The sequence below is a fragment of the Mesorhizobium sp. ES1-4 genome (assembly GCF_020164745.1).
In the GTDB taxonomy this organism is placed as follows: Bacteria; Pseudomonadota; Alphaproteobacteria; order Rhizobiales; family Rhizobiaceae; genus Mesorhizobium.
This window is the reverse complement of the sequence record NZ_JAIUGV010000003.1, coordinates 114,055-227,015: the sequence shown is the minus strand read 5'-3', so window position 1 is coordinate 227,015 and position 112,961 is coordinate 114,055. Positions and strand designations below refer to the sequence as shown.

Sequence of the window (112,961 nt, the reverse complement as noted above, 5' to 3'; positions counted from 1 at the left end):
TGCTCCTGTCCTTCATCGTCATCATCATCGGTGGCCTCGGCTCGCTGCGCGGCACGGTCGTCGCCGCCGTGCTGATCGGCCTGTCCGACGGCATCGTCTCGATGTTCTTCTCGCCGACGCTGGCCAAGATCATCGCCACGCTGCTGGTCGCCATGGTGCTGGTGTTCCGCCCGCAAGGCCTGTTCGGGACGGCATCGCGGTGAGCGAAGCTTCACCGGCAAAGGCCTATGGCCTGCATCTCGGCGTCATCGCCCTGCTCTTCGTCCTGAGCTTCCTGCTGCCGGAGTATTATCACGGCCTGCTCGCCCGCATCATGGTGCTGGCGGTGTTCGCCATGGGCTACAACATGCTGTTCGGCTATGTCGGCCTGCTCAGCCTCGGCCATGCCATGTTCTTTGGCGCCGGGCTCTATGGGGCCGGCCTTGCCATCATCCAGCTCGGCTGGAGCGTGCCGGCGGCATTCGCCGCGGGCCTCTGCTGTGGCGCCGTTCTCTCGCTCGTCATTGGTCTCTTGGCGTTGCGCACCACCGGTGTCGCCTTCATGATCGTCACCATGATGTTCGCCCAGGTGTTCTATCTTGCCATCCTCTATTTCGCGGCCTGGACCGGGGGCGATCAGGGCATGGTGGTGCCGCAGCCGGCGCGTGTCCTTGCTTTCGGCGCGACCTCGCTCGACCTTACCGACCCGACCGTGCGTTACATGGCGGCCCTCGGATTGTTCTCGCTCGTGCTGCTGATGACGCTGGCCATCGTCCGCTCCCGCTATGGCCGTGTGCTGGTCGCGGTCCGCGAGAATGAAGAGCGCACGAAGATGCTGGGCTACGACACCTTCTCCAACAAGCTCGCCGCCGTCGTCGTCTCCGGCACGATCTGCGCGGCTTCAGGCGCCGCCTACGCGCTGCTGTTCGGCTATGTCGGGTCGAGCTTCGCCTCGGTGCAGTATTCGATCCTGCCGCTGCTGTGGGTGCTGCTCGGTGGTGCGGCCACAACGCTCGGGCCGCTCATCGGCACGCTGTTCATGTACTACGTCATCGACGTCACCAGCGGCTACACATCGGCCTATCTGCTGATCGTCGGCATCGCGCTCATCCTTTTGGTGCTGTTCTTCCCGAAGGGCATTCTCGGCACCATTCGCCAGCGCTGGCTCGGGTGGCTGCCATGATGCCGCTGCTGACGACGAAAGGCCTGTCACGCAGCTTCGGCGGCCTGCGCGCGGTCGACAATGTCGATTTTGCCCTGATGCGGGGCGAGATCCGCGCCGTCATCGGCCCGAACGGTGCCGGCAAGACAACCTTCGTCAGCCTGATCAGCGGCCGCATCCAGCCGACGTCGGGAGCGATCGTCTTCGACGGCGCCGACATCACGGGCCTGCCCACCTATGCCAGGGTCCGCCTGGGCATCGCCTACACGTTCCAGATCACCAGCGTCTTCGCCAATCTCAGCGCCTACGACAATGTCGCGCTGCCGGTGCAACTCACGCTGAGCGATCGCCGCTCAAAGGGTGCGTTGCGTGCCGGTGTCATGTCGGCGCTCGAACGCACCGGCCTGGCCGACCGCGCCCATATACCGGCCGGGCAATTGTCCTACGGCCATCAACGATTGCTCGAAGTGGCGATGGGGCTGGCGTTGGAGCCGCGCCTGCTGATCCTCGACGAACCGACGCAAGGCCTGGCCGACAGCGAAATCGACAATTTCGTCGAACTTGTGCGCGATATCGCTAGGAACGCCACCGTGCTCCTGATCGAGCACAACATGCCGGTCGTCATGCAGCTTGCCGACCGCATCACCGTCTTCAACGCCGGCAGGATCCTGGCCGAAGGCACGCCCGAGGCGATCCGCGACAACGCGGCGGTGCAGGACGCCTATCTGGGGACGGCGCCGTGACCGAAGCACTGGTGATCTCGGGACTGGACTGCTCCTATGGCGAGGTCCAGGTGCTCTACGGGCTCGACCTCGCGCTGAACAAGGGCGAGGTGCTGTGCCTGTTCGGACGCAATGGCGCCGGCAAGACGACGACGCTGAAAGCCATCATGGGTCTGGTTCAGGTGCGTGCCGGCTCGATCAGGCTCGCCGGGCAGGAATTGACCGGCCTGCCGCCGCATGAGGTGCCGAAGGCCGGCGTCGCCTATGTGCCGCAGGGAAGGCGGTTGTTCGCGGAGATGACGGTGGCCGAAAATATCGAGATCGGCCTGATGGCGCGCGGCAAGGGCAAGGCGACGCGCGAGACCGTGCTCGACCTCTTCCCGCTGCTGCGCCAGCGGCTGAGGCAGCGCTCGGGCACCTTGTCCGGCGGCGAGCAGCAGATGCTGGCCATGGCGCGGGCGCTCTGCCTGGAACCGCATGTGCTCTTGCTCGACGAGCCGACAGAAGGATTGATGCCGTCGATGATCGCCAAGATCCGCGAGACTGTGTCGACGCTGCGCGAGATGGGTGTCTCCACCATCCTGGTCGAGCAGCGCGTCGATGCAGTGCTGTCGGTGGCCGATCGTGTTTGTTTCATTGAGAACGGCCGCAACCGCGAAACGGTGGATGTCGAACAGTTGCGCGCCGATCCATCGGCGGTCAGGCGCTATGTCGGCGTCGGCTGAGGGCAGCAATTCCACGAAAAGTGTGGAGCGGTTTTCCGTCGAATGAATCTAGCCGAAGAACAGAAAACCCGCGATCAAGAAGGTCGGGACCAGCACCAGCCCGGACCACAGCATATAGCCGAAGAAGCCCGGCATCTTGACGCCGCGATGCCTGGCAATCGCGTAGACCATGAAGTTGGGGGCATTGCCGATATAGGTGTTGGCGCCCATGAACACGGCACCCGCCGAGATCGCGGCGAGCGTCGAGGCCAGATCCGTCATCAGGTGCTGAGGGTCGCCGCCGGCCAACTCGAAAAACACCAGATAGGTCGGCGCATTGTCGAGGAAGGACGACAGCGCTCCGGTCAGCCAGAAATAGGCGAGGTCGTTGGATGTGCCCTGGGCCGAGGTGACGAGCGCGACCAGCGGCGCCAGCGCACCGTCATGGCCGGCTCTCAAAATGGCGACGACGGGAACGATGCAGATGAAGATGCCGGCGAACAATTTGGCCACTTCCGCGATCGGACCCCAATTGAAGCCGTTCGCTTGGCGGCAGCTCTTGTGAGATAGGGGAAGCGATAGCAGGGCCAGTGCGAGAATGACCGCGTCGCGCACCAGGTTCTGCAGTTCGAGACCGACGCCGAATACGGAAAAACTAACGCCCGGTTTCCAGGCCGCCGACACCAGGATGGCGCCGATTACACCGGCGAGCAGCGGAAGGTTGGCCAGGCCGCGCAGACGCACTTTCGTATCCGGTGTTGGATCCTTGATCTTCGGGGCGCCGGCCTCGCGCCGGTGTATGATGAGGTCGATCGCCAGGAAGGCCGCCAGCACGACAACGCCAACGAACAGCGTCTCCCGGTAGAGGTTGGTGGTCGTCCAGAAGAAATCGACGCCGCGCAGGAAGCCGACGAACAGCGGCGGGTCGCCGAGCGGCGTCAGCGAGCCGCCAATGTTGGACACCAGGAAAATGAAGAATATGACGACATGGGCGTTGAAAGGCCTGTTGTCGTTGGCGCGCAGGACCGGGCGGATCAGGATCATCGAGGCGCCCGTCGTGCCGATCACCGAGGCCAGCAGCGCCCCGATGATCAGCAGTCCGGCATTGACCAACGGTGTGCCGTGGATGTTCCCTGCAAGCAGGATACCGCCTGAAATCGTGTAGAGCGCAAACAGCAGGACAATGAACGACATGTATTCGGTGAGCAGCGCGTGCAGCACCGCCTCGGTCGCAGCAGGGGCACCGAAGGCAGCCGCGAGCGGCACGATCACCAGCGCCGCCCACAAGGCCGCGATCTTGCCATGGTGGTGTTCCCAGACATGGTGGAACAGCAGCGGACCAGTGGCGATCGACAAGAGCAGGCCGGCAAAAGGCAGCGCCCACCAGAGCGACATGGCGGCGCCCGGCAGGCCGTGTTCTTCGGCCGCGAAGGCCGGCGCCGGACACAGCACGACAAGGATCGCGCCGATCGCCCCGATCGCTATCGGCAAGTGTCCCCTTCGGTTCCCCATGGTGCGGTCAGCCCGCCGTGTGGTCTTCGAGCGTCACGCCGGCATCGCGCATCGTCGCCAGCGCTGTCTCGAGCGAGCCGTTGAGATCGATGCCACGGCAGGCATCGAGCCTGACCGTGGTTCTAAAACCCTGTTTGACCGCATCCAGCGCCGAGAAGGCGACACAGAAATCGGTCGCCAGGCCGACCAGGGTCAGCGTATCGATACCGCGCTCCCGGAGATATCCGGCGAGGCCCGTGGGCGTGGCGTGATCGTTTTCGAAAAAGGCGGAGTAGCTGTCGATGGCGGGCCGAAAGCCCTTGCGGATGACGAGTTCGGCCTTTGTCCAGGCAAGGCCGGAATGGAAATCCGACCCCAGGCTGCCCTGAATGCAATGGTCCGGCCACAAAGTCTGCGGACCATAAGGCATTTCAATCATCGAATAGAGCTGCGAACCCGGATGGCTGGAGGCAAAGCTGGAATGGCCGGCGGGGTGCCAGTCCTGCGTCAGCACGACATGATCGGTTCGCCGGATCATGTCGTTGACCAGCGGCACAATCTCGTCGCCGCCGGCCACGGCCAGCGCGCCGCCTGGGCAGAAATCGTTCTGCAGGTCGATGACAACGAGCGCTTCGTCGGCCATAGGCTTACTTCCTGTCATGCTGCGGTCGGGCTCCGAATGAGGGACCCGGCGAAAGAAAAAGCCGCTGGCGCGACCGGAGGGAGAAACTTGACCAGATGGCGGGCTGCGTCAACCTCCGGCGGCATAACAAATGTGTGGCGATGCCCGCGCAATAAGTGCCGGCGTAAACTCTGGCTTTGACAATTTCCACCGTCTTGATATCATTTGCATACGAATGAATTTCCGGGCGAAGCCGGTAAAGACTGTCATTGGGCAAGCGCTTTGGGAGGGCCGATTTCGGGGAGGCCCACCTCTCTGGAAATGCCCATTTTGTCGGGAAGGCAGGCGTGATCCGTTACGCGAAACCCACCACGGTCGACGAAGCGCTCGTGCTGCTTGGCGGGGGCGCCTGGCGTATCCTTGCGGGCGGCACGGATTTCTATCCGGCGCAGGGCAGCAAGCCGTTTCGCGACGATGTCCTCGATATCAACGGCCTGACAATGTTGCGCGGTATCGCCGAGACCGGCAGCCACTGGATCATCGGCGCGCGCACGACATGGACCGATGTCATCCGCCACCCCCTGCCGCCAGCCTTCGACGCCCTGAAGCAGGCGGCGCGCGAGGTCGGCTCGGCGCAGATCCAGAACGTCGCTTCCGTCGCCGGCAATCTCTGCAACGCCTCGCCGGCCGCCGACGGCGTGCCTGCGCTGCTCGTGCTCGACGCCGAGGTCGAGCTATGCTCGGCGGCGGCGACACGCTATCTGCCCTTGCAAGGCTTCATTCTCGGCAACCGCCGCACCGCCTTGCAGCCTGGCGAAATGGTGACGGCCATCCGTGTGCCGAAACCCACCGGCACGTCGGCCTTCGTCAAGCTCGGCGCGCGGCGCTATCTCGTCATCTCCATCGCCATGGTAGCGGCGCGGCTGGTTGTCGAAAATGGCACTGTCGCGGACGCGGCCGTCGCCGTCGGCTCGTGTTCCGCCGTTGCCAGCCGGCTTGCCGGCGTCGAGGCGGCGCTGCGCGGGCTTGCCCTGGACGCCGGGCTTGCTGCCGCGGTCCGGTCGGCGCCGATGGCCGAGCTGTCGCCCATCGCCGACGTGCGCGGCAGCGCCGAATACAGGCTGGATGCGGTGCGCGAGATCGTCGCCCGCGCCGTGCTTGAGGCCATGGGAAAGCCGACAGGCGACAAGGTGGCCGCATGAGTATGGATCGCGCCGATATCGCCTTCGCTGTCAATGGCGCCGCCGTCTCGGTCAACGTGCCGCCGCTGCGTCGGCTGTCCTCGGTGCTGCGCGACGAGTTGCGGCTCACCGGCACCAAAGTCGGCTGCGACGCCGGCGACTGCGGCGCCTGCACGGTGCTGGTCGACGGCGACCCTGTCTGCGCCTGCCTGATGCCGGCGGCCTCCGCCGCCGGCACTGCCGTGACGACGGTCGAGGGCCTCGCCAATGGCCGGCTGTCGGCGTTGCAAGCCTCGTTCCTCGCGCATGGTGCCGCGCAATGCGGCATCTGCACGCCGGCGCTGCTGGTCGCGGCAACCGCATTGCTGGAAACGAAACCTAGGCCGACCGAGACCGAGGTGCAGGATGCGCTGGGCGGCATCCTCTGCCGCTGCACCGGCTACCGGAAGATCATCACGGCGGTGATGGATGCCGGACAATTTGCCGGTGAGGGGCAGCACCAGCATCAATCGTTGCATCGCGACCTCGATCGCAGAATGCCCGTCTCGGGCCATGCCGTCGGCTCCTCCCCGGTCAGGCTCGATGGCGTGCCGAAAGTGACCGGGGCCGAGAAATTCGGCGGCGATTCTTTCCCTGCCGACGCGCTTGCCGTTCTGGTGATCCGCTCGCCGCACTATCATGCAAAGTTCGATTTCGGCGACATCGATGGCTGGGCAAGAAGTCATCCCGGCATATCAGGCGTCTTCACGGCCGCCGATGTCCCGGGAAAAAATTGTTTCGGCGTTATCGGCCCGTTCGCCGACCAGCCGGCGCTGGCCGTGGGCTATGCGCGGCTTCGCGGCGAGGCTGTCGCGCTGGTCGCCGGCGAACGCGAGGCGATGCTCGATCTGGATCTGTCGGATTTCCCTGTCCGCTGGACCGAACTGCCGCACGTTCTCCAGCCCCGCGATGCGCAGGCCGAAGGTGTCGCGCTGATCCATGAAAACCGTCCGGCCAATTTGTTGACCAAGGGCTTCGTCGAGCGCGGCGATCCCGAGTCGGCACTTGCCGGTGCGGCCGCCACCGCGAGCGGTGCGATCGACACCTCTTATGTCGAGCACGCCTATATCGAACCGGAAGCCGGCTATGCATATTTCGACGGCGATACGCTTGTTGTCGTCGCCTGCACCCAGGCGCCCTACATGGACCGCGACGATACGGCGAAAGTGCTCGGCCTCGCCGTCGACAAGGTGCGCATCGTGCCGACCGCGACCGGCGGTGGCTTTGGGTCCAAGCTCGACGTTTCCCTGCAGCCTCTCATCGGCCTTGTGGCCATGAAGACGGGGCGGCCCGCGGCCCTTGCCTACACCCGCAACGAATCCATGATCTCGACCACCAAGCGCCATCCGGCGCAAATGAGGGCGACCATCGGCGCCGACGCCGGCGGACGCGTTACCGGCATGGTCTTCGAGGGCGATTTCAACACCGGCGCCTATGCGAGTTGGGGCCCGACGGTGGCCAACCGCGTGCCCGTGCATGCCTCCGGCCCCTATGTCACGCCGAACTACCGCGCCGAGGGTCGCGCCATCCATACGCATGGTCCGATTGCCGGCGCCTTCCGTGGTTTCGGCGTGCCGCAGGCGACGATCATGCAAGAGACGCTCTATGACGAGCTCGCCGGCAAGCTCGGCATGGACAGGCTCGATTTTCGCCTGAAGAATTGCCTTCGGAACGGCTCCGAAACGGTTACCGGACAGCGTCTGGACTCCGGCGTCGGCATCGCCGAGTGCCTCGAAGCCTTGCGGCCGCATTGGGCGCGAGCGACGGCCGATGCGGATGCTTTCAACGATGCCAGCATCGATAGAAAACGCGGCGTCGGCGTCGCTTCGTGCTGGTACGGCTGCGGCAACACATCGCTGCCCAATCCGTCGACAATCCGGGTCGGCATCGTGGCCGAGGGTGCGGTTGTCCTGCACCAGGGCGCCGTCGATATCGGCCAGGGCTCCAACACCGTTATCCCGCAGATCTGCGCCGACGCGCTGGGCCTGCCGCTGGAAAAATTCCAGCTGAAGGGCGCCGATACGGCGATCAGTCCCGACGCCGGCAAGACGTCGGCCTCTCGGCAGACTTTCGTGACCGGCAAGGCGGCCGAGAAGGCGGGCCGCGCCCTGCGCGAAAAAATCCTGCGCTTTGCCAATGTCTCGGACAGGGCTTCCCTTCGACTGGACGGCTCGGCGATCGTCATTCGCGAAGGCGAGGCGACACGCCGTATCGATCTTGCCTCGCTCGATGGCGATGCCGACGGCTTCGTCTTCCGCGCCGAGGAGACCTATGACCCGCCAACGCTGCCGCTCGATGCCAAGGGCCAGGGCAAGCCCTACGCCGTCTACGGCTTTGGCGCGCAGATCGCCGAACTCGAGGTCGACCTCAAGCTTGGCACGGTCAGGCTGATCAAGATCACCGCCGCGCATGATGTCGGCAAGGCGATCAATCCACTGCTGGTCGAGGGCCAGATCGAAGGCGGCATCGCGCAAGGCATCGGCATGGCGCTGATGGAAGAATACATCCCCGGCCGCACCGAGAACCTGCACGACTATCTCATCCCGACCATTGGCGACGTGCCGCCGATCGAGACCATCCTTATCGAGGTGCCCGATCCCGAGGGGCCGTTCGGCGCCAAGGGCTTGGGGGAGCACGTGATGATCCCGACGGCGCCGGCGATCCTCAACGCCATCCGTCACGCCACCGGCGTGCTGGTCGACAAGGTGCCGGCAACGCCAAGCCGCATCCTGGCGGCCATCCGCGAAAAGGAGGCACGCACGTGAGCGAGCTTGCCGAGCGCTTCGAAACCCACGATCCCGGCGAGAAACTGGTGGCGGAGAAGATCCGCTGCGATGCCTGTCCCGTCATGTGCTACATCGCCGACGGCCGCACCGGCGCCTGCGACCGCTACGGCAATGTCGCGGGCCGGATCGTGCGCATGGACCCGCTGACCATCCTCGACCATGCGACGGAGACCGGCGCCGCCATGGTGCCCTTTGTCGCCGAGGGCGAGCAGTGGGACGGCGAATTCATCAACACCGGGCGCCGCTTCGTTACCGCAATCGGCGCCGGCACGACGTATCCCGACTACAAACCCGCTCCGTTCATCGTCAGCCAGGAAGTCGAAGGCGTCGATCTCGTCACGGTGGTGACCGAGGGCATCTTCTCCTACTGCGGCGTCAAGGTGAAGATCGACACCGACCGTCATATCGGTCCCGAAACGGCTATTGTGCGGGCAGAGGGCGAGGCTATCGGCCATGTCACGACGGGAGAATATGGCTCGCAGATGCTGTCGCTCGGCGGCGTGCATCATCTGACGGGCGGTTCGAAGGCGGAGGGCCGCGCCACTTGCGATGCGCTGCTCAACCTGTGCAACCGCAAGCCGGTGGAACTCACCATCGACGGTGGCGCCACAATAACGGTCGAAGCCGGCAAAGCCCCTGTCATCGACGGCAAGCAGGAACATCGCATGCGCGTCGGCTGCGGTTCGGCCACCATCGGCATGTTCGCCACGCAATGGCGCGGGCTGGTCGACGAGGTGGTGGTGGTCGACGACCACATCACCGGCGTCGTTTCCGAGCATCAGGCAGGCAAGGTACTGGGCTGGCAGGATACGGGCATAAAGATCAGCGGCCGCCGCTCGACCCCGGGCCGCTATTTCAAGGTGTCCGAGCCGGGCCTCGGCTGGGGCGGCACCAGAATTTCCGATCCGCTGTCGATCCTCGGCGAGTGGAACGCCAAGAAAGGCGCGCGACCGGGTCTGTCGCTGCTGATGGTTTCGACCACTGGCGAGCAGTTCGCCTATTACGAACTCGACAGCGACCTGAAGCCGGTCGAGAAGCCGTTTCCGGACCGGCTGCGGAAATCCGTCAATCTGATCGAGGACAATTGCGAGCCGGCTTTGTGCACGGTGCTGTTCATCGGCGGCGCCGGCGGCTCGCTGCGCGCCGGCGTCACCGAAAACCCGGTCAATCTCACCCGCTCCGTGCAACGCCTCACCACCTATGTCACCGTGGGCGGCGCGCCGGTCTATGTCTGGCCGGGCGGCGGCATCACGCTGATGGTCGACGTCACCAGGGTTCCGGAAGGCGCCTTCGGATATGTGCCGACACCGGCACTGGTGGCGCCGATCGAGTTCACGCTGCGCCGCGACGATTACATCAGGCTCGGTGGTTATGAGGCCGAAATCCGCAGCGTCGCTGATATCGTCGCCAAGGGCGGCGAGTACCTCAACCCGCGTCGCGGCAGCGGTGCGCCCGCCGGCAATCCGTGGCCGCCGCTGGCGCAGTTGCGCCGCGCAGGCTCGGACGGGGCCGGATGATGGACGGCCCGCAAGCGCACTGGCTGCAGGACGGCAAGCGACTGCATCTCAACCATGGGCCGATCGACCTGATCGTCGAGGCGTTCGGCGAGGTTGATGAATGTCGCGCCGCCTACGCCCAGGCCGTCGCGCGCTTCCAGACGATCCTGATCGAGTTGGTCGAGGAGCTTCCAGAATTGCGCCTGCCGGCGTTTTTCCTGGCGCCGCGCGCCTTTGCCAGCCCGACGGCGCGCCGAATGGAAGCAGCCGTCATGCCCCTGGCCGAATGCTTCATTACGCCGATGGCCGCCGTCGCCGGATCGGTAGCCGACGAAATGATCGCCGCGCTGCTTGCCGGCCGCAAGCTTGATCGCGCCTATGTCAACAATGGCGGCGACAGCGCCATCCATATCGGCAAGGGCGGGTCGATGGGGTTGGCGGTCGCCGGCACCGGCAACGGCATGGCCGATCGGATAACGATCCGCGCGCGGGATGGCGTGGGCGGCGTCGCGACCAGCGGCTGGCGTGGCCGCTCCTTCTCGCTTGGCATCGCCGACGCCGTCACCGTGCTCGCGCGGACCGGCGCTGAGGCCGATGCGGCAGCGACGCTCATCGCCAACGCGGTGGACCTGCCGGGCAATCCCGCCATCAGGCGTATCCCCGCGCGCGACCTGTCACCCGACAGCGATCTCGGCGCGCGGCCGGTGACACAAGGCGTCGGCACGCTTGCGCCTGATGAAGTGGCGCGGGCGCTGGACAATGGCCTTGCGGTCGCCGAAGATTTTCGCCGGCGCGGCCTGATTGCCGCATCGGCGCTGTTTCTTGGCGGGGAGGCCCGCATCAGTGGCTCCGTCGCGCTCGGCGCGCCCAACAAGCATGAACCGGAGGAAGTTGCCCATGCCTGAGTTTCCGATCCGCAAGATAGCGGTGCTGAGCGAAGAGATTTTTCACGACGGCGGGCCGGTCGCGGGCGTGCCGCGTCGGCGTGCCGCCGCCATGGCCGTGGTCAGGAACGCTTTCGCCGGGCGCTATGTCGAGGAGTTGCAGAGCGCCATGGATGACCTGAAGCCGCTCGGCCTGCTGCTCGCCGACCGGCTGATCGCAGCCCTCGGCGGCGACGTCAAACAGATCGACGGCTATGGCAAGGGCGCCATCGTCGGCACCGCGGGCGAACTGGAACATGGTGCGCTGTGGCATGTGCCGGGCGGCTATGCGATGCGCGAGCGGCTGGGCGATGCGAAGGCGATCGTGCCCTCGGCCAAGAAGGTCGGCGCCTTCGGTTCAAGGCTCGATGTGCCGCTCGGCCATATCAACGCCGCCTATGTGCGCAGTCATTTCGACGCCATGGAAGTCGGCATCAGCGACGGCCCACGCCCGGACGAGATCCTGTTTTGCCTCGCCATGACCTGCGGTCCGCGCATCCATGACCGCATGGGTGGCCTCGCGGCGGACGAGATAAAAGCCTGGGACGGGCTGCGGTGAGCGGCGAGGACAATCTGCTCAAGCTGGTCGAGGCCGAAGAGGCCGACGACCACGACTACCTCCTGCAGGAGCAGGTCGGCTTCATCCTGCGCAAGGCGCACCAGCGCCATGTGTCGATCTTCGCCGCCCGTATCGGCGACCTGACGCCGCCGCAATTCGCCGCACTCGCCAAGCTGCGCGACGTCGGCGAAACCTCGCAAAACCAGCTCGGCACATTGATCGCCATGGATGCCGCGACCGTGAAAGGCGTCATCGATCGGCTGAAGGCGCGTGGCCTGGTCGAGCTCTCCAGGCATGAGGTCGACAAAAGGCGGCTGCTGGTCAGTTTGACCGCGGAGGGTCGGGAAGCGATCGAGCGCCTGATCCCACTTGCAAGGGAGATCACGCAGGAAACGCTGGCGCCGCTCACGAACAAGGAAATCGCCACGTTCATGAAGCTGCTGGCCAAGCTGGCCTAGGCCCCGCACCGCCAACTGGAGCGCCGCCCCCGAGAAGAGGGGCAATCGTGGCCCAATCCAAAACGCAAATGTGAAGCATCTCCAAGTCTTGACTTGGGCCCCTGCCGATCCAGATGGCTCAGGGCGGGCTTTGAGTTCATGCATTCACGCACCACTCCTCATCGTTGACTCCGCTCGAAGCTGACGAATGCCCGCCGAAAGGAGACATCTGTGAAAAACAAGTCACTCATCGTGCTGGTCACGTCACTGGTTTCGGGCCTCGTGCTTGCATACGGTGCTACCTCGGCGGCGCTCGCGCAAAACGCGACCAACATCGTCGTCGGCGCGGATACCACCTTCCCGCCGTTCGAGACCGAGACGAACGGCGAGGTTACCGGCTTCGACATCGACATGATCAAGGCAATCGCCAAGGCGGAAGGCATGACGGTCAGCCTGAAGACGCTGCCGTTCAACGGGATTATCCCGAGCCTGCAGGCCGGATCGATCGATGCTGCGGTCGCCGGGATCACGATCAAGACCAGCCGGATGCAAAACGTCGATTTCAGCGACGCCTATTACAAGTCCGGCCTTTCGGTTCTGGTCAAGAAAGACTCTGACATCAAGGGCTTCGACGACCTCAAGGGCCACGTGGTCGCCACCAAGAAAGCCACCTCGTCGGTGGACTATATGACCGGCAAGGGCTTCCAGACCGACTACATCAAGCAATTCCAGAACATCGATGCCGCCTATCAGGCGCTCGAGACCGGTGGGGCCGATGCCGTCATCTTCGACAATCCGGTCAACGTCAATTTCAAGACCGCCCATAACAACGTCAAGATCGTGGGGCCGCTGCTGACCGGCGAATATTACGGCATCGCCATCAGCAAACAAAAGCCCGAGCTGGCCGCGAAGATCAATGACGGCCTCGCCAAGATCAAGCAGAACGGCGAATATCAGAAGCTGTTCGATACATATTTCGGCGGCGATACCAGCGGCATGGTCAAGGACGTGGAAAAGCCGGCGAGCGTTGCGGTTTCGGGTTGAGCCTCGTTCTGATCGTCTGAAGGTTAGAGAGCTCAGCCTGCCGGCTGTCCGGCAGGGAATCGCAAAGTAAGCGGCGCGAAACCACTGCGATGCGTTCTTCTTACCGAGGCGGCTGAAGACAGCAAAAATCCAAGGCACGGTTCATGGACCCCATCTGGCAAAACCTACCCGTGCTGCTCGACGGCTTGCGGCTGACGATCCAGTATTCGATCGTCGCCATCATCCTGATGGTGGTCATCGGCCTTGTCGCGGCGCTCATGCGCCTGTCGGCGGTAGCGCCTCTGAGGTGGATCGCCACCGCCTATGTCGAGATTTTCCGGTCCACGCCGCTGTTGGTGCAACTCTTCTTCATCGTGCTTGGATTGCCGGCGATCCTGCCCGTCAACCAGTGGTTCGGGCAACTGACCTATCCCATCCTGGCGGCCGCGCTCACGCTCAGCCTGAACGAAGGCGCCTACGTCACCGAAATCATCCGTGCGGGTATTCTCGGCGTCGACCGAGGCCAGAAGGAAGCCGCCCAGAGCATCGCGATGAACGGCTTCCAGACGATGCGCTACATCGTTCTGCCACAGGCGTTCAAGCGCATGATACCACCGTTGGTAAACCAGGCGGCCCAGACGATCAAGGACACCTCGCTGCTGGCTCCGGTGGGCATCGCCGAGTTGGTCTACAAGGGCGAGATCGTGATTGCCGAGACGTTCGCGTCCTTCGCCATCTGGGGTCTCATCGCGGCCCTCTACTTCGTCCTCATCTTCTCCGTGTCGAAATTCTCGTCTTATATGGAGAGGAGGCTTCAAGTTGATAAACGTTAAAGACCTTCACAAGTCCTTCGGCCACAATGAGATCTTGAAGGGGATAAGCACGCATGTGGCGGAAAAAGAGGTGGTCGTCGTTATCGGCCCTTCGGGGAGCGGCAAAAGCACATTTTTACGCTGCCTGAACGGCTTGGAGACCGCGACCAGCGGCGAAATTGAAATCGCCGGGATGACGCTGACCGATCCGAAGACGAACATTCACATGCTGCGTCAGCATGTCGGCATGGTGTTCCAGCAGTTCAATCTCTTCAAGCACCTGACCATACTGGAGAACGTCACCATCGGGCCGCGCAAGGTCAAGAAGGTCACGCCGGCCGAAGCCGACAAGGTCGCGCGCGAATTGCTGGCCAAGGTCGGCCTCGTGGGAAAGGAAGCGAGCTATCCGGACGAGCTTTCCGGCGGCCAGCAGCAACGGGTCGCGATCGCCCGTTCGCTGGCCATGGGACCGAACGTCATGCTTTTCGACGAGCCGACATCGGCGCTCGACCCCGAAATGGTGGGCGAAGTGCTTCAGGTCATGAAGACACTCGCGGTCGAAGGCATGACGATGGTGGTCGTCACCCACGAGATGGGCTTTGCCCGTGAGGTCGGGCACAGGGTGATTTTCATGGATGACGGACTGATCGTGGAGGAGGGAGCGCCCAAGGCGCTCTTCTCGGACCCACAGGTGGACCGTACGAAGAGTTTCCTGGCCAAAATCCTGTAGACGCCAAAAGCCTCGCTGCGGCGGATGGGCGTCAGCGCCATGCCAGCGCGTTGGCCATCAGGTTGGTTCACGGCAGGCGAAACGGAGGCTAACGGCCAATCGCTCGATGCCCTGCGCAAGGTTCGCGGCGTCCGCTCAATCGTCGAACACCCCTCGGCAGAGCTCTTGCAGCTTCGAAAACACGCCCTTGCCGCCAGCAATGACCCGCGTCCCGCTCCGCAGCACCGTCTTCGGATCCGCCTTCAGGATCGTGCCGCCGGCTTCCTCGATCAGCAGCATGCCGGCCATGCAGTCCCAGGCGTTCATGTGTTCTTCGACGTAGCCGAGCAGCCTGCCCGAGGCGACATAGGCGAGCATCAGCGCGCCGGACGCGTTGCGGAAGAAGACGCCCCCCTCGGCGAGGATATTCTTGATCAGCACGGCGATGTTTTCGGCCTCGGCCCGGTTTGAGAAGCCGGTTCCCACCGAGCCCTCCTCCAGGCTGGTCGCGGAGCTTGTCTTCATCGGCCTGCCGTTGACGAAGGCGCCGCCGCCCAGGCTTCCGTGGAAGGTCTCGCCGGTCGACGGCTCGTGGATGACGCCGACGACCGTCTCGCCATCCTTTGCGCAGGCGATCACCACGCACCAGGCCGGAATGCCGCGCACGAAATTGGCGGTGCCGTCGATGGGGTCGATGACCCAGACATGGCCGGTCGAGCCGGCGACCGAGGCATGCTCCTCGCCGACGATGCCGTCCCGCGGATAGTCGGCGGCGATTGCCGCGCGGATGAACAGCTCGACCTCACGGTCGGCTTGCGAGACCAGGTCCTGATGGCCCTTGCTCTCGATTGTCAGGCTGTCGAGATCGCGAAAATATTTCACGCCGAGTTCGCCGGCGCGCCGCGCCAGGTCGATGGCGAAATTCATGCGCGGGTCGAGGTCATGTGTCACGGAAAACTCGCTGCTGCCTGAGGACGCCCCGCACTTAGCAGAGCATCGATGTCGGCAAAAGCGGCTGGCCGCCTATTAATTCAGGCGGCTTGCGACAGCGATTTGTGGGCCTCGGCCAAAATCTCGAAGGAGCGCACGCGGGCGGCGTGATCGAAGATCTGCGCGGTAACCATCAGCTCGTCGGCGCCGGTGCGGCGCACGAACGCATCGATGCCTTGCCGGACCGTTTCCGGCGAGCCGACGACGGCGCAGGACAGCGCCTGGCCGAGCATGGTCTTCGCCATCGGGTCGAGATCCCGGTCATAGTTCTCGACCGGCGGCGGCAGTCGTCCAGGCCTGCCGGTGCGCAGATTGACGAAGGCCTGCTGCAGCGAGGTGAACAGCAGCCGTGCCTCGGCGTCGGTGGGCGCGGCAAAGACATTGAGGCCGAGCATGACATGCGGCTTGTCGAGTTGCTCGGACGGCTGGAACCGCGAGCGGTAGATGTCCAGTGCGGGATCGAGCTCCGCCGGCGCGAAATGCGAGGCGAAAGCGTAGGGCAGGCCGAGCATGGCGGCGAGCTGCGCGCCATAGAGGCTGGACCCGAGAATCCAGATCGGCACATTCTGGCCTTCGCCGGGCACGGCGCGCAGACGCTGCCCCTCCTCGGCGGGCAGGAAATAGCCCATCAGCTCGACGACATCCTGCGGGAAATTATCGACGCCGGCCTCTAGATTGCGGCGCAGCGCCCGCGCCGTATTCATGTCGGTGCCCGGCGCCCGGCCGAGGCCAAGGTCGATGCGGCCGGGAAACAGGGCGGCCAGCGTGCCGAATTGTTCGGCGATCACCAGCGGGGCATGGTTGGGCAGCATGATGCCGCCGGCGCCGACGCGTATGGTCTTGGTGCCGCCGGCGACATGGGCGATGACGACCGCCGTTGCCGCACTGGCAATGCCTGGCATGTTGTGATGCTCGGCCAGCCAGTAGCGCCTGTAGCCCAAGCGCTCGGCATGGCGGGCGAGGTCGAGCGAGTTGGCGAGCGATTGCGAGGCGTCGCTGCCTTCGACGATCGGCGACAGGTCGAGAACGGACAGTTCGGTCATATGGTGGTCTCCACGATCTTCGTCTCGCGCACCCGGGCCTCGAAGGCCGTGCGGTCGGGAATGTCGATGCCGAGCTGGCCTTCCAGCGTGTCGGCGAGTTCGGCGGCGGTGGTGATCTGCTTGTGCTCGGTGCGGCCGCCGATGTGGTGGATCGACAGGCGATTGCCACGCAGGGCGTAGCGCCGGTCGGGCGCGGCGCGGGCCGCCAGAACCGAGGTCAGGAAATGCGATGCCGGGTTGGTCGACAGGAAATAATTTGCGACGGAATAGTCGACCTCATATTGCGGCTGCAGATCGAAGCGATACAGCGAGCGCCAGCCGCCGCCGACGGCGGCCTGCAGGCGGAAGTTGTCGCCGGTTTCGACGATGCGGAACGTTTCGTGCGGGGTCTTCTGTTCGAGGCCCGGCTCGAGCAGCAGCGGGGCGGTGAGGGTCAGGCCGCCGAAGCCGACATCGGCTATATAGGTCCGGCCATCGAGTTCGGCACGCAAAAGCATGTGGCCACGCGCCGTGATCGCGTCCTCGCTCTGACCCCAGAGCACACGCGCGGCCAGGCCGCCGACCTCGAAGCCAAGCGCCTTCAGCGCATGCATGAAAATGAGATTGTGCTCGAAGCAATAGCCGCCGCGTCCACCAACCACGATTTTGTCCTGCAGCGAGGCAACATCCAGCTGCACGCTGCGGCCCAGAAACGGATCCATGTTCTCGAAGGGGATGGCCTGCGGATGCAGGAAATGGAGCGTCCTCAGCGTGTCGAGCGAGACATCCCTGGCACCGGCATGGCCGATCCGGGCGAAATAGGCGTCGAGGTCGAAGGGAACGTCGTTCATCGGGAAGGGCACCGGGCGCTGATCGGGCGGATATAGGCATTCGATCCCGCCGCCGCAAACCGTGCGCCGTTTATGCGGCGGCCGCACCGTCCTCTTCGTCGGCGTCCTGCTCCTCGACCGCCATATGTTGCGCGGCGAGAAAATTCCCGACGTGGCTGAGGCTCTCGAAATGGTCGCAGAACACCTTGATGACGACCAGCAGCGGCACTGCCATCAGCGCGCCGACGAAGCCCCACAGCCACGACCAGAATGCGATGGCGATGAAGACTGCCACGGCGTTGATCTCGAGCCGTCGCCCGACCACCATCGGCGTCACGAACTGGCCTTCGACGAGGTCACACAGCACCAGGAAGGCAGGCGCCAACAACGCATAGGCGATCGTGTCGAAGCTGATCAGGGCGATGATCGTGACCAGGACGAGCGTGATCATGGCCCCGATATAGGGCAGGAAATTGAGCAGAGCGGCGGCCGCGCCCCAGACCAGCGGATTGGGCATGCCGAGCGCCCACAGGCCGAGGCCGATGATCGTGCCGAGGCCGGCATTGATGATGGTGACGGTGAGCAGATAGTGCGAGATTTCCCGCTCGACGTCGTAGACGACCCGCAGCGCCCGCTTCTTTTCGGTGAGGCTGGCGAAGGACTGGATGATCTTCTCGTAGAACATCGTGCCCGAGGCGAGCAGGAACAGCGACAGCACGAAGATGATGGTCAGGCTTGTTCCGGCCGACAGGATATTGCCTGCCGCCGACGAGAGGAAGCCTGACTGCGCTACCGCGACTTTTTGCACGCCCGGTTCCTGCGAAGTCTCCGTGAGCCCTTCGATCTGGTGTGCAATCTTCATGATCCTCTCGACCGGCCGTTGAAACTGCGCCAGCCGTTCGGTCAATTGCTGGCCGATGGATGACGTGTTGTTGATGAGGTCGATGACGGGGCCACTGAGCACATAGCCGGCGCTCGTGAAGACGAAGATGGACACCAGCACCAGAAGCGTCGCCGAAACCGCTTCGGGAATGCCGCGCTTGCGCAGCAGCCGCACGATCGGTGTCAGTGTCAATGCCAGCAGGAAGGCGAGGATGACCGGCATGAAGAAGGCGCGTGCGAAATAGAGCGCATAGATGGACATGAACAGGAAGATGCCGACGAGCAGCGAGCGTATCAGGCGTGTATCGGCGCGCGCCGCCGCACGCGACTCTTCAGCCTCGGAAACGCCTGCGCCCAAAGTGGCGGGTTCGGCTTTCATCGTGGTCCCCTCGGCGGCACACCACAACTGATGCAATCCGCGGACCGAAACGCCGGCGCGGCGTCAAGGTTCCGTTAGCCGGCACATGGCACAGGCCCTCGAAGGCCTGCCGCCGATCGCGCAACCCGTCGCTCGGCCCGTGACCGTGTGATTGAGTCCGGGAATGAGCGGGCTTGGTACGAGAGCAGCCGGCGCTGCTCTGGATCACGCGACAGGCGCCGCGACGGCCGGCGCGGATTTGGCCGTTTCCTTGCGCACGAGCGGCGCCACCCTCGTGCCGTAAAGCTCGATCGCCTTCATGATCTTGGCGTGCGGCATGGTGCCGATCGCCATTTGCAGCAGGAAACGGTCGTTGCCGAAGATCCTGTGCTGGGCGACGATCTTCTCCGCCACCTGCTCCGGATTGCCGACGAACAGGGCGCCGTTGGGTCCACGCGATTGGTCGAAATGCGCGCGCGATGTCGGACCCCAGCCGCGCTCGCGGCCGATGCGGTTCATCACTTCCGCCTGCGGGCCGTAGAAATCGTCCGCTGCCTGCTCGGTCGTGTCGGCGATGAAGCCGTGCACGTTGATGCTGGTGGCCAACCCTGCCGGATCGCTGCCGGCCCGCTTGGCCGCTTCACGGTAGAGGTCGAACAGCGGCGCGAAGCGTGCCGGTTCGCCGCCGATTATGGCAAGCGCCAGCGGCAGGCCGAGCGCGCCAGCGCGGGCGGCGGATTGCGGCGTCCCGCCAATGGCGATCCAGACCGGCAGCCTGTCCTGGAAGGGCCTGGGATAGACGCCGCGATCGTTGATAGGCGCACGCAGATTGCCTGACCAGGTAACCTTCACCTGATCTCGGATGGCAAGCAGCAGGTCGAGCTTTTCGGCGAAAAGCTCGTCATAGTCCTCCAGGTTGTAGCCGAACAGCGGGAAGGATTCGATGAACGATCCACGCCCGGCCATGATCTCGGCCCGGCCGCTCGACAGGAGATCGAGGGTGGAAAACTGCTGGAAGACGCGCACCGGATCGTCCGAGGAGAGGACGGTGACCGCGCTGGTCAGCCTGATGCGCTTCGACCGTTCCGCCGCCGCGGCCAAAGCCACGACCGGTGCCGAGGCCGCGTAGTCGGGCCGGTGATGCTCGCCGAGGCCAAAGACGTCGAGGCCGACCTGGTCGGCCAGTTCGACCTCCTCGATCAGGTTGCGCAGCCGCTCGTGCGGGCCGATGGCGCCGGGGCCCGGCTGCGGGCTCACATCGGCAAAAGTGTAGAGGCCGAGTTCCATTGGATGTCATCCTGGTGTGTTGATTGTCGCGCTAGAGGTAGCGACACGTCCGTCACGCCGCCAGAGGGCGGCTGGTGAACAGTGCATGTCGATTTCGGCAGGAAATTGAGTCTCCCGGGTGCAACATGCCGGAATTTCATGGCTGGCATACCGTTTTGGCGCTTGAACTCCCGGTTTTCGCGCGTATGTAAGCGTCGCGACTAGACTTCAAGGAAGTGGACTTGGCTATCTACAGGGAAAAAGACATTTTTGAGCGGCGCAATGCCGCGACCGAGGCAAAGAAGGCGCTTCTGGAGCGCTTCAAGTCAAAGCCGGCAGCAGACGATCCCGCAGTGCTGGCGCGACAGGCCGAACGCAAGGCGATCCTTGCGGCTCGTGAGATCCGCGAGGCCGAAAAGGCCAAGCTGAAGCAGGAAAAGCTGGCACGCGAGGCGGCCGAGAAGGCCGAGCGCGAGGCCGCGGCCGAAGCGGCGCGCATCGCCGCCGAAGAGGCCGCCGCGGCGGAGGCGAAGCTGCGGGAAGCTGAAGAGAACGACCGCATCTCCCGCTTGCTGGCCGACGAAGCCGAGCGCAAGGCCAAGCGTGACGCACGCTATGCGGCGCGCAAGGCGCGTACCGGCCGGGCCCCACCCGGCTTCACGGGTCGCTGAGAGCGCACTAGCTTCGATGTATGACGAATGAGGGACGCGCTCCGGCGCGGCCCTTTTCACGTTTGCCGATGTCGCCCACCGGAAAATCCCATCATTCAGGGAGGCCGGATTGGCCGATAGCGTCAGCCGGCTGACAAGGCCGTTCAGGCCGCGAATTTCAGACCCATGATGCCGCAGACGATCAACGCGATGCATCCGAGCCTGATCGCCGTGGCGGGCTCGCCCAGCAGCCAGATGCCGAGCAGCGCCGTGCCGACGGTGCCGATACCGGTCCACACCGCATAGGCGGTGCCGACAGGCAGCGCCTTCAGCGCCAGGCCGAGCAAGGTGAGGCTGACGAGCATCGAAGCAACCGTCAGCACGGTCGGAGCCAGCCTGGTGAACCCGTCGGTGTATTTGAGGCCGATTGCCCAGCCGATTTCGAACAGGCCGGCGAAAAACAGAAAAGTCCAGGACATCGTAACGCTCCATCCAAACATCCGGGCTGCCGGCCTCGGATGCTCAGTCGACAATGGCGGGTCGTCCCGACCGAAGTTTCGGAAAGTGCGGGGTCGTCCCCGCATCGTCGCTATAGGGCTGCCCGAAGGCCCGATCAAACCTGCCGGCGGCATCGTCGAATGCCGCCGGGTGAAATCCCGCCGCCGGGTTGGCGAGACTTACTTTTCCTTGAGCCTCATCGCCTTGACCGGCGCCGCCTTTAGGGCTGGAGCAGCAGCGGGCTTCTTGGCATCCTTCTTCGGCTTGCGGGCTTCCTTGCCTGCCTTCATCGCACCTTTAGCCATGATTCGTTCCTCCAGTTGCGGGAGGCGGAGTGAAACAAGACAAAGGCCAGACTGCAAGAGGCTAGTGACTGCTGCCGGTGCCGGCAGGCCGCTTTCAACCGGTTTCTAATTTGCTCGTAAACCCCGGCGGTCCATGCCATGGTTGTCTTCGCACTGCAGCATCGACCCGGGCACCGCCGGGTGATCGCCAGGCAGGCCGGTCAGGACGACAATGCGGATCCACATCGGCTGCGAGATGAGCTTCGACTTTCCGCAGCAGACGCCGCTCATCGCGATGCTCAATGTCCACTATTCCCGCGCCGCTGACCTTGAGCGCCCGGATTTCCTGATCTCCAATCCGTCAGTGCCGATTGAAAGTTATCGCGACAGTTTCGGCAACTGGTGCAACCGGCTCCTCGCCCCGCCCGGGCGTTTCACTTTCGGTACGGATGCGGTGATCCGCGACCCCGGCACATTCGAGATGGGCGAGCCGATGGCATGGCAGCACGAGGTGCGCGACCTGCCGGCGGAAACGCTTCTGTTCCTGCTGCCCAGCCGGTTTTGCGAAAGCGACCTTCTGGCAAGCGAGGCATGGCGGCTGTTCGGCCATACACCGCCCGGCGTCCCGCGTGTGCAGGCGGTGTGCGATTTCGTCCACAATCACATCGTCTTCGACTACGGCAACGCCCGGGTGACGCGCACCGCGGCGGAAGCCAGGCGCGAACGGAGCGGCGTGTGCCGCGATTTCGCGCATCTCGCTGTCACATTCTGCCGGGCCCTCAATATCCCGACGCGCTACTGCACAGGCTACATCAGCGACATCGGCATGCCGAAGCCTTGGGCGAGCATGGATTTCTGCGCCTGGATGGAGGTTTATCTCGGCGGCCGCTGGCACGCTTTCGATCCGCGCAACAACGCGCCTCGTATCGGCCGCATCCTGATCGCCTCCGGCCGTGACGCGGCCGACGTGCCACTCACCCATATTTTCGGACCAGGTACGCTCGCGGGCTTCAAGGTATGGACCGACGAAGTCCGGGAATAGCTGGCGTACGTTGAACGACCGGACCATTGGCGCGTTGTGATGACTGTGCAGCTCTTCGGCAGTGCCGCTATAGTGCACCAAATGAGGGTAAACCCGCATGGCAGGACACGGCGGCTCCAGGACGGTCATCTATGCGGCGCTCGCAGGCAATCTTGCCATCGCCGTGACCAAATTCGCCGCCGCCTTTTTCACGGGCAGTTCGGCCATGCTGTCGGAAGGCGTGCACTCGCTGGTCGATACCGGCAATGGCGGTCTGCTGCTTTACGGCATGCACCGCGCCGCGCGTCCGGCGGACCATACGCATCCGCTCGGGCATGGCCGGGAACTCTATTTCTGGAGCTTCATCGTCGCCCTGCTGGTCTTCGCGCTCGGCGCCGGCGTGTCGTTCTACGAGGGCATCGTCCACATCATGGCGCCGGAGCCGGTCGCCAATGTCAAGATGAACTATATCGTTCTCGGCCTGTCTTTCCTGTTCGAAGGCAGTTCCTGGCTGGTGGCGCTGAAGGAACTCCGCAAGCAGAAAGGCAGGCAAGGCTGGCTGCAAGCCGTGCAATCGAGCAAGGACCCAAGCGTCTATACGGTGCTGTTCGAAGACAGTGCGGCCCTTCTCGGCCTGGCCATCGCCTTTGCCGGCATCTTGGCGGCGGAGATTCTCCAGGTGCCCGAACTCGACGGCGCCGCCTCGATCGGCATCGCGCTCATCCTCGGCGCGACGGCGATCTTCCTGGCGCGTGAAAGCAAGGGCCTGCTCATCGGCGAGCCGGCCTCTCCCGAAGTCCAGGGAAAGGTGCTGGCGATCGCGCAGCAGGATCCGGCGGTGCAGCGGGCGAACGGTGTGCTGACGGTCCATATGGGGCCGGAAGAGATCGTTGCCGGCCTGAGCATCGAATTCGAGGACCATCTGGCGGCGCCGGAGATCGAGGCCTGTGTCGAGCGCATCGAGGCGCGGCTGAAGAAGGAAATGCCTGAGATCACGCGGCTGTTCGTCAAGCCGCAGACGTCAGGCACTTGGGAAAATCGGCACAAGCTGAGCGAATCGGCGTCCGAATAGAGTTTGAGCATGATCCCGAGAACCGCATTTCCCCTTCGGCATCGTGCCCTGGCCTCCAGTGCAGCGTCGCGCCGTTGCCTCGCGTCACCGCTCTAACTCTTTGTTTTCACGCAATCCCGGACGGAAAACCGCTACGCACTTTCCTGGAACCGCTCTAAGATCAGCCGATCGATATTGGAGGAAGGACGATGAGGATAGACGGCGGTTGTCATTGTGGTGCCATCACCTATGAGGCGGAGGTCGACCCGGAGAAGACCTCGATCTGCCACTGTACCGATTGCCAGCAGCTGACCGGTACGGCCTTTCGCGTCTCGGTGCGGGTGCCCGAAGAGGACTATCGGATCACCAAGGGCACACCGAAGGTCTACGTCAAGACCGGGTCCAGCGGCGCCAAGCGCGCCCAAGGTTTCTGCGGCGAGTGCGGCTCGCATCTCTATGCAACGTCGGTTGGCGAGGGACCGAAGGTCTACGGCATCCGCGCCGGTACGGCGCGGCAGCGCGAGGAACTCGTGCCGAGGCGGCAGTTCTGGCACCGCTCGGCGCTGCATTGGCTGCCGGAATTCGAAGGCACGACGATCATCGAAGAGCAATAGCGTTCAGTCGTCGCCTTCAACGACCCTCAACCGCAGCTGCCCGGTCTTGGAATCGGCCACGCGCGGTGCGGCCTCCGCCTTGGCGGCGCTGCCGCGCGGAGCATCGGGTTCGCCTTCCCCGAACTCTAGCGCCTCGATCTTCTGGCCGCGCTTGGTCACTTTCGAGGTCGAGACGAGGATATCGTCGATGTCCTTGGCCGACTGGCCGAAATGGCCCTGCAGCTTGCGCACCCGCTCGTCGACGCGCTGGACGTCTTCCATCAGCCTGATGACTTCGCCCTGGATCAGATGCGCCTGTTCGCGCATGCGGGCGTCCTTGAGGATCGCCTGGATGACCTGGATGGACAGCATCAAGAGAGAAGGCGAGACGATGACGACGCGGGCGCGGTGCGCCTTCTGGATGACGGCTTCGAAATTCTCGTGGATTTCGGCGAACACCGATTCCGACGGCACGAACATGAAGGCGGTGTCCTGCGTTTCGCCCCGGAGCAGGTACTTTTCCGAGATGTCGCGGACATGGATCTCGATGTCGCGGCGAAAGGCCTGGGCCGCGGCCTTCTTCAGGTCGGCGCCGTCGGCGGCGCGGATGGCATTCCAGGCTTCCAGCGGAAATTTGGCGTCGATGGCAAGCGACGGCGCGCCGTTCGGCATTTTCACCAGGCAGTCCGGCCGGCTGCCGTTCGACAGCGTCGCTTGGAATTCATAGGCGCCATGCGGCAGGCCGTCGGCGACGATCGCCTCCATGCGCGACTGGCCGAAGGCGCCGCGCGTCTGCTTGTTGGAGAGGATCGCCTGCAACTGCACGACCTGGCCGGCCAGCGACTGGATGTTGCCTTGCGCGGTATCGATGATCGCCAGCCGCTCCTGCAGTTTCGCCAGGCTCTCATGCGTGGATTTGGTCTGCTCGGTCATGGTCTGGCCGATGCGGCCGGTCATGGCGTCGAGGCGCTGGCCGATCGATTGCGTCAATTCGGCCTGCCGGGCGCCGAACACTTCGGCGATGGCCCCCATGCGGCCCTGCATTTCGGCCTGTGCCTGCAAAATACCTGCCATGCGCGCCTCGGCGTCGCGGGCATGGTCGGCGGCTTCCGCCGCGGCGACCGCGCGCGCCTTGGCCGACCGCCACAGCGCAACGACGAGTGCCGCGAACAAGCCGAGAAACAGCAATGCGCCGAAGGCCAGCGCGTGGCCGAGCGTGATTGTCGAGGCGCCGAGCCGCGCGACAGGCTCCGAAAGGATGGTGCTCAGGTCATTCATGTGGACAGCATATCCGATTCGGCAGGCTGGCACAGATCAAAACGTGAACGAGGCTCAGGCGCACCGGTTGACGCCTTTCTTTTGAGGTCTTAGGTGGAACGCCATGCCGATCAAGCCGCTCATCATCCTTCCCGACCCCATCCTGCGCCAGGTTTCCAAGCCGGTGGAACGCGTCGACGCGCCCTTGCGCAAACTGGCCGACGACATGCTGGCGACCATGTATGACGCGCCCGGCATCGGGCTGGCGGCGATCCAGATCGGCGAACCGCTGCGCATGCTGGTGATCGACCTCGCCAAGGAGGACGAAACGCCCGCGCCGCACGTCTTCATCAACCCGGAGATTCTCGAAAGCGCCGACGCGCGCTCCGTCTACGAGGAAGGCTGCCTGTCGATCCCGGATTATTATGCCGAGGTCGAGCGCCCCGCCTCGGTGCGGGTCAAATATCTCGACCGCGACGGTACGCTGCGGGAGATCGAGGCCGAAGGGCTGATGGCCACCTGCCTGCAGCACGAGATCGACCATCTCAACGGTGTGCTGTTCATCGACCATATCTCGAAACTGAAGCGCGACATGGTGGTGAAGAAGTTCAAGAAGCTCGCCAGGGACAAGGCGCCGGGCAAGCTGGTGGGATAGGGGTCATTTGAGGGGGCCGCGCAAAATCCAGTCTTTACCGAACTCAATGGTTTTTGAAGCAATTTCCAGAGCAAACGCTCGAGATTCCGGTGAGAATATCAAAACTATAACAATAGCTGCTGCGCACAACGGCGTCAGATAGATGGCAAAAGCCCGCTCGCTCCGTTTTGACAGTTCGCCTTCCTTGAATTCCTCCTCTCGGGATCTGTATTCCGCGATTGGGGCATGTCGTTTCCCGAAAGGTTTTTGGCCGCGCAGCATGTGAAGCCTCCGAGGAGCAGGTGCTTCGAATCATACTGGAAGTTAGTTAGTGTAGACTTAACACCTCCTATTGAAAGATGCCTCTTGAGGTGATATCATTGATATCACTTTTGGAGGATTTTAATGGGCGACATCCTAGTTCGAGATATTCCGGAACCATTGAAACGAGAAATCGAGCAAGCTGCCCGCAAGACCGGCCAGAGTCTATCGGGGAAGGCGATCGATCTTTTGCGTAAAGGCATGGTCGCCGAAAAGGAGGCCAAGCCAGGGCCTGGTCTGTCAGCATGGGACAACATTCGCTCCGCGTTAGCGGCCGAGAATGCGGTCGACGACGAGTTCGCCGAGATCATGGACGAAATCGAAGCGGAGAGAAAACGCGACTTCGGGCGACCGATTGAGGATTTCGAGTGATCGTCCTCGATACCAATGTCATTTCCGAAACGAGCAGGACGACACCCGATGCGAACGTGGTCGAATGGTTTCGCAAGCAGGAGTTGCTCGACTTGTATCTGTGCGGCCCCGTCGTCATGGAGCAATCCTTCGGTGCTGAACGGTTTCTGAACACGACCGGCTCCGATCGTCATGTCCGTACTCTCGATCACCTGATCTCGAAGCAGTTCTCCGGTCGTGTCGTCGAATTTGCTGGCTCCATCCCCCGTCTTGCCGGCAAGCTCCGGGCGGCGCGGGAAAGGATCGGCCGGCCTATCAGCCTTCCGGACGCCATGATCGCCGCGATCTGCCTCGCGCATGACGCTACGCTGGCGACACGCAATGTCCGCGACTTCGACGGACTTGACCTCAAGCTCGTAAACCCGTTTGAAGCGGTTGCCTGAGCCGGCGCGCAAGCAGAGAAAGACCACGGAAGAAAAATGTCCCTTCGCGTCATCTTCATGGGCACGCCGGAGTTTTCGGTGCCGACGCTGCGCGCCATCGCCGAAGCCGGACATGAAATATCAGCTGTTTACACGCAGCCGCCCCGTGCCGCCGGCCGGCGCGGGCTGGAACTGACGCCGTCGCCGGTGCAGCGCGAGGCCGAGCGGCTGGGTATCGAGGTGCGCACGCCGACATCGTTGAAGGGCGACGCCGAGCAGGCCGCTTTCGCCGCCCTGGGCGCCGATATCGCCGTGGTCGTCGCCTATGGCTTGCTCCTGCCCAGGGCGGTTCTGGAGGCCCCACGGCTTGGCTGCGTCAACGGCCACGCATCGCTTTTGCCGCGCTGGCGCGGCGCCGCCCCCATCCAGCGCGCCATTATGGCTGGAGACGGCGAGAGCGGCATGATGGTGATGCGCATGGAGGAAGGCCTGGATACCGGCCCGGTGGGATTGGTTGCAAAATGCGCCATCGGCCCCGATATGACAGCCGGCGATCTGCATGATCGGTTGATGAGCGTTGGCGCTGCCCTGATGGTGGAAGCGCTGGCGCGGCTGGAAGCGAACACCCTGGAATTTACCGCGCAGGCGGCGGAAGGGGTGACTTATGCCAGAAAGATCGATAAATCCGAGACGCGCTTGGATTGGACACGGCCCGCGGCCGAGGTCCACAACAGCATTCGTGGCCTGTCGCCCTTTCCCGGCGCCTGGTCCGAGATTGAAATTGGCGGCCGCATGGAACGGCTGAAACTGCTTCGCTCGACGCTGTCCGAAGGCGTGCCGCTTTCGGAAGATTTGGGCGAGTCGGGAGGAATTCTCGATGACCGGCTGACGGTCGCCTGCGGAAAAGGCGCGATCAGACTGGTCGAAGTTCAACGTGCGGGCGGAAGGCCCGCCGCCGCGTCGGAATTCCTGCGCGGAGCCAAGATCGAAAAAGGACTGAAATTCTCATGAGCATGATGTCGATACGCGCGGCGACGCCGCGGGACCGCGAGGCCATCCGCCTCGTCGAGGAACACGCTTTCGGCCAGCAGGCGGAGGCCGGACTGGTCGACGCTCTGGTGACCGGCGGTGACGCCGTCGTCGAACTGGTGGCGGAAGAGGACGGCCAGGCCGTTGGCCACATCCTGTTTTCGCGGCTGTTCGTGCAGAACGGCGGCAAGAGGTTTGCCGCCGTGGCGCTTGCCCCACTGGCGGTGGAGCCGTCTTTTCACGGCTCCGGCATTGGCGGCGCGCTGATCCGCGAGGCCCATATACGGCTCAGGGATGCCGGCGAGACGCTGGCCGTGGTGCTGGGCGATCCGGCCTATTACGGGCGTTTCGGCTATAGCCATGCACGCGCCGAGAACTTCGAAAGCGAATACCAGGGCGAAGCGCTGCAGGCGCTTGCCTGGGGCGACGCGCCCGAAGCCGGCAGGCTGGTCTACGCTTCCGCCTTCACCGCTCTCGCCGCCTAGGCGAGAGCGTATATAGCCGACCGGCATGCCGCGTTTTCGCCTCGACATCGAATATGACGGCAGCCTCTTTGCCGGCTGGCAGCATCAGGCCGACCAGCCTTCGGTGCAGCAGGCGATCGAGCAGGCGATCGAGAAGTTCTGCGGCGAAGAGGTCCGCTTGCGCGCCGCCGGCCGCACCGATGCCGGCGTGCACGCGACCGCGCAGGTGGCGCATGTCGACCTTGCCAAGGCGTGGCCCGGCGACAAGGTGCGCGATGCCGTCAATGCCCACCTGCAGGCGGCCTGCGCCCGGATTGCCGTCCTGAAGGCCGCGATCGTTCCCGACGACTTCGATGCCCGTTTCTCGGCCACCGGCCGGCACTATCTTTACCGTGTCCTCAATCGGCGTGCGCCCGCGGCGCTGGAGAAAGGCAAGGTGTGGTGGGTGCCGAAACGGCTCGATGCCGCCGCCATGCACGAGGCGGCAAAAGTCCTCCTCGGCCGGCACGACTTCACCACTTTCCGCTCCACCCAGTGCCAGGCCAACAGCCCGGTCAGGACACTGGAGCGGCTGGATGTGAGCCGGACGGGCGACATGATCGAGGTGCGAGCGTCGGCGCGGTCGTTCCTGCACAACCAGGTCCGCTCCATGGTCGGCTCGCTCAAGCGGGTCGGCGACGGCGGCTGGACATCAGGCGACCTCAAGGCGGCACTCGAGGCGCAAGACCGGGCCGCCTGCGGCCAGGTGGCGCCGCCCGACGGGCTTTTTCTCATTGGCGTCGATTATCCCGGGTAGAACCCGGCATAGAGCCCGGAAAGGCTCTGAGCCCCGACGTCCTCAGGCACGGTGATGCCAAGCAGCATCTGCAGCCCGAACAGCACCAGCAGCGAAGCAATGAACATGCCAGCGAAAACGGCGGTGCCGACGGCGGCGCCCCTGCCGATCGTGGCGTTGGTCATGCGCCAGGTCAGCACCATCGACACGGAAAACAACAGCAGCGACACAAGGCTCGAGACCTGGCTCGTCGATGACAGGAAAAGCCTGATCAGCGCCGAAGGCAGCATCAGCCAGGCGGTGATGGCCGAGGCCCAGTTGCTGGCGACGACATAGTGGACGAAGCGCCCGCCGATGCCGGCGCGTGGCGCCACCAAAGCGAGCGCGACCAGCGGCAGCACCCACGAACCAATATCGACCGTCGCCAGCCGCACCAGCATGCTGAAGCGGGCGGCGAAGGCATCAGGGTCGCCGATCTCGTTGGCGATGCCGACCCAGCCGACGATCAGCGCCGGAGCCGCGACGATGATGGCGAAGAACGAATTCCAGAAGCCGTCGGCCGAGAGGTCGAGCAGGCGCAGCCCGTCGACCTTGCCGAGCATCAGCCGCCAGGCGCCGGTCAGCGAAGCTTGAGTTTCGTCCGCCGAAAGCATGCTCAGCCCTGCCCGAACCAGTCTTCAATGAAGCGTTGGTAGATTTGGGTCAGCGTTTCCAGATCGGCAAGAGCGACGCGTTCGTCGACCATGTGCATGGTCTTGCCGACCAAGCCGAATTCGACCACCGGGCAGTAATCCTTGATGAAGCGCGCATCCGATGTGCCGCCGGAGGTCGACAGCGCCGGCTTTTTGCCGACCACGGCCTTGACCGAGCCGCTCAGCGTCTCGACCAGCCTGTCGTCTCGGGTCAGGAAGACATGGCTCGGCCGGTCGCGCCAGACGAGGTCATAGTCGACCGGCGTCTTCTTGCCTGGCCGGTATTTCTTGCGCCCCGCCGCCTGATCCAGCCGGTTGTGGATTTCCGCCTGGACCGTCTCGGCCGTCCAGCTGTCGTTGAAGCGGATGTTGAAGGTGGCGGTCGCCTTGGCGGGAATGACGTTGGTTGCCGGGTTGCCGACGTCGATGGAGGTCACCTCCAGGTTGGTCGGCTGGAAGTCCTTTGTTCCCTTGTCGAAGACAGGATGCAGCAAGGCGTCCACCAGGCTCATCAGGCCGCGCACCGGATTGTCGGCAAGCTGCGGATAGGCGGCATGGCCCTGGCGGCCATTGACGGTGACGCTGCCCGACATCGAGCCGCGCCGGCCGATCTTGATCATGTCGCCGAGCGTGTCAGGATTGGTCGGCTCGCCGACGATCGAGGCGTCCCATTTCTCGCCCCTGGACGCGGCCCATTCGAGAAGCTTGACCGTGCCGTTGATGGCCGGTCCTTCCTCGTCGCCGGTGATCAGCAGCGACACCGAGCCCTTCGGGCCGCCATTTGCCTCGACATGACGCGCCACCGCTGCGATGAAGCAGGCAATGCCGCCCTTCATGTCGACAGCGCCGCGGCCATACATCTCGCCATGGGCGATCTCGGCGGCGAAAGGCGGATGTGTCCAGGCGGCTTCGTCGCCGACCGGCACCACGTCGGTATGGCCTGCGAACATCAGGTGCGGGCCGTTGCCGGAGCGGCGTGCATAGAGGTTCTCGATATCGGGCGTGCCGTCCTCGGAGAACACCGGCCGATCGATCACGAAGCCGAGCGGCTTCAGCATCGCCTCCAGCGCGCTCAGCGCGCCGCCTTCGGCTGGCGTCACCGAGGCACAGCGGATGAGAGAGGCAAGGTTTGCAGCGGGGTCGGTCGGCAGCGTCATGGCAAAAGCGATAGTCGAAAGCGAAAGGCCTGTCACTGCCAGACGTTGGGGCCAACTCCATGGCCGACGATACCGCCGACATTATGGTTTTCATGTCGTATAGTCGCACTGGTGCGGAGAAACCGATGGCAAAGGGCGGAAAGCGGATCGTCATTGCCGGCGCGGGCAGCATTGGCTGTTATGCCGGCGGCTGCCTTGCACTCGCCGGGCGGCAGGTGGTTCTGCTCGCGCGGCCGCGCATCGAGGCAGCGCTGCGGCAGGCCGGATTGCGTGTCAGCGACCTCGAGGGCCGCGATCGGCTGGTCAAGTCCGAAGACCTTGCCGTCACCACCGATCCTGCTGCCGCCTTGCCGGAGGCCGATGTGATCCTTGTCACCGTCAAGAGCGGCGCGACGCGGGAGATGGCGGCACTCATCAAGGCGCATGCCCGTCCCGGTGCCGTGGTGGTGAGCCTGCAGAACGGCGTCGACAATGCCGAAAGGCTTCGCGTGGCGGGAGGCCCGCGGACGGTGCTGGCCGGCATGGTCCCGTTCAATGTCGTGCAATCGGCCGATGGAGAGCTGCCGCTGCGCGTCCACCGCGCCAGCGACGGCGTGGTGATGGTCGAAGACGGGGAAACCGGCCTTGCCGGCCTTCTCGACGTCGAAGGCCTGGCTGTCGAAACGCATGGCAACATGAAAGCCGTGCTGTGGGGCAAGCTTCTCATGAACCTGAACAATGCGCTGGTGGCGCTGTCGGGCCTTCCGCTGGCAACCGAACTTGCCGACCGGCGCTGGCGGCTGATCCTCGCCGGCCAGATCGAAGAGGCGCTGCGGGCGATGAAAGCCTCCGGCATCGAACCGGCGCGCATCGCCGGCCTGCGTCCCTCGCTGCTGCCGAAGGTGCTCAGGCTGCCCGACTGGGTGTTCAGACTGCTGGCGCGGCGGATGCTGGCGATCGACCCGCAAGCACGTTCGTCGATGTGGGATGACCTGCAACGCGGCCGGCCAACCGAGATCGACGACCTGCAGGGCGCCGTCCTGCGTCTCGCTGAAAAAGCCGGCACGCCGGCGCCCGTGGTCGAGCGCGTCAGCGCTCTGGTGCGCGAGGCGGAAACGGCCGCGCATGGCTCACCGGGACTGGCGCCCGAACTGGTCAGCGCGGCAGCTGGCGACCGTCGATCAGCGTGATCTTCTGCCAGATCTTGCGCGACAGGTTGGAGCTCAGATTCTCGATGTCGTTGACGCCGTCGATGACGACGTCATCATTGACCGACTGGGCGAACAGGGCGGCGACCTTGCCGGTGATCGACAGCATTTCCGAGCAATAATCGAGGTAACGCGCCAGATCGGCGGCATTGGTGAGACGCGCAGGCGAGTGCGCCGTCGGTTTGAAACTGGCTGAAAGCGTCGCCGGATCCTTGGTCAACTGGTGCATGTCGATGACGTGGATCAGCGAGCGCAGGCCATGCAGCTGGCGAAAGACCTTCTTGCGCTTGATGCGTTCCTCGGTGCGGATCAGGGCCAGAAAGCCGAGCACGGCGAGGATCACGGTGTTGATCGAGGCCTCGATGCCTTGCACCGATTGCACGGCATCGTCGGTTCCGGAAATGCGATCCAGCGGCAGGATGGTGCCGACGAACACGAAGATCAGCACACCGGCGACGAAGGCCGCGACAATCAGGCCGCGCAGCCACCAGATCGGTTCCTCGAGCGCCTTTGCCGCCTTGGCCAGGTCGCGCGACAGCGATACCAGTTCGGCCGCGACGCCGCGCAAGCCCGCATCCGGAAAGCGGTCGGCAATGCGGCCCTCCAACCGTTCGGCCGTCTCGACGATCAGCCTCGGATCGAGCGTGCGGTAGCGCATGGCGAGATATCCGACCTCATGAAATCGGGCCTCAGGGTTGCGCCGGCTCGTTGGTGCGCCTGCCGTAGCGGTTGGGTCCAGGCTGCCCTGGAAACAGGCACAAAACAAGGAAGGCGACGATCGAGACGACCGGCACGAACAGGATCAGCGCGGCAATGCCCGGCTTGTCGAGGTCGTGCAGCCGTTTCACCGCCAGCGCGATGTTCGACCACAGCGAGCCGATGAAGGCGATGAAGAAGATGAACGACCACATATTGCTCTCGGCCGAGCCTTCCGGCACCAGCGTGAAGCGGTACAGCGGGAAGGCCTGGATGATGGCGACCAGCAATCCACCGAGAAAATAGGCCGCGCGGCTGACGCGGCCCGATGTTTTGAAGAAAAGCCAGGTGAGATCCGATCTTTCAGGCAAGCGGGTCCGATCCATATTGATTGGCACCCCTGGTGCCTTCGAGGATGCCGAGTTCCACCAGCAGCCAGATGCCGCCGATAATGGGTACGAGGCCGATAAGCGTCCACCAGCCCGACTTGTTGCGGTCGTGCCAGCGTTTGGCATAGAGGGCAATCGCGAAATAGATCGACCCGAGCGCGACGAGCATGCCGACGATGCCGACCTGGGCGCCACTGGCGGTGGTGAAACGTGTGCCCAGGATCGCATCGAGAATGAAGGCTACGATGGCGATCACGATGAATATGCCGATACCGGCCCAGAACTTGGCGCGGTTGATGCGGCCGTCGAACTTGTGAGCAGATACTTCCAGTCCATGTCACCCCTCCATTTTGAACCAGCGCGACCGATCGTCGCGCCGGTGGAAGGTGCGCCTGCCCGGCGGAAAGATCAATCGCGCAGCAATTCGTTGATCGAGGTCTTGGACCGGGTCTTGGCGTCGACGCGCTTGACGATGACGGCGCAGTAGAGGCTGGGGCCAGGCTCGCCATTGGGCAGCGGCTTGCCGGGCATCGATCCGGCGACGACCACGGAATTCGGCGGCACCTCGCCATAGAAGACGTCGCCGGTGGCGCGGTCGACGATCTTGGTCGACTGGCCGATGAAAACGCCCATGCCGAGCACCGAGCCTTCGCGCACGATGCAGCCTTCGACCACTTCGGAGCGCGCGCCGATGAAGCAATTGTCCTCGATGATGGTCGGGCCGGCCTGCATCGGCTCCAGCACGCCGCCGATGCCGACGCCGCCCGAAAGGTGGACGTTCTTGCCGATCTGGGCGCAGGAGCCGACAGAAGCCCAGGTATCGACCATGGTGCCGCTGTCGACATAGGCGCCGATATTGACGAAGGACGGCATCAAAACGGCGCCCGGCGCCACATAGGCCGAACGGCGCACGATCGACGACGGCACGGCGCGGAAGCCCGCCTTCTCGAAATCGGCGGCGCTCCAGCCGTCGAACTTGGATGCTACCTTGTCCCACCACACGGCCTCTCCGGGGCCGCCCTTGATGATCTCCATCGGGTTGAGCCGGAAGGAGAGCAGCACCGCCTTCTTGAGCCACTGATTGACGTGCCACTTGCCGTCGGCCTGCCGCTCGGCGACGCGGACGGCACCGCGGTCGAGCAGGTCGAGCGCCGACTGGATGGCGTCGCGCATCTCGCCGCGGGTGGCGGTCGAAATGGCGTCGCGTTCCTCGAAGGCCCTGTCGATGGTCTTTTCGAGGCTCGCCAGATCGGGCTTCGACATGAATTTGCTCCATTACCAAGCTGTTAAGGCCTGCGCCTTAACCTGTTTAAAAGTCGCGCGGACCCTATGTTAAGGCTGAATGAGGGTCAATCGCGGCTGCGTCACGGGACGACGCAAGTAAAGGAATTGGACGGGTGGATTCGATGACTCCCATGGAAAAGGCGGGATGGACGCCGCTGCCGCATTCGGACGAGGATCTGGAGCGGTCTAAGAGCGTGCCGGACACGCCGCAGACGCGAGCCGAGACCTACCGCTTGGCCTGGAACGATCCAGACTTCATGACGCGGCGCGAACTGCGCGCGGTCAGGCTGCAACTGGAACTGCTGAAACCGGAGATGATCCTGGCCGAGCGCGGCATCCGTTCGACGGTGATCCTGTTCGGCGGTGCGCGTCTGCCCGAACCCGGCGGCGAGGCCTGGGCGGCCAAGAACGAGACGCAGAAGAGGAACCTCGAGGAAAACAGCAAATATTACGAGGAGGCGCGCAAATTCGCCCGCCTCTGTTCGCGGCAGTCGGCCACCTCGTACTACCGCGAGTACGTCGTGGTGACCGGCGGCGGACCCGGCGTGATGGAAGCGGGAAACCGTGGCGCCGACGATGTCGGCGCGCCGTCGATAGGGCTCAACATCGTGCTGCCGCATGAGCAGGCGCCGAACCCCTATGTGACGCCGGAACTCTGTTTCAACTTCCACTATTTCGCCATCCGCAAGATGCACTTCGTCATGCGCGCCAAGGCCGTGGCGGTGTTTCCCGGCGGCTTCGGCACGATGGACGAGTTCTTCGAGACGCTGACGCTGATCCAGACCGGGCGCATGGAGCGCGTGCCGGTGATCCTGTTCGGCAAGTCCTTCTGGAAGCGGGCGATCGACCTCGACTTCCTCGCCGAGCAAGGCACGATCAGCCCGGGCGACCAGGACATCATCGAGTTCGTCGACACGGCCGACGAGGCCTGGGGCATCGTCAGCCGCTTCTACGGGCTAGGGGAGTAGGAACGGGGGAAGGGAACTGGGGAAAGGGAACTGGGGAATTGAGGAAATGAAGAATTGACGAAATAAGGGACATAGTCGTGCGTCCAACAATTCCTCAATTCCTCAATTCCTCAATTCCTCAATTCCTCAATTCCTCAATTCCTCAATTCCTCAATTCCTCAATTCCTCACTCCCTTACGACTATGGCCGTGAGGAACGTGGCGAGATCGTCGGTGACGTAGTCGACGTCGTCTTCCTGCGCCGGGTCGCGTTCCCAGATTTCCGAAAAGGTCGGCTCGAAATTGCGCGGCACCACGAGCACCGTGGTCATGCCCAGCGACTTCGGCACGGCCAGGTTGCGGGCGAGATCCTCGAACATCACCGCGTTGTGACCGGTGACGGCGTGCAGTTCGGCGAATTTCTCGTAGGTCTGGCGCGCCGGCTTGGGGTTGAGGTCGGCGGCGACGATGTCGAAGATGTCGTCGAAATGGTCGAGGATGCCGAGCTGGCGCGCGGTGCGCTCGGCGTGCCTGCGGTCGCCGTTGGTGAAGATGAACTTGCGGCCGGGAAGCTGCCGGATGGCGGTGCCGAGCACCGGATCGGGCACCAGCCACGAATAGTCGATGTCATGGACCTTCTCGAGAAAATCGTCAGGATCGATGCCATGGCGCGTCATCAACCCGTTCAGCGTCGTGCCGTATTCGCGATAGAGCTCCTTCTGCAACTTGCGCGCCTCCTCGCGCGGCAGCGCCAGCAGTTCCCCGACATAGGCGGTCATCTTGACGTCGATCTGCGAGAACAGATTCGAGTGGTGCGGATACAGCGTGTTGTCGAGGTCGAACACCCAGTCGGTGACATGGGCGAACCGGGCGGGATCGGGAAGCGTGGTCATGCGCTCCTTATGGCACGAAACAGGGATTCTGAAAGGGACTTTATCCACAACTATTGCGCGTTGAAGTTGCAGAAATAGCCTCACGATTCAAATTTTATGCATCCGGGAAAGGTAGCCTTCAGGGCTTGCTGGCACAGAGACAGTCCAGTGGGAGCTTGCGATGAACAGCATCATTCTGAAATCCGCCGCCATCGCTTTCGCCTCCGTCGCCACCTCTCTCCTGCTGACGCTGATCGTCGTTCCGGCGATGGGGTTTCCTGTCAACCGGACGATCTGGCTGGCGTCGACGCTCTGTCCGCTGGTGCTTGCATGGGTGGCCTGCGCCAGCACTTTCTGGCAGAGCGACCGGCTGAAGAACGCGCATCGCGAACTTGCCCGTGCCCATGCCCAACTCGCGGCCGCGCACCGCCGGCTGGAGGAAAAGGCGAGCCGCGACGACATGACCGGCATGCTCAACCGGGAAAGCTTCTTTGCCGCGCTGGATGGTTCCCGGCGCAAGTCCGACCGCGGCGCACTGCTGATCATCGACGCCGACCATTTCAAGGCGATCAATGACAATTTCGGCCACCTGACCGGCGACGACGCGCTGCTGTTGATCGCCAGCGCCATCGAGCGCGGCGTACGGAGCGGCGACGTGCTCGGCCGCATCGGCGGCGAGGAGTTCGGCGCGTTCCTGACCGGAGCCACGGAACAGGAGGCCAAGCGCGTTGCCGAACGGATCCGCCGCGAGGTCGAGCTGATCCGCTTCCGGCCCGTCGACGAACGAACCATTCCGTTGACCGTCAGCATCGGCGGCACCGTCTGCGGCGAGGATGTCAGCGTATCGGACCTGATGCGCGCCGCGGACCGGCGCCTCTACCAGGCCAAGCATGCGGGCCGCAACCTGACGATCCTGGATACCGACATTTCCGCGGCCGCATGACTAGACAGGCCCGGCGTACCCGACCCGTTAAGCAATCTCTAACCCTGTTTGCATCCGGTTGTGCCGCTTGTCGGCCCGTTCACAGCCTTGAGGCCATGGCACGATCCTGGCTTGCCCGACGATGCGTGTGCCGATGCCACCCAGCGCGATCAACTCGGGCGGCTGAAGGCCGAGGCGCCACAGGCGCGCTGATTTGAATTCTCGACGATTTACCGTCCCGATCGGCCGAAGCGCCGTTCGAGATAGGCTTGGCCGAATTCCAGTGCGATCGACAGGATCCAGTAGATCATCGAGGCGGTGATCAGCATCTCGATATGACGGAACTCCGTCTGGCCCATCGTGCGGGCGAGATACATGATCTCCCACACGCCGACCACCGATACCAGCGAGGAATCCTTCAGCATGGCGATGAATTGGTTGCCGGTGGGCGGGATGATGACGCGCATGGCCTGCGGCAGGATGACGAGCGCCATGGTCTGGCCGGGGCTCAGGCCGAGCGCGGTGGCGCCTTCGCTTTGCCCGCGCGGAATGCTTTCGATGCCGGCGCGGAAGATCTCGGTCATGTAGGCGCCATAACACAGCGACAGCGCCACGATGCCGGCCGGCACCGCGCCGATCACGTAGCCGACCTGCGGCAGGCCGAGATAGATGATGTAGATCTGCATCAGCAACGGCAGGCCGCGAAACAGCGACGTGTAGAAGGTCGCCAGCCCGTAAACGATGCCGTTTCCGGTCAGCTTGGCGATGGCGCCGACAAGCGCGATGGTCGTCGCGATCAGGATCGAGATCGCCGAGATGTAAAGCGTCGTGGTCACGCCCTGGGTGATCAGGAAGCCGACCTTCCTGGCGATAAATGCAAAGGAGAGGTCGAAGGAATAGAAGAACAGCATCAGCAGAGCGAACAGCTCTATCCAGACGCCGGCGATCTGCTGGCGCCGGGGCAGGAGCAGCAGCAGCTTGCAGTTCACCAGCACCAGGAGGGCGATCAACACGGCGGAGAGGCCGCGTGACAAGGCTGGGTTGGCCTGCAACCAGTCGGATGCAAGCGGCATCAAAGAGCCGATCCAGCTCGACTTGATGCCCATGACGTAAAGGGCGGCGGCCAGCAGCGCAGGAAAAAGCGCGCCCGCGGCGCGGCGGGCGAGTCCCGGATGCGAGAGCATCAGCCTGCCGATCATGCCGTCACCTTGTCCTTGGCGGTGGCGCGGCGTTCCCGCCACCAGTCCTGCGCCTGCAGTTTCCAGTAGGTGAGCTGCGCGGCGGCCAGGCCGGCGCCGCCGCCAGCCCAGTTCAGTCCGAACGGTGCGAACTGCCGGTACCGGTCCGAAACGCCCAGAATGCCCTCGGCGACAATTTTTCCGGCAATCGCCGTGGTGTTGAGGCCGTGGCCGCCGAAAGCGGTGCAATACCAGACGCCTGGCTGCAGCTCTCCGATCTGGGGCATCAGATGCCGGGCATAGGACATCAGCCCTGACCAGGCCAGTTCGGTCTTGAGGCTGGCAAGCTGCGGGTAAGTGCCGACCATCTCGCGGCGCAACTCGCGCGCCAGCGCGTCGGCAGAAGCGGCACGCGTGGTAATACGCCCGCCCCACAAAAGGCGATTGCCGCTCTCGACCAGACGATAATAGTCGCCGGCCCGCCTGTTGTCGCCGACAGCATCCGTCGTGGCCACGGCTTGCGCAATGAGGCGGGGAGCCGCCTCGGAAACCATCACATAGGTCGCGATGGGTAGAAAGGCGCGATGGAGCTGGCCGAAAACCGGGCCGGTATAGCCGCCGGTCGCGAGCACGATCCGGGGTGCTCGAAGCGTGCCCTGTCTGGTGCGAAGCATCTTTTGCGGCCCTGCGAGATCGCATTCCACGACCTCCGAGCTTTCGTGGATGTCGCCGCCAAGCCGCTCGATCTCGTCGGCAAGGCAACGCAGATAGTTCAGCGGATGGATGTGAAAGGCGTTCGGGTCGCGCACGCCCTGGTGGTAGCGGGCCGACTTCAGCACCGACCGGACCTCTTCGCTCTCGAGATACTGAAGTTCATAGCCGTGGTCGTGTGCCATCCGTTCGGCATAAGACTTCAGCGCATGGCCGTCGTCGTAGCGCAGGACGCTGAGCAGGCCGGCGCGCGGCTGGGCAGCCGATATTTTGAGCGTCTCGATGGTGTCGCGCACGAACTCGACGCCCTCGATCGACAGCCGGTGCAGGTCGCGCGCCGCCTCCGCGCCGACACGTGCGGCGATATTGTCGCCGCCGGTGGCGAAGCCGGGCGTGACGAAACCGCCATTGCGGCCCGAAGCGCCGAAACCGACGGCCTGGGCTTCCAGCACGGCGACACGCAGTCCGGCACGGGCCAGCTGCAGCGCTGTCGTCAACCCGGCCAGTCCGGCGCCGACGACGGCCACGTCACATTGCGACTCACCTTTGAGCGGAGGCCTCGTCTTCTGGTCGGTCAGGGTGCGGGCGTAATAGGTGTCCGGATAGGCCATCGATGACTTCGCGTGAGGGGCATGCATGGGTGACGCCCGCCGGCTGCCGAGGGGCAGCCGGCGGAATGATTTTACTTGGCGCTGTAGTCCTTGCCGTACCACTTCGTGGTCAGCGCGGCGAGCGTGCCGTCCGTCTTCATCTCGGCGAGGATGCCCGCGACCTTTGCGGTCCACTCGGGATCCTTCTTCTCGGCGATGACGACGAGCGGCTCGCGGAAAGCGTATTCGCCTTCCAGGATCTTCACGGGATAGCCGTTCTTGATGGCATTCTGCGCCGTCTGCTCCGGGGCGATCACGGCATTCAGGCGCACGCCGTCGCCAAGCCGCAGGTCATCGAAGGGAAGCATGGAATCCGCATAGGTGCGGACCTCGCCCGGCTCGAGCTTGTATTCGATGGGAGGCAGACCGGGCGCGTCGATTTCGAGCTTGCGGCGGATAAAGTCCTCCGAGGTGGTGGCCGTCTCGACGCCGATGACCTTGCCGTTGAGATCGGTAACCGTCTTCGCGTCGCTGTCCTTGTGCACGACATAGACGTAGGGGCTGTAGTAATAGATGCCGACAAAGTCGATCACCTTGGAACGGGCCTTGGTCGGCGTGACCGATCCGACGCCGAGGTCGTAGCGTCCCTGCCAACGGCCGCCGGTCAGCGTCGCCCAGTCGGGCGTTTCGAACGAGACCTCGACACCAAGCCGCTTACCGATCTCGCGCGAGACATCGATGTCGAAACCGGCGAGTTCGTTGCTGTCGTCGAGAAAGCTCTGCGGCGGCCAGGCCGCGTTGGTGGCGATGACCATCGCCTTTTTCGAGGTGACGCGGTCCAGGGTTTCCCCGGCCATGGCTGCCGTTGTGATCGCCAATGTCGCGGCGGCAAGAACAGCTAGATCGAGCAGCTTTTTCAAAGTTATCCCTCCCTTGTGGTCAAAACTGACAGCATGCGTGACAGACGTCGGACCCCGGCGGTTCGGCGACAGGCTCAACGCGGATCGGTCTTGGTTGTGCCCACCACGGCCGAAACTGGTCCCCTCCTGATGGATCGGCGTCTGTGACCCCGGACAGTCAGCTCGCAAAAAGAAGGCTTCTACCCGGCGAAATGACGGATAATGGCGATAGCGCAGTCATTGCGTGCCTTGAGCCGGCAAAGTGCCGGATGTGTTCGCCCTGCTCCGCTCGCGCCGGCCAGACTTCCGGATTGTCGCGGAGGCGGTTCAGCCGATAGGATCGCGTGACAGATGAGATGGTTGCGGCCCGGATCGAACGAGAGGATTTGTTTGTGGAATTGACTGATAAGGATCGTCAGCTGCTCGCGCTGATGCAGAAGAATGCGCGTGAACCGGTCGCGTCGCTGGCACGTCAGCTCGGCGTATCGCGCACAGCGCTGCAGGAGCGGATACAGAAGCTGGAGGCAGGCGGCATTATCGAAGGCTATGCCGTGCGGCTGAACAATGCGGCGGTCCAGAACGCCGTCCACTGTTTCACGCTCGCCGCCCTGAACAACAAAAGCTATCCGGACGTCTCCAGAAAGATCAGGGCAATGCCTTCGATCCAGGCGGTCTACGCCATAACCGGCGAGTGGGACCTGATCATCCACCTTGCCGCCGAGACGCTCGAAAAGCTGAACCGCCAGGTCAACGCCGTGAACGAAATCGGCGGCGTCATCAAAACCGCTTCCCATGTCGTGATGGAGACGAAGTTCAACCGGACCATGTACGCATTGTAGCAGGTGGCATTGCAGGAGGTTGCGGGACGTCCCGGCGGCGGCGGAGAACGCTCGGCCAGCCAGGACGTTCTGCCGCCATTCAGTCGAACTAGACCGTCGCCGGGTCGAGTGCCGGCTGCCCCTTGCGGCGCGCGACGATCGCCTCGAAGTCTGCGGTCTGGAAGGCATCGCGCAAGGCGTCGAAGGACGGCAGCACGAAATAGGCGCGCTGGAATTTGTCGATCTCGTAGCCGGTGCGCATCACCGTCTCCAGGTCGAAAGGCACGTGGTGGGCGTCCTTGCCCTCGACGGCGAACTGCAATTCGGTGAAGGACGACATCAATCCGGCGCCAAACGCCTTCAGCGGCTGGCCGGCCTCCCGCATCAGGCCGTATTCAGCCGTGTACCAGTAGAGCCGGGTGATCATCTCGTCGCCGCCGAGCGCGATGATGTCGCCGGCCTTCTTGCCGTACATCCGCATGAAGTCGGCAAAGACCGGCTGGGACAGCACAGGCACATGGCCGAAGAAATCATGGAATATGTCCGGCTCGACGATGTAGTCGAGCTCCTGCCTTGTGCGCAGCCAGTTGGTGACCGGGAAGCGGCGGTTGGCGAGGTGATCGAAGAATGGCGCGGCGGGAATGAGGCCCGGTACGGCAACGATCTCCCAGCCGGTCAGCTTGCGCAGCCTGGCGCTGACATCAGCGAAATCGGGAATGGCATCGAGCAGGCCGAGCTTCTCCACGCCGTCAAGATAGGAATGGTGGGCGAGCTTGCGCGTCAGCCTGGTCTGGCGGTCGCACAGCGTGCGCCAGACCGCCTGCTCCTCGGCCGAATAATCATAGCCCTGCGCCACGGTGAAATCGGCGCGGCAGACCGAATAGTCGCCGCGCAACCCTTGCGCCGCGCAGTCACGGGCATATTCGGCAACGCTCATCGTCGTCATGGCTTTTCTCCTCGCAAATCATCAATGGTTGACGTGTCGCAAGGCTAACCCGACCCGCAGAGGCAAATCGGTTTTGATGATGGCTCGCTCGCCACATTTGGGATAGCATTCACTCGAAATTCGGCCGGGAGGAGTGAAAATGCCTCAGTTCGACGATTTCGAGGTCAGGATGCTCGATGTCCTGCAGCGCGACGGGCGCAAGCCCGTGTCCGAGCTGGCGCAGGAGATCGGGCTCTCCACCACGCCCTGCGCGCGGCGCTTCGAAGCGCTGCAGGAAGCCGGCATCATCAAGGGATTTGCCGCCCTGATCAGCCGACGTGCGGTCGGCCTGATGGTCGAGGTGTTCATCCAGGTGCGTCTGGTCAGCCATAGCGACGGCTCGCCCGAAAGCTTCATTGCCGCCGTGCAGCGCATGGACGAGGTGTCGTCATGCTGGACGATGACCGGCGACCACGATTTCCTGCTGCATGTCATGGTGCCGTCGGTCGACGAACTCAACGCCTTCGTCATGCACCGGCTGATGCGGCTCGACGGCGTGCGCGACGTCCACACGCAGCTGGTGCTGCAAAACATCAAAGGACCTGGCCACGTGCCGCTCGCGCATCTCAGGCGCTGATGGTAACGGCCTTCTCGTTTTTTAAGGAAAGCTGCACGCAAACTGCTGGAACCGATCGACCTCGGCGCATCCGGCCGCCTTGTCGATCGCAGAGATGACATGCATGCGGCCTAAGCCTCTGCGTCAACTGGCGGCATCGGTTGTTGCTGATTGAGCAGCGTAGACAGGGCCGTGATGATCTGAGGCGGGGCGAAGGGCTTGGTGATCATTATGCTTTCAGGAACACCTTCGGCGCCCCAATGTGGCGCACTGTCACCGCTGATATACACGACAGGGATGGTCGGATGGGCGCGCCTCAAGTGCTTGGCCAGTTCCCAACCTGACTTTCCCGACCCAAGGCGGATATCGGTCAGCAGGCTGCTGAAGTTTTCCGGGTCCGCATCGAACAACTCGATCGCCGCTTCGGCGTTCGAAAGCGCTACGACCTGAAAGCCGGCCCCCTCCAGAGCCGATTCAAGGTCCAGCAGTATCATTGGCTCGTCTTCAACGACGAGGACCGCGCTATCGCTCATGGTGGAATGCACCCCTACCCCATGCCAACAAACCGCATAACCGCACTTTGGTTGCAGCTAGCCGATAAAATAAACGTGATGGTTGATATCGCGCGACCAAACTGTTGCGTGTGCTGTTTTAGCCGGCCATGCAACAGGAGCCAAGATTGGGTGAGATCGAGCTTTGCGCGAGCCCTCCATGCAAGTTTTTGCAGGAACCCGCCTGATCGGCCGGCTGCGACCCGGCCGCCGCTCAGGGGACGATCAGCGTGCCGGCGCCGTGTTCGGTGAACAGTTCGAGCAGCACCGAATGCGGCGTCTTGCCGTTGAGGATGACGACGCCTTCGACCCCGCGCTCGATCGCCTCGATGCAGGTCTCGACCTTGGGGATCATGCCGCCGGAGACCGTCCCGTCCTTGATCAGCGCCTTGGCCTCCGCGACCGTCAGTTCGTCGATCAGCTTCTTGTTCTTGTCGAGAACGCCCGGCACGTCGGTGAGGAACAGCAGGCGCGAGGCCTTGCAGGCGCCGGCGATGGCGCCGGCGAAGGTGTCGGCGTTGATGTTGTAGGTGTGGCCGTCGCGGCCGGGCGCCACCGGCGCCAGCACCGGAATCATCTCGGAGCGCGCCAGAAGGTCGAGCAGCCTGCGGTCGACCTCGACCGGCTCGCCGACGAAACCGAGATCGAGCACGCGCTCGATGTTGGAGTCCGGGTCGATCATGGTCTTGCGCGCCTTTTCGGCGAACACCATGTTGCCGTCCTTGCCGCACAGGCCGATCGCCCATTCGCCCTCGGCGTTGATCAGCGCGACGATCTCCTTGTTGATCGAGCCGGCCAGCACCATTTCGACGATCTCGACCGTCTTCTGGTCGGTGACGCGCAGGCCGCCCTCGAATTTGGATTCGATGCCCATCTTGGTGAGCATGGCCCCGATCTGCGGCCCGCCACCATGCACGACGATCGGATTGACGCCGGATTGCTTCAGGAGCGCGATGTCGCGGGCGAAGGCCTTGCCGAGTTCGATATCGCCCATGGCGTGGCCGCCATATTTCACCACGACGGTCTTGTTCTCGTAGCGCTGCATGTAGGGCAGCGCCCGCGACAGGAGGGCGGCCTGCATTTCGGCGGTGGCGGCGACGTCCGTCATCGGCGTGGGTTCCTGGGTTTTGGTTCTATGCATCTCGTTGTCCCGAAACCGCTGGGCACTGCTGGGCGGCACGCATCAGGTAAGGACGGCGGCGTCTTAGCGGGAATTGACGCGAGCCGCAAATGGCATTGCTGTCATATTCGAGCGGTTCACGGTGTCGTCAGTGTGACGGCACCATCAGCGGCGCCCGCCGCGTCAGCCAGCCGGAGATCTTTTCCATCTGCGCGGCGAGCGACAGAAGCGTTTCCTCGTCGCCCGGGCGGCCGGCGGCCTGGATGCCGAGCGGCAGGCCGGCGTCCGTGACATGGACGGGCAGGGCGATCGACGGCTGGCCGCTGACATTGTGGATCGCCGGCCAATGCGTGAACCAAAGGCTCTTGTCCATCAACTGGCCGAACAGCGGCTTGATCTTGAGCAGTGGGGTGAGATGCAGCTTGTCGAGCAGGTTTTCGATCAGTTCATCGGCGCCTTTCGGGTCCATGGCGCCGCAGGCAAGCGGCGGGTGCGCGATGATGGGCATCAGCACCGCGTCGTAGCGCGCGGTCTCGGTGATCAGTTGCCGCGAAGCGGCATGCAGCCGTTGCAGGCCGGCATAGGTTTCGCCGGCCGAGATCATTTCGCCCAACCGGCCCAGCACCCGCGTGGCGCGCTCGATGTCTCGGGTGACGGAACGGCCGACGCGCAGCGCTTCACCCCGTAACGAGCCGGCGACGGCGGAGGCGACCGTCGTGCAGAAGTCGGCGAAGAAATCGCGGCCGATGAAGGGCAGGTCGATCTCCTCGACGGTGTGGCCGCCCTCGCGGGCGAGCGCCACGGCAATGTCGAGCGCCTTGAGCGTCTCGGCCGAGATCGGCAGGCCAAGCGGCGATTTGCGGTACACGGCCAGCCTGAGCTTGCCGGGATCGCGCGCGGCGGCCGCGGCGAACGAGCCCTTCGGCGGCAGCGCGGCATAGGGCGCCAGCGTGTCGGGGCCGTGGGTAAGGTCGAGCAGCAGCGCGCAGTCGCGCACCGAGCGGGTGACCGCGTGATCGACGACCATTCCGTACCAGCTTTCGCTCACCAGCGGCGACAGCGGGACACGGCCGCGCGAGGTCTTGAGACCGACAAGCCCGCTGCAGGCCGAAGGCACGCGGATCGAGCCGCCGCCATCGGAAGCATGCGCCACCGGGACGACGCCGGCGGCGACCAGCGCCGCCGAACCGCCCGACGAACCGCCGGTGGTGTGGCCGGTATTCCAGGGGTTGCGGGTGATGCCGAAGGCCTTGGACTCGGTCATCAGCCGCAGCCCGTGCTCGGGCGACGTCGAGGTGACGATCGGGATCAGCCCGGCGGCGAGATAGCGGTCGGTCATCACCGAGTTGAAGTCGGGCACCCAGGCCGGAATGCGGCTGCCGCCATGCGAGGGCACGCCCTTGATGGCGATGCCGAGATCCTTGATGGCAAAGGGCACGCCGGCCAGCGGCAGAGAAAGGTCGATGGCCTTCGCGCGGGTCCGCGCTGCCTCATAGAGCGGCTGTGCCGTTGCATTGATTTCGGGGCGGGTGGCCTCGGCCCGGGCGATCGCCGCCTCGGCCAGCTCGATCGCCGACAGTTCGCCCTTGCGCACCAGGCCGGCAAGGCCGGTTGCGTCTTCTTCCCACAAGATCCGTTCGACGGACATGCGCGCTCCCCCGTTGCCGCCAAGCTAGTCAGCGGCAATTCCCTTGGCAATCGCAGCCTGCGCCCGGACGGCGGAACTTTAGGTGCATGGAATGTTTACGGCGTTGCAAATACAACGCAATTGCCTAATTTGCCTCGCATGACGCCGCAGGACATCACCAAGCTGATCGTCCGGACTTCGATGAAGGACCGGGCCGCGTTCGATCTGCTCTACCGGCAGACCAGCGCGAAACTTTTCGGCGTTTGCCTTCGTGTATTGAACGACCGGGGAGACGCGGAAGAAGCGCTACAGGAAGTCTTCGTCAAGATATGGATGAAGGCGGATCGTTTTGCTGTATCCGATCTGAGCCCGATCTCCTGGCTGGTGGCGATCGCGCGCAACCATGCGATCGATCGCATCCGAGCGCGGCGCAAGCCGGCCGCCGATATCGATGCAGCGCTCGACGTGGCCGATCCGGCGCCGGGACCTGAAGCGATGGTGGTGGCGAGCGGCGAATCGGAACGCATCCATCATTGTCTCGATGAACTGGAGAAAGACCGGGCGGCGGCCGTCCGGGGCGCTTATCTCAAGGGCGAAAGTTATGCCGAACTTGCGGAACGCCACGGCGTGCCGTTGAACACGATGCGCACCTGGCTGCGCCGCAGCCTGATGAAACTCAGGGAATGCCTGGAAAGATGACGCTGGCAGAGGACAATGGACCGGAACGTGGGGGCGACGACATGTTCGCCGCCGAATACGTGCTCGGTGTGCTGCCATCTGACGAACGGCGGATCGCATCCAGGCGCATCGATTCCGAAGCCGATTTCGCGCGGCTCGTCGATGATTGGGAAGTTCGCCTGTCGCCGCTGGCCGCGGCCTATCCGGAAACCGAACCACCGGCTTCGGTGAAGCCGGCGATCGACCGCCGGCTGTTTGCATCGGCCGCGGCCGTCTCTGCTGAGCCGCGCGCCGGCTTCTGGTCCAGCCTTGCCTTCTGGCGCGGCCTTGCCGTCGCGGCTGTTGCTGCTCTGGCTCTCTATGTCGCCGTGCCCTACGTCAATCGCCCGGCTGAACAGCCGCAGGCGCGCCTTGTTGCATCGCTGGCCGCCGACGGCAGCGACGTGAAGTATCTCGCCGTCTACGATTCCGAGCGGCACGAGGTCAGCCTTTCGCATGTTTCCGGCGCGCTCGCTTCCGGCAAGGACTTCGAACTTTGGATGATCGAGGGCAAGAGCGCCCCGGTCTCGATGGGCGTCATCCCGGCCGGTGCGACTGCGCATATCGGGGTCTCGCCCGCCACGCAGCAAAGGCTGGCGCAAGGCGCTGTGCTGGCTGTCAGCCTTGAGCCGGCCGGCGGCTCGCCGACGGGCCAGCCCACCGGCCCCGTGGTTGCCGCGGGCGACTTGAAGAGCATCTGAGCGACCCCTTCTGTCTTGCGGCACCAAGACAGAAGACATCCAGTCTATCTTTCATGGCGGACGTCTAGGTGGCTCTTTAAGCCGGCAGATCGCCTCGTCCTCAAAAACTCTGTCGCGGTGCGAATAATTTAAAAATCGAAAATATTCTGAAACTCACGCGATTGTGCTTCGTATCTCCTCACGTCCCCAAAAATGGGAAGAGAAACCCCGAGGAGTTTGAACATCATGCGTAGACTCGCTACCCTTTTGCTCGCCGGCACGATCGCCGTTTCCGCACTCGCCACTGCTGCGTATGCCGAAAACCCGATGGTCGGCGGCGCCGCCATGTACGCCAACAAGAACATCGTCGAGAACGCCGTCAATTCGAAGGATCACACGACGCTGGTTGCTGCCGTCAAGGCTGCCGGTCTTGTCGAGACCCTGCAGGGCCCTGGCCCGTTCACCGTCTTCGCGCCGACCAACGAAGCCTTCGCGGCACTGCCGGCAGGCACGGTCGACACCCTGCTCAAGCCGGAGAACAAGGACAAGCTCGCCAAGATCCTGACCTGCCATGTCATCGGTGCCAAGGCGATGGCGGCGGATGTGATGGCCATGGCCAAGGCCGATGGCGGCACCCACAAGGTCAAGACGGTCGGCGGCTGCGAACTGTCGCTGAAGGCCGATGGCGGCAAGGTCACCGTCACCGACGAGAACGGCAACGTCGCCAATGTGACGATCGCCGATGTCGAACAGTCCAACGGCGTCATTCACGTCATCGACAAGGTTCTGCTCCCGAAGATGTGATCGGGCGCAAGATGTAACAAGGCGCTTGCTGCGGGCGAACCCGCTGCAAGAGCTCTCCGTCGATCGCGTTGTCTCGCTCCCGTGCTCCGCAATCGACACGCATGCTCCGCGCCGTCACGGTGGACCGTGGAACGGCGCGGAGTGTCGTTTGGGGCAACCGTCACCGGCTTTTGACTTTCGGGCGGCGGTATAGTTTGGCAAAACAGACGACAGGAGGAACTGGTCATGAACCGTCGCGACTTTCTTTTGAGCGGTGCCGCCGCCATCGGCGTTGTCGGAGCCGCGGCAACGATGCTGCGCATGGGTCCGCAGTCCGCGCAGGCCGCCGAGAAATTCGAGGTCACCAAGACGGAGGACGAATGGAAGGCCATCCTGTCGCCGGCCGCCTTCGACGTGCTGCGTAAGGAAGGCACCGAGTATCCCGGCACCAGCCCGTTGCTCAACGAACACCGCAAGGGCATCTTCGCCTGCGCCGGCTGCGACCTGCCGGTTTATCCCTCGGAGACGAAATTCGATTCCGGCACGGGCTGGCCGAGCTTCTGGCAGGAGATCGCCAATGGCATCGGCAAGACCGAGGACCGGTCGCTGGGCATGACCCGCACCGAAGTGCATTGCCGCCGCTGCGGCGGTCATCTCGGCCATGTCTTCGACGACGGTCCGGCGCCGACCGGCCTGCGCCACTGCATCAACGGCGTGGCGCTGAGCTTCAAGCCGGCGACCGCCTGACGACGCCAAGGCAACAAAAAACTCCGGGCTTTGCGGCCCGGAGTTTTTTGCGTGGGTCGGGGCTTTCGGGCGTGGACTGGAGGAGCTTCCCGAAAACCGCTGCCACGGTTCCTTGCTTCAATGCCCGCCGCCTCCGCCACCACCGGGCGCGGCCGGCTTCTTGATCAGCATCGTGAAGAACCCCAGTGTGCCGAACAGCACCGTCAGCAGATAGAACACATCCATGAAGGACAGCAGCGCCGCCTGCTGGTGGACCATGCCCGACAACTTGGAGATCGCCGCGCTCGCGGCGTCGAGCCCGGTGGTCTGCTCGAAATTGAGCGTCATGTTCTGTAGCTTGGTCTGCGCGGCGGCGCTGCCCCACTGCACATGTTCTGAGAGCCGGGCGTAATGGAACGCATTGCGGTCGATCAGCACGGTGTTGATGACGGCAAGGCCGACGGCGCCCCCGAGGTTGCGGGTCAGGTTGAACAGTCCGGACGCATTCTTCAGCCGGTCCGGTGGCAAGGTGCCGAGCGCGATGTTGTTGATCGGCACCATACACAGCATCATCGAACAGCCGCGCAGGATCTGCGGGATGAGCAGCTCGTAAAAGTCCCAGTCGGCGGTCAGATGCGTCATCCACCAGGTGCCGGTGGCGAAGCCGAACAGGCCGATCATCATCATCAGCCGCAGATCCATCTTGCTCGAAAGGATGCCGGAGATGGGCGCGGTCAGGAACATGGCCAGGCCGCTGACGAACAGCGCTTCGCCGATCATCATCGAATCGTAGCCGCGGATGCGTCCGAGGAAGACCGGATAGAGATAGGTCAAGCCATAGAGGCCGATGCCGATGACGAAGGAAAACAGCGAGCCGAAGGCGAAATTGATGTTGCTGAACGCCTTGAGGTCGACGATAGGCTCCTCGGCCGTGAAGACCCGCCAGAAGAAGATCACCGCGCCGATGGTCATGATGATGGCGCAGATGAAGACCGCCTGGTCCTGCAGCCAGTCGTTGTTCGGGCCCTCTTCAAGCACATATTCCATACAGCCGAGAAAGGCCGCCATGCCGGCAAGGCCCCACCAGTCGAACTTCGAGAACAGCTTGAGATTGGGCTTGTCGAAATCGATCAGCGACCACGCCGCGGTCGCCACCAGGATGCCCGGCACGACGTTGACCAGGAACAGCCAGTGCCATGAAAAGGCGTGGCTGATATAGCCGCCGACGGTCGGACCGATGGTCGGCGCCAGCGTCGCCACCAGGCCGATCATCGGCGAGACGATGGCGCGGCGCGACGGCGGGAAGATGGTGAATGCCGCCGCGAAGACGCTCGGGATCATGCCGCCGCCGATGAAGCCCTGCACGGCGCGGTAGACGATCATCTGGTCGATGTTGGTGGCGGTCGCGGCAAGGGCGCTGGCCGCGGTGAAGCCCGCGGCCGCGATGGTGAACAGCACGCGCGTCGACAGCATCCGGCTGAGGAAGCCCGACAGCGGGATCATGACCACCTCGGCGATCAGATAGGCCGTCTGCACCCACGGTATCTCGTCGGAGCTGGCGCTGAGGCCGGCCTGGATCTCGGCCAGCGAGGCCGAGACGATCTGGATGTCCAGGATAGCCATGAACATGCCGAACACCATCGCCAGGAAGGCGATGACGCGTCGCGTCGAGATTGTGTCGGGCACGGCCGGCATAGCCGGCGGCGATCCTGCGGTGATGGTTGCGGTTGCCATGTCCTGGGCCTCCTTGAGGCAGGCCGGGCGGCTCGGTGCCTTGATCGGCCACCAAGCCGCCCTCCGAAAAGCGCTTAGTTGCTGGTCGCGGCGGGTGCGGTGCGGCTGTCGACGGCGACGACGACGCTGAGGCCGGCGCGCAGCTTGCCGGTCTTCAGCGCATCGGCCGGTACGTCGATGCGGACCGGCACGCGCTGCACGACCTTGGTGAAATTACCGGTGGCGTTTTCCGGCGGCAGCAGCGAAAACACCGAGCCCGAGGCAGGCGCCAGCGACGAGACGGTCCCCTGGATGGGTTGGCCGTCGATGGCGTCGACTGAGATGTTGACCTTTTCGCCAGGGACCAGCCGGGCAAGCTGTGTCTCCTTGAAGTTGGCGACGATGTAGAGCTTGTCCATCGGCACCACCACGGCGAGCTTCTGGCCGGGGCTGACCAGATCGCCCTGTTCGACGGAGCGGTTGCCGACGACGCCGTCATACGGCGCCTTGAGCACGGTGAAGGAGAGGTCGCGCGCGGCCTTGTCGCGGCCAAGCTGCAGCGATGCCAGCGTGCTGGCGGATTCCGCGCGCTGCGCCTCGAGCACGCCGATATTGGCCTGCGCGGCGGCAATCTGCGCGTCGGCGCCGACGAGCGCGGCATTTGCCTGGTCGAGCGCGGTCTGGGCGTCGTCCAGCTGTGCCTGCGTACCGACATGAGTCTTGACCAGTTGCGCGGCGCGTTGCTGGGCACGGCCGGCATTGTCGGCGGCGGCCTGGTCGGCGACCTTCTGCGCCTGCGCCTGCTGCAGGGAGGCCTGCGCGGCCTTGGTCTGCGCGTCGATGCGGTCGAGCGTCTTTGCCAGCGTGGCGATCTGCGCCTCGGCCTGGGCAACGGCGATCTTGTAGTCGCCGGAATCGATCGTCAGCAGCGGATCGCCGGCCTTGACCTGCTGGTTCTCGCTGACCACGACCTGATCGACATAACCGGAAATTTTTGGCGAGACGAACGCCATGTCGGCCTGGACATAGGCGTCGTCCGTCGAGATCATGAAGCGGCCCGTGGTCCAGTAGTCATAGCCGTACCAGGCGCCGCCGCTCAGCAGGGCAAGACCGATGATCGGCAGCAGGAACGAGCGCACCGAGCGCTTCTTCTTGGCCGGAGCTTCAGCCGCCGGCGGCGGTGCGACAGCCGGCTGGACGTGGACGTCGGGCACTTCCGTCGCTGGGGCAACCTTGGCATTGGGGAAAGGACGGACTTCAGCGGTGGCAGGCGTGTTCGAGGACATGACATCTCTCTAAAGTTATAATACTGAACCGTTCGGTTCGATCTGGGCGTTGACATAGCGCGTAAAGAGGACCATATCAAGTGGAAATCGAACCGGGTGGTTCGAATAATTTTCGAGGTGTGACTTTCATGGTTGAGCCTGTGCGTGGCGCCGAAACCGACCAGTGCGAGGATCTGCTGGATGGCCTGCGCCGCGGCCGGCCGGCTGCCGGACAGGACCCGGTCAAGCGCAGCCAGATCATCGCCGGCGCCCGCCGTGTCTTCATCGAAAAGGGCTTCGAGGCCGCTTCGATGAACGACATCACGCGCGAGGCCGGCGTTTCGAAAGGCACCATCTATGTCTACTTCGCCAACAAGGAAGAGCTGTTCGAGGCGCTGATCGAGGAAGAGCGCGGCACCATCTTCAAGAACATGTACGACATGCTCGACCGCGCGGACGATCTGCGCCAGACGCTGGTCAAGTACGGCAAGGTGCTGTCCATGAAGATCACCTCGGCCAGGGTCATCCAGGCGCAGCGCACGGTAATCGGCGCATCCGACAGAATACCCGACATGGGCGCCCGCTTTTACGAACGCGGGCCGAAGCGCGGCCATGACAAGGTCGTGACGTTCCTCAATGCCGCCATCGAGCGCGGCCTGCTCGAGATCGACGATGTCGATCTCGCCGCCTATCAGTTCACCGAACTGTGCCTGGCCGGTCTTTTCCGGCAGTGCATCTTCGCCTACCGCACCAAGGCCCCGACCCAGGACGAGATCGACCACATCGTCAGGTCGGGCGTCAACATGTTCCTGAAAGCCTACGGCACCGAAAGGCTTGTCGAGGACGAAAAAGCCCCGCCGCAAGCGTAAAGGCAGATCGGTATGGGCGATCCGAAGCTCCAGGATCAGATGCGGCGCATCGTGACGGACTTCAACGCCGGCCGCCACGAGCAGGCGCGGCTGCTTTGCGAGGAGGCTCTTCGCCGGAGCGCGGACGACCCAGGGCTCAACCATCTCATGGCCGCCGTTCTTTTCGCCAAGGGAGAGCTGTCGCGAGCCCGCACCCATATTCATGCAAGTCTGGCGATCAGGGCCGACAACGCATCGGCTCAATTGCTCGCCGGCCGCCTGGCGCGGGCGGCACGGGATTTCGACCAGGCGCTCTCCCATCTCTCACGCGCGGCGGAATTGGCGCCTGACGCAGCCGTGCTTGTCGAGCAGGCGCGGACACTCGACGAGGCTGGCGACCGGGCCCGGGCGCTCGAGGCGTGGCGGCGGGTGACGCTTGCCGATCCCTTGTCTGGAGAAGCGGCAGCGCGTCTGGGCCGCATGCTTTTCGAGGACGGAATGCCTGCCGATGCGGCACCTTTGCTGGAGCGGGCCGTGAGCGGCAACGCGCCCGCATCGGCATGGTTCGACCTCGCCCTTGTCAGGCAGGATCTGCATGATCATGTGGGGGCAGCGGCCGCCTTTCGCAAAGCGCTGGAGATACGTCCCGACGACGCCGAAGCGGCGGTCAATCTTGGGGTGGCGCTGCAGCAAACGGGCGACATGGACGGCGCGATGGAGGCCTACCGGTCGGCCTACCAGCAGCGCGCCACGACCTTCGGCGTCATCGCGATGGCCCTGACGTCGGCGCCGCACGGCAAGCTTTGGATCGACCGCGAAGCGTTGAAGGGCTTGCTTGGCGGCTAGAGAGCTCCAGGAAAATTCCAACTCTTTGTTTTCACGCAATTCCGGACGGAAACCGCTACGCACTTTCCCTGGAATTGCTCTAGCGGGCGCGTTTTACGCGAAACTGCTTCCGGTAGACGCCGGGTTTGGCAAGAACATCGGCAACGGTCTTTTCGTAGGAAGCCTTGCGCGCGGCATCGAAGCTTTCGAAGACGAGTTCGGGCGCGGCGCGCGGCACGGGAAAGCATTGCGCAACCGGCGTGCCCTTCGCCAGCACGCCGGAGAAACCGTGGTCGGTCCAAATTGCCGGGAAATTGATGCCGGCGTCCTGGAAATGATCGGCATCGACAACACCGGTCACCAGTCGGAAAGGAAGATCGTCGCGGTTGACCGGATGGGTAGCGAAGAGGGACCAGCCTTCCTCCAGCTCGATCGTCCAGAAGCTGTTGAACTTTATGGCCGCGAGCCCATTCGAGAACGGTGCTCCGGCGAGCTGTTCGGCGACATGGAAGCTGAGCGGCGAACGCGGGTGGCCCTTCGTTGACGGCCCGGCGATGTCCCACCGCCATTCAAAGGCGCCGTTCTCGACTGTCACATCGCATGGCAGCAGGATCATGAAGCCATGTGTCATGGCATCGACGAAGGGCGGGCACTGCTTTACGGTCCGGATCTCTCGCCCATGGATTTCCGAAAAGGCTTTCGGAGGCATCTTGCGGAGCCAGTCAGGCAGCAGGGCGCGCGCCGGAACCGGCCGGGGCAGCGTTTCGGCAAGCGCGGGATCACAACGAAAAACGATACGCATCCTATGCCCTCAAACGGCACTGACTCGGCCTGAAATCATCCGGCTCTTAACCGCCATTGGCGGCGAGCACGATCGCTGCACGCAATTCCTCCAGGCCCTCGGTCTTTTCCGATGACGTCGCCAGGACAAATGGAAACGCCGCGGGCCGCTTCTTGATCTTGACCAGGGTCTCCTCGATCAGGCGCGGCACGCCAGCGGCCTTGATCTTGTCGGTCTTGGTCAGCACAATCTGGTAGGAGACCGCGGCCTTGTCGAGCAGCGACAGCACCTCGTCGTCCTTGGCCTTGATGCCGTGGCGGGCGTCGATCAGCACATAGACCCGCTTCAGCGTGACCCGGCCCTTGAGATAGTCGAAGACCAGCTTGGTCCACTCGTCGACCTTCTCCTTGGGGGCGGTGGCGTAGCCGTAGCCCGGCATGTCGACCAGCGCCATCGGCGGCAGGTCGGCGCCCTCGCCCGAAAACCCGTCCGGCACGAAATAGTTGAGCTCCTGCGTGCGCCCCGGCGTATTGGAGGTGCGCGCCAGCCCCTTCTGGTTGACCAGGGCGTTGATCAGCGACGACTTGCCGACATTGGAGCGGCCGGCAAAGGCGATCTCCGGCGGCCCTTCCGGCGGCAGGAACTTCATGGCCGGAACGCCGCGGATGAAGATCCACCCGCGCGTGAACAGGTCGGTGCCGATCGTGGTGCTGTCGGGAACGTTCAAGCTGCTGCCTCCAGAAGAGAGATGTCGGCGCCCCTGATGGCATCGAGGTTGCGGCCGACCTTGTCGACGGGCCAGTCCCACCACGCCACCGCCAGCAGCCGCCGGATCGTCCTGTCGTCGAAACGCATCTTGACCATCTTGGCCGCGTTGCCTGCAACGATCGCATAGGGCGGCACGTCGTGCGTCACCACCGATTTCGCCGCGATGATGGCGCCATGGCCTATTTCCACGCCAGGCAGGACCACCGCCTCCATGCCGATCCAGACATCGCTGCCGACGATCGTATCGCCACGCACTTCCTTCGACCATGTCGCCGGGTCAAAACCCTTTTCCCAGCCATGGCCGAAGATGTTGAACGGATAGGTCGAGAAGCCTGACATGGCGTGGTTGGCGCCGTTCATGATGAAACGCGCACCTTCGGCGATGGCGCAGAATCTGCCGATGACGAGCTTGTCGCCGATGAAGGGGTAGTGGTGCAGCACGCATTTTTCGGCGAATTTGTCGGGCCCGTCCGGGTCGTCATAATAGGTGAAGTCGCCGATCTCGATGTTCGGCGCCGTGACCAGCGGCTTGAGGAAGCCGACGCGCGTGTGCATCGGGATCGGGTGCTTGATGCCGGGGTTGGGTCCGTCCATGTCGAAGTCCGTCCAGGAAGTGAGAGCCACACGAATCCGGAATCCGCGTGCCTGGTCAAAATAACGTGATCCGCCCTATAGCACCAATCGGCTGACGAGCGAGCCTTCCTTGCTCGTCGCGCTCATTTGTTGCCGCGGCAGATCACGATCGGGTTGGACAGCGCGCTGTCGAAACCACTGCCCTGATAGACCTGAACGTTCGACGCTCCGGGAGGCAGCATGAAACTGCCTTCGACAAACCTTCTGATCTCCCGCCATCGTGTGAAGGGCCCAGCTAAACGTGCAGAACTGCGGCGGTGCCTTGGGTTCGACGTGGCTGCAGTTGAGCTGCGCGCCGCCCAGCATGGCGGCGCCGCCACAGCTTACCGCTTCCTTCGCGGCCGCTGCACCGGGGCACGCAACAAGAGCCGTGACGGCCGCGATCCTGATCCAATCCATCGCCAAAATCCTTGCCGGATTATCTCGCCGCCTGGCGCGTTTTTCCGCACGGTGGCCCATGCGTTTTTTCTTCCCCGGGCCTTAATCGGTCTTGCGCGTGGCGTCCAGCAGGATTATGTGCATGATGATAATAAGCATGCTCACGAAAAGTTGTCAGTCGACCCCCGATCTCCTCCCATGCCCTCTTCGCCCAATATCAGCTTCGTGCTGCACGATGTCGCGCGCCTGCTTCGCAAGCGGTTCGAGCAGCGGTCGCGCGCATCGGGGCTGACCCGCGCCCAATGGCAGGTGTTGGCCTGCCTTTCGCTGCATGAAGGCATCCATCAGAACAAGCTCGCCGACCTCATCGAGATCGTGCCGATCACGCTCGCCCGGCTGCTCGACAAGATGGAAGCGCGCGGCTTCATCGAGCGCCGGCCCGATCCCGCCGACCGCAGGGCCTGGCTGCTTTACCTCACACCGCATGCCCGTCCGCTGCTCGAGATCATGCGCGGCAATGGCCAGGGGACACGAGACGAGGCCTTCGCAGGCCTTTCGCCTGAAGCGCAGCAGCATCTGCTGCGGACCCTAAGCTCGATCAAATCCAATCTGCTCGCGGCTTGCGCCCAGCCAGCCGTCGACCGGGAGAAAGTACATGGCTGAATCAACATCCCCCAAGAAGCCCGCCGGAGACGAAACCCCGGCGGGTCGGACCGACCAGATCATCCAGCTCGATAGTCAGCGGGAGCAGAGGCGGGCCAGCGTCGTCGTCGAAAATGACGAGCTGGAAGCGCCGGTCGCGCTCGAGCCGGCGGCACTCGAGGCCCCGGCCAAGGAGCCGCAGCCGACCCGCGCCCATGCCGGCGCCGCTCCTGGTCCGGCCAAACCGAAGCGCAGCCTGACGCGGCCCGTCCTTTTTGCCCTGCTTCCCGTCGCGCTCGTCGTCGGGGGCTATTATTACGTCACCGGCGGCCAGCTGATGACGACCGACAATGCCTACATCCAGGCGCAGTCGCTCGGCGTCTCGACCGACGTCTCCGGCACGGTGCAGGAGATCGACGTGCATGAGAACCAGGCGGTCAAGAAGGGCGACGTGCTGTTCCGTCTGCGACCGGCGTCCTTCGAGACCGCTGTCGCCGCCGCCCAGGCCCAACTCGGCACCGTACGCAACCAGGTGCTGACGCTCGAGGCGAGTTACCAGCAGTCGCTGTCGCAGATCGAGCAGGCGCAGGCCGACATCCCCTATTACGAGGCCGCTTTCCAGCGGCAGCAGGATCTGCTCAAGACCTCCACCGCTTCGAAAGCATCTTTCGACAGCGCCCAGCACGACCTCGTTGCCGCGCGCCAGAAAGTGTCCGTCGCCAGGGCGCAGGCGCAGGCCACGCTCGCCCAACTCGGCGGCGAAGCCAACCAGCCGGTGGAGAAGAACCCTTTCTACCTGCAGGCCCAGTCGGGCGTCGACGATGCCCAGCGCAACCTTGCCGATTCCGTGGTCAAGGCGCCGTTCGACGGTATCGTCACCAATGTCGACGCGCTGCAGGTCGGCAAGTACCTGCCGGCTTCGCAGCCGGCGTTCAGCCTCGTCTCGTCGACCGATCTGTGGATCGCGGCGGAACCGAAGGAAACCGAGCTGACCTATGTGCGGCCGGGACAGACGGCGACGATCAGCGTCGATACCTATCCGGGGGCCGTCTGGCACGGCACGGTCGCCTCGATCAGCCCCGCCTCGTCGTCGAGCTTCTCGCTGTTGCCGGCGCAGAACACCACCGGCAACTGGGTCAAGGTCGTGCAGCGCATCCCGATGCGCGTGACGATCGACGATATCGAGGGCAAACCGCCGCTGCGCGGCGGCATGAGCGTGGTGCTCGACGTCGACACGGGTCATGCACGCGGCCTGCCGGACTTCGTCACCAATCTCATCGGCCTGTTCGGACAAAAGTCATGACCAGCGCGCCTGCGACAGGTGCCACGCCGGTGGTCGCCAATCGCGGCGCCATCACTGCCTGCGTGATCCTGGCCGTCATCATGCAGGCGCTGGATACGACCATCGCCAACGTCGCGTTGCCCTATATCCAGGGCAGCGTCTCGGCCAGCGCCGACCAGATCAACTGGGTGCTGACCTCCTACATCGTCGCGGCGGCGGTGATGACGCCGCCTTCGGGCTATCTTGCCAACCGCTTCGGCCGCAAGCGCATCCTGCTGACCTCGATCACAGGCTTCGTCGTCGCCTCGGTGCTGTGCGGCTTCGCCCAGTCGCTGCCGCAGATCGTCGGCTTCCGCCTGCTGCAGGGGCTGTTCGGCGCGGCCCTGGTGCCGCTGTCGCAGAGCATCCTGCTCGACATCTACAGTGTGGAGGAGCGCGGCTCCGCCATGGCGCTGTTCGGCATCTCGGTGATGGTCGGGCCGGTGCTGGGACCGGTCATCGGCGGCTGGCTGACCGAAAATGTAAGCTGGCGCTGGGTGTTCTACATCAACGTCCCGATCGGCGCGCTGGCCTTCGCCGGCGTGTCGCTCTACGTCCTGGAAACCAAGCTGGACTTCAAGGCAAGGCTGGATTGGCTGGGTTTCGGCATGCTCAGCATAACCATAGCGGCCTTGCAGATGTTTCTCGATCGCGGCGAGCAGCTCAACTGGTTCTCGTCATCCGAGATCATCGTCGAGGCGGTGATCTGCGCATCGGCCTTCTACATCTTCCTCGTCCACACCTTCACCGCCCGCGACACCTTCGTCAATCCGCGGCTTTTCCTCGACCGGAATTTCGCCGTCGGCATGATCTTCATCTTCATCATCGGCATCACCTACCTGGCCTCTCTGGCGCTGATGACGCCATACCTGCAGACGCTGATGGGCTATCCCGTGGTGACGGCCGGCATCGTCATGGGGCCGCGCGGGCTTGGCACGATGGCCTGCATGTTCCTGGTCGGCAGGCTGATCGGCAAGGTCGACACGCGCTGGCTGCTTCTTGCCGGCCTGCTGATCACCGCCTGGGCGATGTACGACATGACCGGCTGGACGCCTGACGTCTCGCAATGGACCATCGTCTCCACCGGCTTCGTCCAGGGGGCGGGGCTCGGCTTCCTGTTCGTGCCGCTGACCACCATCACCTTCGCCACGCTGGCGCCGGAGCGGCGCGCGGAAGGCACCGGCCTCTACAACCTGTCGCGCAACATCGGCTCCAGCGTCGGCATATCCGTGGTCACCGCATTGCTGACGCAGAATGTGCAGATCAACCACGCCAACATCGCCACCTATGTGACGCCATTCAACCAGGCGTTCGGCGATCCGGCGATCTTTCAGGCGATGAACCCCTACACCGCCGCCGGCCGCGCCGCGCTGGACGGCGTGGTCACGCTGCAAGCGACGATCATCAGCTACATGAACGACTTCAAGCTGATGATGATCCTGTCGCTGGCCGCCATCCCGCTGGTGCTGCTGCTGCGCAAGCCGGGAACGCCGGCCAAGGTCGACCACAGCGCCGTCATGGAGTGACGTGCCGGAAACGGGTCGGGCTTCGAACGCTGAAGCCCAGCGGCCCATAAAAAGAAACCGGGGTCCTGTGAGGGACTACAGGACCCCGGCCTCGCCGATACGGCTTCCCAAAAACATGGCACCTCGTCATGAGGCGGGGATGGCGGACCGAGAAAGCCCCACGATCCGCCAACGCCCCCTTTTCGCCGGAAGCCGCTACTTCGGCAACAGCACCTTGTTGACGACGTGGATGACGCCGTTCGACTGGTTGACGTCGGCGACCGTCACCTTCGCCTCGCCGCCGGACTCGTCCATGATGTAGAGCTTGCCTTTCTTGACCTCGGCGGTGAGCGTGTCGCCCGAGACGGTCTTCATCTCGTATTTGCCGCCCATCGCCTTGGCCTTCTTCATCATCTCGGCGCCTGAGATCTTGCCGGCCACGACATGCGCGGTCAGCACCTTGGTGAGCTTGCCCTTGTTCTCGGGCTTGAGCAGCGTGTCGACCGTGCCTGCCGGCAGTGCCGCGAAAGCTTCGTTGGTGGGTGCAAACACGGTGAACGGGCCGGCGCCTTGCAGCGTGTCGACCAGGCCGGCTGCCTTCACGGCGGCGACCAGCGTCGTGTGATCCTTCGACTTCACCGCGTTCTGCACGATGTTCTTGGTGGTGTACATCGGCGCGCCGCCGACATTCGGGTTCTTGGCGTAGGCGGGAGCGGCAATCGTCATGCCGGCAACAAGGGCCGATAGGGCAACGGTTCTAAATGTGGGCAAGCGCATGTGGTCTTCCTCCGGGTGAGGGCTGATCGGAATTGATAGCCTTTGGAAACGCACAAGCAGTCACGCCGCGCGTACGCTTTCAGTTTCGCCGATCACGGGAACGTGAAGCGACGCTCGCCCTAACAAAACCCCGGACGGAACAAGGCTTTCTCGACAGGCCGCGCGGTTGAGGACCTCTGACCCGCCAATGCACTGGAATGAAGTTCCGGACCTCAGATGCCGAACGGGAATGTATCCGGTACCTTGCCGGTGCTGTCGGTCGAAATGGAGAGCGGCGTGACCGCGGACGTTCGATCGAACCAAACGAAGGCATCGAACTGGAGGGAGACGGACGAGTCCATGTAATGGCTGAGTCGTTCAGTCTCCGGCCGGTAGATGACGCCGATATAGCGTTCCGGCCTCGGCGCCGCCAGATCGGCGCCGAGCTGGCCATGGCGCCCAAAATCCAGCAGGAACGACGGTTTGCCGCTGTCGTGACATAGCCGTTCGAAGCTGTGCGGCAGCGAAGGATTCACATCCTTCACCTCCATCTCACCGCCCCATTCCGAGGCACAGGCGACAGTACCGGTATCTGTTCCGAAGCCGATCAATGCCGTCCGGGCACCGAAGCGTTCCCGGCAGAGCTGGCCGATGTTCAGCTCGTCGCGGACAGTGCCCATATCGGTATGCTGCGCGTCGCCGATATGCGAGTTATGCGCCCATACCACGGCCTTGGAATCCGGTCCTTGCGCTTCGAGAAGCTGATCGAGCGTTTCGAACATGTGCCGATCGCGGAGGTTCCAAGTCTCGGCGCCACCATAATACATCACGCGGTAGTACCGCTCGGCCGATGCGACCAGACGTGCACTCTGCCTGGCGTCGAGGAGATCGCCGTCACCCTCCGCCATGGATCGTTCGAACATGTCTATGCACTGCCGGACCGCGGCCTCTTCGCAGGTTCTGTAGCCCGGCCGCAGCGCCGCCCGTCCGTAGGTGGTGGGCTCGTTCTGCCAAGGCATCAGACAGCCGTAGCGCTCGCGCGCGACGGCGGCCGCTTCAGGATCAACCTTTTCCAGGTAGGCAAGCACCGTGGCGATCGAGCCGCTCATATTGTAGAGATCCAGTCCGTAGAAGCCTGCTTTCCGCGCATCGAGCACGTCCCGGTTGTATTCACGCAGCCAGCCGACGAATGCGGCCACCTCGGTGTTGCGCCACATCCAGGTCGGGAAGCGCTGAAAAGGCGGCTGCGCATCCGACTGCCGGTCCTCTGCGCGAATATATCGATTGATCTGCGCCGCATCCGGCCAGTCCGCCTCGACGGCCACGATGGTGAACCCGTGTCGCTGGAGCAGGTGTCGGGTGACAGCCGCGCGCGCACGATAAAATTCCGAAGTGCCGTGGCTGGCTTCCCCGAGCAAGACGACGCGCCGGCTGCCGAACCGGTCGAACATCGCGCCGAAGGCCGGATCGTCGATCGGCGGCAGATCTTCGGCCGCCCGCGCGATTTGCTGCGGCAATGGAGGAGGGCGCACCTCGCGCGCCGACCGCGGGCTTTCGTCCTGCCCGCCATGCTCGCCGATCAACGGCACGAACATGACAGCGCCGAGGTCCTCCTCCTCGAACTTGTTTGCCGCAATCCGCGTGAGCCGAACGAGCCGCTGGGAGTAAGGGTCTTCACCGACCGGAATGATCAGCCTGCCGCCGATCTCCAACTGCTCCTGCAAGCCGAGGGGAATGGATTTGCCGGCGGCCGCGACGACGATAGCGTCGAAGGGTGCCTTTTCCTGCCAGCCTTTCGTGCCGTCGCCGACCCTAACCTCGATGTTTCGGTAACCGGCGGCATTGAGCCGCCGCTCCGCCTGTTGCGCGAGCGATCGGTGCCGCTCGATGGTGAAAACGTGTTCAGCAAGTTCGGCCAGTACGGCTGCTGCGTAGCCCGAGCCGGTGCCGATTTCCAGCACGCGATCGGTAGCCTCGATCTCGGCCATCTCAGCCATTTTCGCCATGATAAAGGGTTGCGAGATCGTCTGTCCGCTGCCGATCGGCAGCGGACTGTCCTCATAGGCGAATTCCTCAAAACCTTCGTCGACGAATTGCTCCCGCGCGACCCGGCGCACTGCATTCAGAACCCGCTTGTCACGCACACCGCGGCGCGCGATGTGGGCCTCCATCCGATGCCTGGCGTGATCGAAATCCAGCATGACAGCCTCCAATCAGGCGGTTGATCGGGTCGACGTGACGTCATTGACGAGCGAACTCTACTCCAGCGGTATCCGGTCTCCCAGCTTCCGGCCCCGGACCATGGCTGCCGGTCTTCCTCTGCACGTTCGACGCCCGGCCGTGGCCGGCTCCTATTCGTTAGTTCGCCCGGTCTGACGGGGATTGACACCGCCTTGCGGTGTGGTGTCGTTTTCCACATCTCCCTCAAAAGTGTTTTCGCCGTCCAGTTCCTCCTCTTGGTCGAGAAGATCGCCACCTTTGATCGTGCCCCTGGAGGCACCAATTCCGGGGTTCTGCTTCAAATCCTTGTCGGTGACCTTGCGTGTCTTTGGGTGAACGTTGCTGCTCATCGGAATGCCTCGCTGCAAGTAGCATGTGATGAGGTCGATCCGCTGCACTGCCTTGGACTTTAACGGGCGCGTCGACCTGATCTCCCACGCGGGAGCTTTAGGAAGCCTTGTGCGCGAACTCTTGAACGCAGGATAAGTTCCACACGGACAATCCGGCAGCAGCGAGGTTCGAATTGCGGCAATGAGGGGAGGCGAGGAAGATGCCGGCTCGGTCCCTATCGCGTGCCGGGCTAGGCATCGCGCGCTGCATCACTGAAACTAAAGGCTGAGCCCTGCAGGACACAGGACCCAGCCGTCAAATCTGCTCTTGGCCAAATCGCCCGACTTTATGGTTACCGGGGTGGGCTCTTTGCCAAAGAAGCCCTCTATTCCGCCGGCGATGGCTTCTTGCGGAACAGCGCCAGCAGATTGTCCCAGAGTTCGATCTTGGCGCCCTGGCGCTTCATGATCACGCCCTGCTGCAGGATCGACAGCGTGTTGTTCCACGCCCAGTAGATGACGAGGCCCGCCGGGAACCCTGCCATCATGAAGGTGAAGATGACGGGCATCCAGGTGAAGATCGCGGCCTGCGTCGGGTCCGGCGGCGTCGGGTTCATGCGCATCTGCAGGAACATGGTGACGCCCATGATCAGTGGCCACACGCCGATCATCAGCATGTGCGGCAGCGTGATCGGAACGAGCCCGAACAGGTTGAAGATCGAAGTCGGATCGGGCGCGGCCAGATCCTGGATCCAGCCGAAGAACGGCGCGTGCCGCATCTCGATGGTGATGTAGAGCACCTTGTAGAGCGAGAAGAAGACCGGGATCTGCAGCGCCACCGGCCAGCAGCCGGCGAGCGGATTGATCTTCTCGGTCTTGTACAGCTCCATCATCGCCTGCTGCTGCTTCATCTTGTCGTCCGCGTATTTCTCGCGGATCTCGAGCATCTTGGGCTGCATCTTCTTCATGTTCGCCATCGAGGCGTAGGACTTGTTGGCGAGCGGGAAGAAGATGGCCTTGACGATGACGGTGGTGGCCAGGATCGCCAGGCCGAAATTGCCGAAGAATTTGTAGAGCGTGTCGATCAGCCAGAACATCGGCTTGGTGATGAAGTAGAACCAGCCCCAGTCGATCAGAAGATTGAACTGGCGAATGTGGCGGTCCGCCTCATAGGCATTGATCTTGGCGACTTCCTTGGCACCGGCGAAGATTTCCGTCTCGACGGTCGCCGACTGGCCGGCCTCGACATTGATCGGGTCGGTCAGGAAGTCGGACTGGTAGCGGTGGCGGCCATCCTCGAAATAGGCGTAGCGCGGCTGGAAAGGCTGCTTCTCGGTCGGCACCAAGGTGACGGCCCAGTATTTGTCGGTGATGCCGAGCCAACCGTCGGTCGACTTGCCCGGCGTGATCTGCTTGTCGGACTCGATCTTGGAGTATTTGTATTCCGCCAGACCCTCGGTACCGGTAACGCCGATCAGGCCTTCATGCAGCACATAGGTGCTTGCGACAGCCGGCTTGTCGTAGCGCGTGACGCGGCCGTAGTTGAACAGCGAAACCGCGCTCGAGCCGGAATTCTGCACCGTGTCCGACACCGTGAACATGTAGTTGGCGTCGACGGAGAAGGTGCGCTTGAAGGTCAGGCCCTTGTCGTTGGTGTAGGTGAGCGTCACCGGCGTCGAGGGGGTGAGCGTCGGATTGCCGTCCACGCTCCACACCGTTTCGGCACCCGGCACCGCGCCGGTCTTGTCGTTGCCGACGAAGCCGATCTCGGCGAAATAGCCGGTGGGCAGCGCCTGCGGGTTGAGAAGGCTGATCTCGGGCGAATTCTTGTCGACGGTTTCGGTATAGTGCTTGAGCTTGAGATCGTCGAGACGGGCGCCGGTCAGGTTGATTGAGCCCTCGAGGCTCGGGGTGTCGATCTTGACGCGCTTGGAAGCCGCAAGCGCCTGATCGCGGCTCGCCGCGGTGACGACATCGCCGCCGGGGGCGGTGGGGATGGCGCCCGGGGTCGCAGTGCCCGGGGTCGCAGTGCTTGGCGCCGGCGTCGCTGCGCCGGGATTGGCGGCGTCGGCCGCCTTCTTCTGTTCCTCGACGCGCTGCTGTTCGATCTTGGCGGCCTCGCGCTGCGCCTCGACGCGCGGGTTCATGTAGAAAACCTGCCACAAAGTCAGGATCAGCACCGACAGCGCGATGGTGATGAAGAAGTTCCGGTTGTTTTCCATCGAGAGCCCTTGGCCTATCGTGTTCCGCGAAGTCTGCGGGAGAGTTCGGCCTTCAACTGGCCGAAGGGGGCGCGCAGCGCATCATCGCGCCCGACGATGACATAATCATTGCCGGGCATCATGTCATCGGCCGCATGGACGCGGACGGCTTCTTTCAGCCGCCGCTTGACACGGTTGCGCACAACGGCGTTGCCGACCTTCTTGGTGACTGTGTAGCCGACGCGCGGCACCCCGCCATCGCCGCGGTCGAGGACCTCGACGAGGAAAAACCGCCCGCGTCGCTTTTCACCACGACGGACGGCCAGGAATTCCGCGCGTTTCAGAAGCCGCTTGGGATTTTGCCCCACTGGCTTGCCGGTTGCGGGCAACGATCTCGTCTCGCTTAGGCGCTGAGCCGCTTGCGGCCGCGGTTGCGGCGAGCTGCGACGACGCCACGGCCACCCTTGGTGGCCATGCGGGCACGGAAGCCATGCCGGCGTTTGCGGACGAGTTTGGACGGTTGGTAGGTACGCTTCATTTGTTTTAATACCGCGGGGTGCGGCCCTTCTTGATTCTGTCACTTTGTAACAGGAGCTTTGCCGGGCCGGTTTGGCGCGATCGAAACCGCGCCGGGACGAATGGCCCGAGCGTGAGCGGGCTTATAGAAAGAAGGGTTTTTAAAGTCAATCCGGCGTTGATAGACCGGGGCGGCAGGCCATCTGTCGCAAATTTAATGTTCCGACCGAGGATGGAAATTGGCAAAAAAGCCGTAATCGCCTAATCTTGGCTGATCAAGTGATTGTGAAGACAGAGTCGCATGAGCGAAGCCAGCCAAGCAGGGGAAGGAACCGGAACGGCGCCAGCCGCCGTCCGTACGGTACCCCTGTCGCGCGGACTGTCGACGAAACTGCTGCTGCTGACGATCGTTTTCGTGCTGCTGGCCGAAGTGCTGATCTTCCTGCCCTGGATCGCCAGCTACAGGCTGAGCTGGCTCAAGGAGAGGCTGAGCACGGCCGCCGCCGTGTCGATCGTGCTGTTGCAGGGCGAACCGACCTCGCTGTCGCGCACGGCGCAGAATGACGTGCTGATGGCCATCGGCGCCAAGGCGATCGCGGTGCGCGACGGCGGCGTCTCGCGGCTTCTGGTGGTGGCCGACATGCCGCCGCAGGTGGACGAGCACATCGATCTTGCCAGCGTCGGCATGGTCAAGGGCATGACCGGCGCGCTGGACACGCTGTTTTTCGGCGGGGACAGGATGCTGCGGGTTTTCGGACCGGTCGGCGACAGCGACAAGGAGTTCGAGCTGATCATGCCGGACTATTCCTTGCGCAAGGCCATGCTCATCTATTCGCGCAACGTTGCCTTCGTCTCGCTCCTGATCTCGCTGTTCACGGCCATGCTGGTCTATGCCGCGATCGACCTGATCATGATCGGCCCGATCCGCACCATGACGCGCTCGATGCTGTCCTTCTCCGAGGCCCCCGACGATCCCGGGCGGATCATTCACCCCGCCGACCGCGCCGACGAGATCGGGGTGGCCGAGCGTGAACTGTCGCAGATGCAGGAACGGCTGCAAAAGATGCTGGCCGAACAGAAGCATCTTGCCGACCTCGGCCTCGCCGTGTCGAAGATCAACCACGACATGCGCAACATCCTGGCCTCGGCCCAGTTGATGTCGGACCGCCTGCGCCAGGTCAAGGATCCGACCGTGCAGGCCTTCGCGCCGAAACTGTTGCGCGCGCTCGACCGTGCCGTCTCCTATTCGGAGGGCGTGCTTCACTACGGCCGCACGCAGGAGCCGCCGCCGTCGCGCCGCAGGGTGAGGCTGCGGCAGCTGGTCGAGGACGTGCACGGCCTGCTCGACATCGAGGAGGGCATCGAGTTCATCAACGCCGTCGAGATGGCTTTCGAGGTGGACGCCGATTCCGACCAGCTGTTCCGGGTGCTCACCAATCTTTGCCGCAACTCGGTGCAGGCGATGGCGGCCGACACCGAGAGCGCCGTGGTGCGGCGGCTGGCGGTTTCCGCCGAGCGCATGGGCAGTGTCAGCCGCATCGCCGTGACCGACACCGGCCCCGGGCTGCCGCCGAAGGCGCGCGAAAACCTGTTCGCGGCCTTCCGCGGCTCCGCGCGCAGCGGCGGCACCGGCCTTGGCCTGGCGATCGCGCACGAACTGATCCGGGCGCACGGCGGCACGGTGGAATTGGTCGAGTCGATTGGCGGGCGCACGACATTCACCGTCACCATTCCCGACCAGCCGGTGCGGCTCGACCATGCCCGTGGCAGTCTGCGCCGCCCGGCCTGAAGCTTCCGGGCCGTTTCCCGAGGGGCGCTTGCCTTCCAGCTTGTCGCTGGTCGCTCCCGACCGCCGTCCGGACCGAACCCGGCCCAGCAGCGGCTCGAAGTGCTGGAATCGCGGCCGGCATCGGCGCATGACAGGCCTGCGACAAAACTTTTGCCGGATCGACTTGCTTTTCGCAAATTCAGTCGTTAGGGAACTGCACACATTCGCGGCCGGTCTTTCGGACCGGATCGCGAGGCCGTTGAAAACATGGCCTGATGCGCGCCCGTAGCTCAGCTGGATAGAGCACCAGACTACGAATCTGGGGGTCAGGAGTTCGAATCTCTTCGGGCGCGCCATTCCATCCAACTGATTTCCCTGCGGTTTTTCAGCCGGTTTGAAAAGACGGATGTTTCCACGAACGATATCGCAGCATAGCGTATGGACCAACTAAGCCGCCAAACGATGCCTTTCGGCGCCCTATGGCATTCATCGAACATCACCTAGGAAACGAATGGTTGATGACGATCGACCAAACATCCTTGTTGATTTCCTTGATGTTGTCGATCGAATCTTGGATTCGGCCAATCTCCTTGTCGTCGAGCGCTTCGACCTTGCCGTATTTCACATCGTCCTTGCCGTCGACGATACGCATCAACTGCGTGCTACCGTGCGTTCCGCTTTCGTCAAAGGAATAGATGCAGTGGCTGTATTTGTTGCGCAGCTTTGCCTGGCGCGTCAGCTTGCTGGTGACAGTCAGCACCGCTTCGCGACACGCAGGCGGCGTCTTTTGCATTTTGGCGAGCCGCTCAACCAATTCGATACGCGCCCGGGTCGTGTTCAAGGTCAGGAAAACGATGATCGCTGTCTCCTTGTCGATCTTGGCCAGACCCGCAATCAGGTAGATCAGCAAGCTTTCAGTGTTGGTCCACGTATAGTTCAGCTGACCGACCAGCTGCAGAATCTCTTGAAAGCGCGGCATGGTTCTCATGGCGAGGATTGGTCAAGACCCGCTTTCGAGCGTCCCAAGCTGCCGAAAAACGACCCCGTGTGCGCGTGAAACACTGCGGCTGCTTCCGTCCTGTTGTGAGCTCCGAGCTTGGTGATGATGTTGTGAAGGTGAATCTTGACAGTGTGCTCAGAGAGCCGAAGGGTCGCGGCGATAATCTTGTTCTGCGACCCACGAGCCACCATTTCCAGAACCTGTAACTCACGATCCGTCAGTGCGCCGATTTCCTCGAAGTCCGACCGTTCCGCCATCGGTTGTCCGATAGATGCGGAGTAATCCGCAACCTCTTGCCGAAGACTCCCGGCGTATGACTGGAACATCGTCGGTGGGAAATATTCGCCACCGCGAAGCATGAGCCCTATCACCGAGAGCCAGACGTCGAGCTTCAAATCCATGGGCAGGACGCTGCGCACGATCTTCAGATCGAGAATATCCTGGATAGAAGCTGGGATGCGACTACCGTTCTGAGCCAGAACGATCGGCGCCACCGGGTGATTTTGCATCAGCCCAGCACCATACGCACCGATCTTATCCAGCAGTCCGGCATCGACAAGGATCAGGCAGACGGGATGATCGAAGACAGTGCAGGCCGTCTCCAAACTTGTGGTCTGCTCCACGACTACGGACGGGAATTCTCTCTCGATCGCGTAAACGAGACATTCCGGAAAGCCGTCTGCCGGGAAAACAGTTAGAAGGATTCTGCGCGCCCAACTCTCCCCGGCACCGCCACCTACGGTGCTCCGCATACTCACTCCGAACATGGTTGCAACCCTCAACCTAGCCTGAGACTGTTGATCTCGTTCTTTTCCTTACTCCAATTTTTTTTGGCATTTCATCCCAGGCACGCCTAGCCTTAACGATTTATACACCAAGTTAGAGCCCGCTGATATAGTTCAGATGAGCTATAGCCAATCCCCCTCTCCCAGGCGCGCTGCAATGTCTGGGAAGCGCTCCGACTTCCATCGGCAGCGCGATTCGGGTTGTTTTTGGGGCTGCGGGACCCGTCCCCCCCGAACGGGCTAGCTCGAACTGTCAGCTTACAATCGGCAGCCGCTGGCCGCAGACTTCCTGGGCCGCATGTTGGGATTGGGGTGTATCCAGGACTCTCCCGTTTGAGCGACCGAACCCGTAGTGGTTCGGCGATCGACGGCTGGGGCCTTGGCTCGGCCGCCTCTCCCGAAGTCAAAGGGAGGTACTCAAGCAAAATATGATGAAATATCGGACTGCGGGCCTCTTTCCCCTCGGTCTGACCATCCATTCACCGCATTAAACGCAACATCCGCGTACGGCCCAAAACCGCGTAAGAGAAGAATGCGGTTCGGCAGTCGCGGCCTCAACTGAGGACACGATCATGTCTGAACTCGACAAGAACAACATCAACGCCTTCGGTTTGCAAATCGTCGATAGCGAATTCGGCGACGGCAGTGGCGTTAACGCGAACAGCAACAACAACACCAACAACGCCGCCAACACGAGCGACAACGGAAACACGAACGACAACGGAAATACGAACGACAACACGGCCACGAACGAGAATCAAAACGGAAACGTAAACAATGCCTTGAACAACAACGAAAACACGGCATCGAACGAGAACGAAAACGAGACCAAGAACTCGAACGAGAACAAGAACGTCAATGACACCAAGGTCGACGTCAAGGTCGGCGTCGATCTCGATGGCCAGCTCGGCAACACCGACAATCATTTCGCCGACGTCATCAACAACGGCGGAGAGTTCAAGGACAATACGATCATCAACAACAAGGATGGTAACGTCAGTTATCATACCGGCGACGAGGTCACCTTCAAGGACATCCTGAACGGCTCGATGACTGGCGCCGGGAACAACAGCGCCTCCATCGTGAACCAAGTCAACAAGCTGGTCGACAGCGACAAGCTGGACAACGCGACCGTCAGCAACACTGGTCCGCTCAACCTCAACTTCAACGCCACGGCTGGCGAATCTAAGGCCGGTGACGGCATTTCGACCGGCGGCGGCGGCGGCAGCGGCGGCAGCGATGCCAAGGCCAATGGCGGCGAAGGCGGCAATGGCGGCGATGCCAAGTCCGGCGACGTCGAAGCCGGCGACGGCAAGGGCGGCTTTGCGCTGAGCGATGCCGCCGGTGGCGCCAGCAGCAGCGATAACTCGGGCGACGGAGGCAACTCCAGGGCCAGCGGCGGCGACAGCGGCAACGCCAAGGGCGGCGAGGGCGAGAGCACCGCTAAGGGTGGCGGAGGCGAGAGCGGCGATGCCAAGGGCGGCAGCGGCGATGGCGGCAACGCCAATGGCGGCGATGGCCTCGGGCTCGGGCTGGGCCTCGGGCTGGGCCTCGGGGCAGCCGAAGGAGGCGATGCCAAGTCGGCGGATGGCGGCAATGCCAAGGCTGACGCCGGCAACGCGAATGCGGACGGTGGCAACACCAAGGCCGATGCCGGCAACGGGGGCGACGGCGGCAATGGCGGCGACGTTGCCGGGGGTAACGGTAGCCATGCAGGCGACGGCATCGACGCCAAGATTCCGATTCTGGCCGATGGCGACGGCGGCAATTCGACGGGCAACGGCGGCGATGCCACCGGTGGCGGGGGCGGCGGCGTCGGCGGTGGCGGCGGCGGTGCCAATGCCCAAGGCGGCAACACTACAGCCGACGGCGGCAATGCCCATTCGAACGGCGGCGATTCCACGGCAACCGCCGGCGATGCCCTCGGTGCGGGTTATGGCGCGGGCTATGGCGCAGGCACGGGTACCGGCGGCGCTGGCGGTGCAGGCGGTGACGGAACCGGCGGCAGCGGAACGAGCGGCGATGGAACCGGCGGCGGTGGAACGAGCGGCAACGGAACCGGCGGCTCTGCGACCAGCGGCGATGCGAACGGCGGCGCAAGCACCGGCGGCTCGGCATTGGCGCTTGGCGGCGACGGTGGCCACGCGTTGAGCGGCGCCTGGGCAGATGGCACCGGCGGCGATGCTCACGGTGGCTTGACCCTGGCCGGCGATGCTGGTCAGGGCGGAGCCGGCGGCAATGCCTACAATGGTGACGGCGGTGCTGGCGGCGACGGCGGGACTTGGGGCTCGAGCAATGGCCATGACAGCTACGTGACTGGCGACAGCCATGCCTCGGCGGACGCTCTGATCTCCCCCAGCATGTTCAACCAGCAGATCGTGATGGGCGCCAACCTGCAAGAGAACCTGGTCTCCCAGACCGTGGTGGGCGGCGACTATCATCATACCGTGGCCGGTGAAGGCACTTCTGATCATACCGGTGCATGATTGATCGGCTGATCTCGAAGGGACCAGTGAACAGCGGACTGCGCGGAACCTCCGCGCAGTCCTTCCAGGAGACAACCGAGCGCGAATGATCTCAAGATGCGGAGGCTTCCGTGTACGCCATGCAACTGGACAAGATCACAGAGGCAATCGCGCATTTCATCGGTCTGTTCGAAATCTCGGTCGAGGACGCACGGCAGCTACAGGCCTATGACGATTTCAAGATCGCCGATGCGGCCAAGGGTGATGCTTTCGACCTTGCCAATACCAACGTTGCCGTCAAGGCGCCCTATACGTTGGACGATTTCAATCCGCATGTTTCGTATATGGGCATCAAGCCGGATCTGGTGCTGAAGACGGTTGGCTCTAGCTTCTGGTTCACTCCGCCTACAATCCATCAGCATGGGCATTTACACCCAGGCAACCATCACTTGTACCATCCTCATCTTCCAGATATCGGCAGCGGTGTGTCCCTGCCGCATGTCGAGCCGCCAGGCTCCGTCGCGGTGTACATCAACCAGGAGAACCACCTGTCCGACAATGACTATGTCGGTGCCGGAGGGAACGGCCTGACCTTGACGCCGATGGTCGACGATGGCAGCCAACTGGCCCTTCTCGCGACCCGCGCGGCGGAACTGTCTCCGCTCGACGATCTGGCGATGCCCGGCTCAGACGCGCAGATGGCAGCCACCGTGCTCGCGTCGGGCCAGCAGATCGAGGCCTATCCAGACAGCCCAAATGCCGACGCGAACATTTTCGTTCTGCGCCCGGACGCCGCATCGGGGCCTATCGAAGGAACCTACGTCAACGGGCAACTTGTCAGCGAGGACGCCGCGCCAAAACTCGAGGATCATCTCAACTACCTGAAGGAACAGAACGGCGGCGGCGCCAACAAGGACGACTACAGCGTTTCGCCAGATTCTCCCAATTTTATGGCCGCCCAGGGTAACGGCGCTTTGGCTCCCTCCGTCGAAGTGGACACAGGGGGCAACACGATGCTGAATTCCGCGGTCTTGACGAATGACTGGACCGGAGCGCCAGTCATCGCCGTTGTTGGCAACGTCTATGAAGTCAATGCCATCGTCCAAATCAACGAGAGGTGCGACAGCGCGGCGGTCAGCTCGAACCTGAACGGGTGGAAGCTAAGCAATGCCCCTGACGAGAGCTTCAACATCGCGACATTCAAGCACATCGATCCGTCAGCCGACAGCACCGCCTCGACGCCGGTCGGCGACTTTCCCGCCGCCTGGGTGGTGACGCAGGTCACCGGCGATCTGGTCATCACGAACTGGCTCCAGCAGTACAACTTCATGACCGACAACGACACGACGGTCCTGTCCTCATCCGGCGTCAAGACCATGGTCAGCACTGGGGGGAACACGGAGGTAAACGACGTTTCGCTGAGTGAATTGAGCTACAACTACGACGTGATTATCATCGGTGGCCATATCTATGACGCGAACATCATCCACCAGTTGAACATCATGGTCAGCAACGACCTTATCGGCACGGTGGATGGATTCCAGACGTCCGGTGAAGCGTCGTGTTCGACTGCCGGCAACCTGCTTTGGAACGGCGCCACCATCATCAACGTCGGTGGAAAACAATTCGATTCGCTGCCGGACTCTTACCTGAAGGCGGCCCAGGATCTGGCGGCAGGCAAGGATGCTAACCCCGGCGATATCCTGCACGATCCAGCCTTCGCCGGTACCGGTGCCTTGCGGGTTCTCTACGTCTCGGGCGACCTGATCAATATCCAGTATGTCTCCCAGACCAACATGCTTGGCGACAGTGATCAGGTCGTTCTGGCGATGAACCAAGTCATTGCCCATCCCGAGGCGCATTGGACAATCACTACCGGCGGCAACCAGGTGGCCAACTTCGCCGGCATCGTCGACGTTGACGGAACTGGAAAGACCTATGTCGGCGGCCAGCACTATTCCGATGAGATCCTGATCCAGGCAAACCTTGTTTCAAGCGAGCCAAATCTCGGCGAACATAATCCTGACGCTCTGGCCAATGAAGCGGTCGCCTTCCTGACCGACGACACTTCAAATGACACTACGCAGCCAGACCATCACATCGTACCGACGCCGGACCACGTCCAGGCTGACGGCATGCAAACAATATTGGGTTGATCAGATATCGGGGGATGTGATGACCGACGATCGGGACCTGTGTTGGGACAAGTTTTCCGAAGACCTCGAGGCAGCGGTGCAAGAGGAAGACCAGGGATCGTCCAGTGCCTCCCCATCTTGCAAGACCCTCTCGAAGGCCTTGCAGCACCATGAGCGGGCAATCGACCAGACCATGGACGCAATCGACAAAGTCGTCGGTGAATTGCATGAGATTACGGCTGGCCCGGAGATGAAGACCGGCCAGCGCCGGCCTGTCGCCGAGGCAGTTGGAGCCGCACCTGGCCATGCACGGCCCGCAGCTGAGCAGGCTCGACCGGCAGCCGTTGCTTCCGATGTCAAAGTCGCTCGATCAACGGCAACGGCTGCAACTTCAGTCGCGTTCGCGCAACCCGCGCCAGCGCCGAGCGCAGGTCAGCTCAATCAAGCCGGGATGGCCGATCCAGCCGCGAACCCGAAGGTTGCCACAAGGCCAGTGGCCGATACTGTCGGCCCGGCCCCGCACGAGAAGCGACCCGAGGAAAGAGCGCATTCGGTTCGGCAGTCGGTACCGCGAGCGGCGGCGCTGCCGAACCTGTCCAGTGAGATGCGTGCCGATGCAGCGCGTGGCCCGGCTTTTGCGCCAGCCCCTAAATCCCCGCCCGTCGCTGAACTCACGGCGCAGCGCCAGCCATCTAGGCCGGAGCCGCCTCCGCAGCAAGGCCGGAGCGCCACGCTCGATGCCACCAAGGCGGGTTCAACGGGGATGCCCGGACCGCCGCCGGCTACATCAGAATCCCAAGCTGAACCGACGGCCCAGGAGCAAAGTGCAGCTTCGACGATCGAGAATCCGGGCGTTCCAACTTCACCCGCGGCTGCAAAACCGGAACTGCGGGCTGCCGAACCCACCCCCAAGGGAGTGCTGGCTGTCGAAAAGCAAAGCTCTCCGGCCGACCTTGGATCGCCAAGGCCACAGCCTGAACCCCAGCGGACCCACGAACCGCAGGCCAAGGCCGCGCCGGACAATCCAGGGCAGTCATCCGCACCCGAGATGAAGGACGTGCCCAAGGCGCCGGGCACTATCACCATCGAAGGCGACACTGGTCCGATAAAGGCCAAGGAGCCGCACCAAGGGGGTTCCCCACCAGGGGGCGTCGACGACAATGGCCGGCGCGGCGGCGGAGGCGGAGGCGGAGCCTTCCACAAGCGGCTCGGCCCGGTCGATTTCGGCGCCGCCCTCAAAGCCGGAATGGGAGCGGTCAAGAGAAACCTGCTCATCGTGATGATGTTCACGGTGGCGTGCAACGTGCTCGTCCTCGCGATCCCGATCTATCTGTTCCAGATTTCCGATCGCGTTCTTACCAGCCGATCCCCCGACACGCTGATCATGCTGACGGTGGTGATCGTCGGCGCGGTGGTCCTGCAGTCGATGTTCGATGCGCTTCGCCGCTTCATCCTGATGCGGACCGCGGTCGAGGTCGCGGCACAATTGGGGGCGCCGATCCTCAGCGCCGCGGCCAGGGCCTCCCTCAACAGCAACGGAAAGGAATATCAGGTCCTGGGCGACCTTCAGCAGCTCAGAACTTTCCTGACATCCGGCACGTTGCTGTCGTTCCTCGACGCTCCAATGGCGCCGATAATGATGCTGGCAGTGTTTCTCATCCACCCCCACCAGGGCTTCATCGTCGTCACCTCGGCTTTGCTCTTGCTCGTCATTACCCTCATCAACCAGCGGGCGACCGCCGGTGCTTTCAGCGAGGCAAATGCACACCAGAGCAAGGCCAACATCCATCTCGATTCGATGGCGCGCAATTCCCAGATCATCAACGCGCTCGCGATGATACCCGAGGCGGTGAAAATCTGGGGGAAGGACACTGCGAACTCCCTTCGCGCACAGGTGATAGCGCAGGACCGCAACATCGTCTTTGCTTCCCTGTCGAAGGGTGTGAGGCTCCTGACCCAGGTCACGATGCTCGGCTGGGGCGCGCATCTGTCGATCGAAGGTCAACTGACGGGCGGCATGGTCATCGCCGCGTCGATCATCGCGGGCCGGGCGCTGGGTCCCATCGAAGGCGCGATCGAGGGCTGGAACCACGTCGTTCATGTCCGCGCCGCCTATGGCCGCATAGTATCGCTGCTGCAGACCTCGCCGCTCAATTTCGAACGGCTGAACCTGCCCCGCCCCGAGGGCCGCCTCGATGTCGAACGCCTGCTCTTTGTGCCGCAAGGAACCAAGCGCGTCGTGCTGAACGGCATTTCCTTCGCGCTCGCGCCGGGCGACTCGCTGGCGATCATCGGCAATTCGGGCGCAGGCAAGACGACGCTCGGCAAGATGCTGGTCGGCTCCATCCTGCCGACATCAGGCAACGTCCGACTGGACCTGATGGACCTGCGCAATTGGGATCCACGCCAATTCGGCGAGAACATCGGCTACCTGCCGCAAGACGTTCAGCTGTTTCCCGCATCGATCAAGGCTAACATCGCCCGCATGCGCGACGACGTGACGGATGCGGAAATCTATCAGGCGGCGGAACTGGCGGACGTCCATGAGATGATCTCCACGCTTCCGCACGGTTATGAGACTTTCGTTGCCGCCGACGGGGCACCGCTTTCGGGCGGACAGAAGCAGCGCGTCGCACTGGCGCGCGCGTTCTTCGGCAATCCGCGCCTGGTGGTGCTCGACGAGCCGAACTCGAATCTTGATATGGCGGGCGACGCAGCGCTCGAGCGCGCGCTTCAGCACGCCAAGGAAAACAAGATCACCGTCATCACCATCACGCAGCGGCCGTCGCTGCTGAAGACCGTCGACAAGATCCTGCTGCTCGCCAACGGCACCGTCGCGCTGTTTGGCATGCGCCAAGACGTGCTGCAGGCCCTGGCGAACCGGGGCTTGAGCATCGAAGGTGGCTCGTTCGGTCATCAAATCCAATAGCGGGCGCGGAAAATGACAGCCGATATCGCGAAAGTTCACGACATCCAGTGGTACTCCGAAGTACCGCGATCGATCTGGAAGCAGACCGCGTTCGGCCTGCTGTTGATTGCGGTAACCTTCGGCGGCTTCGGCACCTGGGCTTCCACGGCGCCATTGGCATCAGCCATCATCGCTCAAGGTAGCTTTGTTGCGACTGGGCAAAACAAGATCATCCAGCATCTTGAAGGCGGCATCATCAAGGAAATCCTGGTCAGCGAAGGTGACCATGTCACACGCGGCCAGCCGCTTATCAAGCTCGACGAAACGGCCGCCCAGACCAGCGCGCGGCAATTGTTTCTAAAGATGGCGCGGCTCGAAGCCATATCGGCCCGTTTGAACGCCGAGGTGCAAGGCAGCGGTAGGATTGAGTTTCCGACGATTATCCTTGACAACCGCTTCGACCCGGAAGTCTCACCGATCCTGGAAAGCCAAGCGCTCAATTTCAGCGTGGCCGAAAGCAAGCGCGACAGCGATATCGCGCTCTTCGATCAAAATAAAAAGGCTATGGAATTCCGCAACGAAGGCATAAATGAACAGGCCTCGTCCATGCGGCGCCAGTTGCAATTCCTGAAGGACGAATATCAGGGTAAGCAAAAGCTTCTCGATCAGGGGCTGATCCGCGGAACCGAAGTGAAGGCGATCCAGCGGACAATGGCGGATGCCGAAGGCCAGATCGGCAAAATGGTCGCCGAAGTCGCGGAAAACCGCGAGGAGATCGTAAGGTTCGAGCAGCAGATCACGCAGACGAAAGACGCCTATCGACAGGCGGCTCTCCAGGAATTGCAGAGCCTCGAAGCGGAATTGGACACAGTGCGGGAACAGTCGCGGGAGGCGGAAAATGTGCTTCGCCGCGTGATCATCGACGCTCCCGTGCCCGGCACGATCATCCGCATGTACTACCACACCGCTGGCGGCGTCATTGAAAGCGGCAAAGCCATCCTCGAGATACTGCCCTCCGACGTGCCTTTGGTGATCGAGGCACAGGTGCCACGCACCGACATCGACAACGTCAAGGTCGGGCAGAAGGCTTCGATACGGCTGACCGCGCTTAACCGACGCACGACGCCGGTGCTGGAGGGCGAAGTCTACTATGTCTCGGCCGATGCGTTGCCCGAAATGCAAGGCCCTGTTCCGAAGGAAGTCTATTTGGCCCGTGTGCGCCTGCCGGCGAGCGAATTGGCAAAGGTGTACGGTTTTTCGCCAACGCCAGGCATGCCGGCCGAAATAATGGTGCAGGAGCATCCACGGACATTCTTCAGCTATCTGACCAAGCCGATCGCCGACAGCATGGCGAGAGCCTTCATGGAGCAATGAGATTTTAGACGACGGAAAATGTTCGGGGAATTGTGCGGCTCGACGTCTGGGCAAGGCGACCCGGCACAACATGCTTTTCAAGGTGGAGTGCAGTTGCAGTAAGTCTGCGCAATCTTTCAGTCTACCACGTGCTTGTCCATCAACCCTCATCTGCTTGCAGATCATCAGACGCTTTGGAAGGTCCTCGGAATACACCTCTAGGAGCGCGATTTTTCGCTTGCGTATTGCTCGACCGAAGGTGGGAGCCACAGGCTCAAATCCCTCCTTTTAATGCGGTTCGTCGGTGGCAACGGCTCGGGCCGGCCGGCATGCGCTACGCCTCACCCCACCGAGCGTGCCGCCGCCCTTCCCGCGCTGCGGCCAGAGAAAATGCAACCGCCCAGGAACGTGCCTTCGAGCGCGGCATAGCCGTGCAGACCGCCGCCGCCGAAACCGGCGGCTTCGCCCGCCGCATAGAGGCCCGGCACCGGCTGGCCGTCGGGACCGAGCACGCGGCTGTCGAGATCGGTGTGCAGGCCGCCCAGCGTCTTGCGGGTCAGGATGTTGAGGCGCACCGCGATCAGCGGCCCGTTCGCCGGGTCGAGCATCTTGTGCGGCCTGGCGGTCCGGATCAGCCTGTCGCCGAGATAGGCGCGGGCACCGCGCAGAGCGGTGATCTGCATGTCCTTGGAGAACGGATTGTCGAGCTGTCTGTCGCGGGCGCGAATCTCGCGCTCGACCTCTGCCACGTTGAGCAGCGGCTCGCCGCCGGCCAGCGCGTTCATGCGGGCGACCAGATCAGGCAATCCGGCCTCGACGATGAAGTCCTCGCCCTTTTCCATGAACGCCTTGACCGGGCCGGGAATGCCCGACGTGGCACGGTCGAGCACCTGGCGCCAGCTTTTCCCCGTCAAATCGGGGTTCTGTTCCGAGCCCGACAGCGCGAATTCCTTCTGGATGATTTTCTTCGTCAGGATGAACCAGGAATAGTCGAAGCCGGTACTCATGATGTGGCTGAGCGTGCCCAGCGTGTCGAAACCGGGATAGAGCGGCACCGGCAGGCGTTTTCCCCTGGCATCGAGCCACAACGAGGACGGGCCGGGCAGGATGCGGATCGCATGGCCGGTCCAGATCGGCGCCCAGTTCTTGATGCCCTCGACATAGTGCCACATGCGGTCGCGGTTGATGACCGAGCCGCCGGCCCGCTCCGTGATGGCCAGCATGCGGCCGTCGACATGGTCCGGCACGCCTGTGATCATGCGCTTCGGTGCGTTGCCCAGTCGCCTCGGCCAGTTCTCGCGGACAAGTTGATGATTGGCGCCGATGCCGCCGGAGGCGACAATGACCGCCTGCGCCCGCAACGCGAAATCGCCTGACGCTTCACGCGAGCTCTTGTGGCCGCGCTCGACAGTGCTCGGCTGCAGGATGTCGCCCTGTACGCCGGTCACGGCCGCACCCGTCCGCGTCAGCCCGTTGACCCGGTGACGGAACCTGAAGGCGATCAATCCACGCTTTTGCGCCTCGCGCACACGCAGCACGAAAGGTTCGAGCACGCCGGGACCGGTACCCCAGGTGATGTGGAAGCGCGGCACCGAATTGCCGTGGCCGATGGCATTGCCGCCGCCGCGTTCGGCCCAGCCGACGACAGGAAAGAATTTCAGCCCGCGCTCCATCAGCCAGGAGCGCTTTTCGCCGGCGGCGAAACCGACATAGGCCTCCGCCCATTTGCGCGGCCAGAAATCCTCTGGCCGGTCGAAGGCGGCGGTGCCCATCCAGTCCTCGAGCGCAAGATCATGGGAGTCGCGGATGCGCATGCGCCGCTGCTCCGGTGAATCGACGAGGAAAAGTCCGCCGAACGACCAGAACGCCTGGCCGCCCAGCGACTGCTCCGGCTCCTGGTCGACGATGATGATTTTCTTGCCGGCCTCGGCAAGCTCGGCGGCGGCAACCAGCCCGGCCAGGCCGGCGCCGACAATGATCACGTCCGCGTCGTCAGCCATCTTTCCTCCCAGAATTAGCCGGCTAACGCAATTCCAGGTGCAAGCGGTGTTCCGTCCGGAATCGCGTCAAACAAAGTCTCAGACGTTCTCCCAGCCGCCTTTGTCGCCAGCGCGGAAGATGGCGTCGATGACTTTCTGGTTGAGCACGGATTCTTCCAGGGTGAAGACCCGCTCCTTGCCGCCAAGTGCTGCCCGCGCGAAGGTCTCGACCTCGAGCCTGTACTGATGCGTGCCGGGGAAGCGGAACACCTGCGCCTCGGTGTGGTTCTGGTTGTGCAGTTCGACGCGGTGATGGTCGTAGAGCCCGGCATTGAAGGGCGCGAACACTTCGATGAAACCCTTCTCGCCGTGGAACACCATCACCTGGCGTGCCGCCATCTGGGTCGACAGGTAGAAGGACAGTTCGAAATCGCCGAAATCGGCGCGGATCGAGGAATAGATGTCGGTGCCGAATGTCTTGTCGCGCTCGATCGTCGCCTGCACGCGCAGCGGTTCCTTGCCGGTCGAAAAGCGCGTCGACACGGTCGGGTAGACGCCGATGTCGGGCAGTGCGCCGCCACCGAGATCGAGCTTGTTGCGCATGTTGTTGGGATCGACATTGTAGTAGGAGAAGGCGCCCTGCACGTGGCGCAGGCGGCCGATGGCGCCGCTGGCGATGAGATCACGCACCTTGATCCACTGTGGATGGTAGATGACCATGAAGGCTTCGCAGACCAGCACCTTCCTGGCGTCGCGCAACTTGATCAGCGGCGCGATGTCGTTGGCGTCGAGCGCCAGCGGTTTTTCGACCAGCACATGCTTGCCGGCTTGAATAGCCTTGGCCGTCCATTCGACATGCTGCGAGGTCGGCAAGGGGATATAGACGCCGTCGACCTCATTGGAGGCGAGCAGGTCCTCATAAGAACCGAAGGCATGGCGCGCGCCGAAGCGGTCGGCCAATGCCCTGGCCTTCGACAGGTCGCGGCTGGCGATCGCCGCCAGCACGCCGTTCTCCGCCTCGACGATCGCCGGCAGCAACTGCTCGCGGCCGATCTTGGCCGTCGACAACACACCCCATCGGAACATCATGCTTCTCCATGTCGGTTACAGGCAAGGAGGTTTGCCTGAAATCGACGGAAAAGCCAATGCGGGTGCTCGGTTCCTCGCCTCCGTGAAGGCGGGCGAGGAACCAGGCCGCGCTAGCTCCTTCGCCCGGTCAGCGTCATGTCGAAATCGACGACGTTGGAATAAAGCGGCGTGCCGACATCCATGCCGTAGCGGGACCTCAGCACCTTGCCGATGACATGGAATTTGATCGTGCCGGCCTTCAACCCGTCGAGCTCGGCGGTGAACTTTTCCGGAAACGTCTTGCCGCGCGCCGTCAGCCGGCCGGTGACCAGCGCCGTCGCGTCGCCGGTGCGGGTCACGCTGGTCGAACGGAACTCGATTTCGGGGCTGTTGGCCGCGTCGAACACCGCGTCGGAGCGCAGGAAGGCATCGATGCGGCCTTGGCCGGTACCGACGCTCTCCGGATAGATGGTGAGATCGACCTTCGAGCGGCCGACGTCATTGTTGTCGATGCGGATCGTGCCCTTGAAACGGGCGAAGGCGCCGTCGAACCCGCCGCCGCCGGCCTTGCCGATGGTGAAGCGGATCGCGGAGCCGGCCTGGCTGATCGTGTAGCTGCCGGCGGCATCGCCGAGGACAACTGCCGCATGGACAGGCATGGCAAGGCAGCAGGCAACAGCCGCCAATCCGAGGATTCGCGCATGCATTGGATTACCCCTTGTTTTGAGCAACGCTCTCTCGCGTTCTCACCTCACAAACGAGATCAAGCCCCTTTCTATTCCCCGGCTGACGAAGGCGTGATCATGCGCGTGAGCACGCTGTCGCGCAGCAGGAGATGGTGGCGCAGGGCCGCGCAGACATGCAGCGCGACAAGCCCCATGCCGGCATAGGCGAGATACCAGTGTGCCGACGCCCAAAAACTTTCGGCGGCGTCGGATTCGGTGAGCGGCAGGTTGGGCATCACGAACAGGTTGAACGGCATGCTGGGGATCTCCAGCGTTGAAACCGACACCAGCGCCCAGCCGGACAAAGGCAGGGCGATCTGGAAGACATAGAGCGCGAAATGGGCGAGCGGTGCCGTGCGCCGCTCCAGGGCGCCGACCGAAGGCGGCAGGGGCGGGGCCACATTGCCGAGCCGCCAGGCGATGCGCAGGATGATGAGCCCCAGCAGCAGGAAACCAATCGACTTGTGCAGCTGGATCAGCTCGAAGGCGGTGCGCTGGCTTGAGGTCCTGACCATGACGAAGCCGAGCATGAACTGGCCGATGAAGATGAGCCCCACCAGCCAGTGGAGGACGATGGTTGCCCAGCCATAGCGGGTCGCGGTGTTGGTGATCGTCTGCATGGAAAGCGAACGAATGCCTGGGTGGATTTCTTCCACCTTCGCTCCTGTGGGGCCTACCCGCTCACCTTGAAGAAATCCACAAACGCCCTCAGCGCCGGGCGCATCTGGCGGCGGCTGGGATAATAAACGAAGAACCCGTCGAAGGGTGGGCACCAGTCCTCCAGCACGCGGATCAGCCTGCCGTCGGCAAGCGGCGCGCGGACATAGTCCTCGAAGACGAAGGCAAGGCCGGCGCCGTCGACCGCTGCTTGCGCGATCAGATGGTCTTCGTCGAGGATCAGCGGCCCTTGCGCGGCGATCTCGATCTCCTCCCCGTCCTTCGCGAACTCCCAGCGGTAGAGGATGCCGCTGGAGAAGCGGAAACGAATGCAGCGATGGTCGGCCAGGTCGCGCGGGTGGCCCGGCCTTGGCATGGCCTCGAAATAGGATGGTGCGCCGACCACCGCGCCGCGAATATCCGGTCCGATGCGCACCGCGATCATGTCGCGCTGCAGGCTCTCGCCAAGCCGTACGCCGGCATCGAAACCACCTTCCACCACATCGGTGAAGCGGTCCTCGATGACGATCTCGAGCACGATATCTGGGTAAGCCGCGGCAAAGGCGCCGAACCGTGGCGTCAGCACCAGATGCGCTGCCGTGCGCGGCACGCTGAGCCTGAGATTTCCGGCCGGCCGGTCGCGCGACTCGACCGCGGTCTTAAGCGCCAGGTCGATTTCCGACAGAGCCGGACGCAGCCTCTCCAGCAATTGCGCACCTTCTTCCGTCGGCGCCACGCTGCGCGTGCTGCGGGCCAGCAGGCGCACGCCAAGCCGTGCTTCCAGGCTGGAGACCGCGTGGCTCACCGCCGAAGGCGCGATCGCCAATTCCCTGGCCGCGCCGCGAAAACTGCCGCATTGGGCAACGGTCGCCAGCACCGCGAGCTGCGAGAGATGTACTCGGTTCATTGATCTATCTTCTAGAACGACCTGTACTAAGAAGAGCCGATTATTGAACAGACTGCAAGGCGTTATATCCGTCGCATCACAACAAGGAGATGCGTGATGAAAACCCGCAAGCTAGGAACTGAACTTGAAGTCTTCCCCGTCGGCCTTGGCTGCATGGGCATGAGTTTTGGGTATGGTGGTCAGCCGGAGGCGGAGGCCATTGCGACGCTGCACCGCGCCGCCGAGATCGGCGTCAACTTCTTCGACACGGCGGAAGTCTACGGACCCTATGAGAACGAGATCCTGCTGGGCAAGGCGCTGAAATCCGTCCGCGACAAGGTGACGATCGCGACGAAATTCGGCTTCAAGATCCTGGAGGAAGGCACCGGCATCGACCGCATGGCCGGCGTCGACAGCCGCCCCGAGCACGTCAAGGCTGTCGCCGAGGCCTCGCTGAAGCGGCTCGGCACGGATGTCATCGATCTCTACTACCAGCACCGCGTCGACCCGAACGTACCGATCGAGGACACGGTCGGCGCCATGGCCGAGCTGGTGCGCGAGGGCAAGGTACGGGCGCTTGGCCTGTCGGAGGCAAGTGCCGCGACCATCCGCCGGGCACACGCCGTGCACCCGATCGCGGCGGTACAGAGCGAATATTCGCTGTGGAGCCGCGATCCGGAAGACGAGGTCTTCGCCGTCTGCCGCGAACTCGGCATCGGCTTCGTGCCCTACAGCCCGCTCGGCCGCGGCCTGCTTACCGGCACGATCGCGAAGCCCGAAACGCTTGACGACGGCGACTGGCGCCGGACCTTGCCGCGCTTTCAGGCGGAGGCCATGGCCGCCAATGCTCAGGTGATCGCCGTGCTGGAAAAGATGGCGGCGGAGAAGGGCGTCACCCCTGCGCAGCTGGCGCTGGCCTGGGTGCTGCACCAAGGCGACTTTATCGTGCCGATCCCGGGTGCCCGCAAAATCCGCCATCTGGAGCAGAACACGGCAGCGGCCGGGATCGAGTTGAGTGCGACTGACGTGGCGTCAATCGGCGATGCCCTGTCGCCCGACAAGGTGATGGGCAAGCGTTACACCGAGGAACTGCTGGCGCTGGTGAATGGGTGAATACACAATGGGCGAAAGGGGCGCTTCGGCGTCCCTTTTTGTTGGGCGCCGGGCGGCACCCGGCGTTGTGAGACGCCGGCGCCGTCGCGCGACACACGGTTTTGCGCTCTCACCACGGCACAACCGTAATCTCCGGCCAATTCTCTTGCGCCCGCTTGCCCTTCGCTTCATGCGTCCGCTGGTTATCCATCGCCCGGTTCGGGGTGATGCGCAGGGAGAAGATATCGTCGAGCCCGAACGGCGCCACGAGTTCCAATTGCCCATCGGCGTCGTAGCGCAGGCCGACCGCATGCGTCTTCGAGGCGAAATAGCTGACGGACTCGCTGGCACTCGTGTAGCGCGGGCAGGGCTGCCCGAACTTCCGCGGGTACCAAAGATGCACGCGGGCCTGGTTGCGCACTTCGACCGGCAGCGGCAGCCCCTCGAAATGCCGTTCCGCCCGGCGGATGACAGCGTCCTCGGCTTCATAGGACAGGTCTGTGCCGTCGAAATAGAACAGGTCGACATCCCTGATGCCGTAGCCCGTCGGCTTGCCGGTCAGATGGTTCCAGACGCTGTTGTAAAGCGCGCCGGACACCACCAGCCAATCCGGCAAGGCAAACGCGCGCACCCGAGCCAGCGTTTCGCCCAGCAGCGGATCAGCCGCGACGATGTCGAGAAACGCCGCGCGTTGCGTCTCGAAAGGAAGCCCGGAGTAGGAGAGATGGTCCATCGCCCTTTGGAGAGCGATTCGTCGCCCGCCCGCAATCCGAAATCCTTATGTCCTCAGCACGCCGCCTGTCTGCTTGCCGACATTGTCGACGATGCGTTTGGCCAGCGCCTCGAAGTCCTCATCGGTCAGCGTCTTCTCGACCGGCTGGATCGAGACTTCGATGGCGATCGACTTCTTGCCCTCGCCGAGCGACGCCCCTTCGAAGACGTCGAAGACCGAGACGGCCGTGATCAGCTTCTTGTCGGCGGCAAGTGCTGCCCGCACCAGTGTGCCGGCCTCGACCGCTCTGTCGACGACGAAGGCGAAGTCGCGCTTCACCGCCTGGAAGGCGGAGAGTTCGAGCTTCGGCTTGGTTTTCGTCGGCTTGGCTTTCGGCTCGGGCACGGTATCGACGAACACCTCGAAGCCGCAGAGCGGCCCGGAGACATCGAGCCCTTCCAGCGTCTTCGGATGGAATTCGCCGAACGTGCCGAGCACGGTCTTCGGGCCGAGCTTGATCGTGCCGGAACGGCCGGGATGATACCAGGCCGGACCGCCGGGCTCGATCTGCAGCCGGTCTACCGGCGCGCCGCAGGCCTCGAGCGCGGCGATCGCATCGGCCTTGGCGTCGAACACGCCGACCGGGCCGGAATTGCCCGCCCAGTTGCGGCCCGAGCCGTCGAGCTTGGCGGTGCCGCGCCGCACGCCGGCGGCCACGCGCCGCTGCTGGTCGGCGCCGTCGCCCTCATAGGTGCCCGATACCTCGAACAGCGCCACGTCGCCGATGCCCTTGTCGGCATTGCGTTGCGCGGCCGTGATCAGCCCCGGCAACAGTGACGGCCGCATGTCGGACATGTCGGCGGCGATGGGGTTGGCGAGTTTCAGCGCCGTCTGGCCGCCGCCGAACAGTTCGGCATGTTTGGCCGGAATGAACGACCAGGTAACGGCCTCCATCATGCCGCGCACGGCAAGCGAACGCTTGGCGGCACGGGTGCGGATCTGCAGCGTCGTCAGGATCTTGCCGTTGACCACGTCATGCGCCCCGAGCGGCTGCGGCGCGATGTTGTCGACGCCGTGGATACGCATCACCTCCTCGACAAGGTCGGCCTTGCCGTCGATGTCCGGCCGCCAGGACGGCACCTTGACCTTGACGACGTCGCCCGAGCCCTGCGGCTGGAAGCCGAGACGGGTCAGGATATCGAGGCTTTCCGCCTTCGGCACCTCGATGCCGGTCAGCCGCTTCACTTCCGACAGTGGAAAGGACACGACCTTCGGCTTGTGTCCGGCATAGCCCGCCACTTCCATTTCCGTCGGCGTGCCGCCGCAGAAATCGAGCACCAGCTTGGTTGCCAGCTCGACGCCCGGCACCATGAATTCGGGATCGACGCCGCGCTCGAACCGGTAGCGGGCGTCGGTGATGATGCCGAGCGTACGGCCGGTGCGGGCCGTGGTGATCGGGTCCCAGAGCGCCGATTCGATGAGCACCTCGGTGGTGTTCTCGTCGCAGCCGGAATGCTCGCCGCCCATGATGCCGGCGATCGATTCGACGCCATTGTCGTCCGCGATCACGCACATCTCCGGCGTCAGCGTGTATTCGCGCCCGTCGAGCGCCTGCACCTTCTCGCCGTCCCTGGCACGGCGCACGACGAGATTGCCAGATACCTTCGCTGCATCGAACACATGCAGCGGCCGGCCACGGTCGAAAGTGACGTAGTTGGTGATGTCGACCAGCGCGCTGATGGGCCTGAGGCCGATGGCGATCAGCCGCTGCTGCAGCCATTTTGGCGACGGGCCGTTCTTGACGCCGCTCACCATCGTCAGCGCGAAGCCGGGGCATAGTTCCGGTGCTTCGATCGTAACCTTCACCGGGCACAGCCCCTCGCCGACATGCGGCATGATCGCGCCACCCACGAGCCGGCCGAGCCCGCTTGCGGCAAGGTCGCGCGCGATGCCGTAGACGCTGGTCGCGTCCGGCCGGTTCGGCGTCAAATTGATCTCGATGACCGGATCGTCGAGATGCGCATAGGCGGCGAAGCTGGTGCCGACCGGCGCATCCTCGGGCAAATCGATGATGCCGTTGTGCTCGTCGGACAGTTCCAGCTCGCGCTCGGAACACATCATGCCGTGGCTTTCGACGCCCCTGATCTTGCCGACTGTCAGCGTCACGTCGATGCCGGGCACATAGGTGCCGGGCGCGGCGAAGGCGCCGATCAGGCCCGCGCGGGCGTTCGGCGCCCCGCACACGACCTGCACCGGCGGCTTGCCGTCGCCGGTATCGACGGTCAGCACCCGCAGCCGGTCGGCGTCGGGATGCTGCACCGCAGTCAGCACCTTGGCGATGACGAAAGGCTTCAGGCCTGCCTTGTCGTCGACATGCTCGACCTCGAGGCCGATCGAGGTCAGCCGCTCGACGATTTCCGTCAGCGAAGCATCGGTCTCGAGATGATCCTTGAGCCAGGAGAGGGTGAATTTCATGGATGCACCGATTTATTGACGACTGCCCGAGTTAAACTCAGTTTCGCGGGAATGGTGAAAAGTTGCATCAGAACCGATTCAGTAAAAGCCTTCAGGGCTTTCGCTTCGCTTAATGAATACGCCGTCGTGTCATGTACTGCAGCATTCCCCTCTTGCCGAATGGCATCGGCCAATCTGAATATCACAGGAGAGATAACTCCCGATTTATTCAGCTCCTCGATCCTGCCGAACAAGCTTTTCTTGCTGTATCCGTTGATAGCCATTGAACTCAGCAGAGACGTGATGTTCTGATCGAGAGTCGCGGCCTCAAGAGTTTTTCTGAACATCGCACCGGCTGCATTGGGTAATGAGCTACCAAGCGCCCGTACGGCTTCTAGGTAAAACACTTTTATTGGGTCTGGCACATCCTCGGGGCAGTCAGCGTATTCGGCCGGGAAGCAAACATCCCACATCATTTTTTTGCCCAACTCTGGGCCGGCCGCGAGCGCTTCTGAGGTGCTCAACGCACCAAGACTCGACAGAGAGAAGTAGCTGTCGAGCAGAAATTCGCGCCCGCAGCTAGTGCACTGACAAAAATATGTCTGCAAGCTGGGGTCTCTTAGAACGTCTCCGTGGCGTTCGCCTGCGGCTAGTATGGTAGCGGCAGTAGCTATTCCGCAACGAGGGCAAGTAGTTCTCCTAATTTTTTCTGACACTGTCACGTAGACAATCCCCCGAACAGTGTCGGCATGTCGAGCGGCCGGAAGCCGTAATGCGACAACCAGCGCACATCCGCGTCGAAGAAGGCGCGCAGGTCCGGCATGCCGTATTTCAGCATGGCGATGCGATCGATGCCCATGCCCCAGGCAAAACCCTGGTACTCGTTGGGGTCGAGCCCGCCGGCCCTGAGCACGTTGGGATGGACCATGCCGCAGCCGAGGATCTCCATCCAGTCGGAGCCTTCGCCGAAGCGCACTTCGCCCGGCCGCGAGCGGTCGCATTGGATGTCGACCTCGAGGCTGGGCTCGGTGAACGGGAAGAAGGACGGCCGGAAGCGCATCTTGACCTGCGGCACTTCGAAGAACGCCTTGCAGAACTCTTCCAGCACCCAATTCATGTTGGCGACGTTGGCTGTCTTGTCGATAACCAGCCCCTCGACCTGATGGAACATCGGCGAATGGGTCGCGTCGGAATCCTGCCGGTAGGTCTTGCCGGGAATGACGATGCGGATCGGTGGCTTCTGCTTCTCCATGGTGCGGATCTGCACCGGCGAGGTGTGCGTGCGCAACAGCTTGCGTTCGCCCTTCTCGTCCGGCTGGAAGAAGAAGGTGTCGTGCATCTCGCGTGCCGGGTGGCCGTCTGGAAAATTCAGCGCGGTGAAATTGTAGTAGTCGGTCTCGATATCCGGGCCTTCGGCGATGGCGAAGCCGAGATCGCCGAAGATCGCCGCGATCTCGTCGATGACTTGGCTGATCGGATGGATGCGGCCGCGCTCGGCAGGCGACTGCCGCACCGGCAGCGTCACGTCGACCTTCTCGGCGGCGAGCCGTGCGGCTATCGCCACGTCTTTCAGTTCCGCCTTGCGCACGCTCAGCGCTTCGGTCACGCGGTTCTTCAGGCCGTTGATCGCCGGGCCGTTGACCTGACGCTCTTCGGCGCTCATGGCGCCCAGCGTCTTCAGCATTTCGGAGACCGAGCCCTTCTTGCCGAGCGCCGAGACGCGCACGGCCTCGATCGACGCCTCGTCGGTGGCCGAGGCGATGTCAGCCATCAGGGAAGCTTCAAGGGTTTCAAGATTTCCAGCGGTGGCGTTCACGGCGAAATTCTTTCTATTCGGTGGCAGGCGTTAGCGTGCGTTACAATTTTGGTTACGCGGGTGCCATTTTGGTTACATCAGGCCAAAAAGGAACCCGCGCCAGCCGTGCCAGCGCGGGTTCCCCAAATCAGTACTAAAAATGCTTGGGAAGCGCTGGTCTTAGGCGACAGCGCTTTCAAAAGCGTTCGGCGTGGTGTTCTTCAGATATTCGAGCGCGACCTTTGCCTTGGCGACCAGGGCGGCGAAAGCCTGCGGCTCGTGGATGGCCATGTCGGACAGGATCTTGCGATCGATCTCGATGCCGGCCTTGTTCAAACCGTCGATGAAGCGGCCATAGGTCAGGCCATGCTCGTGGGTCGCGGCGTTGATGCGCTGGATCCACAGCGCACGGAACGAGCGCTTGCGGTTCTTGCGGTCGCGGTAGGCGTACTGCAGCGACTTCTCCACCGCCTGCTTGGCGATGCGGATGGTGTTCTTGCGGCGGCCGTAGAAGCCTTTCGCGGCTTTCAGGACCTTCTTGTGCTTGGCGTGCGAGGTGACGCCTCTTTTTACGCGTGCCATGTCATGATCTCCTTAAAACTTAAAGGCCGTTCGGAAGAAAATTCTTGATGACCTTCTTGCCATCCGGTTCAGCCAGAACCATCGTGCCTCGGGCATTTCGAATGAACTTGTTGGAACGCTTGATCATGCCGTGACGCTTGCCGGCCGCAGCCGACAGGACTTTACCCGTACCTGTGATCTTGAACCGCTTCTTGGCGGCCGATTTGGTCTTCATCTTGGGCATTTTGCTACTCCGTATTGTTGGCGCACGATCGCGCTTCTTGTTCGCTCCGGGCCGACCAAAGCCCGAAAAGCAAATGAAACCGCCACGGCATGCCCTGCCGGGCGGTTTTCTTGGAACGGCGGTGCTATAGATCAAAGACGGTCGACGCGCAACACCTGAAGCACGTGCGACGCTCTGCCCCGGTCAGGGCAGCGTGAACCACACCGGCAGCATGCCCGACAACTGGGCGCCGTCGATCAGTTCAAAGGCCGGCAGCGCGATGAGAAACACGAGGCCGTCGAGCAGGGTGGTCAAAAGCAGGCGCGGCTTGAAGCTGCCGGTGTCGCCTTCCTGGTAGAGCGAAAGCCTGGGGAAGAAGCGCGGCACGCGCTGCAGATAGTCCGCATAGGGGGCGCCGAGCGCTTCCTTGAGGAATTTCTCCTCGCGCAGGATGACGATGTGGAAGGCGCCGGCGCACAGAACCGCGAACAGGATGACGGCGGAGAACGAGCCGATCTGCGCGCCAACGCCGGCGGCGGCCACGGTCGAGAACACGTAGAGCGGGTTGCGGGTGATCGAATAAGGCCCGCCGGTCACCACCTCGGAGGATTTGCGCCCGCCTATATAGAGCGTCGCCCAGAGGCGCCCGACAATGCCGAGGAAAATCAAAAGCACGCCGAACATCTCGATCGTTTCGTGCACCGGCGTGTCCGGCGGGAAGGTCGACTGGCCGAACAGCAGCGCCAGAAACAGCACCACCACGAGTACGGCAAGCACCAGCCGGCGCACCTGCTGGTAGTTGCCCAGCCCGTGTTTGACGTCCTTGACGTCTGAAACCTTTTCGTTGGCCATGCGGGGATTCCGATCGTCGAAGAGCTTTGCCGGCGATCGCAGCTTTGAGCCAAGAAATATGGCGTCCCGCCGATCGCCGGGACGCCCTGTAGCACAATTCAGGCGGATTTAGAGCACGATGTCCAGGCCTGACGTCATCGTGATCCAAGCTGTTCCGCAAAAGTGTCCCACGGTTTGCGGCGAGAGCCCGTGACAACCATGGGGAGCCATGCGGACGACGGGCCGCGAAGCGAGCGCAGCCTGCTCAGCGCGGTGCCAGCACCATCATCATCTGGCGGCCTTCGAGCTTCGGCTCGGCCTCCACCTTGGCAATGGTCGCCACCTCCTCGCGCACCTTGTTCAGAAGCTGCATGCCGAGTTCCATATGCGCCATCTCGCGGCCGCGGAAGCGCAGTGTCAGCTTGACCTTGTCGCCTTCCTCGAAGAAGCGGCGGACCGCCTTCATCTTTGTCTCATAGTCATGGCTGTCGATGTTCGGGCGCATCTTGATCTCCTTGATCTCGATGACCTTCTGGTTCTTGCGCGCCTCGGCCGCCTTCTTCTGGTTGGCGTATTTCAATTTGCCGAGATCGAGAATCTTTACGACGGGCGGCACCGCGTTGGGCGATATTTCGACAAGATCGAGCCCAGCCTCTTCGGCGAGCAGCAATGCGTCATTGATGGAAACATCGCCACGGTTCTGGCCTTCGGCGTCGATAAGCTGGACCCGGGGAACCCGGATGTCACGGTTGGAGCGCGGCCCATCCTTGGTCGGCGCCGCTGCTTTGAAAGGTCTGCGAATGGTCGTGGTCTCCTTGGCCGTTTCGTTCAGGGTACAAATCTGGTGCGGACGCGCCAATGTGGGAAGCGCGCGGCGCAAGTCAATAGCACAACGTTCTCAAGAAATCACCTGATCACGAGCCTGTGCCAAGCAAAGAAACATCGCGGGCACTTTCCGCCTTGGCTTTGGCCGTGCCAAAAGCGAGGCGTGAGAAAAACCAGGACCGCCCCGCAGCCATGACCTCTGCTCCGACCTTTCTGGATATCGATGGCTCCGATATCGCCGTGCGCCATACCGACGGCTCGACGCCCGGCATCGTCTGGCTCGGCGGCTACAAGTCGGACATGCTGGGCACGAAGGCCGAGAGGCTGTCGGACTGGACGGCACGGGAGGGCCGGGCCTTCCTGCGTCACGACTATTCGGGCCATGGCGAATCCGGTGGCGTCTTCGCCGACGGCACGATTTCGGCATGGCTTGCGCAAAGCCTTGCGGTTTTCCGGCATTTCGCCAACGGCGATCAAATCCTGGTCGGCTCGTCCATGGGTGCCTGGATCGCGTTGCGCATGGTGCAGGAATTGCGCAAGGCGGGAGACGCAAGCGTCATCGGACTGGTGCTGCTGGCGCCAGCGCCGGATTTCACCAGCGACCTGATCGAACCGGCGCTGACCGAGGCGCAGAAGCGCGACCTCGCTGAAAAAGGCTTCTTCGCGGAGCCATCGGACTATTCCGCCGAACCTTACATCTATACCCGCGCCCTGATCGAGGACGGGCGCGAAAACCGTGTGATGACCGGGCCGATCGACACGCATTGCCCGGTTCACATCTTGCAGGGACTGGGCGATGCGGACGTGCCGTCGAGCCACGCGCTGAAGCTCGCCGCCCTGTTGCCGGCCGACGACGTCACACTGTCGCTCATTCCCGACGGCGACCATCGCCTGTCGCGGCCGCAGGATCTCGACATGCTGGTGCGGGCCGTCGGCGACATGGCCGACCGGGGGGCCGACCGAGGGGCCGGGCGGGGCAAGTGAGGATGCGCCTTTCCATCCCGGTCTCCGCCTTCGTCGCGGCTATCGTCGGCTTTGGCGGCACGCTGGCCATCGTCATCGCCGCCGCCAGGGCGGTCGGCGCGACGCAGGTCGAGACGGCGAGCGGCGTGACGGCGATCTGTCTGGCCATGACGGTCGAGTGCCTGTGGCTGTCATGGCGAACGAAAATGCCTGTCATCACCGCCTGGTCGACGCCGGGCCTGGCGCTGGTCGCCGCCTCGAGCGGCTTCTCGATGGGCGAGGCTGTCGGCGCCTATATCGTCACGGGCGTGCTGTTGGTCGCAACCGGCCTGTTTGGGCCGCTCACCCGGCTGATATCGAGAATACCGGCTTCGGTCGCCTCCGGCATGCTGGCCGGCATCGTCGTCACCTTTGCCATCAACGCCATGAAAGCCATTCCGGAGGACCCGTGGCTCATCCTGCCGCTGATCGCGGCATTCTTTGTCATCCGGCTGTTCAATCCGGCGCTGTCGGTCCTGGCGGTGCTGGTTGGCGGTGGTCTTGCCGCCTTCCTTACGGGCCGTGTCGGCGGCTTGCCCACGCCCGAACTGTCCACACTGACGTTTATTGCTCCCCATTTCACCGCCAAGGCGATCATCGGCCTGGCGCTGCCGCTCTATCTCGTCACCATGGCCTCGCAGAACCTTTCCGGCCTCGCCGTGCTGCGCGCCGCGGGGTACCACCCCGAGCCCGGCCCGCTGATCGGTGTCACCGGCCTGTTCTCGCTCTTGTCGGCGCCGTTCGGGGCCGGGACCACCAATCTGGCGGCGATCTCGGCGGCCATCTGCACTGGCCCCGACGTGCATCCCGATCCGGCCGAACGCTGGAAGACCGGCCCGTTCTACGCGCTCGCCTATCTCATCTTCGCGGTTTTCGGTGCTTCGCTGGTGGCGATCTTCGCCGTCCTGCCGCAGAGCCTGATCGTGTTGGTGGCGGGTCTTGCGCTGATGGCCTCGCTTGCCAACGCGCTGGCGATCGCGCTGAAGGATGAGGGCGACCGCATGGCCGCCACCGTCACTTTCGTCGTCACCGCCTCCGGGCTGACGCTGTTCGGCGTCGGTGCGGCATTTTGGGGCCTCGTCGCCGGGTTGGTCGTGCTTTCCCTGGATATGCTCAAAAAGCGATAATCATTTCAGAACCTTGTCCGGTTTCGCCTGACATTGTCTTGAATCGCCGTTTTCGCCTTCCCATTTCGATTCCACGCAGCCGGTCCTGGCTGTCTCCAACCGAAGGAATGGGAGAAAATGAACACATCTGCATTGATCCGCCCGGCCTGGACGCCGGCGACCATCGCGTTGATGGTGATCGGCTTCATGGTGTTCTGGCCGCTCGGCTTCGCCATGCTCGCCTACATCATCTGGGGCGACCGGCTCGAGGGCTTCAAGCGTGACGTCAACCGCGCGACCGACGGCATCTTCGCCGGCTGCCGCCGTGGTTCCGACAAGGCCGCGCGCTGGGGCAATGGCTCCGCCCGCACCGGCAACGTCGCTTTCGACGACTGGCGCGAAAAGGAGCTTGAGCGCCTGAACGAAGAGCGCCGCAAGCTCGACGAGATGCTGACGCAGTTCGACGAGTACGCGCGCGAATTGCGCCGCGCCAAGGATCAGGACGAGTTCGACCGGTTCATGGCGAACCGCAACAAGTCGACCGCCCCGACCAAGACCGATCCGAGCACCGAAACGGCCCCCACCAAGCGTGGCAAGGGCTCGGGCCTGCTCGACGACTGAGGCTTTGCGACAAGCCAAGGTAGGATGACGGCGTCGCGCGAGCGGCGCCGTTTCTTTTTTGTTCTATTCGTTTTCCTCGAATCGCGTATCGTCCCGCCATGACCATCGGGTTCTTCCGCAATCTGACGAAGCCCAAGCCCACGCCCGTCGTGGAGCGGGAATACTGCGTCGCCGGCCGAACACTGCCGCTCAAGATCGTCGAGAGCGCCAGGGCAAAGCGTCTGACGCTGCGCATCGATTCCGGTGGCCAGGGCCTGCGCATCACCGTGCCGCCGGGCCTGCGCCGCGGTGAGGTGGACAGGTTCCTGGAGCGGCACCAGGACTGGCTGGAGCAGCGCCTGGCCAAGGTGCCGACGCGCCCGCAGGTGCGGCCCGGTATCAAGATCCCGGTACGCGGCGTGCCACACCGCATCGTCCATGAGCCGTCGAAGCGCGGCACCGTCACCGTGTCGCGCGACGAGCGCGGTCCGCTGCTGATCGTGCATGGCGAGCGCATCCACCTGCCACGCCGCATCGCCGACTTTTTGAAGCGCGAGGCCAAGAAGGAGATCGAGAAGCTGGTCGTCAGGCACACCGAGGCGCTCGGCAAGCGCGCCAAGGCGATCCGCTACAAGGACACCTCCAGCCGCTGGGGTTCCTGCACCTCCGAAGGCAACCTTTCCTTCTCCTGGCGCATCATGATGGCGCCGCAGCCTGTCATAAACTACCTCGTCGCGCATGAAGTGGCGCATCTCAAGGAGATGAACCACGGTCCGAAATTCTGGAAACTGTGCGAAAAGCTCTGCCCCGACACCGACCGCTGCAAGGACTGGCTGAAGCGCAACGGTGGCGCCCTGCAGGCGATCATGTTCGAGTAGGGCGCGTCAATCGTCATTGGCCGCGTTGAGCTCATCCGGCCGCAATCCCTCATCGGCATGGTGCGGCCAGGGCAGAAAATTCCGGTCGAAGCCGTCGCTGCTGAAATAATCCAGCGCCCGATGTGCTTCGGCGCCGTTGAAGGCGGCCTTGTCCAGGAGATGCGCGATGACCTCGCGCGCCTGTGCGATCTTCTGCTTCAGTTCGGCAACGGTCTGGTCGGCCATGATCTTTCTCCCGCCTGGCATGCTATCCACCATAGGTAGCGCCTTTGGCCTTGCCGGCAAACTGCATGCTTTTTCTCGACTCTTGCCGCTTTTCGTGCGAATTCCGCGCCATGGCGCTCGACATCAAGATCTGCGGCTTGAAAACCGACAAGGCAATGGCCGCGGCATTGGCCGGCGGCGCCAGCCATGTCGGTTTCATTTTTTTCGCCAAAAGCCCGCGCTATGTCGAGCCGGCCGAAGCCGGCCGTCTGCGCGAAGCAGCACGTGGCAAGGCCTTGGCGGTTGCCGTCACCGTCGATGCCAGCGACGCTTTCATCGCGGAAATCGTGGAAAAGATGCAGCCCGACATGCTGCAGATGCATGGCTCCGAAACCCCCGAGCGGATTGCGGAGCTGAAAGCCCGTCACGGCCTACCGGTGATGAAGGCGTTGCCGCTCGCCGAGGCTGCCGATCTCGAACGGATAAAGCCGTTCGCCGGCATTGCCGACCGCTTCCTGTTCGACGCCAAGCCGCCGAAGGGCTCCGCGCTGCCGGGCGGCAATGGCGTCGCCTTCGACTGGCGCATCCTTGCCGGCCTTGACGCCGGGATCGATTACATGCTTTCCGGTGGGCTCAACGCCGCAAACATCGGCGATGCCCTTCGGCTTGCCAATCCGCCCGCGATAGATATTTCGTCGGGCGTGGAAAGCGCGCCGGGCGTCAAGGATCCGGCGCTGATCGAACAGTTTTTCCGGGCCGTCAGGGCCGCGCGGGACGACCGCGCCGCCTGAACAAAATTTCGAACCCTGAGCATGTCCCGGAAAAGTGGGAACCGGTTTTCCGACAGGGACATGCTCAAAGTACAGATCCAGGAGATCGGCGATGAACAAGCCGGCGACACCCAATTCCTTCCGCACCGGACCCGACGAACAGGGCATGTTCGGCATTTTCGGCGGTCGTTTCGTTGCCGAAACGCTGATGCCGCTGATCCTCGACCTGGAGAAAAACTGGAACGAGGTCAGGGACGATCCGGATTTCAGGGCCGAACTGACCGATCTTTCGACCCATTATGCCGGGCGGCCCTCGAAACTCTATTTCGCCGAAGGCCTGACGAAGCATCTTCGTGACGTTTCCTCGGCGAAGGGCCTCGGAGGCGGCGCGAAAGTCTATTTCAAGCGCGAGGACCTGAACCACACCGGTTCGCACAAGATCAACAATTGTCTCGGCCAGATCCTGCTGGCCAAGCGCATGGGCAAGAAGCGCATCATCGCCGAGACCGGCGCCGGCCAGCATGGCGTGGCGTCCGCGACCGTCGCCGCCCGCTTCGGCTTTCCCTGCGTGGTCTATATGGGCGCGACCGACGTTGCCCGGCAAAGCCCCAACGTCTTCCGCATGAAGCTGCTCGGCGCCGAAGTGCGGCCGGTCACATCGGGCCACGGCACATTGAAGGATGCCATGAACGAGGCTCTTCGTGATTGGGTGACCAATGTCGAGGACACCTATTATCTGATCGGCACCGCCGCCGGTCCGCACCCCTATCCGGAGCTGGTGCGCGACTTCCAGTCGGTGATCGGCACGGAAGCGCGCGCGCAGATCCTCGAACAGGAGGGGCGGCTGCCCGACACCATCATCGCCGCCGTTGGCGGCGGCTCCAATGCTATCGGCATGTTCCATCCCTTCCTCGACGACAGGCAAGTCCGCATCATCGGCATCGAGGCCGGCGGGCGCGGTCTCGACGGCATCGAGCATTGCGCCTCGATGAACGCCGGCTCTCCCGGCGTGCTGCACGGCAACCGCACCTATCTCCTGCAGAACGCCGACGGCCAGATCATGGACGGCCATTCGATCTCCGCCGGCCTCGATTATCCCGGCGTTGGCCCGGAGCATTCGTGGCTGCGCGATTCCGGCCGTGTCGAATATGTGCCTGTTCTCGACGACGAGGCGCTGGAAGCCTTCAAGCTGACGACGCGCGTCGAAGGCATCATCCCGGCGCTGGAATCGGCGCACGCCATTGCCCACGCGGTCAAGATCGTACCCGCCATGGACAAGGACCAGATCGTCATCGTCAACCTGTCCGGCCGTGGCGACAAGGACGTGCACACGGTGGCCTCGATGCTGGGCATGGAGATATAGATCATGACAACCCGCATCGATCGCCGCATGGCGAAGCTGAAGGCCGAAGGCCGCCCGGCGCTGGTCACCTATTTCATGGGCGGCGACCCCGACTATGAAACGTCGCTGTCGATCATGAAGGCACTGCCAAGGGCCGGCGCCGACGTGATCGAGATGGGAATGCCATTCTCCGACCCGATGGCCGACGGCCCGGCGATTCAGGCCGCCGGCCTGCGCGCGCTGAAAGGCGGCCAGACGTTGGTGAAGACGCTTGAACTGGCTTCGGACTTTCGCGCCGGCGATGACGAAACGCCTATCGTGCTGATGGGCTATTACAACCCGATCTATATCTACGGCGTCGATCGTTTCCTCGTCGACGCGAAGAAGAGCGGCATCGATGGACTGATCGTCGTCGACCTGCCGCCGGAGATGGACGAGGAGCTCTGCATTCCGGCGCTGAAGGCCGGCATCAACTTCATCCGGCTGGCGACGCCGACCACCGACGACAAGCGCCTGCCCAAGGTGCTGCAGAACACCTCCGGCTTCGTCTATTACGTGTCGATGACCGGCATCACCGGAGCGGCACTGGCAGACACCGGCAAGGTGGCCTCTGCCGTGAAGCGCATCAAGGGGCACACGGAGCTGCCCGTCTGCGTCGGCTTCGGCGTCAAGACCGCCGAACAGGCGCGCGTCATCGGCGCCAACGCCGACGGCGTGGTCGTCGGCACGGCGATCGTCAATGCGGTCGCCAATGTGCTGGGACCGAAGGGCGAAAAGACCGCCGACCCAGCCGAGGCCGTCGCCACGCTGGTCAGCGGCCTCGCACAAGGCGTGCGATCGGCCCGCCTTGCTGCCGCCGAATAGTTTTCTTATCTCTTCCCACTCTTCGTCAGGACAGGAGCCGAAGCGATGAACTGGATCACCAATTACGTTCGTCCGAAGATCAATTCAATGCTCGGCCGGCGTACCGACATGCCCGAGAATCTCTGGATCAAGGATCCCGAGACCGGCGAGATGGTGTTCCACAAGGACCTGGAATCCAACCAGTTCGTCATCCCGTCCTCCGGCCACCATATGAAGATCTCGGCCAAGGAGCGGCTGAAATTCTTCTTCGACAACGGCAAGTACGAGGCCTTGGACAACCCCAAGGTCATGCAGGATCCGCTGAAGTTCCGCGACGAGAAGCGCTATGTCGACCGGCTGAAGGACGCCAAGGCTAAGACCGGCCTGGAAGACGCCATCATCAATGCGCTGGGAACTGTCGAGGGCCTGCCCGTGGTGGTGACGGTGCAGGATTTCGCGTTTATGGGCGGTTCGCTCGGCATGGCGGCGGGTGACGCCATCGTACACGGCTTCGAGGTTGCCCTGCAGCGCAAGCGGCCGCTGATCCTGTTCGCCGCTTCGGGCGGCGCCCGCATGCAGGAAGGCATCCTGTCGCTGATGCAACTGCCGCGCACCACCGTCGGCGTCGACCGGCTGAAGGAAGCCGGCCTGCCCTACATCGTCGTGCTGACCAACCCGACCACCGGCGGCGTCACCGCTTCCTACGCCATGCTGGGCGACGTGCACATCGCCGAGCCCGGTGCGCTGATCGGTTTTGCCGGGCCGCGCGTCATCGAGCAGACCATCCGCGAGAAATTGCCGGACGGCTTCCAGCGCTCCGAATATCTGATGGAGCACGGCATGGTCGACATGGTGGTGTCCAGGCTGGAAATGCGCCAGACCATCGCGCGCCTCCTGAAAATGCTGCTCAAGATGCCGGAAGAGCAAAAGCCGCTTGATCCGGAAATCCTGCCGCCGGCCGTGGTTGCCGCCGAGGCCAGGCCCCAGGCTTGACGCTACAATGGCCTGACGCGACATTGGCCTGACACGACATTGGCCGCCGCGAACAGCGATTGCGCAGCATTCGTGGCGCGCTGTAGCCTTTTGACAGCCGTGGTCATTGCGGGAGCGATTCTGGCTCCCGGGCCATGCGCCGGGATTATGCCATGACGACCCTTGCCGCCGACCGCGAAATCGAAGCCTTGATGGCGCTTCACCCGAAAGGCTTCGACCTTTCGCTCGACCGCATCACGCGACTTTTGGAGCGGCTGGGCGATCCGCAGGACTTGCTGCCGCCGGTCATCCACATTGCCGGCACCAACGGCAAGGGTTCCTGCGCCGCCTTCTCGCGGGCGCTGCTGGAAGCTTCCGGCCGGCTCGTCCATGTCCACACCTCCCCGCATCTGGTCAGCTGGCACGAGCGCTACAGGCTGGCCGCCGAGGGCGGCGGCAGGCTGGTCGACGACGACATCTTCGCGGAGGCCATCGCACGCGTCGCCAAGGCCAATGCCGGCCAGAAGATCACCGTCTTCGAAATTCTCACCGCCGTCACCTTCATTCTGTTTTCGGAACATCCGGCCGATGCTGCCATCATCGAGGTCGGTCTTGGCGGCCGCTTCGACGCCACCAACGTCGTCGCGCGGCCGGCCGTGTCGGTGATCATGCCTGTGTCGATGGACCACGAGGCCTACCTTGGCGACCGTGTCGAGCTGATCGCCGCCGAAAAGGCCGGCATCATGAAGCACGGCTGTCCGGTCGTCATCGGCGCCCAGGAAAGCGAGACGGCGCTGCAGGTGCTGATCGACACCGCCGAGCGGCTGGAATGCCCGACCCTCGTCTATGGCCAGGATTTTCTCGCTTTCGAGGAGAACGGCCGCATGGTCTACCAGGACGATGACGGGCTGATGGACCTGCCGCCGCCGCGGCTGCCCGGTCGCCATCAGTTCGCCAATGCGGCGGCCGCCATTGCCGCGGTCAAGGCCGCCGGCTTCGAGGTCAGCCACCGCGCCGCCGAGAAGGCGATGACCAACGTCGCCTGGCCAGGCCGCATGCAGAAACTGGCGCAGGGCCGGCTGGCGGAACTGGCGCCGAAGGGCGCCGACATCTGGCTCGACGGCGGCCACAATCCGGGCGCCGGCGTGGTCGTTGCCGAAGCGCTGGCCGAGCAGGAGGAAAGAAACCCGCGCCCGCTCTTCCTCATTTCGGGTATGATCAACACCAAGGACCAGAGCGGCTATTTCCGCGCCTTCAAGGGCCTGGTCAGGCATGTCTACACGGTGCCGGTGAGCCAGAGCGACGCCGGCGTGCCGAACGACGAACTGGCCGTCCGCGCCACGGAAGCCGGGCTGACGGCCGAGCCGGTGAGTTCCGTCGCCAGCGCCCTGATGCTGCTGCGCGACACCTGGGACGGCCCGCCGCCGCGTATCCTGATCGGCGGGTCGCTCTATCTGGCCGGGGCGGTGCTGGCGGAAAACGGCACGCCGCCGACCTGAGGGAGCTTCGGCGTCTTACTTCAGCTCGATCTCGATAAAGGCGTATTCGCCCTCATTGGCGCTGATGACGTCGTGTTCGACGCCCTCCTTGCGGAAATAGGGCGACCCCTTCTTCATCTCGGCGAAGGTTTCTCCGTCCTTGGTCACCAGCTTTAGCTTGCCGTCCATCAGCGGCACGACGACATAGTCGTGGCCGTGGCGATGCCAGCCGGTGTTGTCTCCCGGCTGGAAGCGGTATTCGGTGACGATGACGCGCTCATTGTCGATGAACACTGTGGCCTTGGCGGATCCGGTCATTTCTCTCTCCCTGGTTCTGCTGCCAACAGAGGACATGGAGTGCCCCGATGTGAGGGCCAGAGCGGCGCACCGATGACGCCAACAAAAAGCCCGGCGATCGATAGCCGGGCTCAATGCTTCGAATTCGGATAGTATCAGGCGAGATTGCCGTTGATCCAGTGCGACAGCGCGGTCTTGGGTGCGGCGCCGACCTTGATGTCAGCGCGTTCGCCGCCCTTGAAGATCATCAGTGTCGGGATCGAGCGCACACCGTATTCGGCAGCCAGTTCGGGATTCTCGTCGATGTTGAGCTTGGCGATCTTGACCTTGGCGCCGAGTTCGGTGGCGATGTCCTCGAGCGCCGGTGCGATCATCTTGCAAGGGCCGCACCACTCCGCCCAGAAATCGACCACGACCGGTACCTGGGCATTGAGCACATCGGCCTGGAAATTGTTCTTGTCGACCTTGACGGTGGTCATGCGGAAGTCCTTTCGAAATTTTTCGCCGCACCAAATGTGGTGGTTATCGCGCCCTTCTTCAAGCAGTTCTTGTGTCACGCTCCCGTGAGTCGGGCAAGGGCGTCGTCCATGGCCCGGGCCGGCAGCTCGATCAGTCTTGGCGCTTCGGTGAACAGCAGGGCCGCCTTGACCTCCCGTCCGGGATAGAGCGGCTGCAGCAGGGCGCGATAGAGCGCGAGCTGAAGCAGATAGGCGGCGGGAACCTCGGCCAGGGAAGCAGGAGCTGGCCGGTTGGTTTTGTAGTCGACGATCGAGACCGTATCCGTGGTCACCGCAAGCCGGTCGATCTTGCCGGAGATGGAGCGGATCTTGCCCTTGACTTCCAGGCTGCCCATGATGGCGACCTCGGCACGCGACGACGGAGCGAACAACTGGCCGAGGCCGGGGTCGGTGAGAATAGCCATGACCGAAGCCAGGGCCTTTTCGCGCTCGGCCTGCGGCCATGCCGCACCTGTTCGGGCGAGGTAACGCCCTGCCGCATTTTGGCGTTCGCCCTCGGCGATGCCGGGCAACATCTGCAGCAGTTTGTGCAAGGCGAGCCCGCGCAGCACGGCAAAACCCGGCTCGGCATCGGCGTCCAGCACCGGCGAGGCCTTGTCGACCACCGCTTCCTTGCCTTCCTCGATCAGCGCCGAGGCGCCCGACGGCGACAAGGGACGCGGCAGGTCCTCGAAAGGCGGCAGGGGCCGGAACAGGCCGGCCGGCAATGGACCGAAAGCATCGGCCTGCCGCGCCTGCTCGCCCGGACTAGGTGCAACCGGCGGCAGTTTGGTGACTTGGAAACGGTAGACAGGCTCGCCGCCGGCTGGATGCGGGCGCTGCTCGCTCTCGGGCACGCCGCTCAGCGCGCGGCTGACGATCGAATGCCAGGTGCCGGCGTTCGGCGCCCGCTTGCCGTGATAGCCGCAGACGACAAGCCGGTCCTCGGCGCGCGTCATGCCGACATAGAGCAGCCGGCGGTACTCGTCGTCGGCGAGTTCACGTGCCCTCGCGGCTGCCGTCTTCGAGAAGCCGTTGGCGACGTCGCTGGCCGAACGCCAGAGATAGCCCTTGCCGTCCCAATGCCGGCCCGAGCCGTCGAAAGGCATCAGGCGCGGCAGATGCTGGTCGCTGAACGGGGCGGAACCGCCGTCGACCAGGAACACCACCGGCGCCTCCAGGCCCTTGGCCGCGTGCACGGTCATCACCCGGACCTCGTCGCGGGTCTGGTCCATCTCGCGCTTGATCTCGGGTCCGGCGTTTTCCAGCGTCGACAGGAAGGCTTCCAGCCCGGGCAGGCCGGTCCGCTCCTCGGCGAGGCAGAAGCTCAGGAACTCGTCGAGAATATCGCCGGCTTCCGGCCCGAGCCTCGCGATCATCCTGCGGCGCACGCCATCGCGCGCCAGCAGGGCGGCATAGAATTCGAATACCGGCTTGAAGGCGGCCTCGTCTGCCCAGGCGTCGAGCCGCGCGGCGATCGCCGCGAGCGCTTCGCTTTCGCCGGCATGCTGGCGCAGCGATGCCGCCAGCGACACGCCGGGCGGTCTCTGCGCGGCGAGCGTGAACAACGTCTCCTCCGGCAGGTCGAAGATCGGGCTGCGCAGGACGGCGGCGAGCGACAGGTCGTCGTGCGGCTGGATCAGCAGGTGGCCGAGCGCGATCAGGTCCTTGACCGCGATGTGCCCCGGCAGGCTCAGCCGGTCTGCGCCGGCAACCGGGATGTCGCGGCGCTTGAGCGCGCGGGTCAGCGCGTGGACGAAGCTGTCGCGCTTGCGCACCAGCACCAGCACGTCGCCCGGCCGCAGCCGCTTGCCTCGGCCCTCGATGATCTCGCCCTTGCCGATCCAGCCGGCGATGGTGGCCGCGACATTCTCGGCGACGCGCACCGCCGGCGCGTGGGCATGGTCGATGGCTTGCGTCCAGTCGTCTGGCTCGTCGATGGCCTCTGCACTGATCGACGGCCACACCTCGACATAGCCCGGCGCATCGCTGCGGATCGCCTTGTGGTTAAGCGGATCTGGATCGTGACTGATGCCGCGCCGCACGATTGGATCGGCAAAGACGCGGTCGACGGCGGCCAGCACATCGTCCGTAGATCGGAACGACCAGGTCAGCTTGAGGTCGGCGAAGGACGCCTCGGCGTCGCGTACCCGCCCGGCGAACAGCAGCCGGCTGTCGGCGAAAGAATCCGGAGCGGCCCCCTGGAAGGAATAGATCGACTGCTTCTCGTCGCCGACGGCGAAGACCGTGCGATGGACCCGCTCGCGAGCGCCAAAGCCGGCAAAGAATTCTTCCGCCAGCCGCTTCACCACCTCCCATTGATCCGGGCTGGTGTCCTGCGCCTCGTCGAGCAGGATGTGATCGATGCCCTGGTCGAGCTTGTACTGCACCCACGGACCGGCATCGGGCCGCGCCAGAAGGTTCACCGTGCGGGTGATCAGGTCGTTGAAGTCGAGAAAACCTCGGCTGCGTTTGAGCACTTCGTAGCGCGCGATCAGCCAGTCGGCGATGGTCAAGGCCGCGCGAGTGCCTTCCAGCATCCGGAACAGCGCCAGCCGGTCGGCGGTCTCCATGATGGCGCGGGCCGCAAAGAGATAGCGTTCGGCCAGGTCCGGCAGCCGGTCGACCAGCGCTTTCTTGAAGGCGTTTGCCGGCTCGTAGGGGGCGCCATCGGTCTTGAGAAAGGCTCTTGCCAGCAGTTGCAGCCGGCGCAGAGGATCGCTCTCGGCAAAGGCCTGACGCGCGTAGGGCAGGATGTTGTTCAACACCGATCTGGCGTCGGTGGCTTCGGCGACCTGGGCAAAGCCGGCGAAATAGTCCGGCAGGAAGCCGGGCAGCGGCCATATCGATCCCGCCAGTTCTTCGGCGGTCAGACCGGGGCGGAAATGGAATTCATCGAACAAGGGCTGGAAGCCATCACGCCCGACGGCATCGAGGAATTGGCGCAACCCGTCGCGCTTGCGCACGATCTCGCCGAGCAGGGCGTCGAGACCGGCTTCGCCGCCGCGTTCCAGGACAGTGGCGAAGGCCTCCGCCAGGCTCCTGTCGCCGGCGGCGGAAATCATCTCGCGGCGCGCGGCGGCAAAAAGCGAGGCCTCCATCTGATTGTCGAGCATTTCGAAATGGGCCGGGATGTTGGCTTCCAGCGGGAACTGGTGCAGCACCGATTCGCAGAAGGCATGAATGGTCTGGATCTTCAGGCCGCCGGGCGTCTCCAGCGCCTCGGCGAACAGCCGGCGGGCTCTGCGCATGGTGTCGCGATCAGGCCGGCGCCCCTCCAGCGCCTCGATCTTGGCGGCCAGCTCGGCGTCGCCGAGGGCGGTCCAGTCCGACAGCGTCGAGAAAACCCGGTTCGACATGTTGGCGGCCGCGGCGCGCGTATAGGTCAGGCACAGGATCTTCGACGGGTCGGTGCCGTTGAGCAGCAGCCGGATGACACGCTGGGCAAGCACATGGGTTTTGCCCGATCCCGCGTTGGCCGACACCCAGGCGGAATTGCCGGGATCGGCGGCGCGGGCCTGGCTCGACGCCGTATCGGTCGGGATCGGATAGGCCTTCTTCATGCCTCCCCTCCCTCATCCGCGGCGTCTCCCCCGGCCGACCATTCGAGCACGCGGGCGAGATGGTCGTAGTCGCCATCGGTTTCGCCTTCGCGAAACGGCAGCGCGCGCGACAAATAGCCGGTCGCCGGGTCGGCATAATGGATCAGCAATTTCTCCAGCCGCGCCCAGGCCTCCTCGGCGAGATCGGCGGCGGTGCGTGGCTGGCGATTGTGTTCGAGTATGGACTCTTCGAACACCTCGCCATTCGGCTTCAGCCTGATGAAGGCCAGTTGCGAGGGTTCGCGTGCGCCGAGATCCCGGAAGGCGCCGCGCCTGAGCAGCGCGCCTTCCAGCGCCAGCTGAGGCGCCAGCAGCGTATGCGCTTGCGCCTTGGAGGGCGAGGAACCGGTCTTGTAGTCCAGAATATCGGCCATGCCGCCGGCCAGCAGGTCGACCCGGTCGGCATAGCCGGACAGCGTCACGCCGGACTGGCCGACCAGGGTCTTCCCCGCTCTCTCCTCGGCGTGACGCCGCATCACCGCATCGGCGCGCGTGCGCTCCCATTCGATGATATTGGCGGCGAGTTTTTCGAAACGCGGCCACCACACCGCCTCGACATCGGCCGGAAGCGCCGCCTCGGCAAAACAGGCGCGTCCGGCGGCGATGAGGCCTGCCAGCGCGTCCCGCGCGCGCGGGTCGGCCACTTCCGACGAGAAGAGATGCAGGATGGCGTGAAACAGCGTGCCGCGCTCGGCCGCACCGGGATCGCGGATAAGCGGATCGAGCGGCATCAGGCCAAGGATCCTCCGGGCATAGATGGCGTAGGGGTCGCGGCGCAACGTCTCGATCTCGGTGACCGAAAACTGCGTTGGGCGCACCGGAAGCGGCGGCTTCGGCTGTGGCCGCGGCGCGAAATCCCGCTTCGGCCCGGTGTCGAGCGCGCGCGCCCAGGCCAGCAATTCATCGCCGCGCCGGCGCAGCGCTGCCGCCTGGTCGTTGCCGATGAAGGTGAGCAGCCGCTGCAACCAGCGCGACGGCACCGCGGGCGCGTCGCCGGCACGCGCCGAGCGCGCCAGCAACACCTTCCTGGCGCCCATGGCCATCTGGAAGTCATGCGCGGCAAGACCGATGCGCCGCTCCGGCGGTTCGAGGTCGATGCCGGTCTTCATCATCCGCGACATGAAGCGGTCGCTCTCCGCCTTGCGAGGCCACACACCTTCGTTGAGCCCGCCTATGACCAGCGTGTCGACATCTTGGAGCCGGGCTTCCAGCGCGCCCCAGATGGCGATGTTCCTGTCGCTGCCTTGCGCCGGCTTGACGGTCTCGGGCGCGATCAGCGCCCCCATCACGTCAGGCCATTCGATTGTCTCGAACGAAAGCGGCGCCGAGGCCGCGACCAGGCCGCGCAGCAGTTCGGCGAGCTTTTCGCCGGCGTCGCCGGCGTAGAGGTCCCCGAGGCCGCCTTCGGCGGAACGGCCGAGATTTTCCAGGGCAACGACACTGGCCTCGACCAGCGCGGCAAGATCGGCTTCCGCTTGGCCGCGAAACGCCGTAAGCGGTGCCAGCGCTTCAGCCAGGCGTGCCAGAAGGGTCCGCGCATTCTCGATGGAGCGCACGGTCAGCCGGGCAAACCAGAAGGGCGGCCGGCTGTCGCCGCCCAGGCCGGTGAGGCGCGCCTCGAAAAGATCCGGCAGCGAAGCGATATCGGGGCGGCCGGTGCCGCCGCGCAGCGCCACCAGTTCGACCAGTTCCGCCGCGTGGCGCACATCGGGCCTCTCAAGACCAAGGCCAAGCAGGGGATGCTTGAGCAGCGACAACAGGCCGACAGGATCTCCCGGCCGGAACACCGCTTCAAGCGCCAGCCTGAGCAGGCTGGCTGCCGGCGTGCTGGAGAGAGGCGTGCCGCCGGAATCGTCCGCGACGACACCGAAGCGCTTGAGTTCGACGCTGACGCGACGTGCCAGGGCGCGGTCTCCGGTGACGAGCGCGGCTCTCTGGCCGGGCTCTTCGACGGCGCGCTTGAGCGCCACGGCGATCGCGACGGCCTCGTCGCGTTCGCTCGCCGCCTCGAGCAGCGCCACGTCGCCAAACGCGCCGGTGATGTCGGACGCCGGGAACCCGGGGCGCGTTTCGGCCCACAATTCGGTGGTCTCGGCCGGCCGCAGGGCCTCGCCGACAAGGGCCGCACGGAGCGCGAGCTTCGGCTCGGCCGCACCGATCTCTTCGATATCGCCGCGCAACACGCCAATCTTGCCGATCAGCTTCGCCAGTCCGTATTGCGGATGTCCAAGCACGGCTGGACGTGCGCCGGGCGCCACGAGCGCCTGGAAGGATGCGTCGTCCAGCGTCCGGTCGAACCCGGGCAGAACGATGGCACCACCGGAAAGGCCGGCAATGGTCGCAAGCAGTTCGGCCGTGGCGGGGATAGAGCCGGTGGATCCCGCCGCTATGACCGGTCCGGCGGGCGTATTGCGCCGCAGCCGCGCCGCTTCGGCACGGATCAGGGCGCTGCGATGCGCGGCTGGATTGGAGCGGTTGCTCTCTTCGAGGAATTTCGGCCAGGCATCGGTGACGATGCCGAGGAATTCGAGCGTCACCTGCCACCATCCGGCAAGGTTCCCGCTCACCAGGCCGGCGAGTTTGGCCCAATCAGTGCCTTCCGTCTCGATCTCGTCCATCAGGCCGGCCAGATCGCGCGCCAGCCAGATCGCGTCCGCGGTGGAAGCCGGGACGACAATCTCCTCGGCAAAGAGGGCCGCGACGTGGGCGGGCATCCGGCGCTTCCACGCCCGCACCAGTGGCGTCAGCAGCAACAGCCGTTCGGTGGCGGCGATCGGCGGCGCAAGATCGATTGCCGCCGACGGCTCGGCATCGAACGTGGCCTCATCTTCGTCGAATTCGCCGAGCGGGCGGATCACCGGCAGGATCGCCGAACCGCCGCCGCCACGCGCCCTCAGGCTGTCGACGAAGACGCCGCGCAAGGCGCGTGCGGCGCGGCGCGTCGGCACATAGATGGTGACATCGGCCAGGGCGAGCGGGCCGCCGTCGAAACGAAACCCGGGGACAAGGCGGCCGGCAAGCAGCGCCTCGGCAAGCGTCGGCAAAAACGGCGCTCCGGGCGGAATGGAAAAAACGCGGCTTGAGCCGCTCATTGCGACTCGATGAGTGCACCGGCCACCGCGTCTTCGGCGAGCGCAATGGCATCGGGCGTGCCGACGGTTATCCAGGGGCCATGCATCGGCATGCCGAACAGGCGGCCGGCGGCAATCGCCTTGTCGAAATAGGCGTTGAGCGAATGCGGTTCGGCGGATGCGTCCATGAACAGGCGCGGATGGATTATCGCGGCGCCGGCATAGATCAGGCCCGTGGGATCGCCTTTTGAACGCCGCAAGGCACCATCCGGCGCCACCAGGAAATCGGTGCTGCCACAGTGTCCTGTCGCCTGATGGAGATCCGCCAGCATCAGCAGAATATCCATTTTCGCAGCGTCCCATGCAAGGGCGAGGCGGCCTAGATTGAGCGGACCCTGGTCGATCCAGAATGTGTCGGCGTTGAGGATGTAGAACGGCTGTTGGCCGAGTTCCGGCAGTGCCTTGACGATGCCGCCGGCGGAATCGAGCAGCCGGTCGCTCTCGTCGGAAATGACAATGTGCGGCGCGCGCCGCGCGGCGACATGGGCGATGATCTGTTCGGGAAGATAATGGACGTTGACCACGGCCTTGCCGACGCCAGCGGCTGCCAGGCTGTCGAGGCCCCAGTCGAGCAGCGTCTTGCCGGCGATGCGGACCAGAGGCTTGGGGATGGTGTCGGTGATCGGCCGCATGCGCTTGCCGAGCCCCGCGGCTAGGACGATGGCGGTGTCCGGTCTGGTCGTCACAGCTTTCGTTCCTCCAGCAGCCCGTGCGCGCTGTAGAAATCCCGCAAGTCGGCGAGCGCGGGATGTGACAGCGCCCGCCTGAGATAGTCGCGGATGCGCGGCAGGTGCTTGAGATAATAAGGCTTGCCGTCGCGCTTTTCGAGACGCACGAAAATGCCGAGGATCTTGGAATTGCGCTGCGCCGCCATGATTGCATAGGCTTCCAGGAAGGCGGCCTTGTCAAATGGACCGGCGGCCTGGCGGGCGGCGACATAGGCAGCGAGCGTACGCTGTTCGATGTCGGGCGGGATCGTGACGCGGGCGTCCATGGCCAGCGAGGCGACGTCATAGGCCGAAGGCCCGATCAGCGCGTCCTGTATGTCGACGATGCCGAGCCGGTCGAAGCCCGACCGCTCGCTGCGCCAGATGATGTTGGGCGAGTGGAAGTCGCGCAGCATCAGCGTGTATTCGCTGCCTTGCAACCGGTCGAGAAGCGCATTCCATTTCCCGTGGTAGCCGGAACGCAGCGCGCCGCTCGCCGGGCCGCCCGATATCGCCGGCACGTACCAGTCGATCAGCAGGTCCGCTTCGATCAGCATGGCGTCGCGATCGAAGGGCGGCACGTCATGGACGACGCCGGGAGCCGCCTCCATGCGGTGAGGCCAGGCCTTGCCGTGCATCATGGCAAGCAGTTCGGCCGCCGCCTCATACCGTTCGGCGACCGGCTCGCCATTGCCGGCGAGGAAGCCTTCCGAGCCCAGATGCTCGAGCAACAGGAAACCCTGGTCGAGATTCTGCGCGTCGATCCTGGGCACAGCGACCCCGGCGGCCAGCATCGCACGGTCGATGGCGACGAAGGCGGACACCGACTGCGCGGTGTGGGCGATCACGGCATAGGGTTTGCCGTCGCGCACGGGAGGGCCGAGCACCAGCCGCGGCGAGTTCATCAGCACGCGCGGCGCCTCGCCGGCAAGCGACACGATCTCGTAGGAACGCGCCGAGGCATCGCCGATGAAATGCCGGCGCAGCGCTTGCCCCCAGCCGGCGCCGTCGAGGAAGGCGCGCATGGCCAGCGAGCGCGCGACACGGTCGAATGTCGCGCCTTGCCCCGAAAGGCGAGCCAGCCGGCCCTCGCCGTGCTGGACGAGTTCGATCAGCACCGCCGCCTTGGGCAGATAGCCCTCAGCCCGTTCCGGCCATTCGACCAGGGCGGCACCTTGCGCCAGCGCCTCCTCGAAGCCGAGTTCGTCCAGTTCGGCCGCCGAGGAGAGGCGATAGAGATCGAAATGATGGACCGGGACGCGCGTATCGTAGCTCTGCACCAGCGTGAAGGTCGGGCTTGGCACTTCGAGACCGGCATCATCGGCCAGCGTTCGGATCAGTGCTCTTGCCAGCGTCGACTTGCCGGCGCCGAGATCACCCTTGAGCGCCAGCACGTCGCCCGCGCGCAGCGCCAGCGCCAGGTCCTCGCCCAGCCGCGCCGTCTGGGTCTCATCGGCGAGCAAACGCTCCAGCACCGGCTCCGTCATCGAGCGCGCTACTCGGCCGCTGCGCGGATACCCGGCATGTCGGGGAAGGTGCAGATGACCGTCGTGCCCTTGTCCTTGCCGGTTTCGATGCGAACGGCGCCGCCATGCAGTTCGACAAAGCTCTTGACGATCGACAGGCCGAGGCCAGCGCCGCGCCGGCGGCCGCCATTGGCGCGCGGCTCGAAGCGGCGGAACACCGAATCGAGCACGTCGGGCGGCATGCCGGGGCCGTCATCGTGAACCGAGAACTCGACTCCGTCCGCCAACTGGCGGCAGGCCAGCCGGATGGTGCTGGCCTCCGGCGCGTAATTGGCGGCGTTGCTCAGCAGGTTGTAGAGGATCTGGCGGATGCGGGTTTCGTCGCCATGGAAGGTCTTCGGCGCCGCGGCGGCGTCGACCGCGAGCCGGATCGAATGCTCCTCCAGCCGGTCGGCGACCAACTCGGCGGCGGCCGCGATGGTGCGGTCGACATGCACTTCGGAAATGTCGAGCTGCATGATGCCGGCATCGACCGTCGCCAGGTCGAGTATGTCGTTGACGATGGTCAGCAGCACCGACGAGGACGAGCCGACATGCTCGACATATTCGCGCTGCTTCTGCGTCAACGGGCCGGTCGCCGGCAGCGACAGCAGTTCGGTGAAGCCGATGATGTTGGTCAGCGGCGAACGCAGTTCGTAGGACACATGCTGGACGAATTCGTTCTTGAGCTGGTCTGATTTCTCGAGCGCCTCGTTCCTGTCCTTGAGCGCGCGTTCGACATGGACGCTATCGGTGACGTCGACGAAGGTCATCATCACTTGCCCGTTGGGCAGCGGGATCACGGCGTAGCGCAGCACGGCGCCGTTGTTGAGTTCGGTCTGGCCGTGGCGCTCGCGGCGCTCGTCGTCGAAGCCGGTGATGGCGGCGACGAAGCCGGGCCAGGGGCTCTCGACCGCTTGCCGGTCGCAGAGCTCGCGTATGGCCGATACGTGCACATTGGGCTTGGCGGCTTCTTTGTCCAATCCCCACAGCGTGGCAAAGGCAGGGTTCGACAGGCGCAGCCGGCCGTCAGGGCCGAACACCGCGACGCCTTCGGCGAGGTTGTCGAGCGTTTCGCCCTGGACCCGAACCGCGGTGCGGTAGCGGCTTTCGAGATCCATCTTCTCCGTCAGGTTCTCGAACACCCAGGTGACGCCGCCCTTGGGTTGCGGGTTGGCGACGACGCGGATCGTCTTGCCGTCCGGCAGGTGCCACCAGTGTTCCTGAGATTCGACCGCACGGTAGGCGCCGAGCAGGCCTTCCTTCCAGCGCCGCCATTCCGGCTGTTCGGCGATCTTGCCCTCGCTGCGCAGACGGTCGAGCAAGAGGGCGTTGTCGGGCGCGCTGTGCAGGAAGCCGCTGTCGAGCCCCCACAGCTTCTGGAAAGCCTGGTTGAAGAAGCGCAGCTTCTCGTCGGTGTCGAAGATGGCGACCGCGGTGTTGAGTTGGTCGAGCGTATCGGCGTGGCTGCGCACGGTCCGCTCATATTCACCGCGGATGGCCTCGATGGCGCTGGTGTCGCAGGCAAGGCCGGCCGAACCGTCGGCGCCGGCAAAGTCGGTCACGGCGAACACGCGGCGGTCCCCTTCGATCACGGTCGAAAGCGACTGTTCGAACACGGGATGCGATTTGTGCTGCGCGGCGATGGCGTCGCGCGCCTGGCCGCCCAGAAATT

110 protein-coding genes, 1 tRNA gene and 1 pseudogene (2 of these 112 only partly in view) are annotated in these 112,961 nt (G+C 63.8%); 53 read left to right on the top strand and 59 right to left on the bottom strand.

What is annotated here, in order from left to right:
- The 4 genes in view from LB556_RS07070 to LB556_RS07055 are tightly spaced (each overlapping or abutting the next) and all read left to right on the top strand, a layout consistent with a single transcriptional unit that may run on beyond the window.
- A protein-coding gene (locus LB556_RS07070) for a branched-chain amino acid ABC transporter permease (RefSeq protein ID WP_224565475.1) crosses the window boundary here: on the top strand, nt 1-203 show its 3' portion. The gene continues 679 nt to the left of window position 1, outside the view; 203 of the gene's 882 nt are visible here — the last part of the coding sequence; its start codon lies off the left edge, out of view; its stop codon occupies nt 201-203.
- Nucleotides 200-1,162 carry a branched-chain amino acid ABC transporter permease gene (locus tag LB556_RS07065; RefSeq protein WP_224565473.1) on the top strand — a complete coding sequence of 321 codons (963 nt, stop codon included), beginning with the start codon at nt 200-202 and terminating at the stop codon, nt 1,160-1,162. Before LB556_RS07070 ends, LB556_RS07065 begins: the two co-directional genes overlap by 4 nt.
- Complete coding sequence (locus LB556_RS07060) at nt 1,159-1,884, top strand: ABC transporter ATP-binding protein (RefSeq protein ID WP_224565471.1); 726 nt, start codon at nt 1,159-1,161, stop codon at nt 1,882-1,884. Before LB556_RS07065 ends, LB556_RS07060 begins: the two co-directional genes overlap by 4 nt.
- A complete protein-coding gene (locus LB556_RS07055; RefSeq protein ID WP_224565469.1) occupies nt 1,881-2,588 on the top strand; it encodes an ABC transporter ATP-binding protein in 708 nt (235 codons plus the stop codon). Before LB556_RS07060 ends, LB556_RS07055 begins: the two co-directional genes overlap by 4 nt.
- 48 nt (nt 2,589-2,636) lie before the next feature.
- On the opposite strand, the gene LB556_RS07050 is transcribed toward LB556_RS07055, so the two are convergent.
- Both LB556_RS07050 and pncA read right to left on the bottom strand, forming a co-directional pair.
- Nucleotides 2,637-4,079 carry a sodium:proton antiporter gene (locus LB556_RS07050; RefSeq protein WP_224565467.1) on the bottom strand — a complete coding sequence of 481 codons (1,443 nt, stop codon included), beginning with the start codon at nt 4,077-4,079 and terminating at the stop codon, nt 2,637-2,639.
- Between the two features lie 7 nt (nt 4,080-4,086).
- The gene (gene pncA, locus LB556_RS07045) at nt 4,087-4,701 is read right to left on the bottom strand and encodes a bifunctional nicotinamidase/pyrazinamidase (protein ID WP_224565465.1); all 615 of its coding nucleotides are present in this window, start codon (nt 4,699-4,701) and stop codon (nt 4,087-4,089) included.
- 326 nt (nt 4,702-5,027) lie between these two features.
- On the opposite strand from pncA, the gene LB556_RS07040 reads away from it, so the two are divergent.
- From LB556_RS07040 to LB556_RS07000, 9 genes are all read left to right on the top strand, one after another.
- Nucleotides 5,028-5,882: an FAD binding domain-containing protein gene (locus tag LB556_RS07040; RefSeq protein WP_224565463.1), complete on the top strand. Its 855-nt coding sequence runs from the start codon at nt 5,028-5,030 to the stop codon at nt 5,880-5,882.
- Nucleotides 5,879-8,665: a molybdopterin-dependent oxidoreductase gene (locus LB556_RS07035; RefSeq protein ID WP_224565461.1), complete on the top strand. Its 2,787-nt coding sequence runs from the start codon at nt 5,879-5,881 to the stop codon at nt 8,663-8,665. Before LB556_RS07040 ends, LB556_RS07035 begins: the two co-directional genes overlap by 4 nt.
- Nucleotides 8,662-10,203: a 6-hydroxynicotinate reductase gene (locus LB556_RS07030; protein ID WP_224565459.1), complete on the top strand. Its 1,542-nt coding sequence runs from the start codon at nt 8,662-8,664 to the stop codon at nt 10,201-10,203. The genes LB556_RS07035 and LB556_RS07030 overlap by 4 nt, the downstream gene beginning before the upstream one ends.
- Nucleotides 10,203-11,087, top strand: a complete 885-nt coding sequence (locus LB556_RS07025) for a UPF0280 family protein (RefSeq protein WP_224565951.1) — start codon at nt 10,203-10,205, stop codon at nt 11,085-11,087. Before LB556_RS07030 ends, LB556_RS07025 begins: the two co-directional genes overlap by 1 nt.
- Nucleotides 11,080-11,664 (top strand): amino acid synthesis family protein, encoded by a 585-nt coding sequence (locus tag LB556_RS07020; RefSeq protein ID WP_224565457.1) that lies wholly within the window; start codon nt 11,080-11,082, stop codon nt 11,662-11,664. Before LB556_RS07025 ends, LB556_RS07020 begins: the two co-directional genes overlap by 8 nt.
- Nucleotides 11,661-12,122 (top strand): MarR family winged helix-turn-helix transcriptional regulator, encoded by a 462-nt coding sequence (locus LB556_RS07015; protein ID WP_224565455.1) that lies wholly within the window; start codon nt 11,661-11,663, stop codon nt 12,120-12,122. The genes LB556_RS07020 and LB556_RS07015 overlap by 4 nt, the downstream gene beginning before the upstream one ends.
- Nucleotides 12,123-12,332: 210 nt before the next feature.
- Complete coding sequence (locus tag LB556_RS07010; RefSeq protein WP_224565453.1) at nt 12,333-13,145, top strand: transporter substrate-binding domain-containing protein; 813 nt, start codon at nt 12,333-12,335, stop codon at nt 13,143-13,145.
- 143 nt (nt 13,146-13,288) lie between these two features.
- Nucleotides 13,289-13,957 (top strand): amino acid ABC transporter permease, encoded by a 669-nt coding sequence (locus LB556_RS07005; protein WP_224565451.1) that lies wholly within the window; start codon nt 13,289-13,291, stop codon nt 13,955-13,957.
- Nucleotides 13,944-14,666 (top strand): amino acid ABC transporter ATP-binding protein, encoded by a 723-nt coding sequence (locus LB556_RS07000; protein WP_224565449.1) that lies wholly within the window; start codon nt 13,944-13,946, stop codon nt 14,664-14,666. The genes LB556_RS07005 and LB556_RS07000 overlap by 14 nt, the downstream gene beginning before the upstream one ends.
- Nucleotides 14,667-14,801: 135 nt before the next feature.
- On the opposite strand, the gene LB556_RS06995 is transcribed toward LB556_RS07000, so the two are convergent.
- The 5 genes from LB556_RS06995 to LB556_RS06975 all read right to left on the bottom strand — a co-directional run bounded on the left by LB556_RS06995 (nt 14,802) and on the right by LB556_RS06975 (nt 20,014).
- Entirely contained in the window at nt 14,802-15,596 is a 795-nt protein-coding gene (locus LB556_RS06995) for an inositol monophosphatase family protein (RefSeq protein ID WP_224565447.1), read from the bottom strand.
- 80 nt (nt 15,597-15,676) lie between these two features.
- On the bottom strand, nt 15,677-16,678 hold the full coding sequence (locus tag LB556_RS06990; RefSeq protein WP_224565445.1) for an LLM class flavin-dependent oxidoreductase: 1,002 nt from the start codon (nt 16,676-16,678) through the stop codon (nt 15,677-15,679).
- Nucleotides 16,675-17,508, bottom strand: coding sequence for an arylamine N-acetyltransferase family protein (locus tag LB556_RS06985; protein WP_224565443.1), 834 nt, complete (start codon nt 17,506-17,508; stop codon nt 16,675-16,677). Before LB556_RS06985 ends, LB556_RS06990 begins: the two co-directional genes overlap by 4 nt.
- 70 nt (nt 17,509-17,578) lie before the next feature.
- A complete protein-coding gene (locus tag LB556_RS06980) occupies nt 17,579-18,748 on the bottom strand; it encodes an AI-2E family transporter (RefSeq protein ID WP_224565441.1) in 1,170 nt (389 codons plus the stop codon).
- 204 nt (nt 18,749-18,952) lie between these two features.
- Nucleotides 18,953-20,014 carry an LLM class flavin-dependent oxidoreductase gene (locus tag LB556_RS06975; RefSeq protein ID WP_224565439.1) on the bottom strand — a complete coding sequence of 354 codons (1,062 nt, stop codon included), beginning with the start codon at nt 20,012-20,014 and terminating at the stop codon, nt 18,953-18,955.
- Nucleotides 20,015-20,235: 221 nt separating this feature from the next.
- On the opposite strand from LB556_RS06975, the gene LB556_RS06970 reads away from it, so the two are divergent.
- Nucleotides 20,236-20,664 (top strand): DUF6481 family protein, encoded by a 429-nt coding sequence (locus LB556_RS06970; RefSeq protein WP_224565437.1) that lies wholly within the window; start codon nt 20,236-20,238, stop codon nt 20,662-20,664.
- 143 nt (nt 20,665-20,807) lie between these two features.
- On the opposite strand, the gene sugE is transcribed toward LB556_RS06970, so the two are convergent.
- Complete coding sequence (gene sugE, locus LB556_RS06965; RefSeq protein ID WP_224565435.1) at nt 20,808-21,122, bottom strand: quaternary ammonium compound efflux SMR transporter SugE; 315 nt, start codon at nt 21,120-21,122, stop codon at nt 20,808-20,810.
- Between the two features lie 198 nt (nt 21,123-21,320).
- Nucleotides 21,321-21,446: a hypothetical protein gene (locus tag LB556_RS31585; RefSeq protein ID WP_137931536.1), complete on the bottom strand. Its 126-nt coding sequence runs from the start codon at nt 21,444-21,446 to the stop codon at nt 21,321-21,323.
- Between the two features lie 211 nt (nt 21,447-21,657).
- On the opposite strand from LB556_RS31585, the gene LB556_RS06960 reads away from it, so the two are divergent.
- The 3 genes from LB556_RS06960 (at nt 21,658) to LB556_RS06950 (ending at nt 24,111) form a co-directional block, all read left to right on the top strand.
- A complete protein-coding gene (locus LB556_RS06960; protein ID WP_224565433.1) occupies nt 21,658-22,467 on the top strand; it encodes a transglutaminase-like domain-containing protein in 810 nt (269 codons plus the stop codon).
- Nucleotides 22,468-22,564: 97 nt separating this feature from the next.
- Complete coding sequence (locus LB556_RS06955) at nt 22,565-23,518, top strand: cation diffusion facilitator family transporter (protein WP_224565431.1); 954 nt, start codon at nt 22,565-22,567, stop codon at nt 23,516-23,518.
- Nucleotides 23,519-23,706: 188 nt separating this feature from the next.
- A complete protein-coding gene (locus tag LB556_RS06950) occupies nt 23,707-24,111 on the top strand; it encodes a GFA family protein (protein ID WP_224565429.1) in 405 nt (134 codons plus the stop codon).
- 3 nt (nt 24,112-24,114) lie between these two features.
- Here the strand turns inward: LB556_RS06950 and LB556_RS06945 are convergent, their stop codons facing one another.
- A complete protein-coding gene (locus LB556_RS06945; RefSeq protein WP_224565427.1) occupies nt 24,115-25,368 on the bottom strand; it encodes a DNA recombination protein RmuC in 1,254 nt (417 codons plus the stop codon).
- Between the two features lie 103 nt (nt 25,369-25,471).
- On the opposite strand from LB556_RS06945, the gene def reads away from it, so the two are divergent.
- On the top strand, nt 25,472-26,002 hold the full coding sequence (gene def, locus LB556_RS06940) for a peptide deformylase (RefSeq protein WP_224565425.1): 531 nt from the start codon (nt 25,472-25,474) through the stop codon (nt 26,000-26,002).
- A gap of 3 nt (nt 26,003-26,005) precedes the next feature.
- On the opposite strand, the gene LB556_RS06935 is transcribed toward def, so the two are convergent.
- A complete protein-coding gene (locus tag LB556_RS06935) occupies nt 26,006-26,263 on the bottom strand; it encodes a hypothetical protein (protein ID WP_224565423.1) in 258 nt (85 codons plus the stop codon).
- Nucleotides 26,264-26,386: 123 nt separating this feature from the next.
- Here LB556_RS06935 and LB556_RS06930 point away from each other — a divergent pair, with 123 nt between their 5' ends.
- The 5 genes from LB556_RS06930 to truA are packed head-to-tail and all read left to right on the top strand — an operon-like array spanning nt 26,387 to nt 29,364.
- Nucleotides 26,387-26,674 (top strand): plasmid stabilization protein, encoded by a 288-nt coding sequence (locus LB556_RS06930; RefSeq protein ID WP_224565421.1) that lies wholly within the window; start codon nt 26,387-26,389, stop codon nt 26,672-26,674.
- A complete protein-coding gene (locus tag LB556_RS06925) occupies nt 26,671-27,096 on the top strand; it encodes a type II toxin-antitoxin system VapC family toxin (protein ID WP_224565420.1) in 426 nt (141 codons plus the stop codon). Before LB556_RS06930 ends, LB556_RS06925 begins: the two co-directional genes overlap by 4 nt.
- A 36-nt stretch (nt 27,097-27,132) precedes the next feature.
- Nucleotides 27,133-28,086, top strand: coding sequence for a methionyl-tRNA formyltransferase (gene fmt, locus LB556_RS06920; RefSeq protein WP_224565418.1), 954 nt, complete (start codon nt 27,133-27,135; stop codon nt 28,084-28,086).
- On the top strand, nt 28,083-28,589 hold the full coding sequence (locus tag LB556_RS06915; protein ID WP_224565416.1) for a GNAT family N-acetyltransferase: 507 nt from the start codon (nt 28,083-28,085) through the stop codon (nt 28,587-28,589). The genes fmt and LB556_RS06915 overlap by 4 nt, the downstream gene beginning before the upstream one ends.
- Before the next feature lie 25 nt (nt 28,590-28,614).
- A complete protein-coding gene (truA, locus tag LB556_RS06910) occupies nt 28,615-29,364 on the top strand; it encodes a tRNA pseudouridine(38-40) synthase TruA (RefSeq protein WP_224565414.1) in 750 nt (249 codons plus the stop codon).
- On the opposite strand, the gene LB556_RS06905 is transcribed toward truA, so the two are convergent.
- The gene (locus LB556_RS06905; protein WP_224565412.1) at nt 29,352-29,996 is read right to left on the bottom strand and encodes a transporter; all 645 of its coding nucleotides are present in this window, start codon (nt 29,994-29,996) and stop codon (nt 29,352-29,354) included. The genes truA and LB556_RS06905 overlap by 13 nt on opposite strands.
- A 2-nt stretch (nt 29,997-29,998) precedes the next feature.
- Nucleotides 29,999-31,192, bottom strand: a complete 1,194-nt coding sequence (gene dapE / locus LB556_RS06900; RefSeq protein WP_224565410.1) for a succinyl-diaminopimelate desuccinylase — start codon at nt 31,190-31,192, stop codon at nt 29,999-30,001.
- A 125-nt stretch (nt 31,193-31,317) separates the two neighbouring features.
- Here dapE and LB556_RS06895 point away from each other — a divergent pair, with 125 nt between their 5' ends.
- Entirely contained in the window at nt 31,318-32,361 is a 1,044-nt protein-coding gene (locus LB556_RS06895; RefSeq protein ID WP_224565408.1) for a 2-dehydropantoate 2-reductase, read from the top strand.
- On the opposite strand, the gene LB556_RS06890 is transcribed toward LB556_RS06895, so the two are convergent.
- The 4 genes and pseudogenes from LB556_RS06890 to dapD form a co-directional block, all read right to left on the bottom strand.
- Nucleotides 32,327-33,037, bottom strand: a complete 711-nt coding sequence (locus LB556_RS06890; protein ID WP_224565406.1) for a hypothetical protein — start codon at nt 33,035-33,037, stop codon at nt 32,327-32,329. The genes LB556_RS06895 and LB556_RS06890 overlap by 35 nt on opposite strands.
- Before the next feature lie 31 nt (nt 33,038-33,068).
- Nucleotides 33,069-33,446 carry a DUF805 domain-containing protein gene (locus LB556_RS06885; protein WP_224565404.1) on the bottom strand — a complete coding sequence of 126 codons (378 nt, stop codon included), beginning with the start codon at nt 33,444-33,446 and terminating at the stop codon, nt 33,069-33,071.
- A pseudogene (locus LB556_RS06880) lies at nt 33,439-33,800 on the bottom strand (DUF805 domain-containing protein). Before LB556_RS06880 ends, LB556_RS06885 begins: the two are co-directional and overlap by 8 nt.
- A gap of 72 nt (nt 33,801-33,872) precedes the next feature.
- Entirely contained in the window at nt 33,873-34,727 is an 855-nt protein-coding gene (gene dapD / locus LB556_RS06875; RefSeq protein ID WP_224565402.1) for a 2,3,4,5-tetrahydropyridine-2,6-dicarboxylate N-succinyltransferase, read from the bottom strand.
- Nucleotides 34,728-34,870: 143 nt separating this feature from the next.
- On the opposite strand from dapD, the gene LB556_RS06870 reads away from it, so the two are divergent.
- Nucleotides 34,871-35,716, top strand: a complete 846-nt coding sequence (locus LB556_RS06870) for an LOG family protein (protein WP_224565399.1) — start codon at nt 34,871-34,873, stop codon at nt 35,714-35,716.
- Between the two features lie 166 nt (nt 35,717-35,882).
- Here LB556_RS06870 and LB556_RS06865 read toward each other — a convergent pair whose 3' ends face one another.
- A complete protein-coding gene (locus tag LB556_RS06865) occupies nt 35,883-36,587 on the bottom strand; it encodes a pyrimidine 5'-nucleotidase (protein ID WP_224565397.1) in 705 nt (234 codons plus the stop codon).
- Between the two features lie 160 nt (nt 36,588-36,747).
- Between LB556_RS06865 and LB556_RS06860 the strand changes: the two genes are divergently transcribed.
- Complete coding sequence (locus tag LB556_RS06860; protein ID WP_224565394.1) at nt 36,748-37,509, top strand: GGDEF domain-containing protein; 762 nt, start codon at nt 36,748-36,750, stop codon at nt 37,507-37,509.
- Between the two features lie 209 nt (nt 37,510-37,718).
- Here the strand turns inward: LB556_RS06860 and LB556_RS06855 are convergent, their stop codons facing one another.
- The 3 genes from LB556_RS06855 to LB556_RS06845 all read right to left on the bottom strand — a co-directional run bounded on the left by LB556_RS06855 (nt 37,719) and on the right by LB556_RS06845 (nt 40,824).
- On the bottom strand, nt 37,719-38,687 hold the full coding sequence (locus tag LB556_RS06855; RefSeq protein WP_224565392.1) for an amino acid ABC transporter permease: 969 nt from the start codon (nt 38,685-38,687) through the stop codon (nt 37,719-37,721).
- A complete protein-coding gene (locus tag LB556_RS06850) occupies nt 38,684-39,988 on the bottom strand; it encodes an NAD(P)/FAD-dependent oxidoreductase (RefSeq protein WP_224565389.1) in 1,305 nt (434 codons plus the stop codon). Before LB556_RS06850 ends, LB556_RS06855 begins: the two co-directional genes overlap by 4 nt.
- Before the next feature lie 71 nt (nt 39,989-40,059).
- A complete protein-coding gene (locus LB556_RS06845) occupies nt 40,060-40,824 on the bottom strand; it encodes a transporter substrate-binding domain-containing protein (RefSeq protein ID WP_224565947.1) in 765 nt (254 codons plus the stop codon).
- A 434-nt stretch (nt 40,825-41,258) separates the two neighbouring features.
- Here LB556_RS06845 and LB556_RS06840 point away from each other — a divergent pair, with 434 nt between their 5' ends.
- Nucleotides 41,259-41,705: an Lrp/AsnC family transcriptional regulator gene (locus LB556_RS06840; RefSeq protein WP_224565387.1), complete on the top strand. Its 447-nt coding sequence runs from the start codon at nt 41,259-41,261 to the stop codon at nt 41,703-41,705.
- Nucleotides 41,706-41,793: 88 nt separating this feature from the next.
- On the opposite strand, the gene phhA is transcribed toward LB556_RS06840, so the two are convergent.
- The gene (gene phhA, locus LB556_RS06835) at nt 41,794-42,630 is read right to left on the bottom strand and encodes a phenylalanine 4-monooxygenase (protein WP_224565385.1); all 837 of its coding nucleotides are present in this window, start codon (nt 42,628-42,630) and stop codon (nt 41,794-41,796) included.
- A 139-nt stretch (nt 42,631-42,769) separates the two neighbouring features.
- Between phhA and LB556_RS06830 the strand changes: the two genes are divergently transcribed.
- Entirely contained in the window at nt 42,770-43,246 is a 477-nt protein-coding gene (locus LB556_RS06830) for an Lrp/AsnC family transcriptional regulator (protein WP_224565382.1), read from the top strand.
- A gap of 110 nt (nt 43,247-43,356) precedes the next feature.
- On the opposite strand, the gene LB556_RS06825 is transcribed toward LB556_RS06830, so the two are convergent.
- The 3 genes from LB556_RS06825 to LB556_RS06815 all read right to left on the bottom strand — a co-directional run bounded on the left by LB556_RS06825 (nt 43,357) and on the right by LB556_RS06815 (nt 46,544).
- Nucleotides 43,357-43,758: a response regulator gene (locus LB556_RS06825; protein ID WP_224565379.1), complete on the bottom strand. Its 402-nt coding sequence runs from the start codon at nt 43,756-43,758 to the stop codon at nt 43,357-43,359.
- 232 nt (nt 43,759-43,990) lie between these two features.
- Nucleotides 43,991-44,884, bottom strand: a complete 894-nt coding sequence (argB, locus tag LB556_RS06820) for an acetylglutamate kinase (RefSeq protein ID WP_224565945.1) — start codon at nt 44,882-44,884, stop codon at nt 43,991-43,993.
- A 160-nt stretch (nt 44,885-45,044) separates the two neighbouring features.
- Nucleotides 45,045-46,544: an amidase gene (locus LB556_RS06815; protein ID WP_224565377.1), complete on the bottom strand. Its 1,500-nt coding sequence runs from the start codon at nt 46,542-46,544 to the stop codon at nt 45,045-45,047.
- Nucleotides 46,545-46,682: 138 nt separating this feature from the next.
- On the opposite strand from LB556_RS06815, the gene LB556_RS06810 reads away from it, so the two are divergent.
- The 4 genes from LB556_RS06810 to msrB all read left to right on the top strand — a co-directional run bounded on the left by LB556_RS06810 (nt 46,683) and on the right by msrB (nt 49,450).
- The gene (locus LB556_RS06810) at nt 46,683-47,222 is read left to right on the top strand and encodes a sigma-70 family RNA polymerase sigma factor (RefSeq protein ID WP_224565375.1); all 540 of its coding nucleotides are present in this window, start codon (nt 46,683-46,685) and stop codon (nt 47,220-47,222) included.
- The gene (locus LB556_RS06805) at nt 47,219-47,941 is read left to right on the top strand and encodes an anti-sigma factor domain-containing protein (RefSeq protein ID WP_224565943.1); all 723 of its coding nucleotides are present in this window, start codon (nt 47,219-47,221) and stop codon (nt 47,939-47,941) included. The genes LB556_RS06810 and LB556_RS06805 overlap by 4 nt, the downstream gene beginning before the upstream one ends.
- A gap of 225 nt (nt 47,942-48,166) precedes the next feature.
- The gene (locus LB556_RS06800; RefSeq protein ID WP_224565373.1) at nt 48,167-48,724 is read left to right on the top strand and encodes a fasciclin domain-containing protein; all 558 of its coding nucleotides are present in this window, start codon (nt 48,167-48,169) and stop codon (nt 48,722-48,724) included.
- Between the two features lie 225 nt (nt 48,725-48,949).
- Nucleotides 48,950-49,450, top strand: a complete 501-nt coding sequence (gene msrB / locus LB556_RS06795) for a peptide-methionine (R)-S-oxide reductase MsrB (RefSeq protein ID WP_224565371.1) — start codon at nt 48,950-48,952, stop codon at nt 49,448-49,450.
- 117 nt (nt 49,451-49,567) lie between these two features.
- Here the strand turns inward: msrB and LB556_RS06790 are convergent, their stop codons facing one another.
- Both LB556_RS06790 and LB556_RS06785 read right to left on the bottom strand, forming a co-directional pair.
- Complete coding sequence (locus tag LB556_RS06790) at nt 49,568-51,163, bottom strand: DHA2 family efflux MFS transporter permease subunit (RefSeq protein ID WP_411908570.1); 1,596 nt, start codon at nt 51,161-51,163, stop codon at nt 49,568-49,570.
- Between the two features lie 74 nt (nt 51,164-51,237).
- Nucleotides 51,238-52,428, bottom strand: a complete 1,191-nt coding sequence (locus tag LB556_RS06785; protein ID WP_224565369.1) for an HlyD family secretion protein — start codon at nt 52,426-52,428, stop codon at nt 51,238-51,240.
- Between the two features lie 128 nt (nt 52,429-52,556).
- Between LB556_RS06785 and LB556_RS06780 the strand changes: the two genes are divergently transcribed.
- Both LB556_RS06780 and LB556_RS06775 read left to right on the top strand, forming a co-directional pair.
- Nucleotides 52,557-53,276, top strand: a complete 720-nt coding sequence (locus tag LB556_RS06780; RefSeq protein ID WP_224565367.1) for a TetR/AcrR family transcriptional regulator — start codon at nt 52,557-52,559, stop codon at nt 53,274-53,276.
- Nucleotides 53,277-53,288: 12 nt separating this feature from the next.
- Nucleotides 53,289-54,101 carry a tetratricopeptide repeat protein gene (locus LB556_RS06775; protein WP_224565365.1) on the top strand — a complete coding sequence of 271 codons (813 nt, stop codon included), beginning with the start codon at nt 53,289-53,291 and terminating at the stop codon, nt 54,099-54,101.
- A 79-nt stretch (nt 54,102-54,180) separates the two neighbouring features.
- Here the strand turns inward: LB556_RS06775 and LB556_RS06770 are convergent, their stop codons facing one another.
- Genes LB556_RS06770 through LB556_RS06760 form a run of 3 tightly spaced genes read right to left on the bottom strand, consistent with a single transcriptional unit; the run spans nt 54,181 to nt 56,223 of the window.
- Nucleotides 54,181-54,882, bottom strand: a complete 702-nt coding sequence (locus LB556_RS06770; protein ID WP_224565363.1) for a hypothetical protein — start codon at nt 54,880-54,882, stop codon at nt 54,181-54,183.
- Between the two features lie 46 nt (nt 54,883-54,928).
- Nucleotides 54,929-55,588, bottom strand: coding sequence for a ribosome biogenesis GTP-binding protein YihA/YsxC (gene yihA / locus LB556_RS06765; RefSeq protein ID WP_224565360.1), 660 nt, complete (start codon nt 55,586-55,588; stop codon nt 54,929-54,931).
- A complete protein-coding gene (locus LB556_RS06760; RefSeq protein WP_224565358.1) occupies nt 55,585-56,223 on the bottom strand; it encodes a CatB-related O-acetyltransferase in 639 nt (212 codons plus the stop codon). Before LB556_RS06760 ends, yihA begins: the two co-directional genes overlap by 4 nt.
- 615 nt (nt 56,224-56,838) lie before the next feature.
- Here LB556_RS06760 and LB556_RS06755 point away from each other — a divergent pair.
- From LB556_RS06755 to LB556_RS06745, 3 genes are read left to right on the top strand one after another with little or no spacing between them, the layout of a single operon-like run.
- The gene (locus LB556_RS06755; protein WP_224565939.1) at nt 56,839-57,303 is read left to right on the top strand and encodes a MarR family winged helix-turn-helix transcriptional regulator; all 465 of its coding nucleotides are present in this window, start codon (nt 56,839-56,841) and stop codon (nt 57,301-57,303) included.
- A complete protein-coding gene (locus LB556_RS06750; RefSeq protein ID WP_224565356.1) occupies nt 57,296-58,585 on the top strand; it encodes an HlyD family secretion protein in 1,290 nt (429 codons plus the stop codon). The genes LB556_RS06755 and LB556_RS06750 overlap by 8 nt, the downstream gene beginning before the upstream one ends.
- Nucleotides 58,582-60,129 (top strand): MDR family MFS transporter, encoded by a 1,548-nt coding sequence (locus tag LB556_RS06745; RefSeq protein ID WP_224565354.1) that lies wholly within the window; start codon nt 58,582-58,584, stop codon nt 60,127-60,129. The genes LB556_RS06750 and LB556_RS06745 overlap by 4 nt, the downstream gene beginning before the upstream one ends.
- Nucleotides 60,130-60,324: 195 nt before the next feature.
- On the opposite strand, the gene LB556_RS06740 is transcribed toward LB556_RS06745, so the two are convergent.
- The 6 genes from LB556_RS06740 to rpmH all read right to left on the bottom strand — a co-directional run bounded on the left by LB556_RS06740 (nt 60,325) and on the right by rpmH (nt 66,152).
- Complete coding sequence (locus LB556_RS06740) at nt 60,325-60,885, bottom strand: fasciclin domain-containing protein (protein ID WP_224565352.1); 561 nt, start codon at nt 60,883-60,885, stop codon at nt 60,325-60,327.
- A gap of 212 nt (nt 60,886-61,097) precedes the next feature.
- Nucleotides 61,098-63,065, bottom strand: coding sequence for a protein-L-isoaspartate(D-aspartate) O-methyltransferase (locus tag LB556_RS06735; protein WP_224565350.1), 1,968 nt, complete (start codon nt 63,063-63,065; stop codon nt 61,098-61,100).
- 150 nt (nt 63,066-63,215) lie between these two features.
- Nucleotides 63,216-63,434, bottom strand: a complete 219-nt coding sequence (locus LB556_RS06730) for a hypothetical protein (RefSeq protein ID WP_224565348.1) — start codon at nt 63,432-63,434, stop codon at nt 63,216-63,218.
- Nucleotides 63,435-63,799: 365 nt separating this feature from the next.
- Nucleotides 63,800-65,635 carry a membrane protein insertase YidC gene (gene yidC, locus LB556_RS06725; protein ID WP_224565346.1) on the bottom strand — a complete coding sequence of 612 codons (1,836 nt, stop codon included), beginning with the start codon at nt 65,633-65,635 and terminating at the stop codon, nt 63,800-63,802.
- 14 nt (nt 65,636-65,649) lie between these two features.
- Nucleotides 65,650-66,003: a ribonuclease P protein component gene (gene rnpA, locus LB556_RS06720; protein ID WP_224565344.1), complete on the bottom strand. Its 354-nt coding sequence runs from the start codon at nt 66,001-66,003 to the stop codon at nt 65,650-65,652.
- Nucleotides 66,004-66,017: 14 nt separating this feature from the next.
- Entirely contained in the window at nt 66,018-66,152 is a 135-nt protein-coding gene (gene rpmH, locus LB556_RS06715; protein ID WP_008833937.1) for a 50S ribosomal protein L34, read from the bottom strand.
- Between the two features lie 279 nt (nt 66,153-66,431).
- Between rpmH and LB556_RS06710 the strand changes: the two genes are divergently transcribed.
- Nucleotides 66,432-67,919 carry an ATP-binding protein gene (locus LB556_RS06710; protein WP_224565342.1) on the top strand — a complete coding sequence of 496 codons (1,488 nt, stop codon included), beginning with the start codon at nt 66,432-66,434 and terminating at the stop codon, nt 67,917-67,919.
- A gap of 258 nt (nt 67,920-68,177) precedes the next feature.
- Nucleotides 68,178-68,254: transfer RNA gene (locus tag LB556_RS06705), tRNA-Arg, on the top strand.
- 140 nt (nt 68,255-68,394) lie between these two features.
- Here LB556_RS06705 and LB556_RS06700 read toward each other — a convergent pair.
- Together LB556_RS06700 and LB556_RS06695 are read right to left on the bottom strand one after the other, a co-directional pair.
- Nucleotides 68,395-68,877, bottom strand: a complete 483-nt coding sequence (locus LB556_RS06700) for a hypothetical protein (RefSeq protein ID WP_224565340.1) — start codon at nt 68,875-68,877, stop codon at nt 68,395-68,397.
- Between the two features lie 5 nt (nt 68,878-68,882).
- Nucleotides 68,883-69,650, bottom strand: a complete 768-nt coding sequence (locus tag LB556_RS06695) for a helix-turn-helix domain-containing protein (RefSeq protein WP_224565338.1) — start codon at nt 69,648-69,650, stop codon at nt 68,883-68,885.
- 605 nt (nt 69,651-70,255) lie between these two features.
- Here LB556_RS06695 and LB556_RS31580 point away from each other — a divergent pair.
- The 4 genes from LB556_RS31580 to LB556_RS06670 all read left to right on the top strand — a co-directional run bounded on the left by LB556_RS31580 (nt 70,256) and on the right by LB556_RS06670 (nt 78,565).
- Entirely contained in the window at nt 70,256-72,169 is a 1,914-nt protein-coding gene (locus tag LB556_RS31580; protein ID WP_263485124.1) for a hypothetical protein, read from the top strand.
- Nucleotides 72,170-72,279: 110 nt separating this feature from the next.
- Entirely contained in the window at nt 72,280-74,304 is a 2,025-nt protein-coding gene (locus LB556_RS06680; RefSeq protein WP_224565331.1) for a type I secretion protein, read from the top strand.
- 742 nt (nt 74,305-75,046) lie between these two features.
- Nucleotides 75,047-77,212 (top strand): type I secretion system permease/ATPase, encoded by a 2,166-nt coding sequence (locus LB556_RS06675; RefSeq protein ID WP_224565329.1) that lies wholly within the window; start codon nt 75,047-75,049, stop codon nt 77,210-77,212.
- 12 nt (nt 77,213-77,224) lie between these two features.
- Entirely contained in the window at nt 77,225-78,565 is a 1,341-nt protein-coding gene (locus tag LB556_RS06670; protein WP_224565327.1) for an HlyD family type I secretion periplasmic adaptor subunit, read from the top strand.
- Nucleotides 78,566-78,885: 320 nt separating this feature from the next.
- Here LB556_RS06670 and LB556_RS06665 read toward each other — a convergent pair whose 3' ends face one another.
- The 5 genes from LB556_RS06665 to LB556_RS06645 all read right to left on the bottom strand — a co-directional run bounded on the left by LB556_RS06665 (nt 78,886) and on the right by LB556_RS06645 (nt 83,880).
- Nucleotides 78,886-80,544 (bottom strand): FAD-binding dehydrogenase, encoded by a 1,659-nt coding sequence (locus LB556_RS06665; protein WP_224565325.1) that lies wholly within the window; start codon nt 80,542-80,544, stop codon nt 78,886-78,888.
- 78 nt (nt 80,545-80,622) lie between these two features.
- Nucleotides 80,623-81,609 carry a Gfo/Idh/MocA family protein gene (locus LB556_RS06660; RefSeq protein WP_224565936.1) on the bottom strand — a complete coding sequence of 329 codons (987 nt, stop codon included), beginning with the start codon at nt 81,607-81,609 and terminating at the stop codon, nt 80,623-80,625.
- Nucleotides 81,610-81,722: 113 nt separating this feature from the next.
- Nucleotides 81,723-82,298 (bottom strand): YceI family protein, encoded by a 576-nt coding sequence (locus LB556_RS06655; RefSeq protein WP_224565323.1) that lies wholly within the window; start codon nt 82,296-82,298, stop codon nt 81,723-81,725.
- Nucleotides 82,299-82,366: 68 nt separating this feature from the next.
- Nucleotides 82,367-82,936 (bottom strand): cytochrome b, encoded by a 570-nt coding sequence (locus LB556_RS06650; protein ID WP_224565934.1) that lies wholly within the window; start codon nt 82,934-82,936, stop codon nt 82,367-82,369.
- Between the two features lie 53 nt (nt 82,937-82,989).
- Nucleotides 82,990-83,880 (bottom strand): LysR family transcriptional regulator, encoded by an 891-nt coding sequence (locus tag LB556_RS06645; RefSeq protein ID WP_224565321.1) that lies wholly within the window; start codon nt 83,878-83,880, stop codon nt 82,990-82,992.
- Nucleotides 83,881-83,976: 96 nt separating this feature from the next.
- Between LB556_RS06645 and LB556_RS06640 the strand changes: the two genes are divergently transcribed.
- Complete coding sequence (locus LB556_RS06640) at nt 83,977-84,972, top strand: aldo/keto reductase (RefSeq protein ID WP_224565319.1); 996 nt, start codon at nt 83,977-83,979, stop codon at nt 84,970-84,972.
- A gap of 109 nt (nt 84,973-85,081) precedes the next feature.
- Here the strand turns inward: LB556_RS06640 and LB556_RS06635 are convergent, their stop codons facing one another.
- The 8 genes from LB556_RS06635 to infC form a co-directional block, all read right to left on the bottom strand.
- On the bottom strand, nt 85,082-85,684 hold the full coding sequence (locus LB556_RS06635) for a nucleotidyltransferase family protein (RefSeq protein ID WP_224565317.1): 603 nt from the start codon (nt 85,682-85,684) through the stop codon (nt 85,082-85,084).
- Between the two features lie 45 nt (nt 85,685-85,729).
- Entirely contained in the window at nt 85,730-88,138 is a 2,409-nt protein-coding gene (pheT, locus tag LB556_RS06630; RefSeq protein WP_224565314.1) for a phenylalanine--tRNA ligase subunit beta, read from the bottom strand.
- Nucleotides 88,135-88,725: a DUF4145 domain-containing protein gene (locus LB556_RS06625; RefSeq protein ID WP_224565312.1), complete on the bottom strand. Its 591-nt coding sequence runs from the start codon at nt 88,723-88,725 to the stop codon at nt 88,135-88,137. The genes pheT and LB556_RS06625 overlap by 4 nt, the downstream gene beginning before the upstream one ends.
- Nucleotides 88,726-88,835: 110 nt before the next feature.
- Complete coding sequence (gene pheS, locus LB556_RS06620) at nt 88,836-89,888, bottom strand: phenylalanine--tRNA ligase subunit alpha (protein ID WP_224565310.1); 1,053 nt, start codon at nt 89,886-89,888, stop codon at nt 88,836-88,838.
- Between the two features lie 204 nt (nt 89,889-90,092).
- Entirely contained in the window at nt 90,093-90,494 is a 402-nt protein-coding gene (gene rplT / locus LB556_RS06615; RefSeq protein WP_006201247.1) for a 50S ribosomal protein L20, read from the bottom strand.
- 19 nt (nt 90,495-90,513) lie between these two features.
- Nucleotides 90,514-90,717 carry a 50S ribosomal protein L35 gene (gene rpmI / locus LB556_RS06610; protein ID WP_006201248.1) on the bottom strand — a complete coding sequence of 68 codons (204 nt, stop codon included), beginning with the start codon at nt 90,715-90,717 and terminating at the stop codon, nt 90,514-90,516.
- Between the two features lie 183 nt (nt 90,718-90,900).
- Complete coding sequence (locus LB556_RS06605) at nt 90,901-91,548, bottom strand: methyltransferase family protein (RefSeq protein ID WP_224565308.1); 648 nt, start codon at nt 91,546-91,548, stop codon at nt 90,901-90,903.
- 244 nt (nt 91,549-91,792) lie between these two features.
- Nucleotides 91,793-92,329, bottom strand: a complete 537-nt coding sequence (gene infC, locus LB556_RS06600) for a translation initiation factor IF-3 (protein ID WP_010912915.1) — start codon at nt 92,327-92,329, stop codon at nt 91,793-91,795.
- Between the two features lie 215 nt (nt 92,330-92,544).
- Between infC and LB556_RS06595 the strand changes: the two genes are divergently transcribed.
- From LB556_RS06595 to LB556_RS06580, 4 genes are all read left to right on the top strand, one after another.
- Nucleotides 92,545-93,336, top strand: coding sequence for an alpha/beta hydrolase (locus LB556_RS06595; protein ID WP_224565306.1), 792 nt, complete (start codon nt 92,545-92,547; stop codon nt 93,334-93,336).
- Between the two features lie 2 nt (nt 93,337-93,338).
- The gene (locus LB556_RS06590) at nt 93,339-94,481 is read left to right on the top strand and encodes a benzoate/H(+) symporter BenE family transporter (protein WP_224565304.1); all 1,143 of its coding nucleotides are present in this window, start codon (nt 93,339-93,341) and stop codon (nt 94,479-94,481) included.
- Between the two features lie 117 nt (nt 94,482-94,598).
- A complete protein-coding gene (locus LB556_RS06585; protein ID WP_224565302.1) occupies nt 94,599-95,081 on the top strand; it encodes a DUF2852 domain-containing protein in 483 nt (160 codons plus the stop codon).
- Nucleotides 95,082-95,179: 98 nt separating this feature from the next.
- Nucleotides 95,180-95,938, top strand: coding sequence for a M48 family metallopeptidase (locus LB556_RS06580; protein ID WP_224565300.1), 759 nt, complete (start codon nt 95,180-95,182; stop codon nt 95,936-95,938).
- Between the two features lie 6 nt (nt 95,939-95,944).
- Here LB556_RS06580 and LB556_RS06575 read toward each other — a convergent pair whose 3' ends face one another.
- A complete protein-coding gene (locus LB556_RS06575; RefSeq protein ID WP_224565298.1) occupies nt 95,945-96,163 on the bottom strand; it encodes a hypothetical protein in 219 nt (72 codons plus the stop codon).
- 110 nt (nt 96,164-96,273) lie between these two features.
- Here LB556_RS06575 and LB556_RS06570 point away from each other — a divergent pair, with 110 nt between their 5' ends.
- From LB556_RS06570 to LB556_RS06550, 5 genes are all read left to right on the top strand, one after another.
- Entirely contained in the window at nt 96,274-96,933 is a 660-nt protein-coding gene (locus tag LB556_RS06570; protein WP_224565932.1) for a phosphoribosylanthranilate isomerase, read from the top strand.
- Between the two features lie 91 nt (nt 96,934-97,024).
- Nucleotides 97,025-98,275 (top strand): tryptophan synthase subunit beta, encoded by a 1,251-nt coding sequence (trpB, locus tag LB556_RS06565; protein WP_224565296.1) that lies wholly within the window; start codon nt 97,025-97,027, stop codon nt 98,273-98,275.
- A 3-nt stretch (nt 98,276-98,278) separates the two neighbouring features.
- Nucleotides 98,279-99,118, top strand: a complete 840-nt coding sequence (trpA, locus tag LB556_RS06560) for a tryptophan synthase subunit alpha (RefSeq protein ID WP_224565294.1) — start codon at nt 98,279-98,281, stop codon at nt 99,116-99,118.
- Nucleotides 99,119-99,163: 45 nt separating this feature from the next.
- On the top strand, nt 99,164-100,090 hold the full coding sequence (gene accD, locus LB556_RS06555; RefSeq protein WP_224565292.1) for an acetyl-CoA carboxylase, carboxyltransferase subunit beta: 927 nt from the start codon (nt 99,164-99,166) through the stop codon (nt 100,088-100,090).
- Nucleotides 100,091-100,242: 152 nt separating this feature from the next.
- On the top strand, nt 100,243-101,568 hold the full coding sequence (locus LB556_RS06550; RefSeq protein ID WP_224565290.1) for a bifunctional folylpolyglutamate synthase/dihydrofolate synthase: 1,326 nt from the start codon (nt 100,243-100,245) through the stop codon (nt 101,566-101,568).
- A 15-nt stretch (nt 101,569-101,583) separates the two neighbouring features.
- Here LB556_RS06550 and LB556_RS06545 read toward each other — a convergent pair whose 3' ends face one another.
- The 7 genes from LB556_RS06545 to LB556_RS06515 form a co-directional block, all read right to left on the bottom strand.
- Nucleotides 101,584-101,865, bottom strand: coding sequence for a cupin domain-containing protein (locus tag LB556_RS06545; RefSeq protein WP_140506860.1), 282 nt, complete (start codon nt 101,863-101,865; stop codon nt 101,584-101,586).
- Nucleotides 101,866-101,999: 134 nt separating this feature from the next.
- Nucleotides 102,000-102,323: a thioredoxin gene (gene trxA, locus LB556_RS06540; protein WP_224565288.1), complete on the bottom strand. Its 324-nt coding sequence runs from the start codon at nt 102,321-102,323 to the stop codon at nt 102,000-102,002.
- Nucleotides 102,324-102,397: 74 nt separating this feature from the next.
- Entirely contained in the window at nt 102,398-105,904 is a 3,507-nt protein-coding gene (gene addA, locus LB556_RS06535; RefSeq protein WP_224565286.1) for a double-strand break repair helicase AddA, read from the bottom strand.
- A complete protein-coding gene (gene addB, locus LB556_RS06530) occupies nt 105,901-109,035 on the bottom strand; it encodes a double-strand break repair protein AddB (RefSeq protein WP_224565284.1) in 3,135 nt (1,044 codons plus the stop codon). Before addB ends, addA begins: the two co-directional genes overlap by 4 nt.
- Complete coding sequence (locus LB556_RS06525) at nt 109,032-109,760, bottom strand: nucleotidyltransferase family protein (RefSeq protein WP_224565282.1); 729 nt, start codon at nt 109,758-109,760, stop codon at nt 109,032-109,034. Before LB556_RS06525 ends, addB begins: the two co-directional genes overlap by 4 nt.
- Entirely contained in the window at nt 109,757-111,268 is a 1,512-nt protein-coding gene (gene tsaE / locus LB556_RS06520; protein ID WP_224565280.1) for a tRNA (adenosine(37)-N6)-threonylcarbamoyltransferase complex ATPase subunit type 1 TsaE, read from the bottom strand. The genes LB556_RS06525 and tsaE overlap by 4 nt, the downstream gene beginning before the upstream one ends.
- An 8-nt stretch (nt 111,269-111,276) precedes the next feature.
- Nucleotides 111,277-112,961, bottom strand: partial view of a sensor histidine kinase gene (locus tag LB556_RS06515; RefSeq protein ID WP_224565277.1) — the 3' portion only. It continues 865 nt past the right edge of the window; 1,685 of the gene's 2,550 nt are visible here — the last part of the coding sequence; its start codon lies beyond the right edge, outside the window; the stop codon is at nt 111,277-111,279.

Coding starts and splice junctions, on each gene's coding strand:
- LB556_RS07060 (WP_224565471.1), top strand. CDS start 1,159: ATGATGCCGCTGCTGACGACGAAAGGCCTGTCACGCAGCTTCGGCGGC.
- LB556_RS07050 (WP_224565467.1), bottom strand. CDS start 4,079: ATGGGGAACCGAAGGGGACACTTGCCGATAGCGATCGGGGCGATCGGC.
- pncA (WP_224565465.1), bottom strand. CDS start 4,701: ATGGCCGACGAAGCGCTCGTTGTCATCGACCTGCAGAACGATTTCTGC.
- LB556_RS07035 (WP_224565461.1), top strand. CDS start 5,879: ATGAGTATGGATCGCGCCGATATCGCCTTCGCTGTCAATGGCGCCGCC.
- LB556_RS07025 (WP_224565951.1), top strand. CDS start 10,203: ATGGACGGCCCGCAAGCGCACTGGCTGCAGGACGGCAAGCGACTGCAT.
- LB556_RS07020 (WP_224565457.1), top strand. CDS start 11,080: ATGCCTGAGTTTCCGATCCGCAAGATAGCGGTGCTGAGCGAAGAGATT.
- LB556_RS07005 (WP_224565451.1), top strand. CDS start 13,289: ATGGACCCCATCTGGCAAAACCTACCCGTGCTGCTCGACGGCTTGCGG.
- LB556_RS06990 (WP_224565445.1), bottom strand. CDS start 16,678: ATGACCGAACTGTCCGTTCTCGACCTGTCGCCGATCGTCGAAGGCAGC.
- LB556_RS06985 (WP_224565443.1), bottom strand. CDS start 17,508: ATGAACGACGTTCCCTTCGACCTCGACGCCTATTTCGCCCGGATCGGC.
- LB556_RS06980 (WP_224565441.1), bottom strand. CDS start 18,748: ATGAAAGCCGAACCCGCCACTTTGGGCGCAGGCGTTTCCGAGGCTGAA.
- LB556_RS06975 (WP_224565439.1), bottom strand. CDS start 20,014: ATGGAACTCGGCCTCTACACTTTTGCCGATGTGAGCCCGCAGCCGGGC.
- sugE (WP_224565435.1), bottom strand. CDS start 21,122: ATGTCCTGGACTTTTCTGTTTTTCGCCGGCCTGTTCGAAATCGGCTGG.
- LB556_RS31585 (WP_137931536.1), bottom strand. CDS start 21,446: ATGGCTAAAGGTGCGATGAAGGCAGGCAAGGAAGCCCGCAAGCCGAAG.
- LB556_RS06960 (WP_224565433.1), top strand. CDS start 21,658: ATGCGGATCCACATCGGCTGCGAGATGAGCTTCGACTTTCCGCAGCAG.
- LB556_RS06955 (WP_224565431.1), top strand. CDS start 22,565: ATGGCAGGACACGGCGGCTCCAGGACGGTCATCTATGCGGCGCTCGCA.
- LB556_RS06950 (WP_224565429.1), top strand. CDS start 23,707: ATGAGGATAGACGGCGGTTGTCATTGTGGTGCCATCACCTATGAGGCG.
- LB556_RS06945 (WP_224565427.1), bottom strand. CDS start 25,368: ATGAATGACCTGAGCACCATCCTTTCGGAGCCTGTCGCGCGGCTCGGC.
- def (WP_224565425.1), top strand. CDS start 25,472: ATGCCGATCAAGCCGCTCATCATCCTTCCCGACCCCATCCTGCGCCAG.
- LB556_RS06935 (WP_224565423.1), bottom strand. CDS start 26,263: ATGCTGCGCGGCCAAAAACCTTTCGGGAAACGACATGCCCCAATCGCG.
- LB556_RS06930 (WP_224565421.1), top strand. CDS start 26,387: ATGGGCGACATCCTAGTTCGAGATATTCCGGAACCATTGAAACGAGAA.
- fmt (WP_224565418.1), top strand. CDS start 27,133: ATGTCCCTTCGCGTCATCTTCATGGGCACGCCGGAGTTTTCGGTGCCG.
- LB556_RS06915 (WP_224565416.1), top strand. CDS start 28,083: ATGAGCATGATGTCGATACGCGCGGCGACGCCGCGGGACCGCGAGGCC.
- truA (WP_224565414.1), top strand. CDS start 28,615: ATGCCGCGTTTTCGCCTCGACATCGAATATGACGGCAGCCTCTTTGCC.
- LB556_RS06905 (WP_224565412.1), bottom strand. CDS start 29,996: ATGCTTTCGGCGGACGAAACTCAAGCTTCGCTGACCGGCGCCTGGCGG.
- dapE (WP_224565410.1), bottom strand. CDS start 31,192: ATGACGCTGCCGACCGACCCCGCTGCAAACCTTGCCTCTCTCATCCGC.
- LB556_RS06895 (WP_224565408.1), top strand. CDS start 31,318: ATGGCAAAGGGCGGAAAGCGGATCGTCATTGCCGGCGCGGGCAGCATT.
- LB556_RS06890 (WP_224565406.1), bottom strand. CDS start 33,037: ATGCGCTACCGCACGCTCGATCCGAGGCTGATCGTCGAGACGGCCGAA.
- dapD (WP_224565402.1), bottom strand. CDS start 34,727: ATGTCGAAGCCCGATCTGGCGAGCCTCGAAAAGACCATCGACAGGGCC.
- LB556_RS06870 (WP_224565399.1), top strand. CDS start 34,871: ATGACTCCCATGGAAAAGGCGGGATGGACGCCGCTGCCGCATTCGGAC.
- LB556_RS06865 (WP_224565397.1), bottom strand. CDS start 36,587: ATGACCACGCTTCCCGATCCCGCCCGGTTCGCCCATGTCACCGACTGG.
- LB556_RS06860 (WP_224565394.1), top strand. CDS start 36,748: ATGAACAGCATCATTCTGAAATCCGCCGCCATCGCTTTCGCCTCCGTC.
- LB556_RS06855 (WP_224565392.1), bottom strand. CDS start 38,687: ATGATCGGCAGGCTGATGCTCTCGCATCCGGGACTCGCCCGCCGCGCC.
- LB556_RS06850 (WP_224565389.1), bottom strand. CDS start 39,988: ATGGCCTATCCGGACACCTATTACGCCCGCACCCTGACCGACCAGAAG.
- LB556_RS06845 (WP_224565947.1), bottom strand. CDS start 40,824: ATGGCCGGGGAAACCCTGGACCGCGTCACCTCGAAAAAGGCGATGGTC.
- phhA (WP_224565385.1), bottom strand. CDS start 42,630: ATGACGACGATGAGCGTTGCCGAATATGCCCGTGACTGCGCGGCGCAA.
- LB556_RS06830 (WP_224565382.1), top strand. CDS start 42,770: ATGCCTCAGTTCGACGATTTCGAGGTCAGGATGCTCGATGTCCTGCAG.
- LB556_RS06825 (WP_224565379.1), bottom strand. CDS start 43,758: ATGAGCGATAGCGCGGTCCTCGTCGTTGAAGACGAGCCAATGATACTG.
- argB (WP_224565945.1), bottom strand. CDS start 44,884: ATGACGGACGTCGCCGCCACCGCCGAAATGCAGGCCGCCCTCCTGTCG.
- LB556_RS06815 (WP_224565377.1), bottom strand. CDS start 46,544: ATGTCCGTCGAACGGATCTTGTGGGAAGAAGACGCAACCGGCCTTGCC.
- LB556_RS06810 (WP_224565375.1), top strand. CDS start 46,683: ATGACGCCGCAGGACATCACCAAGCTGATCGTCCGGACTTCGATGAAG.
- LB556_RS06805 (WP_224565943.1), top strand. CDS start 47,219: ATGACGCTGGCAGAGGACAATGGACCGGAACGTGGGGGCGACGACATG.
- LB556_RS06800 (WP_224565373.1), top strand. CDS start 48,167: ATGCGTAGACTCGCTACCCTTTTGCTCGCCGGCACGATCGCCGTTTCC.
- msrB (WP_224565371.1), top strand. CDS start 48,950: ATGAACCGTCGCGACTTTCTTTTGAGCGGTGCCGCCGCCATCGGCGTT.
- LB556_RS06790 (WP_411908570.1), bottom strand. CDS start 51,163: ATGGCAACCGCAACCATCACCGCAGGATCGCCGCCGGCTATGCCGGCC.
- LB556_RS06785 (WP_224565369.1), bottom strand. CDS start 52,428: ATGTCCTCGAACACGCCTGCCACCGCTGAAGTCCGTCCTTTCCCCAAT.
- LB556_RS06780 (WP_224565367.1), top strand. CDS start 52,557: ATGGTTGAGCCTGTGCGTGGCGCCGAAACCGACCAGTGCGAGGATCTG.
- LB556_RS06775 (WP_224565365.1), top strand. CDS start 53,289: ATGGGCGATCCGAAGCTCCAGGATCAGATGCGGCGCATCGTGACGGAC.
- LB556_RS06770 (WP_224565363.1), bottom strand. CDS start 54,882: ATGCGTATCGTTTTTCGTTGTGATCCCGCGCTTGCCGAAACGCTGCCC.
- LB556_RS06760 (WP_224565358.1), bottom strand. CDS start 56,223: ATGGACGGACCCAACCCCGGCATCAAGCACCCGATCCCGATGCACACG.
- LB556_RS06755 (WP_224565939.1), top strand. CDS start 56,839: ATGCCCTCTTCGCCCAATATCAGCTTCGTGCTGCACGATGTCGCGCGC.
- LB556_RS06750 (WP_224565356.1), top strand. CDS start 57,296: ATGGCTGAATCAACATCCCCCAAGAAGCCCGCCGGAGACGAAACCCCG.
- LB556_RS06745 (WP_224565354.1), top strand. CDS start 58,582: ATGACCAGCGCGCCTGCGACAGGTGCCACGCCGGTGGTCGCCAATCGC.
- LB556_RS06740 (WP_224565352.1), bottom strand. CDS start 60,885: ATGCGCTTGCCCACATTTAGAACCGTTGCCCTATCGGCCCTTGTTGCC.
- LB556_RS06735 (WP_224565350.1), bottom strand. CDS start 63,065: ATGCTGGATTTCGATCACGCCAGGCATCGGATGGAGGCCCACATCGCG.
- LB556_RS06730 (WP_224565348.1), bottom strand. CDS start 63,434: ATGAGCAGCAACGTTCACCCAAAGACACGCAAGGTCACCGACAAGGAT.
- yidC (WP_224565346.1), bottom strand. CDS start 65,635: ATGGAAAACAACCGGAACTTCTTCATCACCATCGCGCTGTCGGTGCTG.
- rpmH (WP_008833937.1), bottom strand. CDS start 66,152: ATGAAGCGTACCTACCAACCGTCCAAACTCGTCCGCAAACGCCGGCAT.
- LB556_RS06710 (WP_224565342.1), top strand. CDS start 66,432: ATGAGCGAAGCCAGCCAAGCAGGGGAAGGAACCGGAACGGCGCCAGCC.
- LB556_RS06700 (WP_224565340.1), bottom strand. CDS start 68,877: ATGCCGCGCTTTCAAGAGATTCTGCAGCTGGTCGGTCAGCTGAACTAT.
- LB556_RS06695 (WP_224565338.1), bottom strand. CDS start 69,650: ATGCGGAGCACCGTAGGTGGCGGTGCCGGGGAGAGTTGGGCGCGCAGA.
- LB556_RS31580 (WP_263485124.1), top strand. CDS start 70,256: ATGTCTGAACTCGACAAGAACAACATCAACGCCTTCGGTTTGCAAATC.
- LB556_RS06675 (WP_224565329.1), top strand. CDS start 75,047: ATGCCCGGACCGCCGCCGGCTACATCAGAATCCCAAGCTGAACCGACG.
- LB556_RS06670 (WP_224565327.1), top strand. CDS start 77,225: ATGACAGCCGATATCGCGAAAGTTCACGACATCCAGTGGTACTCCGAA.
- LB556_RS06665 (WP_224565325.1), bottom strand. CDS start 80,544: ATGGCTGACGACGCGGACGTGATCATTGTCGGCGCCGGCCTGGCCGGG.
- LB556_RS06660 (WP_224565936.1), bottom strand. CDS start 81,609: ATGTTCCGATGGGGTGTGTTGTCGACGGCCAAGATCGGCCGCGAGCAG.
- LB556_RS06655 (WP_224565323.1), bottom strand. CDS start 82,298: ATGCATGCGCGAATCCTCGGATTGGCGGCTGTTGCCTGCTGCCTTGCC.
- LB556_RS06650 (WP_224565934.1), bottom strand. CDS start 82,936: ATGCAGACGATCACCAACACCGCGACCCGCTATGGCTGGGCAACCATC.
- LB556_RS06645 (WP_224565321.1), bottom strand. CDS start 83,880: ATGAACCGAGTACATCTCTCGCAGCTCGCGGTGCTGGCGACCGTTGCC.
- LB556_RS06640 (WP_224565319.1), top strand. CDS start 83,977: ATGAAAACCCGCAAGCTAGGAACTGAACTTGAAGTCTTCCCCGTCGGC.
- LB556_RS06635 (WP_224565317.1), bottom strand. CDS start 85,684: ATGGACCATCTCTCCTACTCCGGGCTTCCTTTCGAGACGCAACGCGCG.
- pheT (WP_224565314.1), bottom strand. CDS start 88,138: ATGAAATTCACCCTCTCCTGGCTCAAGGATCATCTCGAGACCGATGCT.
- pheS (WP_224565310.1), bottom strand. CDS start 89,888: ATGGCTGACATCGCCTCGGCCACCGACGAGGCGTCGATCGAGGCCGTG.
- rplT (WP_006201247.1), bottom strand. CDS start 90,494: ATGGCACGCGTAAAAAGAGGCGTCACCTCGCACGCCAAGCACAAGAAG.
- rpmI (WP_006201248.1), bottom strand. CDS start 90,717: ATGCCCAAGATGAAGACCAAATCGGCCGCCAAGAAGCGGTTCAAGATC.
- LB556_RS06605 (WP_224565308.1), bottom strand. CDS start 91,548: ATGGCCAACGAAAAGGTTTCAGACGTCAAGGACGTCAAACACGGGCTG.
- LB556_RS06595 (WP_224565306.1), top strand. CDS start 92,545: ATGACCTCTGCTCCGACCTTTCTGGATATCGATGGCTCCGATATCGCC.
- LB556_RS06590 (WP_224565304.1), top strand. CDS start 93,339: ATGCGCCTTTCCATCCCGGTCTCCGCCTTCGTCGCGGCTATCGTCGGC.
- LB556_RS06585 (WP_224565302.1), top strand. CDS start 94,599: ATGAACACATCTGCATTGATCCGCCCGGCCTGGACGCCGGCGACCATC.
- LB556_RS06580 (WP_224565300.1), top strand. CDS start 95,180: ATGACCATCGGGTTCTTCCGCAATCTGACGAAGCCCAAGCCCACGCCC.
- LB556_RS06575 (WP_224565298.1), bottom strand. CDS start 96,163: ATGGCCGACCAGACCGTTGCCGAACTGAAGCAGAAGATCGCACAGGCG.
- LB556_RS06570 (WP_224565932.1), top strand. CDS start 96,274: ATGGCGCTCGACATCAAGATCTGCGGCTTGAAAACCGACAAGGCAATG.
- trpB (WP_224565296.1), top strand. CDS start 97,025: ATGAACAAGCCGGCGACACCCAATTCCTTCCGCACCGGACCCGACGAA.
- trpA (WP_224565294.1), top strand. CDS start 98,279: ATGACAACCCGCATCGATCGCCGCATGGCGAAGCTGAAGGCCGAAGGC.
- accD (WP_224565292.1), top strand. CDS start 99,164: ATGAACTGGATCACCAATTACGTTCGTCCGAAGATCAATTCAATGCTC.
- LB556_RS06550 (WP_224565290.1), top strand. CDS start 100,243: ATGACGACCCTTGCCGCCGACCGCGAAATCGAAGCCTTGATGGCGCTT.
- LB556_RS06545 (WP_140506860.1), bottom strand. CDS start 101,865: ATGACCGGATCCGCCAAGGCCACAGTGTTCATCGACAATGAGCGCGTC.
- trxA (WP_224565288.1), bottom strand. CDS start 102,323: ATGACCACCGTCAAGGTCGACAAGAACAATTTCCAGGCCGATGTGCTC.
- addA (WP_224565286.1), bottom strand. CDS start 105,904: ATGAAGAAGGCCTATCCGATCCCGACCGATACGGCGTCGAGCCAGGCC.
- addB (WP_224565284.1), bottom strand. CDS start 109,035: ATGAGCGGCTCAAGCCGCGTTTTTTCCATTCCGCCCGGAGCGCCGTTT.
- tsaE (WP_224565280.1), bottom strand. CDS start 111,268: ATGACGGAGCCGGTGCTGGAGCGTTTGCTCGCCGATGAGACCCAGACG.